Genomic DNA, 111,086 nt, shown 5'->3' with positions numbered 1-111,086 from the left:
ATCGGCGCCGCCGCCGCGGCGCTGTCCGCGACCGCGAGGCCGCGCAAGCGGCTGGCGTCCTGGCTGGCCGGCTACGCCTTCTTCTTCTTCTGGGCGGTCGCCGGCTCGGGGATCGTCGCCAACATCCTGAAGGTGATCTTCGGGCGGGCCCGGCCGAAGCTGCTGGACCAGCAGCATATCTACGGCTTCAGCCCCTTCGGCTTCGGCCCGGACCTGCATTCCTTCCCCTCGGGCCACACCACGACCGGCTTCGCGATCGCCGTCGCCGTCACCCTCTTCGCGCCGGGCGCGCGCTTCTGGTGCCTCGGCTTCGCGCTGGTCATCGCCGCCAGCCGGGTGATCGTGAACGCGCACTTCCTGTCGGACGTGGCCGGCGGCGCCGCGGTCGGGACGCTCTTCACCCTGCTGCTGGCACGCTTCTTCCGCGACCGCGGCTGGCTGTTCCGCCACGTCCGCTGGGGCACCCGGCTGAAGGCCGAGGGGCGCTGGTGGCGGCTGGCGCTGCGCCGCCGGCTGCGGCCCTTCCTGCTGCCGGTCAGCGACGCCCTGCGGGGGCCGGGGCAGGGCGCCCGGCCCTGAGAGCCGGCGCGGGCGCCGCCTCGGGGGCGGACGATCTTTCACACTCCGGCCGATTTCATCGGGTTGACTTTTTTCTCCTTGTGCTTCGCCGCCAGCTTGGCAGAGTCGCGCCTCGCCCCACAGGCAATGCGGGCGTTTACCAAAACGTGTTCTACGAAAAAGTGTGCGGCCATCGTTGCGGGTGGCCGGCATTCGGCAGAGCGGCTGGGGGCAGCGTCTTTGGAGCAGCGGAACAGAGGGCGGGACGTTAGCCTAGCGCGCGCGGTGACGCGCCGCTTCTACCTGACGACCGGGCTGCTGGTGCTGCTGTTCCTGGCCAGTGCCGGCCTGCTGCTCGGCTACCTCGGCTACAGCCTGGACCGCCAGTCGGCCGGGCAGAGCGCCCATCTGGCCGAGACCGCGCTGCGCCAGCTCGAGGCGACCGATCGATCGCATGCCTACGACTTCGCGTTCTGGGACGACACCGTCGCCTTCACGCGCGGGCAGCACGACCGGGCGTGGGCCGACCAGAACACCGGCCTCTGGTCGATGCGGACCTACGGCTTCACCGACGCCTTCATCGTGGCCGCCAACGACCGACCGCTCTACTCGGCGGTCCGGCGTCCGGGCGGCGGCGACGCGGTCGACAGCCCGCCGCCGCAGGAGCTGCTCGGTTCCGGCCTCGGAGCCCTGCTGGCCGCGGCGCGCGCGGCGCCGATGAACGACCCGACGCCGGTCTCGGCCTACCTGCGCCAGGGCGAGACGGTGTTCCTGGCGGTCGCCGCGGCGATCACGCCCGAGTACCCGACCCCGGCCGAGCTGGAGCGCCAGCCGCGGCCGGTCCTGGTCTATGCCCGGCAGCTCGATGCGACGCTGCTGGCCGATCTCGGCAGCCGCTACCTGCTGCCGGACCTTCGCCTCGTCCCGGCGGCCGAGGCCGCGCCGGGCGACCGCCGGGCCGGCCGGCTGGCGCTGGCCGGCCCGGACGGCGGGACGGTCGCGACCCTGGCCTGGACGCCGGCCCGGCCCAGCGTCGCGGCCCTGCGCCGGGCTGCGCTGCCGGCCGGCATCGTGCTGCTGCTGCTGCTGCTGCTCGGCGGCGTGATGGTCGTCGCCGCGCGGCGCGCGGGGCGCACCATCGCCGGCACGCTGGTCGCCCTGGAACGCTCGAATGCCGAGCTCGTCCGGGGCGAGCGGGCGGCGCGCGCGGCGCGCGACGAGGCCGAGCGCGCCAACCGGGTCAAGACCGTGTTCCTGGCCAACGTCAGCCACGAGCTGCGGACGCCGCTCAACGCCATCCTCGGCTTCGCGGAGATCCTGCGCCACCAGCTCAAGGGGCCGCTCGGCCATCCGGCCTACCGAGGCTACGCCGAGGACATCCACGCCAGCGGCGAGCACCTGCTGCGGCTGATCGACAACGTCATCGACCTGTCGCGCATCGAGGCCGGCGCCTGGGAGCTGGCGCCGGCGCCGGTCGACCTGCGCGGCGCGACCGAGGAGGTGCTGCGCTTCCTGCAGCCGCTGGCGCGGCAGCGCGGCGTCGAGCTGGCGGTCGACCTGTCGGCGACCCCCGGGTCGATCGTCGCCGACAGCCGTGCGGTCGCGCAGATCGTCACCAACCTGGTCGGCAACGCCATCAAGTTCACCGACAGCGGCGGCTCGGTGCGCGTCCGCTGGTCGCGCGGCGAGCACGGCGCGGCGATCCTGGAGGTCGCCGACACCGGTGTCGGCATCGCCGCCGACGACCTGCAGGCGATCGTGCTGCCGTTCGAGCGGGGCCGCGATCCGGCGACGCGCCGCCGCGAGGGCTCGGGCCTCGGCCTCGCCATCGTCAAGTCGCTGGTCGACCTGCACGGCGGCCGGCTGGAGATCGACAGCGCGCCGGGCCGGGGCACCCGGGTGACCGTCGCGCTGCCGGGCCAGGAGGACGCGGTCGCGGCCTGACCCTCGAGGATCAGCGCCAGGCCGCGGGCAGCAGCGCGAGCGCGGCCAGGGCGACCGCGGCGAAGGCGGCGCCGGCGAGGAAGGTCGCGCCCGGCCCAGCCAGGGTCCAGAGCCAGCCGGCGATCAGGCTGGCGGCGAGCAGGGCGACGCCCGAGGCGAGGTGGAACAGCCCGAAGCCGGCGCCGCGCAGCGCCGGCGGGGCGGCGTCGGCGACCAGCGCCGCCAGCAGCCCCTGGGTCATGCCGAGATGCAGCCCCCAGAGCAGGGCGCCGAGCACGACCGCCGCCACGCCGGAGGCGCCGGCCAGCACCAGGTCCGCCGCCGCCAGCAGGCCGAAGCCGGCGAGCAGCAGCCCGCGCCTGCCCAGGCGGTCGGAAAGGCGCCCGACCGGATAGGACGAGGCGGCGTAGACCAGGTTCATCGCCAGCAGGATCGCCGGCACCAGCGCGTCGGCCAGCCCGACCGACTGGGCGCGCAGCAGCAGGAAGCCCTCGCTGAAGCGCGCCAGCGTCATCGCCGCGGCGACGCCGACGACCGCCCAGTAGGCCGCCGGGAAACGCCGGACCTCGCGCCAGGACAGCCGGATCGCGCGCGGCTCGCCGCGATGCGACTCGGGCTCTCGGACCCAGACCAGGATGACCAGGACCGCGAGCAGGGCCGGCAGTCCGGCGGCCCAGAAGACCAGCCGGTAGTCGTCGCCACTGGCGTACATCAGCCCGAGCGCGAGCAGCGGCCCGGCGATGGCGCCGACGGTGTCCAGGCTCTGGCGCAGGCCGAAGCTGGCGCCGCGCAGCTCGGGCGGCGTCACGTCGCCGATCAGGGCGTCGCGCGGCGCGCCGCGGATGCCCTTGCCCAGGCGGTCGGTGAAGCGGGCGGCGATCACCCAGCCGAGGTCCGGCGCCAGGGCGAAGGCCGGCTTGGTCAGGGCGGCCAGGCCGTAGCCGAACAGCACCAGCGGCTTGCGCCGGCCGATCCGGTCGCTGAGCGCGCCGGAGAAGAACTTGGTGATCGCGGCGGTCGCCTCGGCGATGCCCTCGACCAGGCCGACCGAGAGCGCACTGGCGCCGAGCACCGAGACCAGGAAGACCGGCAGCAGGCTGTGGATCATCTCGGAGGAGCTGTCCATCAGCAGGCTGACCAGGCCGAGCGCCCAGACGCTGCGCGGTATCCGTCCCGCGCCCGGCGCACGCTGCGCCGACTGCCGCTCCTCCGCTCCGCCCGCCGGGTCCATGGACGCCTTCTCGCCGATCCCCGCTCCGGCGGCAAGCGGCCGCTCTTGCCTGCCGGCTTCGCCGCCGACTAGGCTGCCGACCTCATCCAGCGGCCCAACCACCCCCGTCAGCAGTTCGAGGAGACAGCGCGTGAAGATCGCGGTCGGCGGCTTCCATCACGAGACCAACACCTTCGCCCCCAGCAAGGCCGACTTCGACGCCTTCGCCAGGGGCGGCGCCTGGCCGGCGCTGTGCCGCGGCGACGCGCTCTTCGAGTCGGTCTCGGGCGTCAACCTGCCGGTTGCCGGCTTCATCGACGAGGCGCGCGCCGGCGGGCACCAGCTGGTGCCGCTGTCCTGGGCCGCCGCGACGCCTTCGGACCGCGTCACCGAGGATGCCTACGAGCGCATCGTCGGGCAGATGCTGGAGGACCTGGCCGCGGCGCGCGGCCTCGACGGCCTCTACCTCGACCTGCACGGCGCCATGGTCACCGAGCACCACCAGGACGGCGAGGGCGAGCTGCTGCGCCGGGTCCGCGCCATCGTCGGCAAGGACCTGCCGGTCGTCGTCAGCCTGGACCTGCACGCCAACGTGACGCCGGCGATGGTCGAGCTGGCCGACGCCCTGGTCGCCTACCGCACCTATCCGCACGTCGACATGGCGGTCACCGGCGGCCGCGGCTACCGGCTGCTCGCGACCCTGATGAGCGGCCGGCGCCTCGCCAAGGTGCGCAAGGCGCTGCCCTTCCTGATCCCGCTGACCAGCGGCTGCAGCTTCATCGAGCCGGCCAAGGGCCTCTACGAGTCGATCGACGAGCGCGAGCGGGTGCCGGGTGTCGCCTCGCTGTCCTTCGCCGCCGGCTTCTCGCCGGCCGACATCTGGCATTGCGGCCCGACCGTGCTGGCCTTCGGCGAGGACGCGGCGGCCACGGAGGCCGCGGCCGAGGAGCTCTACCAGGCGATCCTGGCGCAGGAGAAGGGCTTCGCCGGCACCATCATGTCGGCCGAGCAGGCTGTCGCCCACGCCATCAAGGTGAGCGCCACGGCGCAGCGCCCCGTCGTGCTGGCCGATACCCAGGACAATCCCGGCGCCGGCGGCAACGGCGACACCGTCGGGCTGCTCGCCGAACTGGTCCGCCAGCGTGCGCCGCGGGCGGTGATCGGCCTGCTGTTCGATCCGGCGGCGGCCGAGCGGGCCCATGCGGCCGGCGAGGGGGCGACGATCGAGATCGGCCTCGGCTCGCACAGCGGCCTGCCGGGCCACGAGCCGCTGCGCGGCAGCTACCAGGTCAAGAAGCTCGGCGACGGCCGCTTCGAGTGCACCGGGCCGTTCTACCGCGGCGCCCGCATGGAGCTGGGGCCGATGGCGCTGCTCGAGATCGGCGGCGTCGAGGTCGCCGTCGCCTCGAGGAAGGCCCAGCTGGCCGACCGGGAGATGCTGCGCCACGTCAGCGTCGACCCCGAGGAGCGCGGCATCGTCGCGGTCAAGTCCTCGGTGCACTTCCGCGCCGACTTCCAGCCGATCGCCGAGCAGGTTGTGGTCGCGGCGGCGCCCGGGCCGAACCCGGTCGACCACCTGCAGCTCGACTACCGCTTCCTGCGCCCCGGCGTGCGCCTGATGCCGACCGGCCCGCTGTCCCAGGGCCCGAAGCAGTAGCGGGAGGGCGGCCTCAGCCGCCCGGCGGCGGGCCGCCGAGCAGCCGCTGCACGACCAGTCCGGCGGCGACGCCCAGGGCCGTGCCCAGGACGATCAGCACGGCGCTGCGCAGGCGCTCGTGGCGGCGTTCCTGCAGGTCCGCGCCGACGAGGCCCGCGGCCAGCCGGCGCGCGGCGTGGCGTTCCCGCTCGGCGCCGCGCAGCAGGCGCGCGACCAGCCAGAAGCCGAGCGGCAGGACGACCAGGTCGTCGAGCCAGCCGAGCAGCGGGACCGGGCCCAGGATGCGATCCGGGATCAGGTCGACCGGGCTGGCGCCGTAGGCGAGCAGGGCCAGGGTCAGCAGCAGCGCCCCGATGCGCTTGGTGCGGCCGCGGCGCACCCGGTCACGGCGCGCGCGCAGCACGCGCTTCAGCGCCTTCTGGCCGCCCTTCAGCGGCAGGTCGCGCAGGCGGTGGCGTCGGCTGGGGCTGTTCGGGCTGGCCATGGCGTCTTTCGGCTCGGTCTCCTGGCCGGGGAACTTAACGCGCGTCCGGGGCTCCGGGTCCAGCCCGGCCGCCGGTGCGGCTCAGCCCCAGGGTCCGCTGCGGCCGCGGGGCGACCCGGTCTCGGGCCGCTCGCGCCGGCGCTTGGGCAGGACGACGCGCAGGCCGCGTGGCGGCTTCTCGCCGCCGAACAGCGGCACGGCGCGGCGCTTGAAGGGCAGCAGCAGCACCATGCCGGCCAGGAAGCCGCCGATGTGCGCCCACCAGGCGACGCCGGCCTGGCCCGCCGTGTCGCCGGCCGCAGAGAAGAGCTGCAGGGCGAACCAGAAGATCAGCAGCAGCCAGGCCGGGATGTAGAGCGGGATGAAGCCGATCGGCACCAGCACCTTGGCCTTCGGGCTGAGCAGCAGGTAGGCGCCGAGCACGCCGGAGATCGCGCCGCTGGCGCCGATCATCGGCGTGCCGGGGTCGGGCGAGGTCGCGTACTGGGACAGGCCGGCGGCGACGCCGCAAGTCAGGTAGAACGCGAGATAGTTCCTGTGACCCATTGAATCTTCGACATTATCGCCGAAGACGAACAGGAAGAGCATGTTGCCGAGCAGATGCATCCAGCCGCCGTGCAGGAACTGCGCCGTGACCAGGGTCAGCCAGGCCGGGGCATGGAGCACGCCGGCCGGCAGCTGGGCATCGCCGGACAGCAGGGCCGGCACCATGCCGAAGCCGTAGATGGTCTGCACGTAGTGCTGCTCGCTGCCGCCGATCTGGTAGAGGAAGACGACGAAGCAGGCGGCGATCAGCCCCCAGTTGACCCAGGGGTAGCGCAGGAAGGTCCGCTCGTTGGTGTCGTGCAGGGGCAGCAGCATGGCCCAGCAGATGTGGGTGCGGCCGCCTGCCGCGGCCAGGGGCAAAAGAGGGCGTTCGGCGAACGCGAAGGCCGCGCGCTTCGTTCCACTGCCGCGGACGCCGCCGGCAGGACGCGGCCGGGCCGGGCCTTCAGGTTCCGCCCTCCAGCACGCACCAAGCCGGCACGTGGTCGGAGGCCTTCTCCCGGCCACGCACCGCCTTGTCGATGCCGCTCGCGGTCAGGCGGTCGGCGGCCTGGGGCGACAGCAGCAGGTGGTCGATGCGGATGCCCTCGTCGGCCGGCCAGGCGCCGCCCTGGTAGTCCCAGAAGGAGTACTGGTGCGGCTCGCCGTGCAGCGCCCGGAAGGCGTCGGTGTAGCCGAGCCAGAGCAGGCGCCGGAAGGCGCGCCGCGTGTCCGGCAGGAACAGGGCGTCCCTGGCCCAGGCCCTGGGGTCGTGGCAGTCCTCGGGCTCGGGGATGACGTTGTAGTCGCCGGCCATGACGACCGGCCGCTCGTCGGCCAGCAGGGCCTCGGCGCGGGCCGCCAGGCGGGCCATCCAGGCCAGCTTGTAGTCGTACTTCCCGCCCGGCGCCGGGTTGCCGTTCGGCAGGTAGAGGCAGGCCAGGCGGATGCCGAAGCTCGTCGCCTCGAGGTAGCGGGCCTGCTCGTCGGCCGCGTCGCCCGGCAGGCCGCTGGAGACCTGCTCGAGCGGCTCCTTCGACAGGATCGCGACGCCGTTGTAGCTCTTCTGGCCGTGCACCGCGCAGCGGTAGCCCAGGGCCTCGATCTCGAGCCGCGGGAAGGCGTCGTCCTGGCACTTGATCTCCTGCAGCAGGACGACGTCGGGCTCGGCCTCTCTCAGCCAGTCCAGCACGTTGGGCAGGCGCGCCTTGATCGAGTTGACGTTCCAGGTGGCGATCTTGGGCATCGGGGCTCTTCCTGCTGGCGGGACAGAAGCGCGCGGACGGCGGGATATCGGGGGCCGGGCTTGCGGGGCGGCTCTTCTTAGCCGATGACGGGGCGGCGATCAGCCCCGCCGTTCCGAATCCCGTCCCAGGAGCCGTACCTTCCCGTCATGCTCGCCGCCTGGACGGCCTTCGCCGTCGCCACCCTGTTCTTCCTCTACGAGTTCGTCTGCCGCATCGAGCCGAGCCTCGCGGCCGGCTCGATCGCTGCGCACTTCGGCCTGAAGGACGCCGGTTTCGGCACGCTCAGCAGCCTGTTCTTCTGGGTCTACGCGCCGATGCAGATCGTCGTCGGCCTGCTGCTCGACCACTACGGCGCGCGCCGGCTGGTGCTGCTCGGCACGCTGGCCTGCGGGCTCGGCGTGCTGGCCTTCGCGGCGACCGGCAACCCGCTGGTCGGTGGCCTCGGCCGGGCGGTGACCGGCTTCGGCGCGGCCTTCGCCTTCGTCGGCGCGCTCTTCGTGGTCAACCACTGGTTCCCGCCGCAGCGCTTCGCCGTGCTGTCGGGGGCGGTCAACGGCGTCGGCATGCTGGGGGCGGCGGTCGGCTCGGTGGCGCTGACCGGCGCGGTCCAGGCGCTCGGCTGGCAGCCGGTGTTCCTGGCGACCGGCGCCGTCGGCCTCGGCCTGTTCCTGCTCGCCCTGCTGCTGTTCCGGGAAGCGCCGGCGACCGGCGACGCCGTACCCAATCCCGGCATCGGCGGCACCCTGCGGCGCATCCTCGGCGAGCGGCGGACCTGGCTGATCGCCGTCGTCGGGCTGCTCTACTACATGCCGGTCAACGTCTACGGCGGCCTCTGGGGCAACGAGGAGCTGAGCCGCGACCACGGCCTGAGCGGGGTCCAGGCCGAGACCGCGGTCTCGATGATCTTCTGGGGCATGGCGCTCGGCAGCATCGCCGGCGGCGCGCTGTCGGACCTCCTCGGCCACCGCAAGTGGATCGTCGCCGCCGGGGCGCTGCTGACCGCCCTGGCCTACGGTGCCGCGGTCTACCTGCCGCTCGGCTCGATCCTCGCGCTGTCGCTGCTGCTCTTCGCCGCCGGCTTCTTCGGCGGCGCGCAGATGCTGACCTTCGCCATGGCCAAGGAAGGCCACGCCGAGGCGATCACCGGCACGGTCATCGCCTTCGTCAACATGGTCGGCATCGCCGGCGCCCTGATCTTCCAGCCGCTGATCGGCCTGCTGGTCGACGAGGCCGGCGGGCGCTTCGGCCCGGCGCTGCTGACCGTGCCGGGCTGCCTCGTCGCCGCCGCGCTGCTGATGCTGGCGGTCGAGGAGTACCGCCATCCCGACCACCTGCCGGAGAAGAGCTAGCCGGGCTGGCCACCCAGCACGGGCTCGGCCCTGAGGCGCGGCACCGCGAAGTCCAGGAAGGCGCGCAGCCGCGCGCTCGCCCGGCGGCCCTCGGGATGGACCAGGTGGACCGGGATCTCCGGCGGCTGGAAGTCGGCGAGCACGACCTCGAGCCGGCCGGCGGCCAGCTCGGCGGCGGCCTGGTAGGACAGCACGGAGGTCAGGCCCAGGCCCTCGACCGCCGCGGCGACCGCGACCTCGGCGGTGTTGACCGCGAGGCCCGCCTGCGGCCGGACCGGCCGGCGCTCGGGCCCGAAGACCCATTCCCGGGTCAGTCCCTCGCGGGCGAAGACGATGGTGTCGTGGGCGGCGATCTGCTCGGGGCTGCGCGGCCGGCCGCGGCGCGCCAGGTAGGCGGGCGAGGCGACGACCAGGTGGCGCAGGCCGCCGACCCGGATCGCGCTCAGGCCCGAGTCGGGCAGGCGGGCGATGCGCAGGGCGACGTCCTGGCCCTCCTCGATCAGGTCGACGACGCGGTCGAGCAGCAGCAGGCGCACCGTCACCTGGGGATGGGCGCGGCGGAAGGCGAAGACGATCGGCGCGACGTGCAGCCGGCCGAACAGCACCGGCGCGGTGATCGCCAGCGGCCCGCGCGGATCGGTCTGGGCGCCGGCCGCCGAGGCCTCGGCCTCCTCCAGCTCGGCCAGGATGCGCCGGGCGTCGGCCAGGAAGCGCTGGCCGGCCTCGGTCGGCCGCACGATCCGCGTCGTGCGGTGCAGCAGCCGGGCGCCGAGCCGGGCCTCGAGCGCCGCGACCGCGCGGGTCACCGCCGGCGGCGACAGGCCGAGCCGGCGCGCCGCGGCGGCGAAGCCGGCCTGCTCGGCGACGGCGACGAAGATCCGGAGGCTGTCCAGCCGGTCCATCGACTGTTCCTGTTTCTGGAATAGTGCCTTGCCATGCTCGGCTATTCAGTCCCCACGGAGCAAGGCCCATTCTCCTGTCCGAGACCAACCTCCAGGAGGCACCCATGCCCGTTGCCCAGCCCGCCCGGCCGATCCGGCTCTACGACTTCGAGCTCTCCGGCCACTGCCACCGCGTCCGCCTGTTCCTCTCGCTGCTCGGCCTGCCGGTCGAGCGGATCGCGGTCGATCTCGCGGCCGGCGCGGCGAAGCGGCCCGAGTTCCTGGCCCGCAATCCCTTCGGCCAGGTGCCGGTGATCGAGGACCCGAACCCGGAAGAGCCGGTCGTGCTGGCCGACAGCAACGCGATCCTGGTCTACCTCGCCGGCCGCTACGATGCCGACGGCCGCTGGCTGCCGCACGAGCCCCTGGCCGCGGCGCAGGTCCAGCGCTGGCTGTCGGTCGCCGCCGGCCAGCTCAACTACGGCGCTGCCCGGGCGCGGGTGCTGTGCCTGTTCAAGCGGCCGGGCGACCTCGCCTGGGCCCAGGAGATCGCCCGCGGCCTGTTCCAGGTCCTGGACGGCGAGCTCGCGGGGCGGTCCTTCCTGGTCGGCGACGGCCCGACGATCGCCGACGTCGCGCTCTACAGCTACACGGCCCACGCCCCGGAAGGCGGCGTGTCGCTGGAGCCCTTCGCGAACGTCCGCGCCTGGCTGGCGCGCATCGAGGCGCTGCCCGGCTTCGTGGCGATGCAGCGCATGCCCGTGCCGGCGTGAGAGCGTGAGGGCCGGGCCCGCTTTCGCTCCGTCCTTCGACCGGCTCAGGACGAAGCGAATTGGGGTGCTCGGGTAGTCGATCTGCTCCCGTTCGCTTCACCCTGAGCCGGTCTGAACAGCCGGTCGAAGGGCGAAGCGAACCCGGCACGGACAGGAGAGACCCCATGACCCTCGTCGACTGCGATTCCCCCTTCCACGCCGGCGAGCGCGCGGCGCAGGAGCGGGCCGGGGTGCGCGAGCGCACCGAGCGCCAGGGCCGGCGCATGATCCGCGACTTCATGCCCGAGCAGCACCGCCTGTTCTTCGCGCAGCTGCCGTTCCTGCTGGTCGGCGCCCTGGACGGCGAGGGGCGGCCCTGGGCGACCCTGGCGGCCGGTGCGCCGGGCTTCGCCTCGTCGCCCGATCCGCGGACCCTGGTCGTCGAGGCGCGGCCGCTGGGCGAGGCGGCGCTCGGCCTCGGGCTCGGCGTCGGCGCGCCGCTCGGGCTGCTCGGCATCGAGCTCTCGACCCGGCGGCGCAACCGCATGAACGGGCGCGTCGTCGTTTCCGAGCCGGCCGGCTTCGCGGTCCGCGTCGACCAGTCCTTCGGCAACTGCCCGCAGTACATCCAGGTCCGCGAGCCGGCGGCCGGCGCGGCGTCGGCTCCGCGGATCGCGGGGCAGGAGGGCGCCAGCCTGTCGGCGGCAGCCCGGGCCGCGCTCTCGGCGGCCGACACGCTGTTCCTGGCGACGGCTTCGCCGGCGGCGCGGGAGCGGAGCGAGGATTCCCGCGAGGGCCTCGACCTGTCGCACCGCGGCGGCCGGCCGGGCTTCGTCAAGGTCGAGGCGGCGCCGGACGGCGCCAGCCTTCTCACCCTGCCGGACTTCCGCGGCAACTTCGCCTTCAACACCCTGGGCAACCTGGAGCTCGAGCCGCGCGCCGGCCTGCTGGTGCCGGACTTCGCCAGCGGCAGCCTGCTGCTGCTCTCGGGATCCGGCGAGGTGCTGTGGGACGACCCGGAGATCGCCCGCTTCGCCGGCGCCGAGCGGCTGCTGCGCTACCGGGTCGAGCGGGCTCTCTGGATCGAGCGGGCGCTGCCGGCGCGCTGGACGCCGCCGCTCGAGGCGCCGCAGCTCGCCGCGACCGGCCGTTGGGCGGAGGGGGCGTAGGCGGGGCGTCCTACTCCATCAGGTCGTAGTGGAAGACCTTGGAGATGATCTGCCAGCGGCCGTCGACCAGGATGAAGGTCAGCAGGTCGGTGAAGTACTTCGGGCCGATCGCGCAGTGCACCCGGGCCAGCGCCGTCACCGGCCCGGCGAACTCGATCGAGACGATCTGGTCGCGGCGCTGCTCGTTCCGGCTGGCCGGCGAGACGCGCTTCTCGACGATCGGGAAGTACTCGTCCATGCCCAGGTGCACGAGGTCGCCGCCGGCCGGCACGTCGGTCGCGCAGGCGTAGCGCGCCTGGGGGTGGAAGACCTTGGCCAGCAGCTTGGTGTCGCAGTGGTAGAGGCCGTCGAAATAGTCCTGCAGCACTGCCGCCATGGCGGCGTAGCGGTCGTCCATGATGCCTGCCTTCCCCTCGTGCGTGGAATCCCGGCGCCGTCCGGCGCCGCCGCGAGTCTTAGCGGGGAAGGGCAGGCCTGCCTAGGTCGTGCCTGGACGGCGCCTAGATGGCGCCTAGATGGCGAAGGACGAGCCGCAGCCGCAGGACGAGGAGGCGTTCGGGTTCTCGACCTTGAAGTAGGCGCCCATCAGGTCCTCGACGAAGTCGATCTCGCTGCCCTTGAGCAGCTCCAGCGAGGTCTCGTCGATCACCACCCTGGCGTCGGCGCGCTCGAAGACCCGGTCGTCGTCGTTGACCGTCCCGTCGAAGTCGAAGCCGTACTGGAAGCCCGAGCAGCCGCCGCCGGAGACGGAGATGCGCAGCATCGGTCGCCCGCCTTCCTGCGCCGCCAGGCTGGCGATGCGCTTTGCCGCGTTCTCGCTGATCCGGAAGTCGTCGAGGCTTTCGAGCGTGCTCATGAACGGTCAATCCCTACGTCTGCGCTCAAGAATGTAGGGTGTGGAGGCCGCTGTCAAAAGGGGCGATGTCCCGGCCGCGATTCGCCATGGGTGCGGCGCCGCCGGCTCTGCTACAACCGCGCGCACCATGACCAGCGATCCGAGAGAGGCGGGGCCGGCGCCCTACGCCTGCCGGCCGGCGGACAGCCGCGGCCGGCTCTACCAGGAGGCCGAGAGCGCGACGCGCAGCGCCTTCCAGCGCGACCGCGACCGCATCGTCCACGCCGGGGCCTTCCGCAAGCTGCAGTACAAGACCCAGGTCTTCGTCTACCACGAGGGCGACTACTACCGGACGCGCCTGACCCACTCGCTGGAGGTCGCCCAGATCGCCCGCTCGCTGTCGCGCGCGCTCGGCCTCAACGAGGACCTGGCCGAGGCCCTGGCGCTGGCGCACGACCTCGGCCACACGCCCTTCGGCCATGCCGGGGAACGGGCGCTGCGCGAGGCGATGCGCGCGCATGGCGGCTTCGACCACAACGAGCAGGCCTTCCGGGTCGTCACCCGGCTGGAGGCCCGCTACGCCGAGTTCGACGGCCTGAACCTGACCTGGGAGACGCTGGAGGGCCTGGCCAAGCACAACGGCCCGCTCGACGAGCCCCGGCCGAGCCTGGCGCGCTTCTGCGAGCGCTTCGACCTGGAGCTGGCCAGCCACGCCTCGGCCGAGGCCCAGGTCGCCGCCCTGGCCGACGACATCGCCTACAACAACCACGACATCGACGACGGCCTGCGCGCCGGCCTGCTGGAGCTCGACGAGTTGCGCGCGGTGCCGCTGGTCGCCGAGGTGCTGGACGAGGTCGAGCGGACCTATCCGGACCTTGAGCGCGGCCGGCTGATCCACGAGACCGTGCGCCGGCTGATCGGCCTGATGGTCGACGACCTGCTGACCGAGACGCGGCGGCGCCTCGCCGAGGCGCGGCCCGACAGCGCGGCGGCGCTGCGCGCGCTCGGCCGGCCGGTGGTTGCCTTCTCGGAGGACATGCGGCAGAAGGAGCGCACCCTGCGCCGGCTGCTGTTCCAGCGGGTCTATCGGCACTACAAGGTCAACCGCATGACCCAGAAGGCCGAGCGGGTCGTACGCGAGCTCTTCGTCCTCTACCTGGAGCGGCCCGACTGCCTGCCGGACGCGTGGCAGGCCGCCGTCGCCCGGGCCGAGGCCGGCGCCGCCGCGGATCCCGGAGGCGCGGCGGGGCAGGGCCGGGCCCGCGTCGTCGCCGACTACATCGCCGGGATGACCGACCGCTATGCCCTGGAAGCCCACGAGAAGCTGTTCGACCCCTACTCGCGACTGTGATTTTCGCGCTCTTGCCTCTATGGATGTCCCGCTCATTTTCGTCATTCCCGCGAAGGCGGGACTCCAGGGCCTCTCGCTCCCGGCCTTTGGCCCCCTGGATCCCCGCCTTTGCGGGGATGACGACACGGGGGTCCGGCGCGGCTTTCCGAACCGACTGAAAAAAGAAAATCATGAACCTGTTCAAAGACTTCCAAGTTCGTATTGATGCGATGCTGCAGGCGATGGCCGACGAGGGGCTGCTGCCGGCCGGGCTCGACCTGTCGCGCGTCACGGTCGAGCCGCCGCGCGATCCGAGCCACGGCGACATGTCGACCAACGCCGCGATGGTGCTGGCCAGGCCCGCCGGCCTGAAGCCGCGCGACCTGGCCGCGCTGCTGGTCGAGCGCCTGTCCCGCGAGCAGGGCGTCACGGACCTGGCGGTGGCCGGGCCCGGCTTCGTCAACTGGCGCCTGTCGGACGCGATCTGGCTCGGCCAGCTGGCGACGATCCTGGAGGCCGGCGAGCGCTACGGCGACAGCGCCCTCGGCCAGGGCCGCAAGGTCAACGTCGAGTACGTCTCGGCCAACCCGACCGGGCCGCTGACCGTCGGCCACGCGCGCGGCGCCGTGGTCGGCGACGCCCTGGCCGGGCTGCTCGCCAAGGCCGGCTACGACGTGACCCGCGAGTACTACATCAACGACGCCGGCAACCAGGTCGACACCCTGGCGCGCACCGCGCACCTGCGCTACCGCGAGGCGCTGGGCGAGGCGATCGGCGAGATCCCGGTGGGCATGTACCCCGGCGAGTACATGATCGACGTCGGCCGGGCCCTGGCGGAGCGCGACGGCGACAAGTGGCGCGGCAGGGACGAGGCCGAGTGGCTGGCGCCGGTGCGCGCCTTCGCCATCGAGTTCCTGATGGGCCGGGTGCGCAGCGACCTCGCCGCGATCGGCATCGAGCAGGCGGTCTTCTCCTCGGAGCGTGCGCTGGTCGAAGCCGGCGCCGTCGACGCGGTCTTCGAGACCCTGGAGCGGCGCGGCCTGCTCTACACCGGCGTGCTGGAGCCGCCGAAGGGCAAGACGCCCGAGGACTGGGAGCCGCGGCCGCAGACCCTGTTCCGCGCCACCGACTTCGGCGACGACGTCGACCGGCCGCTCAGGAAGTCGGACGGTTCCTGGACCTACTTCGCCAACGACATGGCCTACCACCTGGACAAGTTCCGGCGCGGCTTCACGACGCAGATCGACGTCTGGGGCGCCGACCACGGCGGCTACATCAGGCGCATGCAGGCGGCGGTCCAGGCGCTCAGCGAGGGCCAGGCGCGCCTGCACATCGTGCTCTGCCAGCTGGTCAAGCTGACCCGCGGTGGCGTCGAGGTGAAGATGTCCAAGCGCTCCGGCAACTTCGTCACCCTCTCGGAGGTGACCGAGGAGGTCGGCAAGGACGTGCTGCGCTTCATCATGCTGACCCGCAAGCACGACGCGCCGCTCGACTTCGACCTGGAGAAGGTGCTGGAGCAGTCGAAGGACAATCCGGTCTTCTACGTGCAGTATGCGCACGCCCGCGCGCACTCGGTGTTGCGCCACGCCGCCGAGGCCTTCCCGGGCGTCGACCAGGCCCCGGCGGCGCTGGCCGGGGGCCCGGTGCATCGCTTGACCGACTCGCACGAGCTTGGTCTCATCAAGTTGCTGGCCGGGTGGCCGCGCCTGGTTGAATCGGCGGCCGAGGCCTACGAACCGCACCGCATCGCCTTCTACCTCAACGACGTTGCGGCCGCCTTCCACGGCCTCTGGACCAAGGGCAAGGACGAGACGAGCCTGCGCTTCCTGGTCGCCGACGACGCCGAGCTGACCGCCGCGCGGCTGGCGCTGCTCCGGGCGGTCGCCCTGGTGATCGCCTCGGGCCTCCGGATCTTCGGGGTCGAGCCGCTCGAGGAAATGCGCTGATGCCCTCCGACCGAATCAGGCAGGACGAGATGACCGGCGACCTGGGCCCCGACTATCTGCGCGGCCGTCACGGCGCCGCCGGCAGCGACCTCGGCGGCGCCCAGAACTTCGGCCAGCCCGGTTTCGGCGGCGGCGAGGAGCCGCCGCGGCGCTCGCGCCTGCTGCCGCTGGTCATCGCCTTCTTCGCGCTCGCCGCCTTCGCCGGCATCGTCTGGTACGCCTACGAGTGGGGCGTCGGCGACGTCGAGCCGGAGCACCTGCCGGTGGTCCAGGCGCCGAGCGGCGCGATCAAGGAGAAGCCGGCCGAGCCGGGCGGTCTCGAGGTGCCCTACACGGACTCGGCGGTGCTCAACCGCGACGGCAGCGAGAAGCCCTCGAAGGTCGAGAGCCTGCTGCCGCCGCCAGAGGAGCCGGTCGCCGTGCCGAAGGCGCCCGAGCCGAAGCCGGCGCCGGCGCCCGAGCAGAAGCCGGCGATGACCGAGCCGGCCCAGCCCGAGGCGGGCAAGGCCATGACCGAGGCGGCGCCGGCCGGCCAGCATGCCGAGGTGCCGCCCGCCCCGGGCGTCGGCTTGACCAGGCCTTCCGAGCTGCCCGAACTGCCGAAGCCGGCCACCCAGGCCGCCAAGTCGGAGCCGGCCAAGCCGGCGGAGACGGTGGCCCCCGAGGCCAAGGCGCCGGAGGCGAAGGCTCCCGAAGCCAGGGCCCCCGAAGCCAGGGCCGCGGCCGAGCCGATGCCGGAGAAGCCGGTCGAGGCACCCAAGCCGGTCGCCGAGGCGCCGCCCGCCCCGCCGGTCGCGGCGAAGGAGGTTGCGCCCAGCCCGACCGAGGCGCCGAAGGCCGAGGCGGCGAAGCCGGCAGCGGCGGCGGCCGAGGTCAAGCCGGGCAGCTGGGTCGTGCAGCTCGCGGCGCTGCGCAAGGAGTCCGAGGCGAAGGCCGCCTGGTCCGAGATGCAGGCCAAGCACAAGGATCTGCTGGGCGCGATGACGCTGCAGCTGGACCGTGCCGACCTGGGCGACCGGGGCGTCTTCTATCGCGTCCAGACCGGCCCGCTGCCGAACCGGGCGACGGCCCTGGATCTCTGTGCCCAGCTCAAGGCGGCCGGCCAGGCCTGCATCGCCAAGCGGAGGTAGCCGTGGCCTCGGCTTCCGGGACAGGCGGGGCGCGGCCGGGCTGGCACGGTGCGCGCACGACGGCGGCGATCGTCGGCTGCGCGGGACTGCGCCTCGACGAGGCCGAGCGGCGGCTGTTCCGCGAGACCGATCCGCTCGGCTTCATCCTCTTCGCGCGCAACGTCGAGAGCCCGGCCCAGGTCGCGGCCCTGGTCGAGGCGCTGCGCGACTCGGTCGGCCGGCGCGCGCCGGTGCTGATCGACCAGGAGGGCGGCCGCGTCCAGCGCCTGCGGCCGCCGCACTGGCGCCAGGCGCCGGCCGCCGAGGCCTTCGCCAGGCTCTACGAAACCGACCCGGAGCGGGCCTGCGCGCTGCTGCGGCTCAACCTCCGCCTGATCGCCGCCGAGCTGGCCGAGCTCGGCATCGACGTCGACTGCGTGCCCTGCCTCGACCTGCGCCTGCCCGAGGGCCACGGCGTGATCGGCGACCGCGCCTACGGCAGCGATCCGGCGCAGGTCGCCGCCCTCGGCCGGGCGGCCTGCGAGGGCCTGCTGGCCGGCGGCGTGCTGCCGGTGATCAAGCACCTGCCGGGCCACGGCCGGGCCACGGCGGACAGCCACCACGAGCTGCCGCGCGTCGCGACGCCGCTGGAGACGCTGCGCGCGACCGACCTGGCGCCGTTCCGGGCGCTCGCCGACCAGCCGCTCGGCATGACCGCGCACATCGTCTTCGAGGCGGTCGACGGCGAGCGCCCGGTGACGACCTCGCCGGCGGCGCTGGAGCGGCTGATCCGCCGCGAGATCGGCTTCGATGGCCTGCTGATGTCCGACGACCTGTTCATGGAGGCGCTGCAGGGCGGCCTCGCCGAGCGCGCCGCCGCCTCGGTCGCTGCCGGCTGCGACTGCGTGCTGATCTGCCACGGCTCGGTCGAGGAGCGCCGCGCGGCGATCGAGGCGAGCGGCCCGCTGAGCGCCGAGGCCCGGATCCGCGCCGAGCGGGCCGCCGCCTGCCTCGCGGCGCCGCAGCCCTTCGACCGGGCGGCGGCGCTGGTCGCCCTGGAAGGGCTGGCGGGATGAGCGGCGCCGACTTCGCCGAGGACAGCGGCGCGCCGACGCCGCTGGTCGAGCGGCTGGTCGTCGACGTCGAGGGCTTCGAGGGCCCCCTCGACCTGCTGCTCGAGCTGGCCCGCGACCAGAAGGTCGACATCACCAAGATCTCGATCCTGGCGCTCGCCGAGCAGTACCTGGCCTTCGTCCAGGAGGCGCGGCGCGTGCGCCTGGAGCTGGCCGCCGACTACCTGGTGATGGCGGCCTGGCTGGCCTACCTGAAGTCGCGCCTGCTGCTGCCCGCGCCCGAGCCCGACGGCGAGGAGCCGACCGGCGAGGAGCTGGCCGCGGCCCTGCGCTTCCAGCTGCAGCGGCTGCAGGCGCTGCGCGACGCCGGCGGCAAGCTGGTCGCGCTGCCGCAGCTCGGCCGCGACACCTTCGCGCGCGGCGAGCCGGAAAAGGTGCGCGCGGTCGAGACGGTGGTCTACGAGGCGACGCTGTTCGACCTGCTGAAGGCCTACGGCCGGATGCAGCGCAAGGCCGGCGGCCACAACCTGCGCATCGCCAGGGTCGACCTCTATTCGGTCGAGGAGGCGGTCAAGCGCCTGTCCCAGATGCTCGGCGAGATGCCGAGCTGGCGGGCCCTGGTCGCCTTCCTGCCGCCGGCCCTGGCGACGGGCGATCCCCTGGCCGCGCGCTCGGCCGTTGCCTCGACCTTCGTCGCCAGCCTGGAGCTGTGCAAGCGCGGCCTGCTCGACCTGCGCCAGGACCGGACCTTCGCGCCGATCTACCTGCGCTCGCGGCCGGAGGGCGAGCGGGACCTGGGCGAGTTCGACGGGGCGGAACCGCCCGGGCAAGAGGGCGGGGCGGAGGAGGGCGCGTGAGACACCCTGTCGTCCGTCCGGTCCTCCCGGCGCCTGCCGTGCGGCGGGTCTCACGCGGGCCATCGGCAGGCAAGCGAGCCTGGCCGTCACGACAGGCGCTCGGGTTTGCGAACACTACGCCGCGACGCGGCTCCGCGCCCGCAAACCCCACGGTGCACCAATGAGCGAGGATCGCTTCCAGCGCCTGCGCCTGCTCGAGGCGCTGCTGTTCGCCGCCGCCGAGCCGCTGGCCCCGGCAGCGCTGGCGCGCCACTTTCCCGAGGGCACCGACCTGGTCAGCCTGCTCGAGGAGCTGCAGGGCCTCTACGCCAACCGCGGCGTCCAGCTGCTGCGGCTCGGCGAGCGCTGGGCCTTCCGCACCGCGCCGGACCTGGCGGGCGCCTTCGAGATCGAGCGCACGACGACGCGCAAGCTGACCCGTGCCGCCATCGAGACCCTGGCGATCGTCGCCTACCACCAGCCGGTCACCCGCGGCGAGATCGAGGAGATCCGCGGCGTCGCGCTGTCCAAGGGCACGCTCGACACGCTGCTCGAGGCTGGCTGGATCCGGCCGCGCGGACGCCGCCGGACGCCCGGCAAGCCGGTCACCTGGGGCACCTCCGACGCCTTCCTGGAGCACTTCGGCCTGGAGAGCCTGGACAGCCTGCCCGGCATCGAGGAGCTGAAGGCCGCCGGCCTGCTCGATCCACGCCCGGCCGTCACCATCCTGGGCGAGCGCGGCCTGCTGCCGCCGCCGACCCCCATCGACCGTGACGAGGGCGACCGTGACGAGGACAAGGAGGAGGACCTGCTGGGCGACGACTTCGGCGAGGACCTGCTGCCGGAAGAGCTGGAGCTGCCCGAAGAGGAGCGGGAATGACGGGAAAGCGGAGCATGACGGAAAAGCGGGGGCGCTGCCTCTGCGGTGCGGTGACCTTCCGCTACGAAGGTCCCGAGAACTGGCGGGCTTTCTGCCACTGCGAGTCCTGCCGGCGGCAGACCTCCTCGCCGGTCACCGCCTTCGTCGGCGTGCCGCGGACGGCGGCCGAGGTCGTCGGCGAGACCCTGGCGGCCTACGAGTCCTCGCCGGGCGTGCGGCGCAGCTTCTGCAGCCGCTGCGGCTCGCCGATCGCCTACGAGTCCGACCGCTGGCCCGACGAGATCCACTTCTACACGGCGGCCCTGGAAGACCCCGAGCAGGCGCCGCCCGAGTATCACGTGCACTTCGCCGAGCACCTGTCCTGGCTGAAGATCGACGACGGGCTGGAGCGGCATCCCCGCTCCGGGCAGTAGGGCGCTTGCGCGCCGCCGGCATGCGTTGCCTTTGCGCCGCCGCGGCACTAGCTTCGCGACTTCGTCTCATTCGCATGGTCGGAGCGGCGTGAAGCGCCCCATGGATGCCCTGGTCTTCGACAGCGTCAGCCACCACTACGGCCGCCTGCGCGCGCTCGACCGCCTGTCGCTGACGGTCGGGGAGGGCGAGGTCGTCTGCCTGCTCGGGCCCTCGGGCTGCGGCAAGACGACGGCCCTGCGCCTGGCCGCGGGCCTGGAGCGGCTGCAGAGCGGGCGGATCGAGATCGGCGGCCGGCTGGTCGCCGACGGCGGCCGCGACCTGCCGCCCGAGGCGCGCGACGTCGGCCTGATGTTCCAGGACTACGCCCTGTTCCCGCACCTGCGCGTCGGCGAGAACGTCGGCTTCGGCCTGAAGCACCTGCCGGCGGCCGAGCGCGAGCGCCGGGCCCTGGCGGCGCTCGAGCGGGTCGGCATGGCCGACTACGCCCGGGCCTGGCCGCACACCCTGTCGGGCGGCCAGCAGCAGCGCGTCGCCCTGGCCCGGGCCCTGGCGCCTGGGCCGCGGCTGCTGCTGCTCGACGAGCCCTTCTCCGGCCTCGACCAGCGGCTGCGCCAGGAGGTCCGCGACGCGACGCTGCACCTGGTCAAGGCGAGCGGGGCGGCGACCCTGATGGTCACCCACGAGCCGGAGGAGGCCATGTTCATGGCCGACCGCATCGTGCTGCTGCGCGCCGGCCGGCTGGTCCAGGTCGGCACGCCCGTCGAGTGCTACTTCAAGCCGGCCGATGCCTTCGCCGCCGGCTTCTTCGGCGAGGTCAACCGGCTGGCGGCGCGGGTCGAGGCCGGCGAGCTGCGCACGCCGCTCGCCTGGCTGCCGGCCGAGGGCTTCTCGGAGGGCGAGGCGGTCGAGATCCTGGTCCGGCCAGAGGGCATCCGCCTGCTGCCGCCGGGCGACGCCGCCGGTTCCGGCAAGGTCGAGGCCCGCGTCATAGCGGCGCGGCTGCTCGGCCGCTCGAGCCTGGTGCACCTCAGCGTCGAGCCCGCCGGCGCCGCGCCGCTGCATCTCCACGCGCGCGTGCCCGGCCGCTTCCTGCCCGACGACGGCGATATCTTCTCGCTGGACCTCGATCCGGCCCAGGTCTTCGTCTTTCCGGCCGCAGGCCCCATATTCCGGGAAGGTGCGGGGCGTGGAGCGTCCGGCGAGGCGGCGCTCGCGGCCGCCGCCGGCGCCGGCTCGGCGGCGACCGTCAGGGAGCCGTGAGGCGGGGCCGGCGCGGGGCCGCGGCGGGGTGCGGCGGCCGGCCGGAGAAAGCGTCAGGACCCGACATCGCGTGTCGTTGCCTGGGGGCCGGCTTTTTGCCATAGTCCGCCCCCAACGACCACGCTGGTACATCGGCAACACTAGGAGAACGCCCGGCATGGGTAGCTTTAGCATCTGGCACTGGCTCATCGTCCTCGCGGTGGTCGTGCTGCTGTTCGGCGGCGGCGGGAAGATCCCGCGGCTGATGAAGGACGTCGGCACCGGCATCAAGCAGTTCAAAAGCGGCTTGAAGGAAGACGACAAGCAGGCCGACGACGACGGCGACGACGCGAAGGCGATCGGCAAGGAGAGCGCTGCCGCCTCCTCGACCGTTTCCGAGAACAAGAAGGCCGCCAACGGCTGATGTAGTGCACGGCTGCGGGCCAAGACGGTCCGCGCCGGCTCAGGAACGGTTTCGCGATGCTCGACATCGGGTGGACGGAGATGGCGATCATCGCCCTCGTGGCGTTGGTCGTCATCGGTCCAAAGGATCTGCCGAAAGCGATGCGCAGCGTCGCGAAATGGGTGCGCAAGGCGCGCTCGCTCTCGCGTGAGTTCCAGTCGGGGCTCGACGAGATGATGCGAGAGGCCGAGCTCGACGAGGCCAAGAAGTCGATCGAATCGGTCGGCCGCTACCGGGTCGACGAGCTGGTCGAGCGCGAGGTCGACCCGACCGGCAGCGTCAAGCGCGATCTCAAGGAGGTCGAGGACACCGCCAAGGAGCGGTCCGACGCCGCGACGACGGCCGCGACGACGGCCGCGACCGCGGCCTCTGTTGCCTCGACGGCCGAGGCGTCGGCTACCGAGGCGGAAGCCCCGGCGCCGGCCAAGAAGGGGCGCCGCGTCAGCCATGCCTCGCCGAAGGCGCCCGGCAACTCGGTCAAGCCGCCGAGCGCCGGCGTCGAGAGTTCGATCCCGGCCGCCGGCTCGCCGGCGAAGGGCGGCACCGCGAAGACGGCGGCGGCGAAGAAGGCGCCGGCCGCGAAGGCGCCCGCCGGCAAGGCCCCCGCTGGCAAGGCCGCCGCGAAGGCGCCCGCTGCGAAGTCCGCCGCCAAGGGGGCGGCGACGCGCAAGGCTCCCGCGAGCAAGGCTGCGGCCGCGCCGGGCGGCACGACCGACAAGACGAACAACGGTCCGGCCTCGGACTCGGGGAAAGCTGAATGAGTTCCGAAGACGAGGTGGTCGAGGCCCACAAGATGCCGCTGCTCGATCACCTGATCGAGCTGCGTCAGCGTCTGCTCTACAGCGTCATCGGGCTGTTCGTCGCCTTCCTGGTCTGCTTCTTCTTCGCCCAGGACCTCTACAACTTCCTGGTCCAGCCGCTGGCCAACATCCTGCTCGCCCACGGCCAGGGCAGCGACGTCTTCATGCATCCGGAGAATCAGCCGCCGCCGCGGATGATCTTCACGGACCTGACCGAGGTCTTCTTCACCTACATCAAGGTCGCCTTCTTCTTCGCGGCCTTCATCATGTGCCCGCTGTTCCTGACGCAGATCTGGCTGTTCGTGGCGCCGGGCCTCTACAAGAACGAGAAGAAGGCGCTCGCGCCCTTCCTGATCGCCTCGCCGATCCTGTTCCTGCTCGGCGCGGCGCTGGTCTACTTCGTGCTGCTGCCCTTCGCCTGGCGGTTCTTCCTGCACTTCCAGCAGCCGGGCGGGCCCGAGACGCTGGCGATCCAGCTCGAGGCCAAGGTCGACCAGTACCTCGCCCTGACCATGAAGCTGATCTTCGCCTTCGGGCTCTGCTTCCAGCTGCCGGTGATCATGACCCTGCTGGCCCGGGTCGGCCTCGCGACCTCCCAGGGCATGAAGGAGAAGCGCAAGTACGCGATCGTCATCACCTTCATCCTGGCGGCGATCTTCACGCCGCCCGATCCGCTGAGCCAGATCAGCCTGGCCCTGCCGATCCTGGTCCTCTACGAGATCTCGATCCAGATGGCGCGCCTCGTCGAGAAGGAGCGGGCAAAGCGCGAGGCCGAGCTCGACCGCGAGGCCGGCATCGACTGACGGCGCTCGCGCCGGGCCGGAGCGCCCGGGCGGAAGGTCGCAGGCTGGAACTTCGAAGCGTGCCAGGGGCTTGTCGACAGGCAGGTCGCCTGTCGGGGGTGACCCCGGAGCATTCGAGGAGCCTGCCATGGACCAGGACCAAGCGGCGGCCCTGCGCGGAACCTTCCGGCTCGCCGGCCAGGTCGCGGTGGTGACCGGGGCCGCCAGCGGGCTGGGGCGGGCCGGGGCCATCGCCCTCGGGGCCGCCGGCGTCAAGGTCGTCGTCAACGACCGGCCCGGCGCCGAGGCGGCGGCCGAGGCGGTCTGCCGCGAGATCGAGGCGCTGGGCGGCGAGGCGGCCGCCATCGCCGCCGACGTCAGCAGCGAGCAGGAGGTCGAGAGCCTCTTCGCCGGGACGCTGCAGCGCTTCGGCGACCTGCACATCCTGATCAACAACGCCGGCCTGCAGCGCGGCGCCAGGTTCCAGGACATGACCCTGGCGCAGTGGCGGACGGTCATCGACGTCAACCTGACAGGCCAGTTCCTCTGTGCACGCGCTGCCGTGCGCCACTTCCTGGAGCGCGGGGCCCAGCCCGAGGTCTCGGCGGCGCTCGGCAAGATCGTCTGCATGAGCTCGGTGCACCAGACGATCCCCTGGGCCTTCGAGGCGAACTACGCCGCCTCCAAGGGCGGCGTCTCGCTGCTCATGCAGTCGCTGGCCCAGGAGTTCGCGCCGCACCGGATCCGGGTCAACGCCATCGCGCCCGGCGCCATCCGCACGCCGATCAACCGCGCCGACTGGGACAACGAGGCGGCCATGGACCAGCTGCTGACCCTGATCCCCTACGGCCGGATCGGCGAGCCGCCGGACATCGCCCACGCGATCGTCTGGCTGGCCTCGGACTTCTCGGACTACATGACCGGCGCCACGCTGTTCGTCGACGGCGGCATGACGCTCTATCCCGGCTTCCGGGGCGCCGGATGAGGCCGGTCCGATGAGCAAGGCCATCGAGGACTACGGCTTCATCGGCAACCTGCGCTCCTGCGCGCTGGTCGGCCGCGACGGCTCGATCGACTGGCTGTGCCTGCCGCGCTTCGATTCGGACGCCTGCTTCGCCGCGCTGCTCGGCACCGGCGAGCATGGCCGCTGGCTGCTGGCGCCGGCCGGCGAGGTCCGCGCGACGAGCCGCCGCTACCTGCCCGGCACGCCGATCCTGGAGACCACCTTCGAGACCGCGGAGGGCAAGGCCAGCGTCACCGACTTCATGCCGCTCGGCGGCGGCGTCGATCCCGACGGCCGCACCGGCGAGGTCGTGCGCCTGGTCAAGGGCCTCGAGGGCCGGGTCGAGATGACCCTCGAGCTGGTGCTGCGCTTCGGCTACGGCCGTACCGTGCCCTGGGTGCGGCGGCGCGACTACGGCCTGCGCGCCGTCGCCGGGCCCGACGCCGTCGAGTTCGTGACGCCGGTCCGGCTGCGCGGCGAGGACATGAAGACCCGCGCCGACTTCGCCGTCGAGACCGGCGAGAGCGTGCCCTTCACCCTCAGCTACCATCCCTCGATCGACGAGCCGCGCTTCGTCGACGACCGCGAGGTCCTGCTGCAGCGCACCGCCGGCTGGTGGCGCGAGTGGTCGGAACGCTGCACCCTGCCGGACCCGGCGCCCGAGCCCTGGCGTGAGGCGGTGCGGCGCTCCTTGATCACCCTGAAGGCGATGTCCTTCGAGCCGACTGGCGGGCTGGTCGCGGCGCCGACCGCCTCGCTGCCCGAGCAGCTCGGCGGCAGCCGCAACTGGGACTACCGCTACTGCTGGATCCGCGACGCCACCGTGACGCTCTATGCCCTGGTCAACTCCGGCTACTTCGAGGAGGCCGGCGCGTTCCGCAACTGGCTGCTGCGCGCCGCCGCCGGCGATCCCGGCCAGATGCAGATCATGTACGGCCTGGGCGGCGAGCGCCGCCTGACCGAGGTCGAGCTGCCCTGGCTGCCCGGCTATGCCGGCAGCCGGCCGGTCCGGATCGGCAACGGCGCCCACGGCCAGCGCCAGCTCGATGTGTTCGGCGAGCTGATGGATGCGCTGCACCTGGCACGGCGCTCGCACCTCGGGCCCTACAAGGCGGCCTGGCGGCTGCAGGGCGTGCTGCTCGACCAGCTCGGCGAGCTGTGGCGCGAGCCCGACGAGGGCATCTGGGAGGTGCGCGGCGGCCGGCGCCACTTCACCTACTCGAAGATGATGTGCTGGGTCGCCTTCGACCGCGGCATCAAGGCGGTCGAGTCCTTCGGGCTGGAGGGGCCGGTCGAGGACTGGAAGCGCAGCCGCGACGAGATCCGCGCCGACATCCTGGCCAGGGGCTACGACGCCGAGCGCAACACCCTGGTCCAGTCCTACGGCAGCAAGGCGCTCGACGCCTCGCTGCTGCTCGCTGCCGAGGTCGGCTTCCTGGCGGCCGACGACCGCCGCTACCGCGGCACGGTCGAGGCGATCGAGCGCGAGCTGCTGCACGAGGGCTTCGTGCGACGCTACCGCACCGACGAGGCCGAGGACGGGCTGAGCGGCGAGGAGGGCACCTTCCTGGTCTGCAGCTTCTGGCTGGCCGACGCCTACGTCCTGCTCGGCCGGCTCGACGACGCCATCGCGCTGTTCGACCGCCTGCTCGCGGTGCGCAACGACCTCGGCCTGCTGGCCGAGGAGTACGACCCCAAGGCCGGCCGCCAGCTCGGCAACTTCCCGCAGGCCTTCTCCCACGTCGGCCTGGTCAACACCGCCCACAACCTGCTGCGCGCCCGCGGTCCCGCCCGCCAGCGCGCCAACCACGGCGCGCTGCCGCAGAGCAGCGACGCCTCGGTGCAGACCGAGGCGACCGAGGTCGAGCAGGACTGAGACGGCACCTTGCCGGTGACGCGCCTGGGCGACTGTGGCCGCTGTCCGTGCGCCCGTCGACAGGCTCGGGGTGAAGCGAAGCAGGGGCAAAGGGTGGGGCAACCACGCGCGCCCGTCTCGCTCTCTCCGGCGCCCCGCCATCGCTTCATCCCGAGCGCGGCCGCGGAGCGGGCGCAGTCGAGGGACGCAGGGGCGCCGCGGCAGCGTTTCTAGGACGTCGCGTCGTGGAGGATGATGCCGAGCGTCATACGCCGGCCGCTGCGCAGTGGGGAGACTCCGTGGCGGAGCTGGGCGCGGGACCAGCCGCGCGCAGCCTCGATCGGCCGTTCGGCGACCGGGAAGATGACTGCCTCGCCGCGGGCCAGCGGCGCCACCCGGCCGATCGACTGGCGGCGCGGCCGCTGCTCGACCAGCAGGAACTCGCCGCCCTCGAAGCCGGCCGGGTCGCTGAGCAGGAAGGCGGCCTGCAGCGGGAAGACCAGCTCGCCGTAGAGGTCGCGGTGCAGGCAGTTGTAGTCGCCGGGTCCGTAGCTCAGCAGCAGCGGCGTCGGCCGGGTCTGCCCGGCCGCGTGGCAGCGCGCCAGGTAGTCGGCGTGGCTGGCCGGGAAGTCGGGCGTCTGGCGCAGCCGCTCGCGCCAGGCGTTGGCGATCGGCGCCAGGCGCTCGTAGAGAGCGCTGCGCAGCCCCTCGACCAGGGCGGGCAGGGGAGCGTCGAAGTAGCGGTACTCGCCGCGGCCGTAGCCGTGGCGCGCCATGACGACGGTCTTGCGGAAGCCCCCGCCGCCGTAGAGGCCGGCCAGATCGTCGCACTCGGCGGCGCTCAGCAATGGCCCGGTCAGGCCGAAGCCCTGCTCGTCGAGGCTGCCGGCGATCGCCCGCCAGCCGAGGGCGGCGATCCGGTCCGCCGGGGTCGTCGCGGTCATCTGCATCCTCCCTGCACGCCGCCGCAGATGTCCGTGCCGCGGCGGCGCGGGCACTCCGGTTCTTGCGGCCGCCTATCCTGCCCGAGACCCCCTGCGACCCCGTGACCATTTTTTTGCGGCAATATCTCGTTAACCATTCTTCCCGAATGCTAAACGAAAAGGGAACGCTACGGCTTGCGTCTCTCGGGGCCTCGATGGACGATCGGTCGAGGAATCTCTATAAGGCGGCATCCTGTCACCAAGGGGACGAGACCAGCGGCCATGCACGATCTGAAGTGGATTCGCGAGCAACCGGAGGCCTTCGATCGGGCCCTCGCACGGCGGGGCCTGGCGGGGGCGTCGTCGGCGCTGCTCGCGCTGGATCGGCAGAACCGCCAGGCGCAGACCGAGCTGCAGGAGCTGCAGGCGCGGCGCAACGAGGCGAGCCGCGAGATCGGCCAGCTCAAGAAGGACGGCGGCGACGCCGAGTCGCTGATGGCCGAGGTCCAGGCGATCAAGGAGCGCATGGCCGCCCTGGAGACGGAGACCGGCCGGCTCGACGAGACGCTGAAGCAGCAGCTCGCCGGTTTCCCCAACATCCTGGCCGACGACGTGCCGGACGGGCCCGACGAGACCGCCAACGTCGAGCTCAGGGCCTGGGGCGAGAAGCCGGCCTTCGGCTTCCAGCCGAAGGAGCACTGGGAGCTCGGCGAGGCGCTCGGCCTGTTCGACTTCGAGGCGGCGGCGCGGCTGTCCGGCTCGCGCTTCGTCGTCATGAAGGGCGGCATCGCGCGGCTGCACCGCGCGCTCGGTCAGTTCATGATCGACCTGCACACCCGCGAGAACGGCTATCTCGAGGTGGCGCCGCCGCTGCTGGTGCGCGACCACGTGCTGTTCGGCACCGGCCAGCTGCCGAAGTTCGCCGAGGACCAGTTCCGCACGACCGACGACTTCTGGCTGATCCCGACGGCGGAGGTGCCGCTGACCAACCTCGCGGCCGGCCAGATCTTCAAGGCCGAGGAGCTGCCGCTCCGGGTCACCGCGCTGACCCCCTGCTTCCGCTCGGAGGCCGGCTCCGCGGGCCGCGACACGCGCGGCATGCTGCGCCAGCACCAGTTCGAGAAGGTCGAGCTGGTCTCGATCGTCCACCCCGACGAGTCCGAGGCCGAGCAGCAGCGCATGACCGGCTGCGCCGAGGCGGTGCTGCAGAAGCTCGGGCTGCCCTACCGGGTCATGGTGCTGTCCTCGGGCGACACCGGCTTCGGGGCGCGCCGGACCTTCGACATCGAGGTCTGGCTGCCGGGGCAGGGCGCCTATCGCGAGATCTCCAGCTGCTCGACCTGCGGCGACTTCCAGGCGCGCCGCATGGGCGGCCGCTTCCGTCCCGAGGGCGAGAAGGGCACGCGCTTCCTGCACACGCTCAACGGCTCGGGCGTCGCGGTCGGGCGCGCGCTGATCGCGGTCATGGAGAACTATCAGCAGGCCGACGGAACGATCGTCGTTCCCGAGGCGCTGAGACCCTATCTTGCTGGGCAGGAGATCATCGGTGGGTGAGACCAAGCCGTCCCTGTCGAAGCCCCCCGCGTCGAAACCCCTGGCGGGCAAGCGCATCCTGATCGGCAACGACGACGGCATCCACGCGCCGGGCCTCAAGGCCCTGGAGGAGGTCGCCCATGCCCTGTCCGACGACGTCTGGACCGTGGCGCCGGAGGTCGAGCAGTCGGCGACCAGCCACTCGCTGACGACCCGGCGGCCCCTGCGCCTGCGCCGCTTCGGCGAGCGCCGCTTCGCCGTCGACGGCACGCCGACCGACTGCATCGTGGTCGGCCTGAACCACGTGCTGAAGGACCGCCGGCCCGACCTCGTGCTGTCGGGCTTCAACCACGGCGCCAACCTGGGCGAGGACGTCGGCTATTCGGGCACCGTCGCGGTCGCCATGGAGGCCTGCCTGTTCGGCATCCCGGCGATCGCCATGAGCCAGCAGCGCGAGCACGAGCAGCCGGTCGACTTCGCGCCGGCCAAGGCCTTCGCCGGCGACATCGTCGCCCGGCTGATGGCGGTCGACTGGCCGCCCGACCAGCTGGTCAACGTCAATTTCCCGCCACTCGCGCCCGAGGCGGTCAAGGGCGTGCGGGTCGGCCGCCAGGGCCGGCGCGACACCCAGATCGGCGTCGTCGAGGGCGTCGATCCGGGCGGCCGGCCCTATCTCTGGATCGGCGACTTCCTGCGCCACCACAGCGAGGATGCGAGCAGCGACCTGGGGCTGGTCGCCCAGGGCTACGTCTCGGTCACGCCGCTGCACCTGGATCTCACCCATCATGCCGGCCTGGAGCGCCTGAGAGGGCTGCTGGGATGACCCTGGAGGCGCGCAAGATCCGCCTGCTGATGCAGCTGCGCCGCGCCGGCATCACCGACACCGCCGTCCTGGCGGCGATCGAGAAGGTGCCGCGCGAGCTCTTCGTGCCGCCCTCGTTCCACGACCAGGCCTACGAGAACATCGCCCTGCCGATCGGCCTCGGCCAGACGATCAGCCAGCCCGAGGTCGTCGCCCTGATGACCCAGTCCCTGGAGGCGACGCGGCAGCACACGGTCCTGGAGGTCGGCACCGGCTCCGGCTACCAGGCCGCCGTGCTGAGCCGGGTCTGCCGCCGCGTCTACAGCATCGAGCGCCACGGCGACCTGCTGAAGCAGGCCGAGGCGCGCTTCGCCGAGCTGCGCCTGCACAACATCACCAGCCGGCGCGGCGACGGCAGCCGCGGCTGGCCGGAGCCGCAGAGCTTCGACCGGATCATCGTCACCTGCGCCGCCGAGCTGCCGCCGGAGCCGCTGCTCGCCCAGCTCCGCGACGGCGGCTGCCTGATCCTGCCGGTCGGCGGGCAGGGCCGCAGCCAGGAGCTGCTGCGCCTGCGCAAGACGGCCCGGGGCGTGGAACGCGAGGAGCTCGGCCTGGTGCGCTTCGTGCCGCTGGTCGCCGACCTGCCGGAGAAGCGGTCGACGGGATGACGGAGAGACGCGCCGGAGCAGCTGCAGCGAACGCCGGCCCGGCCGCCGGCCCGCACCGCCTGCCGGCGGCGCTGCTCCTGCTCGCCGGTCTGCTCGGGCTCGCCGCCTGCAGCGATGCCGAGCGGGTCTCGAAGGCGCTCTCGCGGCCGCCGGCCGCGGCGAGCGGGCCGGAGCTGCCGCCGCCGCCGGACCCCTCGCCGCAGAAGCCCTGGTATTTCGCCAACAACCCCGAGGTCGGCGGCGTCATCTGGGCGCAGCGCGGCGACACGCTCTACGACATCGCCCACAAGTTCCGCCTGAGCCCGCGCGAGCTGGCCGAGGCCAACGACATCGCGCCGCCCTACGACCTGAAGCCCGGCGAGATGCTGAAGATCCCGCCGCAGCGCCTGCACGTGGTCGCGGCCGGCGACACGGTCTACGGCCTGTCGCGGCGCTACGGCATGGACATGAGCGAGCTGACCAAGCGCAACGACATTCCGCCGCCCTACACCATCGTCGTCGGCCAGCGCCTCTACCTGCCGGCCGACAAGCCGCAGCCGGCCGGTCCCGAGCCGATCGCCCCGGCGCTGGCCGCCAGCCAGCCGGCCGTCCAGCCCTCGGCGACCCAGCAGGCCGCCGTGCCGAAGCCGCCGCCGGCCGAGCCGGTCGCCCTGCCGCGACAGGCGCCGTCCTCGGCGGTGCCGGTGCCGCCGCCGCTCGCCAACGGCCAGTTCGCCTGGCCGGTGCGCGGCCGGGTGGTGTCCTACTTCGGGCCGCAGGGCGACGGCCGGCACAACGACGGCATCAACATCGCGGTGCCCGCCGGCACGCCGGTCGAGGCCGCCGAGAACGGCGTCGTCGCCTACACCGGCAACGAGCTGCGCGGCTTCGGCAACCTGGTGCTGATCAAGCACGCCGAGGGCTGGATCACCGCCTATGCCCACAACCAGGAGATCCTGGTCCACAAGGGCGAGCGCGTCGCCCGCGGCCAGCTGATCGCCCGCGTCGGCTCGACCGGCAACGTCAGCGAGCCGCAGCTCCACTTCGAGGTCCGCAAGGGCACCCACGCCCTCGATCCCCTGACCGTGCTCGGCCCGCAGGCGGCGACCAACTGAGCGCGCCGCGCCGGGCTCACGCGCTTCGGCGAACCGCCACCACGGCGAACACGCCGGCGTAGAGCAGGCCCAGGACCAGCGGCAGGCCGCCCGGGCCGAGGCGGTCCATGGCTGCGCCGGCCAGCGGCGGGCCGGCCAGGCCGCCGAGGCCCCAGAGCAGGGCGAAGGCGGCGTTGCCGGCCAGCAGCAGGGTGCCGCCGAAGCGGTCGCCGAGCTGGATCAGCGCCAGGGTGTAGATGCCGTAGGCCGCCGAGCCCCAGACGAAGAGCAGCGGCCACAGCGCCCAGGGGTCTGTGCCGGCGGCCGGCAACAGGGCGGCGCCGGCGACGGTCAGGGCGCAGAGCAGCAGAGTCGCGCCGCGCCGCGACCAGGCGTCGGCCAGCCAGCCGATCGGCAGCTGGAACAGCACGTTGCCGATCGCCAGCACGCCGACCGTGCCGGCGGCCAGCGCCTCGCCGAGCCCGACCCGCAGGCCGTAGACCGGCAGCAGCGACAGCACCGCCTGGTCGAAGGCCGCGGCGGCGCCGACCAGCAGCAGCAGCAGCGGCGCCTGCGGCAGGAAGGCGAGCAGCGAGGCCGGCCGCTCGTCCTCCAGCCCGGGCAGCCGATGGCGCGCCGCGAAGACCAGGACGGCCGAGACCAGCGCGATGGCGATGCCGATCAGGAAGGCGGTCCAGCCCCGGCTGCCGGCCAGGGCGACGATCAAGGGCCCGCTGGCGAAGCCCGCGGCCAGCACCGAGGAGAAGAGGCCGAGGACGCGGCCGCGTCGGGCCGGCGGGGCCAGCTGGTTGATCCAGGTCTCGCAGATGATGTAGAGGCCGTCGATCGCGAAGCCGAGCAGGAAGCGCGCCGGAAACCAGATCCAGAGGTTGTGCGCCGAGCCGATCAGGGCGAGCAGCAGGGCGACCGCCAGCGCGCTGGACAGGGCGACCCGCACCGGCCCGATCCGGCGCGCCAGGAGCGGCAGCAGCGGCGCCGAGACCAGCAGGCCGAGCGGCGTCATGGCGGTATTGAGCCCGATCAGCGCCGAGGACACGCCCTGGCGCTCGAGCACCAGGGCGAGCAGTGGGTAGCTCAGTCCCTGGGTGATCGCGAAGACGCCGGCGAGCAGCACGACGACGGCGATCGCGGCGCCCTTGCCGCGCGCGTCGTCGCGCGCCTCGCCGCCGTCCCTGGCCCCGCCCATGCCGTCTCCCCCGATCCGCTCCCGCGCCCGCGCCGGCGATCCCCGACGGACCGGGAACCGATCCCGCCGGCGCCACGTTGCTCTGCCCGTTCGCAACGAAAGGGGCAAGTAGCCATGAAGCGTCTGTTCTCCCTGCTGTTCATCTGCACCTTCCTGGCCAGCGGCTTCGCGCTGACCGGCTGCGACGACCACGAGGGGCCTGCCGAGAAGGCCGGCAAGAAGGTCGACGAAGCGATCCAGGACACCAAGCGCGCGATCGACGACGCGACCGACTGAGCCGCGCGCCGGCCCCCCTTCCTGCGTCCCGACGTCCGGCGTCTTGCCTTCGTCACGCCGGTACCTCGGAAATGCCGGCTTGGCGGTGCAGAGCTGCGGCGTCACGACGGCTGACGGGACGCATGGCCTCACGGCGATTCACCTGGTCCCGCCCGGGCGCGGTCCCCGGTCCGATCCGGGGGCCGGTCCCGGCCGGGATGCCGCTTTCGACGCCGGCGGCCCTGCTGCTGGCGCTGTCGCTGCTCGCGGCCTGCAGCTCCCAGACGGTGACCCAGCCGGCCCGCTCGGCGACCGAGCAGCTGCTGATCTCGACCGCGATCGACCGGGCGGCCGAGCGACTGGCGGCGGCGCTGCCGGTCCGCGGCAAGCTGTTCCTCGAGCCGGTCAACCTGGACGGCAACGACGGCAAGTACGCGGTCGGTGCGGTGCGCGAGGCGCTGCTGCGCCACGGCGACCGGGTCGTCGCCAGCCGGCTCGACGCGGACACCATCGTCGAGCTGCGCAGCGGCGCCCTCTCGATCGATTCCGACAGCCTGCTGGTCGGCGTCCCCAGCATCAGCCTGCCGCTCGTGCAGGGCCTGGCGACGCCGAAGATCGCGCTGTTCAGCGAGGACCTGAACCAGGGCGTGGTCAAGCTGGTCGGCACCGCCTACGACCCCAAGTCGGGCGAGCTGGTCGCCGCCAGCGGCCCGGCCTTCGGCTTCGCCAACCAGGCCGAATGGACGGCGCTGCTGGTCATGAGCTGGACGACCAGCGACATCAAGGCCGACCAGCAGCGTCCCGAGCCGCTGCCCTGGGACTGACCGGCCCCCTGGAAAGACCCATTGAGGGAACGAAATCTTCGTCGCGGGCTTCGAGGTCTCCGGGGGCCAGCGGCATCCGCCCGCATCGGCGCCGCCCGCCGTCTCAGACAGGAAGTCCCATGCGCTTCCCCTTCCGCCCCCGGGCGATCGACCGCAGCGGCAGGGACACGCCGACCCGCGACGTCTTCGCCTAGGTCCGGCGGATGAGCGGCCCGCGCCAGATCGCGATCTGCCTGCTACACGCTGCCGGTCGTGCTGCTGCTGATCCAGCTGCGCATCGACCGGCTGGTCGAGCGCCGACCCGGCGCGCCGCGAGCCGTCGGCGGGCGGATCGCGGCGGCCGGGCAGGCCGAACGCGGCGACTTCGAACAGGCACTGCATCTGACGCTCGACCGGGTCGTCGGCCTGCGCATCCGGCCGCTCCTGCTGACGTTCGCCGGCAAGGGCCCGATCGATCTCAGCAGCGACCTGGCGCCGTCGCCGTCCGTCGGCCGCGGCGCGGCGCGGCGGGTCAGTGGGCGCGCTCCAGGCGCCGCTCGATGGTGCGCAGGTTGGCGCGGGCCCGCGAGACGCGCGACTTGACCGTGCCGACCGCGACGCCGAGCCGCCGCGCGACGGCATCGTAGCTCTCGCCGTCCGGGCCGACGCGCATCAGGATCCAGCGCTGCTGCCGGGGCAGCCTGCCGAAGGCCCGGGCGAAGTCCTGGTGCTGCAGGTGCTTTTCCTGGGTCGGCGGACTGGCCAGGCAGAGGTCCTCCACCTCGATCGGGAAGTGCGGGCCGCGCCGCCCGAGCTGGCGGCCCCGGTCGCGGGCGATGTTGCGCAGGATCGTGAAGGCCCAGGCGCGCAGGTTCGTGCCGGGCCGGAAGGTGCTGCGCTTCTCGAGCGCCCGCACCACGGTGTCCTGCACCAGGTCGTTGGCGACGTCGGGCGAGCCGGTCGAACGGCGGCTGTAGGCGCGCAGCTCGGGCACCAGCTCGATGAGTTCCATTTCGAAGTCCAAGGCAACCTCCGTTCTTGGCGGGTTCTGTGCCTTCGGCCCCCGGTACCGAAGTCGTAACGCCTATGTCGTGAGCGCGTTCCGGAGATGCAAAGGCCGAGATCAAATCCTTGGGTTAACGATCTGAAATCTTCGACAATCCACAGTAAGACGGGATGAATACTCCGGTAGCGCGGTACCGTACCGGCGGAAATCAATCTTCGCGGCCGGCGCGGTGCTGGCCGTGGGGTGCCGGCTCGTCCATCTGGCGACGCAGGCTGGCGCGTGCCCGGGCGACGCGCGACTTCACCGTGCCCACGGCGATGCCGTAGGCCGTCGCGAGGTCGAGGTAGGTCTCGTCGCCGACGGCGACGCGCAGCAGCAGGTCCTGCTGCTCGTCGGTCAGGCGCGCGAAGGCGCGGTTGAGGTCGCGCAGCGCGAGCTCGCTGTCCTGGCGCGGGGCGACGCCGAGCGCCAGGACAGCGAGCTCGAGCGACAGGTGCGGGCCGCGGCGCGTGCGCCGGCGTCCCTCGTCGGCGGCCAGGTTCCTCATGATCATGAACAGCCAGGCGCGCAGGTTGGTGCCCGGGCTGAAGCCGTCGCGCGCCTGCAACGCCCGCAGCAGGGTATCCTGCAGCAGGTCGCCGGCGGCGTCGGCGCTGCCGGTGCGGCGGCGGGCCCAGACGTGCAGCAGCGGCATCAGCTCCAGCAGGGCGAGCTCGAATCCGTTGGTCCGTTCGTGCCGTTCGGTCATGCGGATGCTCCCATCGAGCACCCGACGTCGGTGCGGCCGGCCGGCCGGCCAAAGGAACTTTCGGGATTGTGGGCAAATTTCCATAATGCCGACACGGCGCCTGCCGAATGCGGCGGAATTGCCTCACTGGGACAAGAATCCGGTCGAGACTGTTCACCTTTCGGTTCCCCGGCGCCGGCCGGCGCGGGTCAGTCGTGGCGGCCGCCGTCGAGCGCCTTCGGCATGGTCCGCGGGCGCCGCCCGGCGGCGTTTTCGAGCAGGGCCTCGACCGCGGCCGTCAGCTCTCCGTGGCGCCGCGCCACCGAGCGCCCCCAGCTCTCGAGCTCGTGCGGCGTCTGCAGCGCCATGGCGGCGACCGACAGCAGCAGAAGCTCCTCGATGTCGAGATTCTCGTCGCGCACCAGGCGGTCGGCGGTGCGGATCAGCCGGTCGCGCGCCGCGACGTCGCGGGCGTGGCCGGCGGCGGCGCGCAGCTCCGCCTCGTAGATGCTCTCGTCGCTCATCGGCTCGGCTGCGCCGTGCCGGTCACCCGGACGGTCCGGCGCCGGGGCGCCGGCCGGGCCGCGCGCGCCGGGACACCAGCGCGATCAGCCAGGCCAGCGACAGGCCGAGCAGCAGGATCATCAGCGGCGGCACGCTGTAGGCGAGATAGCTGTGCGGCAGCGCGCCGGCGAGCGCGAAGGGATCGGCCAGCGCGACGTAGCCCGCGACCGCGATGGTGAGGGCGATCCAGGCGCGGAACAGCCAGCGACGGCGCCGGCTTTCCGGTGGGGGGGCCATGTCGGTCATCGTCCGCTCCGATAGCGAGGGCTCTCCGATCGGTGGAGACCGTTCTCGCTCCAGAACGAAAGTGGCACGGCCTTGTTCCCTGGCGCCTGTCCGCCGCCTGGGCACGCCGCGCTCTGGCAAGGGAGGGAAGAGGGGTGGACCGGCCGCGGCGTCGGGGGGTGGGGGGCAGGGGAGCCGCGGCCGGTCCCGAGAAGTCTGAGACTTCTGACACGACCAGAACGCGGTCCAGGGGCAGGAGTTCCCACGCCCGCGCCGGCCGTGCTGCCGGAACCCGGCCGTCCGGGCCTCGTTACCGCGACGACAGACGCGCAGACCGCGTCGCCGTGCCGTTTGCGGCACGGCCGAACCCCGGCACAGGAGGATCAGCGATGACCCGCCGAACCGACCGACGCGAGGTCGATGCGCGCCGCGATCAGCGGAGCCAGGAGGGCCCGTCGAAGGGCCGGGTCGGACGATGAGCGGCGCCGAGACCGGGAAGCGCCCGGCGCCCGGGGGACGCGGCGCCGAGCAGGAGCGCCTGCGCGAGCGGCTGCAGGAGCTCGACATCTATCTCGGCAACATCGACGCGGACTACGGCCACTCCTTCCGCGCCGAGATCGAGCGGGTGCGCGGCAAGCTCGAGCAGGCCGAGCGCGACCTCGAGGCGCGGGCGGGCGACGGCAGCCTGCACGAGCTCTGGTCGTCGCTGTCCGCGGAGATCCACGAGATCGAAGCCCGCATGAAGCCCTGACCGAGCCCCCTTGCGGCCCGCGGCCCGCGCGCCCGCGGCCTGCGAGCGGCCTCAGCTCTCGCCGGCGATCATGTCGACCGGCTCGACGCGCGTCGAGGACTGCTGCTTGTCGCGGGCGGTCCGGAAGGTCATGCCGTAGCGGTAGCGATCCGCGCGGAAGTGCAGGTAGACGAGCTGCACCGGGCGGCCCCGGTCGTCGCGGAACAGGCGCTCGATCAGCAGCAGCGGCGCATGCTCCTCGACCTCGAGCGGTCCGGCCAGCTCCGGCGTCGCCGTCACCGCGGCGATCGACTGCTCGACCCGGTCGATGACCAGGCCGCTGCGCACCAGGACGAGCAGCAGCGGCTCGCTCTCCAGCGTCGCGCGCGACAGGCTCTCCATCACGCCGACCGGCAGGTAGGCGAGCGACCGGCACAGCGGCGCGCCGCCCATCCGGCGCAGCCTGACCACCCGATGGACCGGGGCCGCCGGCCGTACGTCCAGCCGGGCCGCGATCTCGGCCGAGGCGGGCACGATCGCCATGTCGATCACCCGGGTCTCGGTCCGGAAGCCGACGCTGAGGATGTTCACCAGCTCGGCGTCCAGCTCGGCCTCGGCGGGACCGTGCAGCCGGCGTGGCGTCAGGCGCGTCGGGCGTCCCTGGCGGCGCTGGATCAGGCCCTGCTGCTCGAGCTCCTGCAGCGCCCGGCGCACGGTGATCCGGGAGACGCCGTAGGCGCGCTCGATGCCGGCTTCGCTCGGCAGCTGGCTGGCGCGGTCGAACTCGCCGGCGAAGATGCGCCGCCTCAGGTCGGCGAGCAGCTGGCGGTAGAGCGGGATCGCCGCGCTGCCGTCCAGCGGGCTGGACGGGCCGCCGTCGGTGGGCGCGCTGCTGGCTCGGGCCTGGTTGGTCATGCTCCTGCTCGTCGGGCGTGCCGGCCGGCCATGGTGGCGGCCGGCCCTCTTAACCATGTTGGTCTTCCGATCGTGGAAGTCGAATGCGTCGAGCCGGCGGCGGGTTCCGGTGCCTTGCCGGATCGCCCCGGCGCAGCGCTCAGAAGCCGGCCAGGACGGTCTTGCCGATCGCCTTGCCGCTCTCGACCAGGGCGTGCACGCGGCGCAGGGTCGCGGCGTCGACCGGACCGGCGGTCTCGGTCAGCGTGCTGCGCAGGACGCCGGCCTCGACCAGGGCCGAGACCTCGCTCAGCAGCCGGTGCTGCTCGATCATGTCGGCGGTGCCGAACAGCGAGCGGGTGAACATGAACTCCCAGGCGATGCGCACGCTCTTGCGCTTGAACGGCAGGATGTCGAAGGCCTTCGGGTCGTCGATCACGGCCAGCCCGCCCTGGGGCGCGATCAGCTTCGCAATCGCCGGCAGATGCTGCTCCGTCGCGGTCAGGCCGGCGACGTGCTCGACCGGCCCGAGCCCGACGTCGGCCAGCGCCTCGTCGAGCGGCCGGCGGTGGTCGACGACGTGATGGGCGCCCATGCGCCGCACCCAGTCGGCGGTCTCGGGGCGCGAGGCGGTGGCGATGACGGTCAGGCCGGTCAGGCGGCTGGCCAGCTGGATCAGGATCGAGCCGACGCCGCCGGCGCCGCCGATCACCAGCAGGCTGCCGCCGCCGGTCTTCACGCCGTAGGGCACGGCCAGGCGTTCGAACAGCAGCTCCCAGGCGGTGATCGCGGTCAGCGGCAGGGCCGCCGCCTCGGCGAAGTCCAGGCAGGCGGGCTTGCGGCCGACGATGCGCTCGTCGACCAGGTGAAGCTCGCTGTCGCTGCCCGGCCGGTCGATGGCGCCGGCGTAGAAGACCGCGTCGCCCGGCCGGAACAGCGTGACCTCGGATCCGACCGCCTCGACCGTGCCGGCGGCGTCCCAGCCGAGCACCTGTACCTCGCCCTCGGCCGGCTGCGCACGCAGGCGCATCTTGGTGTCGACCGGGTTGACCGAGACCGCCTGGACCCGGACCAGCAGGTCGCGCGGGCCCGGCGTCGGCTCGGGCAGCGTGAGGTCGATCAGGGAATCGGGCTCGGCGATGGGCTTGGACTGGCGGTAGCCGACGGCTTTCATGGCGGATCTCCCTGGTGCGGCTGCGGGGCGCCTACTCTGGCCGGCACGCGCGCGGCCGCGAAGGGAAATCCCGGCACAGGTTCTTCGCGGCGGACTTGGAAAAAGCCTCGCTGCGACGGCTGGCCGGCCACCTGCGAGGACTCGAATTAACCGCCGGATTCCTCAGGGATTTTCAGAGTTCTTCCCAAGCCTGGACGCGCTTAGTTATTGCCACGTCTTGACTTTTGCCGATTTTTTGATTAAACAAACGTTCAGTCAATGGCGACCGCAGACGCGACCGCCTTCCCGAAAGAACCACGTTTGGAGAGTGCCGATGGCGCCGCTCGACACCGCGACGCGTGGCGGCGAGACCCCCATGCCCACGACCACAGACGATCCCGTGCGCGGACTGCCGGCCTGGACCTACCGCAACGCCGAGCTGCTCGACCTGGAATACCAGCGGGTCATCCTGGGCAGCTGGCAGATCGCCTGTCACGCCAACGACGTGCGCCAGCCCGGCGACTATTTCGTGCTCGAGCTGATGCGCGATTCGGTGCTGGTGCTGCGCGGCGACGACGGCGTCGTGCGCGCCTTCGCCAACGTCTGCCGGCACCGTGGCTCGAAGCTGCTCGACGGCACCGGCAACTGCCCGAAGGCCGTGGTCTGCCCCTATCACGGCTGGGCCTACGAGCTCGACGGGCGGCTCAAGGGCGTGCCGAGCGAGAGGAGCTTTCCCGGCCTCGACAAGGCCACGCTCGGCCTCCGGGAGATCGAGCTGGAGGTCTTCTTCGGCTTCGTCTTCGTGCGCGTCGCCCGGCCCGAGGACCATCAGGGCCCGGACAGCGTCGCCGAGACCTGGGGCGACTTCGCCGAGCACCTGAAGCCCTACCGCCTCGAGGAGATGGAGCGCATCGAGTTCGGCGACGACATGGTCTGGGACGCCAACTGGAAGGTCGGCGTCGACAACAACCTGGAGAACTATCACATCCCGCTCGGCCATCCCGGCTACCACCGGATGCTCGATAACCAGATGGAGGGCTTCGAGAACGCCCACGGCGTCGCCGGCTCGATCTCGACGCTCAAGCAGCGGCCCTCGTCGAACTGGGTCGAGCGGATGTACCAGAAGCTGGCGCCGACGGTGCTGGCCGCCTACCCGGAGCAGCTGCGCAAGCAGTGGCTGTTCTTCACCATGCCGCCGAACATCGGCCTCGACTTCTATCCGGACTGCGTCGACTACTTCCAGATCCTGCCGCTCGGGCCGACCCGCTGCCAGGTGCGCTACGGCATCTACGGCCACAAGGACGAGCGCCGCGAGATGCGCCTGCTGCGCTATCTCAACTACCGGATCAACGGCAAGGTCGGCGAGGAGGACCGCTGGCTGTCCGAGCGGGTCCAGCAGGGCCTCGCCTCGCACGGCTACGATCCGGGGCCGCTGTCGCGCATCGAGTCCTCGCTGCGCCTGTTCCACCAGCAGATCCGCGAGGCCTGCCCGGTCGCCTCGCTGGACGAGGAGCCGCTGCCCGGCACGGTCCGGCAGCGCGACGCGGAGCTGCTGGCGGCGGAATAGGGAGCTTTCGCTCCGCCCTTCGACAAGCTCAGCGAATTCGGGGAACGATAGTTAGGGGACCGACCGGGCGGGTTGGTCCCCTTTCGCTTCATGGTGAGCCCGTCGAACCATGGAGCGGAGTAGCGCTACCGCTAGCCCTTCGCCCCGTTCATCTCGCTCAGCACGTCGACCAGCTGCGGCACCAGCTCCTCGCCGTGGCCGCTGGCGGTCGCCAGGGTCATGGTCTGCAGGGCCGCCGGCGCCATCAGGCCGACCAGGCCGGCCTCCGAGGCCATGGCGTTGAAGTAGCGCAGGTCCTTGCGGGCGTTGCGGATCGCGAACTGCAGGCCCGAGGGATCCTGCTCCAGGGCCTGGGCCATCATGCGCTGGAAGATGCCGCTGTTGACCGGCCCGGCCGAGACCAGGGCGTTGAGCTGCGCCAGGTCGACGCCGACGCTGCGCGCCGTCGCCACCGCCTCGGCGACCAGGCTGGCCAGGCCCATGGCGATGAAGTTGTTGATCAGCTTCAGCTTGTGCCCGGCGCCGAGCGGCCCGACGTGGAACACGTTCTCGGCGTAGCAGGCCATCACCGGCTTGAGCTGGTCGAACAGCGCCTTGTCCGCGCCGACCATGGTGTTGAGCCGGCCCTCCTCGGCCTCCTTCGGCGTGCGCGTCAGCGGCGCGTCGACGTAGCGCACGCCCCTGGCCGCGGCGGCCTCGGCGAGGCGCAGGGTCGAGCCCGGCTCGGCCGTCGAGGTGTCGACGACGATCAGGCCCTCGCGGGCGCCCTGCAGCAGCCCGTCGGGGCCGGCGACGACGGCCTCGACCTGGTCCGACATCGGCAGGCAGAGGAAGACGATCTCGCTGGCCGCGGCCAGCTCGGCCGGCGTCTTCGCCTCCCTGGCGCCGCGGCCGACCAGGTCGTCGACCGGCTGGCGGTTGCGGTGGCCGAGGATGGTCAGGGGATGGCCCGCGGCCAGCAGGTGCTTGGCCATGCCGTGGCCCATCAGGCCGGCGCCGACGAAGCCGATGGCTTGCTTCTCGCTCATGAATATCTCCCGTTGGATGGTGCGGCTCCAGCCCTCTCCCCCGCCCGGCCACCCAACGACCGTATCCTGGAATGGGTGGCCGGGCGGGGGAGCGGGCCAGCGCCGGGATGGCTCTACACGTCTCCCGCCGGCGAGGCGTAGCGGCGGCGCAGGTGGATGAACAGCGGCGCGATCCAGATCAGCAGCGTGACCACGCCGAGCCCGGCGGCGATCGGCCGCTCGAAGAAGGCCAGCAGGTTGCCGTCCGACTTGATCATCGAGGTCATGAAGGAGTCCTCGAGCAGCGGCCCGAGCACCAGCCCCAGGATCGCCGGGGCGACCGGGAAGCCGTTCTCCTCCATCATGTAGGCGATCAGGCCGAGCACCAGCATGACGCCGACGTCGAAGACCGTGTTGTTGATGGCGAAGGTGCCGACGATGCAGAACATCAGGATCAGCGGCATCAGCACGCCGCGCGGCACGTGCAGCAGCTGCTTCGACGACTTGATCGCCAGCAGGCCGAGCGGGAACAGCAGCAGGTTGGCCAGGAAGAATGACAGGAAGACCGCGTAGATCAGCTCCGGGTGGTAGAGGAACACCGTCGGCCCGGGGTTCATGCCCTTCATGTAGAGCACGCCGATGACGATCGCGGTGATCGAGTCGCCGGGGATGCCGAAGACCAGGGCCGGGACCCAGGCGCCGCCGAGCCCGGCGTTGTTCGAGGAGCCGGCGTCGACGATGCCCTCGGGGTGGCCGGTGCCGAACTTCTCCTTCTCGCGCGAGAACTTCTTGGAGACGGCGTAGGAGATCCAGGCGGCGATGTCCGAGCCGGCGCCGGGCAGGGCGCCGACCAGCGTGCCGATCACGCTGCCGCGCAGCAGGTTCAGCTTGTAGCGCCCGAGCACCGGGCCGAGGCCCTTGAAGACGTTGCCGATCCTCTCCTGCGGCGCCTTCGGCTGCGGGTTCACGGTGGTGACGCTGCGGATCACCTCGGCCAGCGCGAACATGCCGATCATCGCCGGGATGAAGTTGATGCCGCCCATCAGGTCGACGTTGCCGAAGGTGAAGCGCGGGAAGCCGGACATCGGGTCGATGCCGATGGTCGCGATGAACAGGCCGAGCAGCAGCGAGACGAAGCCCTTCAGCGGCTCGTCGGAGGCGACGAAGGCGGCGCAGGTCAGGCCCATACAGGCCAGCCAGAAGTACTCGAAGGAGCTGAAGTTGAGCGCGATGTCGGCGAGCACCGGCGCCGAGCTGGCCAGCACGGCGCTGCCGAACAGGCCGCCGATGATCGCGCTCGACAGGCTGACGCCGAGCGCCAGCTCGGCCTTGCCCCGGCGGGTCATGGCATGGGCCTCGTCGACGTAGGCCGCCGAGGCCGGCGTGCCGGGGATGCGCAGCAGCGCGCCCGGGATGTCGCCGGCGAAGATCGCCATGGCCGTCGCGGTGACGATGGCGGCCAGGGCGGGCACCGGGTCCATGAAGAAGGTGACCGGGACCAGCAGCGCCGTCGCCATGGTCGCCGAGAGGCCGGGGATCGCGCCCATGAACAGGCCGAACAGCCCGGCCATGATCATGACCATCAGCACGTAGGGGTCGAGGATCAGCCCGAAGGCGAGGTCGATCGCATGCATGGTGCCGGCCCTACCAGGAGACCGGGGGCAGGATGCCCCAGGGCAGCGGCACCCGCAGGATGACGCCGAACATCTGCTGGATCGCCAGGGTGGCGACGGCGGCGATGGCCAGGCTGGAGCCGAGGTGCCTCAGGCCGCGCAGCCGGGTCATCAGGGCCGCGAGCACCAGGAAGGAGGTCGGGATGAAGCCGAGCGGCTTGGCGACCAGGATGTAGAAGATCAGCAGGGCGATCAGCAGCGCGAAGTTCGCGAGGTGGGCGGGCGACTGCATCCAGTCGGCGACCTCGAGCATCCGGCCGCCTGCCGTCGGGCCGCCCGCGGCGCCGCTGCCGCGCCGCGTCCGCAGGCCGCGGACGACCAGCGCGAGGCCGCTGATCACCATCAGGATGCCGATGATCTGGGGGAACAGGGCCGGGCCGTAGTCCTGGCCCGGCATCGGCGGAAAGCTCAGGGTCTGGTAGAGGACCCCGGCGGCGAACGCGATCAGGATCGCGCCCGGCACGGCATCGTTGACCTTCACGAGGGCAACCCTCCGCGGCAGGGAAGGGGGCGGCAGGCGAGGCGCCGGACGGCGGGGCGGGACGGCCCGCCGGGGACCGTCCCGCCCCGTCCGTCGCGGGCTACTTGACCAGGCCGGCCTTCTTCATGACCTCGCCCAGGTCCTTGTCGGCGGAGGCCATGAACTCGGTCGCCTCCTTCGGGCCGCGCCAGACCGTCCCGAAGCCGCGGCTCTTCATGAAGTCCTGGAACTCCTTGCTCTTGTAGGCCTTCTCGAGAGACGCCGAGGCCTTCTGCACGATCGCGTCCGGGATGCCCTTCGGCCCGGCAATGACGCGCCAGGCGCCGACCGTCCAGTCGGAGCCGGTCGCCTCCTTGAGGGTCGGCACGTCGGGGAAGATGCCCAGGCGCTCCGTGCCCATGTTGGCCAGCGGCCGGACCTTGCCGGCCTCGATCAGGGCGCGGCCCTCGGCCAGCGAGGAGGTCACGAGATCGACGCCGCCGGCGACCATGTCCTTGAGCGCGGGCGCCGAGCCCTGGCTCGGCACCCAGGTCACCTGGTCGCCGGGCAGGCCTTCCGAGAGCATCCAGCCGGCGAGGCCGAGATGCCAGATGCCGCCCTGGCCGGTGCCGGAGGCCTTGAAGGTGCCCTTCGGCTTGGCCTTGATCGCGGCCAGCAGGTCCTTCGCCGACTTGTAGGGCGAATCCTCGCCGACCATCAGCCCGCCGGGGTCCAGGTTGACCTGGCCGAGCACCGCGTAGTCCTTGTAGGAGAGGTCGGTCAGGCCCTGCCAGTGCATCATCGCGATCTCGACCGTGACGACGCCGAGCGTGTAGCCGTCGGGGTCGGCCGTCGCGATCGCCGAGTGGCCGACGACGCCGCTGCCGCCCGTTCGGTTGACCACGTTGACCGGCTGGCCGAGGTCCTTCTCCATCAGGCTGGCGATGATGCGGCCGACCGCATCGGTGCCGCCGCCCGCGCCCCAGGGCACGATGATCGTGATCGGCCGCTCCGGCCACTCGGCCCGGGCGGCAGGCGCGGCCAAGCCGGTCGCCGCCAGCACCGCGGCGGCACCGGCAAGGGAAAGCAGGGTCCGTCTCAGCATCTCGTTCCTCCCGTTGGTTCTTCGTTGTGGCCGGCCGGTCTCCGCTGCCGGCTTCAGTCGTCGTACAATGCAGGGCAGGGGCGGCCGAGTCATCATATAACCGCCATGCGCGAGAGGCGGGGCGGGCCTGCGGAGCGGCGTGGGCGGGGACGGGAGGGCGGCGGCTACCGCCGGGGCCGCACGAACGGCGTCCGGGCCAGGCCGAGCAGCAGGAAGAGGCTGCAGACGGCGGTCATGATCGCCGGCAGGCCGTTCGGGCCGACCCAGTCCATGGCGGCGCCGGCGAGCGGCGGTCCGCTGAGGTTGCCCAGGCAGTAGACCATCACGAAGAGCGCGTTGGCCTGGGCCAGGGCGCCGCCCTGGAAGCGCTCGCCGAGCATCGCCAGGGCGACGGTGTAGAGCCCGACGAAGACGCCGCCCCAGACGAACAGCAGCGGCCAGAGCAGCAGCGGCTGGCCGGCGACGAAGGGCAGGGCCAGCGCCCCGGCGCCGCCGACCGCGCCGCAGGCCAGCAGCATCGCGCGCCGGTCGAGGTGGTCCGACAGCCAGCCGAGCGGGACCTGCAGGAAGACCGTGCCGGCGACGGCCACCGAGAGCATCAGCACCGCCTGGTCCTGGGGCAGGCCGATCCTGAGGCCGTAGATCGCCAGCAGCGACAGCACGCTGGAATCCATGACCCCGGAGACCACGGTCGCGGCGAAGACCGTCGGCGCGACCAGGATCGCCGACCAGCGGCTGTGCTCGCCATGGGCCTCGACGGTCGGCGCGGCGTCGCCGACGCAGAGCAGCGGCAGCGCGGCCAGGGCCACGGTCAGGGAGATGAAGCCGAAGGGCGCGAAGCCCTCCAGGTCGACCAGGGTCAGCAGCGCCGGTCCGGCGGCGAAGCCGATCGACATCAGCGTCGCGTAGAGCCCGGCCAGCAGGCCGCGGCTCGACTTCGGCGCCAGGGCGTTGAGCCAGGTCTCGCTGACGATCCAGTGCACCGCCATGCCGAGGCCGACCAGGAAGCGCAGGACGAACCAGGCCTCGATCTGCCGGAACTGCGACATCAGCAGGAAGCAGACGACGATCAGCGCGAGGCCGCAGAGCAGCAGCGGCAGGGCGCGCACCCGGCGCAGCAGGACCGGCAGCAGGAAGCCCATCAGCAGGGTCGCCACGATCGGCGTCGCGGCGTTGAGGCCGATCAGCCAGGTCGCGGTGCCGCGTCGCTCCAGCAGCAGGGCGATCAGCGGGATCGCCGTGCCGAAGGTCAGGCCGGCGGCCAGGATCGAGGTCAGCACGGCGACTAGGCCGCGGCGACGGCGCGCGGCGTCGAGCGGGCGCTCGAAGCGGCCGGCCTGCTCGAGCGGCGGATGCGGGATCGGGTCGGGCGCGGTCACGTCCCGACGATCCGCAGCGCCGCGCCCGGCGGCCGCTCCGCCGCCTCGCGCCGCCGGCCGGCGATCAGCGCGTCGACCGCGAGGCAGCCGCTGCGCTGCACGATCACCGGGTTGAGGTCCAGGCTGCCGAGCGTGCCCGCCAGGGCGACCGCGGCGCGCGACAGGGCCGAGGCGGCCTCGGCCAGGGCCGCCAGGTCGCGGGCCGGCCGGCCGCGCCCGGCGCCGAGCCTGCGGCCGAGGCGCAGGCCCCCGATCGCGCGCGCCGCCGTCGCGGCGTCGAAGGGCGCCAGCAGGAAGGCCGCGTCCTTCTCCTCCTCGATCTCCAGGCCGCCGCTGCCGATCACCACGACCGGCCCGAAGTCGGGGTCGTCGAGGATGCCGAGCGCCGCCTCGATGCCCGGCTCGGCCATCGCCGAGACCAGCACCTTGGGCCCGAGCGTCGCGGTCATCTCGGCGTAGGCGCGGATCAGCGCCGGCGCGTCGCCGAGGTCGAGGCGCACGCCGCCGACGTCGCTCTTGTGGGCGAGGCCGGCCTTGGCAGTCTTGAGCGCGACCGGATAGCCGAGCGCCTCGGCGGCCTCCAGGGCGTCGTCGACCGTCTCGGCGCTGCGGCAGGCGACGGCCGGCACGCCGGCCTCGGCGACCAGCGCCAGCGCCTCGGCCTCGCCGAGCGGCCCCTGCGCCAGCCAGGGCTTCCAGCGCGCCGCGAAGGCCTCCGGCAGGGGCGCCAGCTCGGCCGGGCGGACGCGGTCGCGGCGGTCCAGCAGGTGCTTCGCCGCCTTGAGCGCCCACCACTCGCCGTCGATCACCGGCAGGCCGGCCCGGGTCAGCTCCAGGTCCAGGGGATCGCTGCCGCTGCCGTGGCGCGAGGTCACCAGCGCCACCGGCTTGCTCGTGCGCTGCGCCGCCTCCAGGGCGGCCCGGCAGTAGCTCGGCTCCAGCCGGCCGCCGCCCTCGCGGTCGAAGCAGAAGAAGGCGAGGGCGGTGTCCGGGTCCTCGGCCAGGGCGGTCAGGCAGTCGGCGAAGACCGCCTCGCTGTCGCGCCCGGTGCCCCAGGCGTCGAGCGGGTTGACCGGCGGCAGGCCGGCATCGAGCCGGCGGGCGAGGCGCGCCACGGTCTCGCGGCTCGGCAGGCCGTAGCGCACCCCCAGCCGCTCGGCGAGGTCGAGCCAGAGGCCGCGCTCGCCGCCGCTGTCGTGCATCGTCGCCAGGCCACCGGCCGCCGGCTTGCGCGGGTGCAGCAGCAGCTGCACCGTCGCCGCCAGCTCGTCCAGCGTCTCGACCCGGGTCACGCCGTAGCGCTCGAAGAGCGCGCCGTAGACCGCGTCGTCGCCGGCCAGCGCGCCGGAGTGGCTGACCGCCAGCTCCGCGCTGCGCCGGCTGCGCCCGACCTTGAGCGCGACCACGGGGATGTCGCGCGCCTCGGCGCGGGCGAGGGCCGCGGCGAAGCCGGCCGGGTCGCGCGCCGTCTCCATGAACAGCGCGATGACCTCGGTCTCCGGCCGGTCGAGCGCCCAGTCCATGTAGTCGGCGAGGCTCGTCACCAGCTCGTTGCCGGTCGAGACGGCGAGCGACCAGCCGATGCGGTCCTCGCAGTCCGACAGGGCCGAGAGCACCGAGCCCGAATGGCTGAGCAGCACGGCGCCGCCCTCGACCCCCGGCGGCGAGGCGCGGAAGCCGCAGACCCCGACCTTGTCGCGGAAGTTGTGGAAGCCCATGCCGTTGGGGCCGCAGATCGGCACCCCGGCCGCGCGCGCCTTGGCGTGCAGGCGCGCCGGCAGGCAGGGGTCGCCGGCCGGGCTGCCGCTGGCGAAGATCGTCGCGGCGCGCATGCCGGCGGCCAGGGCCTCGTCGAAGGCCGCTTCGAGCCGCTCGTTCGGCAGGCAGAAGACCACCAGGTCCGGCGGCTCCGGCAGGCCGGTGCAGTCCGGGAAGCAGGCCAGGCCCTCGAGCTCCCGGTAGTTCGGATTGACCGGGAAGACGCGGCCGGCGAAGCCGGCGGCGAGCAGCTGCGCCAGGGTCAGCTGGCCGACGCTGCCGGCGCGCGCAGAGGCGCCGACGATCGCGACCGAGCGCGGGGAGAGGAGAGGGTCGAGGCGGTGCGGCACGGGGGTGGCTCTTCTGCGAGTGCTACGGCGGCTTCAGCCCTCACCCTCCCACGCTCCGCGTGGGCCCCTCCCTCTCCCCCAAGGGGCGAGGGTCTTGACGGGGCGCTTCGGTGAACCCTCGCCCCTTGGGGGAGAGGGTGCCGAGCGTGAGCGAGGCGGGTGAGGGGTGACGCGGGCTCCGTCTTTCGAAATCAGCCCCGCCGATGGGCCGGCTGGTAGAAGCGCGGCTCGACGACGGTGGCGGCGGCCTCGACGCGGCCTTGCGTCACCTCCTTGACGTAGTAGACGTCGGCCTTGAGCTTCCGCCCGGGCTCCGCGTAGCCGGCCTCGACCGTCGCCAGGGCGATGTTGCGCTTCAGGACCGGCGACCAGCAGGCCGAGGTGACCTGGCCGACCTCGCGCCGCCCGGCGTAGAGATAGGCGGCGTGGGCCGGCTTGCGGCCCTCGATGTCGAGGCCGACCAGGCGCCGCCTCGGGCCGCCGGCGGCGCGCTCGGCCTCGATGGCGCGGCGGCCGTTAAAGTAGCCCGGCTTCTTCGGGTCGACCGCCCAGCCGAGGCCCAGGTCGTCCGGCGTGCGCATCTGGCTCTCGCGCAGGGCGTGGTTGGCGCCGACATACTCGACGTTGATCAGAATGTGCCCGGCCTCGATGCGCAGGGTGTTCAGTGCCTGCGAGCCCATGGGCCGCAGGTAGTGCCGGTCGGCGACGGCCATCAGCCGGTCCCAGAGGGTCTCGGCGCGCTCCGGCGCGATCCACAGCTCGAAGCCGAGGTCGCCGGTGAAGCCGGTACGGCTGATCTCGATCTCGCCGCCCTCGAAGCCGAAGCGGCCGAGCCCGAAGAACGGCAGCCTCGCCGCCTCGCCGAGGCCGATGTCCTCGAGCACCCGCTTGGCCAGGGGGCCCTGCAGGGCGAGGCCGGCGATCGCGTCGGTGACCTCCTCGACCGTCACGTCGAAGCCGTAGGCGCAGTCCTCGAGCCAGAAGAGCTGCGGCTCGGCGGCGTTGAGCCGGAAGCTCGCCGCCGATTCGCGGAACAGCGTGCCCTCCTCGATGACCCGGCCCCTGCCGTCGCACCAGGGGCCGTAGAGCGCGCGGCCCGGCTTCAGCTTGGTGACGTCGCGGGTCATCAGGCGGTCGAGCATCGCCTCGGCGTCGGGCCCGGCGATGCGGTACTTCAGCATCGGCGAGACGTCGTAGAGCGAGGCCGCGGTGCGCGTCGCGAAGTACTCGTCCTCGGGCGACAGGAAGGTCGTGACCGTGGTGTGGCCCTGCCAGCGCTCCCAGGCGTTGACCAGGTTGAGCGCCGCGGTGCGGCGATGGAAGGGCGTCGGCTGCAGCATCGCGCCGCCGCCGATGATCGGGCTGTCTGACATCTGCCGTCCTCCCTCGTCAGCGCCGGGCCCTGGTCGCGGCCAGGGCGGCGCGCGCGGCATTGGCGCCGGGCCGGCCGGTCAGGCCGCCGCCCGGATGGCTGCCGGCGCCGCACAGCCAGAGGCCCTGGATCGGCGTCGCGTACTGCGCGAGGCCCGGCGCCGGGCGCAGCAGGTAGGTCTGGTCGAGCCCGGTCTCCAGGTGGTGCCAGTGGCCGCCGGGCGCGCCGGTCGCGGCCTCGACCTGCTTCGGGGTCAGCGCCTCGACCGCCTCGATGGTCTCGGCGAGGCCCGGCGCCAGATCGGCGAGCGCCGCCGTGGTGCGCTGGATCAGCGCCTGCTTCAGCGCGCCGTCGTCGCGGTTGCGCAGGCGGTAGGGCACGTTGGCCAGGGTCGCGCTCAGGATCGGCTTCTGCCCGCTGCCCAGCTGGTGGGCGTCGGCGAGGCCGGGCAGGGTGATCTCCATGGCGAGGCGGTCCGGCAGCTCGCCGTACTTGGCGGCGTCGTGACCGCGCTCGACGAAGCCGAGGTCCGGCGCGAAGACCAGCCGCGAGCGGCCGAGGTCGCCGGCCGAGAGGCCGAAGTCGGGCACCGCGCCGAGGCGCAGCCAGACCTTGGCGGTGCCGCCTTCGCCGCGGGCGTGGCGCAGGCTGCGCACCAGGTCGGCGTCGAGCTGGCGCACCCCGACGAGGTCGAGCAGCGTCGTCCTGGGATGCGCGCTCGACAGCACGGTGCGGCAGTCGATCTCGCTGCCGTCGGCCAGGGCGAGGCCGTTGACCCGGCCGTTGTCGACCAGCACCTGCGCGACCCTGGCGCCGGTGCGGATCTCGACGCCGGCGGCGCGCGCCGCGCGCTCCAGCGCCGCGATCAGCGCGGCGGGGCCGCCCTTCGGCAGGGCGGCGGCGCCGCGCCGCCCGGCGATCGTGCCGGACTTGCGCTGCAGCAGGGTGTAGACGGTGTTCGGCGAGCGCGGCCCGAAGCGGTTGCCGAGCACCGCGTCGAAGCCGATCAGGCCCTTGAGCGCGTCGGTCTCGAAGACCTCCTCGGTCAGGTCCGCTGCGTTCATGCCGATGATGCGCAGCAGGTCGCGCATGTCCTTGCGGCCGAGCCGCCGCATCGCCCAGCCGAGCCTGAGGTACTCCAGCCGCTCCGCCCAGTCCTGGAACTTCAGGGTCGGCGGCACGCGGTCGAGGAAGGGCGCCAGCGCGTCGGCGAGGCGCGCGAGCCGCGCCTCGAAGGCCGGGAAGCGCTCGGCGTCGCGCGGCGAGAAGCGGCCGATCGAGCGGCGCGTCGTCTCGGCGTCGCGGCCCGAGACGACCAGCAGCTCGCCGCCCGGCAGCAGCGCCACGTCGTCCATCGTGGCGACGGCGAACTCCAGGCCGTGGCGGTGCAGCTCCAGGCCCTGGACCAGGGCCGGCGACAGGCCGTCGACCAGGTGGGCCGCGCCGGCGGAATCGAAGCCTCCGTCGCTGCCCGGGCTCCTGGGACCGAGGGTCGCCATGCCGCCCAGGCGCTCGCCGGCCTCGAGCAGCACCACCGAGCGGCCGGCGCGGGCCGCCAGGGCCGCCGCGACCAGGCCGTTGTGGCCGCCGCCGACGACCGCGACGTCGTAGCGCCCGCCCTGCCTTGCGGCTCCGGTCATGCCGCCCTCCTGACGCCGGCGTCGTGCAGCAGCTCGCGCGCCGCGTTGGCGCCGGGCGCGCCCATGACGCCGCCGCCGGGATGGGTCGAGGAGCCGCACATGTAGAGCCCGCCCAGCGGCCCGCGGTACTGGGCGTAGCCGGGGATCGGCCGGTTGAACAGCAGCTGGTCGAGGGTCAGCTCGCCGTGGAAGATGTTGCCCTCGGTCAGGCCGACCTCGTTCTCCAGGTCCCAGGGCGTGCGCACCCAGCAGTCGAGGATCAGGTCGCGGAAGCCCGGCGAGTAGAGCTCGATCGTGTCGAGCACGGTCTTGCCGAAGGCGTCGCGCTTCTCCGGCGTCCAGGGACCGTCGGCGAGCGTCGGCGGCACGTACTGCACGAAGACCGACATGTAGTGCTTGCCCGGCGGGGCCATGGTCGGGTCGTAGTGCGTCGGCACGGTGATGTCGAGGAAGGGCTCGCGCGACCACTGGCCGTTCTTCCAGTCGTCGTAGCCGCGCTCCAGGTACTCCATCGATTCGCTGATCAGGATGCCGCCGCGCTTCAGCAGCGGCTCGTCCCTGAGCGCCGGGAACTCGGGCAGCCGGTCGAGGGCGATGTTGAGCTTGCCGGAGGAGCCGCGGATCTTGAAGCTCTCGACCGCCTCCAGGAAGTCCGTCGGCAGCTCCTTGCGCGGCGCGAGCTTCAGGTAGGTGCGCTTGACGTCGAGGTTGGAGACGACGCGCGTGCCCAGCACCTCCTCGCCGCCGACCAGGGCGACGCCCTCGACCCGGCCGTTCCTCACGATCAGCTGCTCGACCTCGGCCGCGGTGCGGATCTCGGCGCCGTGCTCCTGCGCCGCGGCGGCCAGCGCCTGGGAGATCGCGCCCATGCCGCCGACCGCGAAGCCCCAGGCGCCGACGTGGCCGTCGAGGTCGCCCATGACGTGGTGCAGCAGCACGTAGGCGCTGCCGGGCGAGTAGGGGCCGAGCGCCGTGCCGATGATCGAGTTGCCGGCCAGCGAGCCCTTCAGCAGGTCGGACTCGAAGTAGCGGTCCAGGAAGTCGCCGCAGCTCATGGTCCAGAACTGCATGGCCTGGGCGAGGCCGTCCTCGCCGAGCTGGGCGAAGGCCTTCTGCAGCTTCCTCAGGCCCTTGAGGTCCTTGAGCCGGACCGAGGTCGGGTCGGGCGGCGTCTCCAGCAGCAGCGGCCGGATCATCCGGCACTGGCGGTAGATGTCGCGGTTGAACTCGGCGTAGGCGTCGGCGTCGCGGCGCGAATGGCGGGCGATCGAGCGGCGCGTCTTGGCGGGATCGTGGAAGAAGGCGATCGAGTCGCCGTTGCGCGCGATCGTCGCCGAGTTCTCGTAGGGGATGATCCGCAGGCCGTGCTTCGACAGCTCCAGGTCGCGCATGATCTCGGCGCGCAGCAGCGAGCAGACGTAGGAGCAGGAGGAGTAGAGGAAGCCGGCGTGGCGCTCCTCGCTGACCGCGGCGCCGCCGATGCGGTCGCGCCGCTCCAGCACCATCACGCTGAGGCCGGCACGGGCCAGGTAGGCGGCGGCCGTCAGCCCGTTGTGGCCGGCACCGACCACGATGGCATCGTAGCGCTTCATCGCTTCCGCTTCCTCCCCCTTGCCCGCTGATGGAACGGCGGCAGTCTAGGTCGGGTCCGGTTTCCTGTCCAGTCGCTGAATGATCCGTCAGTCAAAATCAGACCAGTAAGGCGAGCTTTTTCATTGATTTAGGAACCTGACTATCGCAGTCTGTCCGGGCAATAGCGGGAGGTCAGGGTGACCCAGGAAGCCAAGCGGGACCGGCGTCGCCAGCAGCTCATCGAGGCGACGATCGACACCATCGCCGAGCGCGGCCTGGTCGGCACGACCCTGGCCCAGGTCGCCAAGGCGGCCGGCGTCAGCTACGGCGTCGTCGGCTTCTACTTCCGCAGCAAGGACGCGCTGCTGCGCGCCACGCTCGACCAGCTCGCCGCCGACTACGAGGCGGTTGCGTCGCGCGCCGCCGAGAAGGCCGGGCCCTCGCCCGCGGCAAAGCTGGTCGCCATCGTCGAGGCCGACTTCTCGGCCGAGGTCGCGCAGCGCCGCAAGATCGCTGCCTGGACCGCCTTCTGGTCGGAATCACGCGCAACGCCGGCCTTCAAGCAGCGCTGCATCGAGCTGCAGGACGCCTATCTCGCCCTGACCGGCGCGCTCTGCCGCAGCATCGTCGAGGCCGGCGGCTACGCGGTCGATCCCCAGGTCGCCGCGGCGGGCCTCAACGCCATGGTCTACGGCCAGTGGATCGAGCTGCAGCTGCGTGGCAGCAAGCTCGGCCGCGAGCAGGCGAAGAAGCCCTGCCTGCTCTACCTCAAGGCGCTCTTCCCCGACGAACTGGCCGCGCTGGTGCGCGACGCCGCCTGATGCCGGCGCCGTCCTGTTCCGTGCCCACACATCCCTCGACAGGCTCGGGATGAAGCGAACTGCAAGTGATCCCGATCGGTCGCTTCGTCCCGAGCTTGTCGAGGGGCGTGGGAGTTCCGACGCCTTCGTTCACCCAGCCTTGCCGCCTTCACTCCAACCCCCGAAGAGACAGCGATGACCTATCCCCTCTCGTCCGACCACCGCGCGCTGCAGGCGCGTGTCCGCGCCTTCGCCGATCGCTTCCTGATCCCCCACGAGGTCCACGCCGAGCTGAACGACGGCGCGTTCCCGGACGGCGCCGAGGCGGCGGCGCGCGCCGAGGCGGCGCGGCTCGGCCTCTGCGCCATGAACATGCCGAAGGCGCTCGGCGGCAGCGGCCTCAGCACCCTCGAGCAGGTGCTGGTCTCGGAGCAGATCGGCCGGGTCACCAACGGCCTCGGCTGGCTGGTCACGACGCCGGCGCGCTGCCTCGCCGAGGTCGCGACCGAGCAGCAGCTCGAGACCTGGGTCAAGCCGACGATCCGCGGCGAGCGCCACGAGTGTTACGCGATCACCGAGGAGGAGGCGGGCAGCGACGTCGATGCGATCCGCACGACGGCGCGCCGGGACGGCGGGCACTACGTCATCGACGGCGAGAAGTGGCACGTCACCAGCGCCAACCAGGCCGACTACCTGGTCGTCCAGGCCAAGCTGGCCGACGGCCCGAACGCCGGCACCCACGCGCTCTTCTACGTCGAGTGCCGCGCGCCCGGCGTGCGCTTCGTGCGGACCCCGGCCTACAGTCACACCTATGCCCACCATCATCCGATCGTCGCCTTCGAGGGCGTGCGCGTGCCGGAAGCCAATCGGATCGGCGCGGAGGGGCAAGGCATGGCCTTCACCCACGACTGGTTCCGCTACGAGCGCCTGATGATCGCCGCGCGCTGCTGCGGCGCCGCCGAGCGGCTGATCGAGGAGGCGACGGCCTTCGCGAAGGGCCGCATCGCCTTCGGCCAGCCGATCTTCGACAACCAGTCGATCCAGTTCATGCTCGCCGACTCGCTGACCGAGCTCTGGGCGGCGCGCCTCATGGTCTACCGCCTCGCCGAGGCGCATGATGCCGGCGAGGACGTCAAGATCCTCCACGGGCAGTGCTCCATGGCGAAGCTCTACGGCTCCGAGATGGCCAACCGCGTCGCCGACCGCGCGGTGCAGATCTTCGGCGGCCGCGGCTACATGCGCGAGAACGTCGCCGAGCGCTTCTTCCGCGAGCTGCGCGTCGACCGGATCTGGGAAGGCACCAGCGAGATCCAGCGCTCGATCATCGCCGGGCAGCTGGCCAAGCGCGGCCAGGAGGCGCTGATTGGCTAGGTCGCGGCACCCTCGCTCCTCGCCGGGCCTGCTTCCGGCCCTGCTGTCGCTCGTCCTGCTGGCGCCCGTCCTGCTGGCGCCCGTCCTGCTGGCGCCGCCGGCGGTCGCCGAGGAGGCCGCGCCGACGCCCGCCCCGACCCAGAGCGCCCAACCCGCCGAGCCGGCTGAGCCGGCCGAGCCCTGTGGCGCCTGCACCGGATCGCTGGTCAAGGCCTGGCGTATCAGGCACGGCGATCCGAAGCATCCGGCACCAACCAAGTTCCTGAACCACAAGGGAAAAGACTCCAAGGACAGCAATCTCGCTGATTGATTGGACAATCAAAACAGGCTGTGCAAGACTTGGGTTTTGGGAGGGGCGCAGCGCTCGTCCGCCGGCAGAAAGCGGGCGCGTTCGCGCCAGCGATGAACCGAGTGCTTCCGCCGATGCCATCGGCGCGCCGCCGGCCGCACCGGCGGGTGCCACGCGGCTCTGCGACCGGCGGGCACGACCAAACGGGAGGCTGCCAATGAACCAGAACAGCAAGTTCCAGAAGACCCCGAGCACAGCCGCGACGGAGGCCGGTTCCCCGGCGCTGTCGCGCCGCGATTTCCACCGCCTGCTCGCTGGTGCCGGCCTCGCGGTCGGCGGCCTGGCCGCCGGCGGCACCCTGGCGCTGCCGGGCCGCGCCCGCGCCGCGGACATCAACCTGACGGTCTTCGAGTGGTCGGGCTACGACGACCCCTCGCTGTTCCCGGAGTTCGTCAAGAAGTACGGCGGCCAGCCGAACTTCGCGATCTTCGCCGAGGAGGAGGAGGCCTATCAGAAGCTGCGCGCCGGCTTCAAGGTCGACCTCGCCCACCCCTGCACCCTGTCGGTCGGCCGCTGGCGCGACGCCGGCCTGCTGAAGCCGATCGACACCAGCCGGATCGCGCGCTGGAAGGACATCCCGACCGACATGCTGGCCGCCAAGGGCATCATGGCCGACGGCAAGACCTGGTTCATGCCCTTCGACTGGGGCAACTCGACGATCATCTATCGCGAGGACGAGCTGCCGAAGGCCGAGCAGTCCTACAAGCTGCTGCTCGATCCGAAGCTCAAGGGCAAGGTCTCGATGTTCGATTCGGTCGACGAGGCCTTCGTCTTCGCGTCCGGGGTGCTCGGCTACAAGAGCCACATGGACCTGACCGACGACCAGATCCAGAAGTGCGCCGAGGTGCTGCGCCAGCTGCACAAGAACGTGCGCTTCTACTGGAGCGACCCGACGGCGCTGCAGCAGGCCATGGCGGCCGGCGAGGTGACCGCGGCCTGGGCCTGGACCGACTCCTACCTGGCGCTCAAGGGCGAGAAGGTGGACGTCAAGTTCATGTTCCCGAAGGAGGGGCTGTCGACCTGGATGTGCGGCATGGTCATGCTGAAGGACGCGCCGGGCAACCTCGACCAGGCCTACGACTACCTCAACGCCATGCTCGACCCGCAGGTCGGCAAGGTGCTGATCGACGACTGGGGCTACGGCCACTCCAACAGGAACAGCTACAAGCTGGCGACCAGCGAGCTGGCCAAGCAGCTCGGCCTGACCTCGGACCTCGACAAGTTCCTGAAAGGCACGCGCTACCAGGGCGAGATCCCGCCGGAGAAGCGCGAGAAGATGATCGACATCTTCGAGCAGGTGAAGCTCGGCGGCTGACGCGCAAGCGCGCGACGGGGGGACCGCAGGAGCCGGGCCGGCCGGGGGACACCTCGGCCGGCCTTTTCCGTCGCTTCCGTTCCCCAATTCGCTTCGGCCTGAGGCCGGCGAAGGGCGAGTCGAACCGGCGCCAAAAGAGCTGCCGCTCGTTAGCACGGTCTCAAGCGAGATCCTCGGGGCCGTCGGGGCAGCAGTCGCCATGCTCTTCTGGATGGCGTACGCCGCCATGGTCACGCTGGGTCCGCGGCACGGCGACGATGGTAGCAGCTCCGACGCGGCGGCTACTGGCCACGCATCGCTGACTGCTCATAGCGCTTCTTTTCCTTCCGGTTGCTTCAGAAGGTTGCTATCTTAAGTGGCGCTGTCATCAAGAAAGTTTCAAGTGGTGAATAAAGATCAAAAGATCTGGATTTACCTGTAAATACCGAGAAATATTGAAGGAAAATCAAAATATAGCTCTGACTTAAAGGTTATTTCGTGAAATGATGGTGATATAAATGGTGATGGAATGGCCAAAATATTGATATATGTGTTGACCTCTTTATCAATTATCGCGATTTTTCAAGGAAATTCGGCCTTTTCTGGAGGAATAGATCCAGGAAAAGAGAAAGTGGAACCTGTATTATATGGGTTCTGGAATGAATGTGATAATCCATGTGGCAGCAATCAATTCGCTTTTTGCGTAATGAGTGACAGATACATAAATAGTCAATGTTCTTATTCTAAAATAATTGCGCCATCAGGATTTGGTGGGCCCTGTAATTTGGGGTCGCAGAAGCCGTTTTGTTCACCGATAAATAAATACCCTAATGTGATCAACTATCAGGGGCTGAAAGGGAGCGGCGCTGTATGGCGTGGCTCGGCTCCAGCCTGTGATCCAGATTGCGGCGATGGGTACTTTGCTCTCTGCCGGTCCAAGGATGGCAAGAAGTGCGATTTTTCGAGCTCGGTAGATATTTCGCAACTTCCCGGTTCGTTCGGCCATGAGTGCGTGACAGGACGGAAAGTCTATTGTGTGCCGCTAGGAGTCATGTTCGGGTCCCCGTAGTCTTCTCAAGACCTTCTTCCGCTCGGGACCTCGTCCCCGCAGGGAGCAGAGCGCCAGCGCTCACGGCAGGTTCTCGCGCAGCACGATGTCGAGCGTGACCGGCGGCACGCCGAGCAGCAGCGGCCGGCGGTCGCGCAGGTTGCGGAAGATGGCGAGGCTGTTGCGCACCAGGCTCTCGGGGTTCTGGTTGATCAGGGCGTCGATGGCGTCCTCGACCAGCAGCGCGCGGGTGCTCGGGCTCAGCCCGTGGCCGATCAGCACGACCTCGCCGCTGCGCCCGGCGTCGCGCAGCGCCCGGGCGATGCCGTCGGTCGAGCCGCCGACGTTGTAGAGCCCGACCAGGTCCGGCAGGTCGGCGAGCAGGCGGCGGGTCAGGCGGTAGTTCTCGTCGGGGTCGTCGTGGCCCTCGCGCGTGCCGGTGACCCGGCAGTCGGGCAGGGTCTCCTCGATCAGGCTTAGGAAGCCCATCTGGCGCTCCTCGTGGGCCCGGTAGCTGCGGCTGCCGGCGATCAGCGCGACCGACCCGCCGGTCGAGCCGCCGGTCGAGTCGCCGGGCCGCCGCCGCGCGAAGCGGCCGAGCAGGTAGGCGGCGGTGCGCCCGGCGGCGCGGTTGTCGAGCCCGACGTAGGCGCTGCGTCCCGAGCTCGAGAGGTCGGAGATCAGCGTGACCACCGGCTTGCCGGCGTCGGCGAGCCGCGCCACCGCCTCGCGCACGACCGGATGGTCGAGGGCCATGAAGGCGAGGCCGTCGGCCTCGGCGCCGTAGCGGCCGAGCGCCTCGGCGAGCGCCCGCGGGTTGAAGCCCTCGATGAAGAAGCAGCGGATCCGGCAGTCGGCCGAGCCCGGCTCCTCGGCGATGTCGCGGATCGTGCGGCCGAGCTGCTGCAGGTACTGGTTGCTGCCCGCCGGCAGCAGGAAGACCAGCTTCAGGGTCGGCGGCCGGAGCAGGGCGCCGAGCTCGCCCTCGGGCCGGTAGCCGAGCCGCGCCGCGGCTTCCAGCACGCGCTGCGCGGTCGCCGGCTTGACCCCGGCACGGCCGTTGAGCACGCGGTCGACCGTCGCCGGCGAGACGCCGGCCGTCTCGGCCACGTCGGTCAGGATCGGCCGCCTGTTCCGGCTCATGGGCTCGCTTCGTTCAGGATGAAAAGACATCAAAATACATCACTCTTTCGCATTTGACGTCAACCTTCCCTCTTCATAGCCTTGTGCACATAGAGGAAAAGGCCGGCTTTCGGACCGGCAGCGGCCAATCAAAAGACGTCAAATCGGGAGGAAGCGATGACCAGGACACCGACCCACCTGCAGCCGCGGGCAGCGGCGACCGCGATCTCGCGCCGGACCGGCCTGCTGCTCGGCGCCGCTGCGCTGGCGACGCTCGCCGCCACCGCCGTCGGCGGCCGCCCGGCGCGCGCGTCCGACTTGGTGCTGCGCTACGGCCACATGAACTCGCCGACCTCGATCCACGGCCTGCAGGCACAGTGGCTGGCCGAGGCGATCGCCAAGAAGACCGGCGGCGCCATCGAGGTCGAGGTCTATCCCTCCTCCCAGCTCGGCAAGCTGCAGGAGCTGGCCGAGGCGGTCTCGACCGGCACGATCGCGCTCTCGCACAACACCGCCGGCGGCATCGGCGCGCTCTACGAGCCCTTCGCGGCGCTCGACACGCCCTACCTCTACCGGGACGTCGACCACCTGATGAAGGTGATGGACATCGACTCGCCGGTCATGAAGAAGCTCAACGAGGGGCTGATCGCCAAGGCCGGCGTGCGCGTGCTCTACGCCTACTACTTCGGCACCCGCAACCTGACGGCCAACGCCGCCTACCTGAAGCCGGCCGACCTCGCCGGCGTCAAGATCCGCGCGATTCCCTTCCCGATCTACACGACCGCGGTCGAGGGCCTGGGCGCCGTGCCGGTGCCGGTCGACTGGTCGGAGGTGCCGACGGCGCTGGCGACCGGCGTCGTCTCGGGCCAGGAGAACCCGGTCAACGTCGTGCTCGACAACAAGCTCTACGACGTCCAGTCGCACATGATGCTGACCGGCCACATCTCGAGCGGCGAGGTCGTCGTGATGAACGAGGAGGTCTGGGAGAGCCTGACCGACGCGCAGCGCCAGGCGCTGGCCGAGGCGGCCGCCGAGGTGCGCAAGCGCGCGACCGAGACGGTGCTGGCCAAGGAGGCCGACGACCTGGAGCAGCTGCGCCGGCACGGCATGACCATCGTCGGGCCGGAGCAGGGCCTCGACAAGGCGGCCTTCAAGGCCAGCGTCAAGGCGCTGGTCGCCAGGAACTTCGGCGAGAAGTACGGCGCGCTCTACAAGGAGATCGAGGCGATCCGGTAGGGAGCGGGGCGCCGCGGGCCGGGGATCCGTCGCATGACCGAGCAGGGCCTCTGCGGCCGTGTCGCGTCGCAGCTCGAGCGGATCTCCGTCCTCGGCCTCGGCCTCGCCGTCGCCTGCCTCGGCCTGATGACCGCGCTGGTCGTCCTGCAGGTCGTCGCGCGCAACTTCTTCGACCTGGGGCTGCCCTGGGCCGACGAGCTGGCGCGGCTCAGCGGCATCGCGCTGACCTTCCTGGCACTGCCCTACCTGCTGGCGCGCGGCAAGCACATCGCCGTCGAGTTCCTGGTCGGCCTGCTGGGCGGCCGCCGCCGCCGGCTGGTCCTGGCCGTCGCCGACCTGGCGGTCGCGCTGTTCTGCGCGCTGATGCTCTGGGGCTTCGTCAAGTTCCTGGGCCGGGCCGCGGCCTTCTCGACGCCGTCGCTCGGCCTGCCGAACCTGGTCTTCTACGCGCCGGCCTTCGCCGGCACGCTGCTGCTCGGCCTGGCCGCGCTGCTGCGCGGCCTCGGCCGGCTGGCCGGCGCGGCGCCGCGGGCGCTGGAGCCCCCGGAGCCGGAATCGCGGGCGCCGGAAGCGCGGGAGCCGGGCGCGCCATGACCCTGCTGCTGCTCGGCCTGTTCCTCGGCCTGCTGCTGGTCGGCGCGCCGATCGCCGTCGCCATGGGCCTGTCGGCGGCGGTCGTGATCCTGACCCATCACCTGCCGGTCGCGGTGCTGGCGCAGCGCAGCGTCAACGCCCTCGACTCCTCGCCGCTGCTCGCTGTGCCGCTGTTCATCTTCGCCGCCAACCTGCTGAACGCCGCCGGCGTCACCGGCCACCTGTTCCAGCTGATCCGCCTGCTGGTCGGCCGGATCCGCGGCGGCGTCGCCCAGGTCAGCGTGCTGGTCAACCTGGTCTTCTCGGGCATCTCGGGCGCCGCGCTCGCCGACATCGGCGCGCTCGGCTCGATCCAGATGCGCATGATGCGCGAGCAGGGCTACAGGGACGAGTTCGCCGCCGGCGTGACCATGGCGGCGGCGACCATCGGGCCGATCTTCCCGCCCTCGATCCCGATCATCATCTTCGCCGCCGCGGCCAACGTCTCGGCGGTCAAGCTGCTGCTCGCCGGCATCGTGCCGGCGCTGATCATCGCCGTCCTGCTGATGCTGCAGATCGCCGTCACGGCGCGCCTGAAGGGCCTGCCGCGCGACGCCGTCCGGCCCGACCTGAAGGAGATCGCGCGGACCTTCCTGGTCTCGCTGCCGGCGCTGCTGGCGCCGGTGCTGCTGATCGGCGGCCTGCTGAGCGGCTACTTCGGGCCGACCGAGGTCGCCGGCGTCACGGTCGCCTATGCCCTGGCCATCGGCAGCCTGGTCTATCGCCAGCTGACCTGGCGCAGCCTGCTGGCGGCGGCGCGCGAGACCGTGGAGGCGACGGCGAGCGTGCTGTTCATCGTCGCCGCCGCGGCGCTCTTCGCCTGGGTCCTGACCGTCGACCGGGTGCCGGCCAACGCCAGTGGCTTCCTGCTCGGCCTGTCGCGCGATCCGCTGGTGCTGCTGCTGATCCTCAACGGCCTGCTGCTGGTCGTCGGCATGGTGCTGGAGTCGCTCGCCGCGATCCTGATCATCGCGCCGATCGTGACGCCAGCCCTGGTCGCCGCCGGGGTCGATCCGATCCAGCTCGGCGTCGTCTTCGTGCTCAACCTGATGATCGGCCTGCTGACCCCGCCGGTCGGCATGAGCCTCTACATGGTCGCCATCGTCGCCAAGCTGCCGCTGCACCGCGTCGTGGTCGGCGTGCTGCCCTTCCTGATCCCGCTGCTGCTGTCGCTGCTGGTCGTCACGCTGGTCCCGGCCGTCGCCACCTGGCTGCCGAATCTCGTCATCAAGTGAGGAAGTATGAGCAGGTTTCTCGGTGAGATCCGCCAACTCGGCTTCGTCGTCCCGGACATCGAGGACGCGATGCGCCACTGGTCGGAGGTCATGGGCGTCGGCCCCTGGTTCTACAATCCGCGCGTGCCGATCGAGGACTACGCCTACGAAGGCCAGCGCTACGAGGTGCACAACTCGGTCGCCCTGGCCAACTCCGGCTTCGTCCAGGTCGAGCTGATCCAGACGCGCAACGACGCGCCCTCGATGTACCGCGACTTCCAGCGCGCCGGCCACGTCGGCCTGCAGCACGTCGCCTACTGGACCGAGGACTACGACCGCGACCTGGCCGCCATGGAGGCCGAGGGCTTCCGGGTCAAGATGAGCGGCAAGGTCGGCGAGCGTGGCCGCTTCGCCTATTTCGACAGGGAGATGCACCCGGGCACGGTGATCGAGCTCTCCGAGGTCGTCGGGCCGAAGGGCCGGCTGTTCCGGATGATCCGGGAGGCCTCCGAGGGCTGGGACGGCAGCAACGCGATCCGGCCCTTCCCGGACCTCGCGACGCTGTGACGGTGGCCGTCGCGATGATCCAGATCCGCAACTCCCTCTCCGCCCCCTTGGGGGGGGAGAGGGGCGGGGAGAGGGGGGGGGTAGGCGGTACGGCCGGGCTTCCGGCAGGGCGGATCAAGCGGCCTTCGGCCGCTCCCCACCTCTCCCTGCCCTCTCCCCCCCAAGGGGGCGGAGAGGGTTCTTCTCGAGGCGGCGAGGGCCGGCCATGACCCGCGAGGTGCTCCAGGCCGAGTACCTGATCGAGACGCCGCTCGATCCGGCCAGGGTCGCCGCGATCATCGCCGGCGAGCAGAGCAGCGGCACCTTCGTCAAGGTCGCCGGCGAGACCGACGAGCTGCGCGCCCGGGCGGCCGCCGAGGTCGTCGGCCTGGAAGAGCTGGAGCCGGCGCCGCGGCCCTCGCTCGCCAGCGCCTACCTGGAGCGGCGCGGCGAGACGGGCCCCTGGCGGCGGGCGCGGATCCGCGTCGCCTTTCCGCTCGACAACATCGGCGTCAACCTGCCGACCCTGGCGGCGACCGTCGCCGGCAACCTCTTCGACCTCGGCGAGCTGACCGGCCTCCGGCTGCTGCGGCTCGCGCTGCCGCCGGCCTATCGCCGGCACTATCCGTCACCGGCGCTCGGCGTCGCCGGGACCCGCGCGCGCCTCGGCGTCGAGGGGCGGCCGCTGTTCGGCACGATCATCAAGCCCAACGTCGGGCTGCGCAGCACCGAGCTGGCCGACCTGGTCGAGCAGCTCTGCGAGGCCGGCGTCGACTTCGTCAAGGACGACGAGGTCGCCGGCAACCCGGTGCACGCGCCGCTCGCCGAGCGGGTGCCGGCGGTGATGGCGCGGGTGCGCCGCTACCGCGACAGGACCGGCCGCGAGGTCATGGTCGCCTTCAACGTCTCCGACGAGCTCGACGCCATGCGCCGCCATGCCGAGCTGGTCGAGCGGGAAGGCGGCAGCTGCGTCATGGCCAGCCTCAACTGGTGCGGCCTCGCGGCCCTGCAGAGCCTGCGCGCCTCGACCGGCCTGGCGATCCACGGCCACCGCAACGGCATCGGCGCGCTGATGCGCCACCCGGCGCTCGGCATCGGCATCGAGGCCTACCAGACGCTCTACCGCCTGACCGGCCTCGACCACCTCCACGTCCACGGCATCGGCGGCAAGTTCGCCGACGACGGCGAGGAGGTCGCGGCAGCCGCGCGGCACTGCCTGTCCGGCCTGGCCCCCGGGCCCGCCGATGATCCCGGCGGCGGCGACCGCGTCCTGCCGGTCTTCTCCTCCGGCCAGTGGGCCGGCACGCTGGCGGCGACCCGCGACGCCCTCGCGCCGCTCGGCGGGGCGGGGGCCGCCGACTTCCTGCTGCTCGCCGGCGGCGGCATCCTGGCCCATCCCGGCGGCCCGGCGGCCGGCGTCGCCAGCCTGCGCCAGGCCTGGGCGGCGCTGTCGGCCGGCGAGACGCTGGAGGGCGCCGCGGCGCGGCGGCCGGAGCTGGCGGCGGCGCTGGCCTTCTTCGGACCGAAGGCCGGCTGAGATGCCGGGCCTCCGCCCCTACCTCTTCTGCGCGGACGACTTCACCGGCGCCAGCGACACCCTGGGAACGCTGGCGCGCGGCGGCCTCGCCGTGCGGCTCTATCTCGACGCCGCCGAAGCGCTGCGGGACAGCGCCCATCTGACGCTCGATGCGATCGGCATCGCGACGGCGACCCGGTCCCTGCCGCCGGAGGCGATCCAGGCCGAGCTCGCGCACCTGGCCGACGCCCTGGCGCGCATGCAGCCGCGCCTGCTGCACTACAAGGTCTGCTCGACCTTCGACAGCAGCCCGACGGTCGGCTCCATCGGCGCCGCGGCCCGGTCGCTCGGCGAGCGTCTCGGCCTGACGCGGCTGGCGGTCGTCGGCGGCCAGCCCAGCCTGGGGCGCTACTGCCACTACGGCAACCTTTTCGCCCGGGCCGCGGACGGCGCGGTCTACCGCATCGACCGCCACCCGGTGATGGGCCGCCATCCGGTCACGCCGATGGCCGAGGCCGACCTCAGGCTGCATCTGGCGGCCCAGGGGCTGCCGCAGCCGCAGCTGGTCGAGCGCGGCCTCTACCGGGCCGGCGCCGCAGCCCTGGCGGAGCGGCTCGAGGCCCTGTGGGGCGACGGCCGGCAGCCGGTGCTGTTCGACGTCGGCGAGCAGGACGACCTGGCGGCGGTCGGCGGGGCGCTGGCGGCGGTGGCCGAGCGGGCGCCTCTGCTCTGCGTCGGGCCGAGCAGCGTCGCCGAGGCGCTGCTGGCGGCGGGGGCCCTCCGGGCCTCGCGGCCGGCGTCGGGCGGCGGCGCCGCCGTGGTCGCGCGCGACGGCCGGCCCTGCTTCGTGCTGAGCGGCAGCCGCTCGGCGGTCACCGAGCGGCAGATCGAGGCCGCCGGCGGCTTCGCGCGGCTGCCGATCGAACCCGGCGAGCTGGTCCACGACACGCGGCGTCGCTGCGGCGAGATCGCCGCGCGCTGCGCCGAGCTGCTCGCCGAGGGGCGGTCGGTGCTGGCGCACCTGCTGCCGGGCGCCGAGCACGGCCTGTCGAACGTCAAGCTGGCGGCGGCCACGGCGACGATCGCCGCCGAGGTGGCGCGCTCCGGCCTGGCCGGCACGCTCGTGGTCGCCGGCGGCGACACCTCCAGCATGGCGGTGCGGGCGCTCGGCCTGACCAGCATCTCCTTCCAGGCCGATCTCGATCCCGGCGCGCCGCTCTGCCTCGCCCATGCCGCCGACCCCCAGCTCGACGGCCTGCCGCTGGTCCTGAAGGGCGGCCAGATGGGCCGCGAGGACCTGTTCCGGCGGCTCGGCCAGGGACGGATCTAGGGGCGGTGCCGCCAGGGGCTCCGAGGGCGGTTCCCGGATCCCCGAGGTCGACGGCCGGCCCTTCGAGGTGCCCTCCGCCGGAACCTCGCGGCGCCGCGTCGGCGACCGGAGTTCGCGCGAAGGGAGAGGCCCGGACCCGGTTCCTGCATGACGGAAATTTAATGTTGCCGATAGAAGCGGTATCGGAGTCTGCGACAATTTGTCTAGTAGATGTCTGATATTTGGGCACATTTTCGCCAGGGGTCGTAATTTCTCCAGCCGAAACGTAGCTTCGGCGGAGTGTTCGGGTCGCCCGAACATTAAAAATCCTTAATAACGACGGTCTCCATCTCTGCTTGTCGGCAATTTGAGCCCCTCCTAGGCTTTGCCGGCGCGGGCCGAGGACAGCCACGCGTCGAAAAAAAGACAATCCAATGCCGGGAGGAAGCGACCATGACGGACGGGCCCTTTTCCATGAAAATCAACCGGCGCAGCGTGCTCAAGGCCGCGGCGGCGGTGGGCGTCGCGCAGGTCGCCGCGCCCTTCGTGATCTCCGCGCGCGCCGCCGATAAGGTGAAGATCGGTCTCGACGATCCCTTCACCGGCACCTACGCCGAGCTCGGCAAGAACGAGAAGATCGGCTGCGAGCTGGCGGTCGAGGAGATCAACAAGAAGGGCGGCATCCTGGGCCGCGAGGTCGAGCTGCTGTCGGAGGATTCGACCAGCACGAACACCGGCACGGCGGTGCAGAAGGCGCACAAGCTGATCGACCGCGACAAGGTCGACTTCCTGCTCGGCAACGTGAACTCGGCGATGGCGCTGGCGACCGGCGAGGTCTCGGCTCAGGCCAAGGTGCTGCACATCGTGACCGGCGGCCACACCGACGCCGTGACCGGCACGGACTGCCACTGGAACGTCTTCCGCGTCTGCAACACGACGCGCATGGAGACCAACTCGGTCTCGCAGATCCTGTTCAACGAGTTCGGCAAGAAGTGGTACTTCATCACGCCGGACTACGCCTTCGGCCACACCCTGCAGCAGGGCTTCGAGGCCAGCCTGAAGAAGTTCGGCGGCACCGAGGCCGGCGCCTCGCTGACCCCGCTCGGCACCACCGACTTCTCGTCCTACCTGATCAAGGCGCAGGCCGCGAACCCGGACGTCATCATCTTCCTGACCGCCGGCCAGGACGCGGTGAACTCGCTGAAGCAGGCCGTGCAGTTCGGTCTCGACAAGAAGTTCCACATCGCCGGCGCGCAGCAGGAGCTCGAGGTGCTCGAGGGCCTGCCGGAGAACGCGCGCATCGGCACCTGGGTCTTCGAGTGGTACTGGAACCAGCCGAACGTGCCGCACGTGAAGGAGTTCGTCGCGGCGATCCGCAAGAAGAACAACGGCAAGGTGCCGACGGCGCGCCACTGGTTCGGCTACGTCTCGACCTGGACCTGCGCCCTGATCGCCAACCAGGAGAAGACCCTGGACGCGGTCAAGCTGGCCAAGGCGCTGGAAGGCTTCACGCTGCCGCCGGAGATCGCGCTGATGCCCGACAAGGTCGCCTACCGCGCCGGCGACCACCAGCTGATGCCCGACCTCTACGTCGGCCACGCGGTCTCGAAGGGTGCCGTGCCCGAGGACCTGTTCCACGTCGACAAGATCGTCAAGGGCACCGACGCCGCGCTGCCGGTCTCCGAGACCGGCTGCAAGGTCACCTGGCCCGCCTGAGCGGAGCAGGGCAGCGGGCGCCGTCCGACCGGGCGGCGCCCGGCCCGGCTCCCGGGACGGGCTGAGGCGAGTCTGACGATCGTGGGTCGGGCATGACACAACTGATTCTGTTCAACGTCTTCAACGGGCTGATCATCGGTGCCTTCTACGCGCTGATGGCCCTCGGCCTGTCGATGATCCTCAACCTGTCGGGCGTGATCAACTTCGCCCACGGCGGGTTCCTCGCGATCGGCGCCTATCTCGCCTACAGCCTGACGCCCTACATCGGCTTCTGGGGCGCGCTGGCGGTCGCGCCGATCCTGACCGCGATCATCGGCCTGCTGGTCGAGCGGGTGCTGATCCGGCGGCTCTACGGCCGCGACCCGCTCTACAGCCTGCTGCTGACCTTCGGCCTCGCCTTCATGATCGAGGACGGCACCCGCTACCTCTGGGGACCGGAGACCCTGCCGTTCACCATCCCCGACTGGCTGGCCAGCCCGCTGAGCAGCGACTTCTTCTTCCTGACCGGCTACCGGGTCTTCATGGTCGTGCTGGTCCTGGTCACGGTCGGCGCGCTGTTCCTGGTGCTCAACCGCACGCGCCTCGGCATCCGCATCCGCGCCGGCAGTGACGACCTCGAGACCGTCTCGGTGCTCGGCGTCAACGTGCGCATCCTGCGCAACCTCAACTTCGGTCTGGGCATCTACCTCGCCGGCCTCGCCGGCGTGCTGGCCGCGGGCATGCTCGGCCTGCAGCCGACGATCGGCAACGAGCTGATCATGCCGAGCTTCGTCGCGATCATCGTCGGCGGCCTGGGCAGCCTGCCGGGCACGCTGCTCGGCGGCCTGCTGATCGGCGTCGCCTCGGGCGTCACCGCGGTGTTCTTCCCCTCAGCCTCGGAGGCCGTGATCTACGTCATGATGGGACTGGTGCTGCTGATCCGGCCGCGCGGTCTGCTCGGTGAAGAGGGACGCGTGCTGTGAACTCCACGCTCAACAGGCAGATCGCCAACGCCCTCATCTGGGCGCTGCTGCTGACCATGCCCTACTGGATCGGCTTCGTCGGCGGCTACACCTCGCTGGCCAGCCGCGTCGTCGTGCTGGCCCTGGCCGCCATGTCGTTGAATTTCCTGCTCGGCTTCACCGGCGTGCTGTCGTTCGGCCATGCCGCCTACTTCGGCATCGGCGCCTACGGCGTCGGCATGACCATCAAGTACCTGGCGCCGAGCACGCCCCTCGGCATCCTGGTCGGCATGGGCGTGGCGGCCGCCGCCGCGGCGATCATCGGCACCCTCATCGTGCGGCTGCGCAGCGTCTACTTCGCCATGGTCACGATCGCCTTCGGCCAGGTCTTCTACTTCATCGCCTACCGCTGGAACGCGGTGACCGGCGGCGACGACGGCCTGTCCGGCTGGCGCACGCTGCCGCTCGACTTCGGCATCGGCAAGCTCGACATCGCCGGCCAGCCGCTGACCTTCTACTACTTCGTGCTGGCGCTCTTCGCCGTCGCCGTCGGCATCATGGCGCTGCTGCTGCGCTCGCCCTTCGGGCGCACGCTGCTGGCAATCCGCGAGAACGAGCGGCGGGCGCGCTTCCTGGGCATCCCGGTCGAGCAGCACATCTGGATGTCCTGGCTGATCTCCTGCGTCTTCGTCAGCCTGGCCGGCACGCTCTACGCGCTGCTCAACAACTTCGCCGACCCCCACGACCTGCGCTGGGACCAGTCGGGCGACTTCGTGATCATGGCGGTGCTCGGGGGCATGCGCTCCTTCTGGGGGCCGCTGATCGGTGCCGCGATCTTCGTCGTGCTGCAGGACTACATCTCCAGCCAGACCGAGAACTGGATGTCCTTCATCGGCCTGTTCTTCGTGCTGATCGTGCTGTTCTTCCCGCGCGGCGTGGTCGGCCTCCTCCGGCGCAAGGCCGCGTCATGAGCCTCCTCAAGGTCGAGCAGGTCTCGCGCCGCTTCGGCAGCCTGGTCGCGGTCGACCAGGTGTCGATGACCGTCGAGCCGGGCGAGTTCCGGGCCGTGATCGGCCCGAACGGCGCCGGCAAGACGACCTTCTTCAACCTGATCAGCGGCTTCCTGCTGCCGACCTCGGGACGCATCCTGTTCGACGATCAGGACGTCACGGCGGTCAAGCCGGCCAACCGGGTCAAGCTCGGCATGGCGCGCACCTTCCAGGTCACCGAGATCTTTCCCGAGCTCTCGGTGCGCGAGAACCTGCGCATCCCGGTCGAGGTCGCCGCGGGGCACCGGCTCAAGCCCTGGCAGTCGCGCGCCGACGCGCGCGCCATGGACGAGCGGGTCGACGAGCTGCTGCAGCGCAGTGGCCTGACCGGCAAGGCCGGGCGCCTGGCCGGCGAGCTGTCGCACGGCGACCAGCGCGCGACCGAGATCATGATGGCGATCGCGCTCAATCCGCGGCTGCTGCTGCTCGACGAGCCGACCGCCGGCATGGGCGACCAGGAGACCTACGACGTGACGCAGCTGATCCGCAAGCTGCACCGGGAGCAGAAGCTGACGGTCGTGCTGATCGAGCACGACATGCGCGTCGTCTTCCACCTGGCCGACCGCGTCATGGTGCTCGCCGAGGGCCAGCTGCTGGCCGAGGGCACGCCCGACGAGATCGCCGCCGACGACGCGGTGCAGGAGGCCTACCTGGGGGCGGAGGCGGAGACGGCATGAGCATGCTCGAGGCCGAGGGCCTCCATACCTTCTACGGCAAGAGCCACATCCTGCACGGCGTCGGGCTGGAGGTGCGCGAGGGCGAGGTCGTGACGCTGCTCGGCCGCAACGGCGCCGGCAAGACCACGACCCTGCGCTCGATCGCCGGGCTGACCCACGCGCGCGAGGGCGTGGTGCGCCTGTTCGGCAAGGTGACGACGGACTGGCCGCCGTTCCGCATCGCCGGCCTCGGGCTCGGCTACGTGCCCGAGGGCCGGCGCATCTTCTCGACCCTGACGGTCGACGAGAACCTGCGCGTGCCGGCCGAGCGGCCGGGGCCCTGGTCGATCCCGCGCATCTACCAGCTGTTCCCGCGGCTCGCGGAGCGCAAGACCAACAAGGGCCGCCAGCTCTCGGGCGGCGAGCAGGAGATGCTGGCGATCGCCCGCGCGCTGCTGCTCAACCCGAAGCTGCTGGTGCTCGACGAGCCGTCCCAGGGCCTGGCGCCGCTGATCGTCCAGGAGGTCTTCAAGGTCGTCACCACGGCGCGCGACGAGGGCATCTCGGTGCTGCTGGTCGAGCAGAACGTCCGGGCTGCCGTCGCGGTCGCCGACCGCGCCTACGTGCTCGACGACGGCCACATCGTCTACGAGGGCTCGGCTGCCGAGTTCGCCAAGGACGAGGAACGGGTGCGGGCGCTCGCCGGCGCCAGCGCCGAGGAGTGGGAGCCGGCCGGCGAGGGCTGAACGGCGCCGGTCAGGCGCCGCGGTAGGCTTTGCGCAGGGCCGGCAGGTCGAGCTTCTGCATGGTCATCATCGCCTTCATGGCCCGCTCGGCCGCCGGAACGTCGCCGCTGTGGTACATGTCGAGCAGCTCGAGCGGCGCGATCTGCCAGGAGAGGCCGAAGCGGTCCTTGAGCCAGCCGCAGTCGCCGGCCTTGCCGCCGCCGCCGGGGCCGAGGCGCTCCCAGTAGTAGTCGACCTCCTGCTCGCTCTCGCAGCCGACCATCAGCGAGACCGCCTCGGTGAAGTGGAACTGCGGGCCGCCGTTGAGCGCCGAGAAGCTCTGGCCGGCGAGGCGGAAGGAGACCAGCAGCACCTTGCCGTCCGGCTGACCGTGGTCGCCGACGCCGTCCTTGCCCCAGCGCATGATCCTCTCGATCGCGGAATCCTCGAAGACCGAGACGTAGAACCTGGCGGCCTCTTCGGCCTCGCCGTCGAACCAGAGGCAGGGCGAGATCTTCTGGAGCTGGGGCATCGGGCGGCTTCCTTTCAGCGGTGCGGTCAGGCGGCGGCGCGGTCGGCCGGGAAGGGCTCGCGCCAGGCCGGCAGCTCCTGGAGCTGGCCGTGCCAGCGCCGGATCTCGTCGAAGTCGTCGAGCGGCAGCCTGGCGGCGCGGTATGGCAGGGCGATGGCGGCCGCGAAGTCGGCGATGGTCATGGCGTCGCCGAGCAGCCAATGGCGGCCGCGCAGATGGTCGTCGAGCACCTTGCCGAAGCGGCGCAGGAAGCCGGTCGCCTCTTCGGTCGCGGCGGCGTTCTCCGCGCCGATGCCGAACATCGGCTTGATGATCCGCTCGAAGTAGAGCGTGCCGGCATGGCGCGTGAAGTGGACGTCGTTCCAGGCGAGCCAGCGCAGAACCTCGATCTGGCGCTCGCCGTCGGCGGGCCAGAGCTCGGAGCCGGCTTGGCGGGCGAGGTGGGCCATGATGGCGTTGCTCTCCCAGAGCGTCCGGCCGTCACCGAGCTCCAGCACCGGGACCTTGCCGTTGGGGTTCAGGGCGAGGAATGCCGGCGTGCGGTTCTCGCCCTTGCCGAGGTCGACCCGGACGTAGTCGAGCGGCACCTGCAGTTGCTTGGCGACGGCGCAGGCCTTCCGGGGGTTCAGCGTCTCGGCGTAGTAGAGCTTCATCTTGTCCGCCTCTCGTCTGTCGTCGCGGCAGAGAGTTGATATCAACTTATTAGCCTTGTCAAGAGCAGGCCCGCACCAGGAGATTCGACTCACCGCCTCTCGCCGGGAAGCGTATAAATCCGCTCTTCCAGGCCTGTCGCCTTTGGCGAGAAGGAGTGGAATGCCTCGGGCATCGCGTCACGACGCATGGCAGGCCGGCGACAGCTATGACGCCTACATGGGGCGGTGGAGCCGGCAGATCGCCCTGCGCTTCGTCGACTGGCTTCATGCCGCGGACCGGCTGGAGTGGCTGGAGGTCGGCTGCGGCACGGGTGCGCTCTCCGCAGCCATCCTGGCGCGCTGCGATCCGAAGAGCGTGGTCTCCATCGACCCGTCTGGGGGCTTTCTCGCAAAGGCCCGCGCGAACGTGCGTGACGCGCGCGTCGAGTTTCGGCCTGGCAGCGCCGAGGCGCTGGATATCGAAACGGCCAGCAAGGACCTCGTCGTGTCCGGGCTGGTCCTCAATTTCGTACCCGACAGGGACAGGGCGCTGGCCGAGATGAAGCGGGTGGCGCGCCCCGGCGGGACCGTCGCGTTCTACGTATGGGACTATCCCGGTCGCGGCGTCGAGTTCATGCGCGCATTCTGGACAGCCGCGACGGCGCTCGATCCGAACGCTGCCGATCTCACGGAAGACAGGCGGTTTCCCTTCTGCACGCCCGACGGGCTGACCGCTCTGGCCCGGGAGGCCGGGCTGGTCTCGGTGGCCTGCGAGCGGATCGAGGCGCCGACGGTGTTCAAGGACTTCGAGGACTATTGGCACCCCTTCACGCTGGGCACCGGCCCGGCGCCGGGCTACTGCATGAGTCTCGACCCGGCGGTCCGGCAGCGATTGAAGGAGCGGCTGGACGACAGCCTCCCGCGCAACGAGGACGGGTCGATCCACCTCAAGGCGAGGGCGTGGGCCGTCAAGGGGGGCGTCGCCTGACCGGGTGACGCGGATGCCACGGGCACCGGGACGAAGCCGGCACAGGGTCGTGGCCGGCCCGGCCTACTCCGCGGGCAGCAGGATCGGCCCCTTGGGCTGCCAGGACAGCCAGACCGGGGCGCCGGACTGCAGCCAGCCCTCGGTCTCGCGGTCGACGTTCTGGGCGGCGACGGCGAGCGGCCTCTGCACGCCGGGCAGGGTGACGTAGTAGTGGCTGCGGTCGCCGAGGTAGCTGGCGGCGGCGATCTTGCCCTCGATGGCGCCCACGTAGTTGTCGAGGGGCGCGCGCTCGGCGGAGTCGGTGATCGCCAGCTTCTCCGGCCGGATCGCCAGCAGGATCGGCGCGCCCTCGCCGAACTCGCCGGCGACGGCCTCGGCCCTGATCGTGCCCAGGCCTTCGGCCTCGACCACGGCGTGGCCGTTCTCGCGGCCGCGCACCTTGCCCTTGAGGAAGTTCATCGAGCCGATGAAGGCGGCGACCTGGGCGCAGCTCGGCCGCTCGTAGAGGGAGTGCGGGTCGTCGACCTGCAGGACGTTGCCGGCCGACATCACGGCGATGCGGTCCGACATGGTCAGCGCCTCCTCCTGGTCGTGGGTCACGAACACGAAGGTGATGCCGAGGCTCTCCTGCAGCTGGCGCAGCTCGAGCTGCATCTCCTCGCGCAGCTTCTTGTCGAGCGCGCCGAGCGGCTCGTCGAGCAGCAGCACCTTGGGGCGGCGGATCAGGGCGCGGGCCAGGGCGACCCTCTGGCGCTGGCCGCCGGAGAGCTGGTCGGCGCGGCGGCTCGCGTAGCCGGAGAGCTTGATCATCTCCAGGGCCTCGTCGACCCGCTTCTTCAGCTCGAGCTTCGGCAGGCGCTCCTTGCGCAGGCCGTAGGCGATGTTCTGGCCGACGTTGAGGTGCGGGAAGATCGCGTAGCTCTGGAACACCATGTTGGTCGGCCGGCGGTGCGCCGCGACCGCGGCCATCGGCTGGCCGTCGATCAGGATCTCACCCTCGGTCGGGCTCTCGAAGCCGGCCAGCATGCGCAGCAGCGTGGTCTTGCCGCAGCCCGAGGCGCCGAGCAGCGAGAAGAACTCGCCGCGGGCGATCTGCAGGTCGACCGCGTCGACCGCGGTCACGCTGCCGAAGCGCTTGGTGACCTTCTGGATGTCGATGAAGCGGGCGGGGTCGGACATCGTGTTGCTAGCTCCAGACACCGGGGCCGGCGCTGACCTGGCCGCGCCGGCGGAACCATTCGGAGAAGACGACGAGGCAGGCCGAGAAGACCAGGATGCAGGCGCCGAGCGCCAGCACGGTCGGCAGGCGCTGCGGGAAGCGCAGCTGGCTCCAGATGAACACCGGCAGGGTGGTGTCGGTCGCCGAGAGGAAGAAGGCGATGATGAACTCGTCGAAGGAGATCGTGAAGGTCAGCAGCAGGCTGGCGACGACCCCCGGCAGGATCAGCGGCAGGGTGACCCGGAAGAAGGTCGCGACCGGGCCCTCGCCGAGGTCGAGCGAGGCCTCCTCGAGATTGCGGTCGAAGCCCTCCATGCGGCTCATCAGCACCGCGACCGCGAAGGGCAGGCAGATCATCGTGTGGCCGATGATCACCGAGTGCAGCCCGAGGCCGATGCCGACCTGGTTCAGCAGGATCAGCAGCGAGACGCCGACGATGATGTCGGGCATGACCATCGGCAGCATCACGACCCCGAGCGACAGGCGCTGGCCGCGATAGCGGTAGCGGGTGAAGGCCTTGGCCGCGAAGATCGCCAGGGTCGTCGAGATCAGGGCCGCCGCGACCGCGACCTCGAGGGAGTTGCCGAGCGCCTCGTGCAGCCGGTCGTTGACCAGCAGCGTGCCGTACCACTTCAGGGTCCAGCCCTGGATCGGGAAGGCGACGTAGATGCCGGAGTTGAAGCTGAACAGCGGCAGGAACAGCACCGGGATGTAGAGGAAGGCCAGGTAGAGGAAGGCGTAGCCGGCCCGGAAGCCGCGGCCCTGACGTGCGATGGTGCTCATGGCCGCTGCTCCCTCACGCGATCCGTGCCGTCGCCTTCTTCGAGAACCAGACGAAGAGGCAGGCGATCAGGGTGACGGTGACCATCGAGGCGATCGACAGGGCGGCGCCGAGCGGCCAGTCGTTGGCCTTGCTGAACTGGGTCTGGATCAGGTTGGCGATCATCAGCCCGCTCGGCCCGCCGACCAGGGCCGGCGTCACGTAGTCGCCGACCGTCGGGATGAAGATCACGATGGCGGCGGCGATCACGCCCGGCATCGACAGCGGGAAGGTGACCCGCCAGAAGCGCTCGATCGGGCCGTCGCCGAGGTCGGTCGCCGCCTCCAGCAGCGAGCGGTCGATCTTCTCCAGGCTGACGTAGATCGGCAGGATCGCGAAGGCCGCCCAGGCATGGGCCAGGGTCAGGATCACCGCGAAGGGGTTGTAGAGCAGGAACGACAGCGGCTCCTCGATCAGCCCGAGCCACTGCAGGCCCGAGTTCACCACGCCGCCGTAGCCGAGGATGATCTTCCAGGCGAAGACGCGCAGCAGGTAGCTGGTCCAGAAGGGCAGGGTGATCAGGATCAGCCAGACCATCTTCTTGCGCGTCACGTCGAAGGCGACGTAGTAGGCCAGCGGATAGGCCAGGGTCACGGTCATCAGCGTGACCAGGCCCGAGATCGCGACCGAGCGCAGGAAGACCTCCAGGTAGACCGTGCGCCTGGCGATCAGCTGGTAGTTGTGCAGCGTCAGGCTGGTGTCGATGTGGACGTAGTCCTGGGTCCAGAAGCTGAACAGCACCAGCAGGCCGATCGGCACGGCGAGCGCCGCGATCACGACGAAGAGGGCGGGGGCGCTGAGGCACCAGCCGCGGATGCCCTCGCTGCGCAGGTAGCGCCGGCGCCAGCGGGTCAGCAGGTCATCGCCCGCCGCTGCCGGCGCGGTGCCCGGCCGGGCGAGGGCGCCTTCGCTCACGGGGCGCCTCCCGCCGGCATCTCGACCTGGCCCGGCATCTCGAAGTGCCTGGGGAAGAGCGCCGCGAGATAGGTCCGGCAGATGCGCTTCGAGCCCTCGCGCTCGAAGCTGGCCGGCGACAGCAGCAGCTCCAGCCAGAGGCCGTCGATCATGCAGCGCAGGCCCTTTGCCGCGGCCACGGCATCGACCGCATAGCCGCCCTCGGCGACGACCTCGGCGGTCAGGCGCTCCATGGCGCTGGCGAACTCGCGGTCGGCGCGCTCGCAGACCTCCATGTAGGTCGGGCGCGACTTCGACTCGCCCCAGAAGGCGTACCAGACGGCGATCTTCTTGCGGTTGCAGACCTGCGGATGGAAATCGGCGTCGACCAGGGCGTTCAGCTTGCCGGCGGCGCTGAGCCCCGGCCTGGTGATCGCCTTCATCCAGAAGGTCCGGTACTCGTCGGTCAGGTGGCGCAGCGTCTCGACGAGCAGCTGCTCCTTGCTGTCGAAGTGGAAGTTGACCAGCGAGCGCGAGACGTTGGCGCGTGCCGAGACCTTGTGCAGCGTCGTCTCGGCGAAGCCGCTGGCGGCGATCGAGTCGACCGTCGCCGCGATCAGCTGCTGCCGCGTGACTTCCTTCTTCTCGGCGCGCTTGAGCGGCTGTGCCGTAGCCGCGCGTTGGGGCATTCGCTTTTCCCAACCTCGTCCGTTCGTCGAGCGGAGCGCTTTCCTTCTGCGGCTCTCGCCGGCCTCCGGCCCTGGCCGGCCGGGCCGGCTCCGCCGCCTGCGGAGCCCGCTCCAATTCCCTGTTATCCCTTTCATACTGCGCAAGCCCGGCGCGATAGGAAAGGACTATTTTGATTGAACAGTCGTTCGACGTGTCGCTGGACAGTCGTTCAGCGAAATGCCATATTGGCGACCTCCGAAACGACTCGTGGAACAGAATCATGCAGCGCAAGCTGGAGCGGTCCCGTGCGCATTTCCGCAAGGCCGCGAAGCGCCTGCCGCTCGGTGTCGCCTCGAACTTCCGCTACTGGGGCGACGAGGACACCTTCTACATCGCGCGCGCCGAGGGCGGCCGCCTCACCGACATCGACGGCAACGGCTACATCGACTACCGCCTGGGCTACGGGCCGACGATCCTCGGCTACTGCGACCCGCGCGTCGACGCGGCGGCGCAGGAGGGCATGCGGATCGGCTCGGTCTTCGCGCTCTCGACCGAGCGCGAGCTGTCGGTCGCCGAGCGCATCGCGAAGATGGTCCCGGCGGCGGAGATGGTGCGCTTCTCCTGCTCCGGCACCGAGGCGGTGATGGCCGCGCTGCGCGTCGCCCGCGCCTACAGCGGCAAGGACGGCTACGTCGTCGCCGAGGGCGGCTACCACGGCGTCTTCGACGCTGCGCTCTGGACCACCGACATGGAGGGCTGGGCGGGCGAGGGCGACCCCGACCTCGTGCCCTACAGCGGCGGCGTGCCGCGCATGCTGCGCAGCCTGGTCTGGCAGGTGCCGCTCAACGACGCGGACCGCCTGGAGGACCTGTTCAAGCGCCAGGGCGACAAGATCGGCGCCATGCTGATCGAGCCGATCCAGGGCAACTGCTGCGCCATCTCGGCCGATCCGGACTACGTCCGGGCGGTGCGCGAGCTCTGCACGAAGCATGGCGTCGTGCTGATCGTCGACGAGGTCAAGACCGGCTTCCGGGTCGCGCGCGGCGGCGCCCAGGAGATCTACGGCATCCAGGCCGACCTCTGCACCTTCGCCAAGGCGATGGGCAACGGCTACCCGATCTCGGCCGTCGCCGGCCGGCGCGACATCATGTCGATCATCGGCCGGGGCGTCGTCCACGGCGGCACCTACACGGCCCACGCGGTCTCGCTGGCGGCCGCCGAGAAGACCCTGGAGATCCTCGACGAGACCGACGCGCTGGAGACCATCGCCGGCTACGGCGAGCGGCTGCGCGAGGGCCTGTCGGGGGTGCTGAAGCAGCGCTCGATCCCGCACTGCTTCGTCGGCCATCCGGCGCTCTCGGGCCTGTTCTTCTCGGAGACGCCGCCGGCCGGCTACCGCGACTGGAAGGCCAGCGACTACCTCTTCTACGATACCCTGGCACCGCTGCTGGTCGATCGCGGTGTGCTGATCGAGCCGGATTCGCGCGAGCCCTGGTTCATCTGCGAGGCCCACGCCCGCGACAAGGCCGCGGGCGACTGCCTGGACGAGACGGTGACCGCCTTCGCTGCGGCCGTCGACGCGACGCTGGAGCAGCTGGAGGACCGGGAGGACGGCCAGCACGCCGCCGAATAGGACGGGAATTTCCGTGATCGAGAGTGAGGTGACAGACATGGCCGAGACCTTTGCCGACACCGCGGACCGTCCGGGCCGTCCTCCGGAGGATGCCGCCGCTCCCCTGGGCGCCAATGCCGTCGCGGAGCTCGAGGCCCTGGCCACCCGCCACCTGGTGCAGCCCTGGGAATCGCTCGAGCACCTGGGCCAGGAGGCGCGCACTCTCCTGACCGGCGCCGAGGGCGTCTATGTGCGCGACGCCCGGGGCAACCGCCTGATCGACGGCCCGGCCGGCATGTGGTGCATGCAGGTCGGCTACGGCCGGCGCGCGATCGCCGAGGCCATGGCCGAGCAGGCGATGAGCATGGCCTACAACTCGCCCTGGTACTCGACCAGCCCGGTCGCCGCCGAGCTGGCGGCGCGCATCGCCGAGATGACGCCGGGCGACCTCGACCACGTCTTCTTCACGACCGGCGGCTCGACCGCCGTCGATTCGGCCCTGCGCTTCGTGCAGTTCTTCAACAACTACCTGGGCCGGCCCGAGAAGAAGATCATCCTGTCGCGCGGCGGCGCCTACCACGGCTCGACCTATCTCTCGGCCTCCTGCTCGGGCAAGGAGCGCGACAAGGTCTACCTCGACTTCGCCAAGGACCTGGTCGTCCACCTCTCGGCGCCGAATCCCTACCGCCGGCCCGAGGGCATGAGCGTCGAGGGCTTCTGCGACTTCCTGATCGAGGAGATGGAGGCGAAGATCCTGGAGCTCGGTCCGGAGCGGGTCGCCGCCTTCATCGCCGAGCCGATCCTGGCCTCGGGCGGCGTGCTGATGCCGCCGCCGGGCTATCACCGGCGCGCCCAGGCGCTGTGCCGCAAGTACGACATCCTGACGATCTCCGACGAGGTCGTGACGGCCTTCGGCCGGCTCGGCCACTGGTTCGCCAGCGAGGCGGTCTTCGGCATCACGCCGGACATCGTGACCTTCGCCAAGGGCGTCACCTCCGGCTACGTGCCGCTCGGCGGCTTCGCCATCTCGCGCGCCGTCGTCGAGCAGGTCGCCGGGCCCGAGAACAAGGGCTCGGTCTACTCCAACGGCTACACCTACTCGGGCCATCCGGTGTCCTGCGCCGCGGCCCTGGCCAACATCCGGATCATCGAGCAGGAGGGCCTGCTGGAGCACGTCCGCGAGATCGCGCCCTACTTCCAGGCGCGCCTCAGGGAGCTCGAGGCGCTGCCGCTGGTCGGCGAGGTGCGCGGCCTGGGCCTGATGGCCTGCGTCGACTGCGTCGCCGACAAGCAGAGCAAGAACCCGCTGGCGCTCGACAAGGAGGTCGGCGGCCGCATCGACGCGCACTGCCAGGAGCTCGGCCTGGTCGTCCGGCCGATCTACAACATGTGCGTGATGTCGCCGCCTCTCATCATCGAGAAGCCGGAGATCGACCGTCTGGTCGAGATCCTGCGCCAGGGCATCGAGCGAACCCAGGACGACCTGGAGCGCGAGGGGCTGTGGCGGCGGTAGGGTGGAGTGCGAGCGTCTGGGCCCCCCCCCCCCCCCCCCCCCCCCCCGGGGGGGGGGGGGGGGGCCCCGGGGGGGGGGGGGGGGGGGGGGGCCAGACGCTCCGACTTGACGACGACGTTCAGATGTCGCGAAGGGAAGGGACGGGCGCCGAGGCGCCCGTTAGCTGTTCCGGGACACGGCGAACAGGGAGAGCGAGAGGATGGATTTCGGCCTGAGCGACGAGCAGCGCATGGTGGTCGAGACGGTGCGCGGCTTCGTCGAGAACGAGCTCTATCCGCTCGAGGCGCAGGTCGAGCGCGACGGCGAGCTGCCGCTGGAGACCGGCAAGGCGATCCAGCGCCAGGTCCTGGACATGGGCTTCTACGCGCCGAACATCCCCGAGGAGTTCGGCGGCGGCGGCCTCGACCACCTGACCTTCGCGCTGCTCGAGCGCGAGCTCGGCCGCGCCTCGATGGCGCTCTCGGTCTGGTGGGGCCGGCCCTCGAACATCCTCTGCGCCTGCGACGCGGAGCAGCGCGAGCGCTACCTGCTGCCGGCCGTGCGCGGCGACAAGATGGACGCGCTCGCCATGACCGAGCCGGACGCCGGCTCCGACGTGCGGGGCATGAAGTGCTTCGCGCGGCGCGACGGCGACGACTTCGTGGTCAACGGCACCAAGCACTTCATCAGCCACGCCGACGTCGCCGACTTCGTGATCTGCTTCGTCGCGACCGGCGAGGACCAGACGCCGCGGGGGCCCAGGAAGCGCATCACCGCCTTCCTGGTCGACCGCGGCACGCCGGGCTTCGAGATCCGGCCGGGCTACCGCTCGGTCAGCCACCGCGGCTACCACAACTGCATCCTGACCTTCGACGACTGCCGCCTGCCGGCCGGCCAGGTTCTGGGCGAGGTCGACCGGGGCTTCGAGGTCGCCAACACCTGGCTCGGCGCCACCCGCATCACCGTCGCCGCGATGTGCGTCGGCCGGGCGCGCCGCGCCCTCGACCTGGCGCTCGACTGGGCGGCCAGCCGCAAGCAGTTCGGCCAGACCATCGGCAAGTTCCAGGGCGTCTCCTTCAAGCTGGCCGACATGGCGACGGAGATAGACGCCGCCGACTGGCTGACCCTGGCCGCCGCCTGGCAGCTCGACCAGGGCCTGGCGGCCGACCGGCCGATCGCCCAGGCCAAGCTCTTCGCCTCCGAGATGCTGGCGCGGGTCACCGACCAGACCCTGCAGATCTACGGCGGCATGGGGCTGATGGACGAGCTGCCGGTCGAGCGGCTCTGGCGCGACGCGCGGGTCGAGCGGATCTGGGACGGCACCAGCGAGATCCAGCGCCACATCATCTCCCGCGACCTGCTGCGCCCCCTGGAGTCGTGACCGCGATGCCCGACGACGGAACGGCACCCGGACAGCCCGCCACGATGCCCCAGGGCCTGCTCGGCAGGCTGCTGCGTCCCGCCTCGATCGCCGTGATCGGCGGCAAGGAGGCCGGCGTGGTGATCCGGCAGTGCGAGAAGATGGGCTACGGGGGCGCGATCTGGCCGGTCAACCCGACCAGATCCGAGGTCGCCGGGCGGCCCTGCTTCGCCTCGGTCGAGGACCTGCCGGCGGCACCCGACGCGGCCTTCGTCGCGGTCAACCGCCACCGCACGCTGGAGGTCGTCGAGGCCCTGGCGGCGCGCGGCGCCGGCGGCGCGATCGCCTACGCCTCCGGCTTCAAGGAGGCCGGCGAAGAGGGCGGCGCGCTGCAGCGCCGCCTGGTCGAGGCGAGCGGCCTGATGCCGGTGATCGGGCCGAACTGCTACGGCATGATCAACTACCTCGACGGCGCGCTGCTCTGGCCCGACCAGCACGGCGGCCGGCGCTGCGAGCGCGGCGTCGCGATCGTGACCCAGTCGGGCAACATCGCGATCAACTTCACGATGAACCAGCGCGGCCTGCCGATCGGCTACCTGCTGGCGCTCGGCAACCAGGCCAAGATCGGCGTCGCCGCCGCCGTCGAGGCGCTGATCGAGGACCCGCGGGTCACCGCCGTCGGCCTGCACCTCGAGGGTATCGACGAGCCGAGCCGCCTGGCCAGGGTCGCCGAGCGCGCCCGGGAGCGCGGCGTGCCGATCGTCGCGCTCAAGGCCGGCCGCTCCGAGGCCGGCAAGCGCCTGGCGCTCAGCCACACGGCCTCCCTGGCCGGCGAGGACGCCGTCGTCGACGCCTTCCTGCGCCGCCTCGGCATCGCCCGCGTGCACTCGATCCCGGCCTTCCTGGAGACGCTCAAGCTGCTGCACGTCCACGGCGCGCTGCCCGGCCGGGCGATCGCCTCGATGTCCTGCTCGGGCGGCGAGGCCTCGCTGATCGCCGACGCCGGCGAGCAGCGTCGCGTCGCGTTCCGGCCGCTGAGCGCGGCGCGCAGGGAGGCGGTGCGGGCGACGCTGAGCGACCTCGTGGCGATCGACAACCCGCTCGACTACCACACCTTCATCTGGGCCGACCGGGCGCGCACGGCGGCGACCTTCGGGGCGATGATGGACAGCGGCTTCGACCTGACCCTGCTGATCCTCGACCTGCCGCGCGCCGACCGCTGCGATCCGGCCGACTGGGACGTCACGCTCGACGCCCTGGAAGACGCGGTCCGGGCGACCGGCCGGCGCGCCGGCGTCGTCGCGACGCTCGGCGAGCTGATGCCGGAAGCCGTCGCCGAGCGCCTGATCGCCGCCGGCATCGTGCCCTTCGAGGGCATCGACGAGGCCCTGGCCGCGATCGAGGCCGCCGCCGACATCGGCGAGGCCTGGGCGCTCGTCGGCACCGGCGGCCTGCCGCCGCTGCTGCCATTCCGGCCGGCCAGCGAGGGCGCGGTGCGCACGCTCTCCGAATGGGACTCCAAGCAGGCCCTGAAGGCCGCCGGCCTGGCCCTGCCGCCGGGCCGCCGGGTCGGCAGCGTCGAGGACGCCGTCGCGACCGCCGAGGCGCTCGGCTATCCCGTGGTGCTCAAGGCGACCGGCGCCGGGCTCGCCCACAAGAGCGAGCTGGGCGCCGTGCGGCTGAAGCTGGAGCATGCCGAAGCGGTGCGCGCGACGGCGGCCGAGCTGCTGCCGCTCGGCGAGGCGCTGCTGGTCGAGGCCATGGTCCCCGACGCGCTTGCCGAGGTCATCGTCGGCGTCCAGCACGACCCGCAGCTCGGCCTCTTCCTGCTGGTCGGCTCCGGCGGCGTGCTGGTCGAGCTGATCGCCGACCGCGCGATCCTGATGCTGATGGCGAGCGCCGGGGAGATCGAGCGGGCGCTGCGCTCGCTCCGGGTCATGCGGCTGATCGAGGGCCACCGCGGCCGCCCGGCCGGCGACCTGCCGGCGCTGGTCGCCGCGATCCAGGCCGTCCAGCGCTACGCCGTCTCCGAGGCCCACCGCCTGGTCGAGCTCGACGTCAACCCGATCCTGGTGCGGCCCCTGGGGGCGGAGGGCGGGGGAGCCGTCGCCGTCGACGCCCTGATCCGGTTGCGGGAGGAGTAGCGGACGTGCTGCCCCGGTCTCCATCGCGCCGATTTCCCTCTCCGCCCCCGGGGGCGGAGAGGGCAGGGAGAGGTGGGGGGGACGGACTTGCGGCGTCGCTCTCCGCCGGCCGCTCTTCCCCTTTGCTGCCAACGATAGACATCGCGGCGGCTGAAGCGCCGTCCCCCACCTCTCCCTGACCCTCTCCGCCCCACAGGGGCAGAGAGGGAAGTGGCGCGGCGAGACAAGAAGCGAAAGGACCCTTTCCCATGACCGACTCCCCGATCGAGACCGTCCGCCGCGGCAAGGTGCTGGAGGTGACGCTGAACCGGCCGCCGGCCAACGCCATCGACGCGGCGACCAGCCGGCTCCTGGGCGAGGTCTTCGCCGGCTTCCGCGACGATCCCGAGCTGCGCGTCGCGATCGTCACCGGCGCCGGCGAGAAGTTCTTCTGCCCGGGCTGGGACCTCAAGGCCGCCGCGGCCGGTGAGGCCTCGGACAGCGACTACGGCGTCGGCGGCTTCGCCGGGCTGCAGGAGCTGCCGGGCCTCAACAAGCCGGTGATCGCCGCGGTCAACGGCCTGGCGGTCGGCGGCGGCTTCGAGCTGATGATCTCGGCCGACCTGATCCTCGCCGCCGAGCACGCCCGCTTCGCCCTGCCGGAGATCAAGGTCGGCGTCTTCGCCGACGCCGCGACCCTGAAGCTGCACCGCCTGATCCCCTACCACGTCGCCCTGGACATGCTGCTGACCGGCCGCTGGATGGAGGCCGAGGAGGCGCTGCGCTGGGGCCTGGTCAACGAGGTCCTGCCGGCGGACAGGCTGCTGGCGCGGGCGCGCGAGATCGCTGGCCTGCTGGCCGACGGCCCGCCGCTGGTCTTCGCGGCGATCAAGGAGACGATCCGCATGACCCGCCACCTGCCGGTGCAGGAGGGCTTCGACATGATGCGCCGCAAGGCGATCCCGGCCGTCGACGCGGTCACCGGCTCCGAGGACGAGCGGGAAGGCACCCGCGCCTTCGCCGAGAAGCGCAAGCCGGTCTGGAAGGGGCGCTGACCGTGCCAGGCTGACGCCCGCCTGACCGGATCCGTCAGGAAGGCGTCAGCATCCCCGGTCACCCTCCTCGTCGATCGGACGAAGCGACGAGGGAGACGAGGGCAATGGCCGGGGCGCCACGCGCGCAGGGTTCCGCAGGCGAGCCCGTCCGGGTGCCGGTGTGGGACGGCTTCGTCAGGCTGTTCCACTGGTCGCTCGTCGCGACGCTGGCGACCGCCGCGGCGAGCGGCTTCTTCGGCGACGCCACCTGGGTCGAGGTCCATCTCTGGTCCGGGATCGCGGCGGCGGCGCTGGTCGCCCTGCGCGTCCTCTGGGGCTTCCTCGGCCCGACCCACGCGCGCTTCGGCGACTTCCTGGCCGGGCCGAAGGCGATGCGCGCGCACCTGCGCGGGCTGCTGTCCGGCGGCGGTGTCCGCCACCGCGGCCACAATCCCCTCGGCGGCGCCATGGTGCTGGCGCTGCTGCTGGTCGTCGCCCTCCTGGCGGCGACCGGCACGATCGCGCTCGGCGGCGTCCTGAAGTCGGGGCCGCTCGCCTTCGCCACCAGCTTCGCGACCGGCTGGGAGCTGCGCGGACTGCACCGGCTGCTCGCCTTCCTGCTGCTCGGCCTGATCGCCCTGCATCTGGCCGGGGTCCTGGTCGAGAGCCGGCGCAGCCGCGAGAACCTGGTGCTCGCCCTGGTCGACGGCCGCAAGGAGGCGCGGGCCGGCGACCATCCGCCGGCGCCGCGCCGGGCCCGGCCCGTGGTGGCGGCCTTGCTCGGCGGCGGCCTGCTCGCCGTCTCGGCGGCAGCCGTCTGGTCCTTCGCCGCGCGGCCGGGGCTCGGCGTGCCGTCGGCGCCGCTCGATCCGACCTACGCGGAGGAGTGCTCGGCCTGCCACGTCGCCTACCACCCGAGCCTGCTGCCGCGCGCCTCCTGGGCCACGCTGATGGCCGGGCTCGACGACCACTTCGGCGAGAACGCCTCCCTCGACCCGGAGACCGCGGCAGCGATCGCCGCCTACCTGCAGGCCAACGCCGCCGAGGCCTACGACACCAAGGCGGCCAACCGGCTGCGCCGGGTCGCCGCCGAGCGGCCCTTCAGCATCACCGCGACACCCTTCTGGCGGCGCACCCACGCCGGCCTCCCCGAGGCGCTCTTCGCGTCGCGGCCGGTCGGCGGCCGCGGCAACTGCGAGGCCTGCCACGGCGACGCCCGGAGCGGCCGCTTCGACCCCACTGCCATCCATGTGCCCGAGGAGACGACCCCATGAGACTGCCGACCATCCTGCTCGCCGTGACCCTGGTCGCGACCGCCGGCCTGGCCCTCGCCGCTTCCCCGGTGCGCCAGGCGATCCTCGACGGCTACGCCAAGGAGGCCGGCGTGGCAGCCTTCTCGGCCGAGCGTGGCAAGGCCTTCTTCGAGGCCAGCCACGCCGGCGGCAAGCCCGAGACCCCCTCCTGCACGACCTGCCACGGCATGGACCCGCGCATGCCCGGCCGGACGCGCGCCGGCAAGGCGATCGAGCCGATGGCGGTCTCGGCCAACCCGAAGCGCTTCACCGACTCGGCCTTCGTCGAGAAGTGGTTCAAGCGCAACTGCGACTCCGTGCTCGGCCGGCCCTGCAGCGCCGCCGAGAAGGGCGACCTCATCGCCTACCTCTCCAGCCTCTGACCCCGCGAAAGGACCCGCGCCATGCCGAGCTCCCGCAACCGCGCCCGCCTGCTCGCCGCCGCCCTGGCGGTCTCCGTCTCCGCCCTGGCGATCGGGCTGCTCGCCGGGCCGCGCGCCGAGGCCGAGGAGGAGGGCATGAGCATCCCGCCGGTCGCCGACGCGACCGTGCAGGCCGAATGCTCGGCCTGCCACATGGCCTTCCCCGCCGCGCTGCTGCCGGCCCGCTCCTGGCGGGCGCTGATGGCCGGGCTCGACGACCATTTCGGCGAGAACGCCGGCCTCGACCCGGCGACGACGGCGAAGATCACTGACTACCTGGTCGCCAACGCCGCCGACGCCGGCGGCCACCGCTCGCCGGTGCTGCGCGGCCTGGGGCCGGACGACGTCCCGCTCCGGATCTCCGAGACGCCCTGGTGGGAGCGGCAGCACCGCGGCGAGGTCTCGCCGAGCGCCTTCAAGGACCCGCGCGTCGGCTCCAAGGCCAACTGCGTCGCCTGCCACCGCGACGCGGCGCGCGGCTTCTTCGGCGACGACTGAGCCGGGCGCCGGGCGATCGCGGCTCAGCCCTTGATCGGATAGCTGCGGCGCGGCGCGATGCGCTCGCCGGGCAGCAGCTCGTAGGGCGGCTGCCAGCCGGGCAGGGCGGCGAGGCGCTGGCTCCAGGCGTGGACCGCCGGGAAGGCCCCGGCGAGGTCGTAGCCGGTCTCCTCCGGCGGGTAGAAGAGGTAGCCCGAGAGCGAGAAGTCCGCGATCGTCGGCCGCCCGCCGACCAGGAAGTCCTGGCTCTCCAGGTGCTTCTCGACGACCGCGAAGGCCGCGTCGGCCCGGGCCTCGAGGAAGGCCAGCACCGCCGGCTCCGGCGCCGCCGGCGCGAGGCTGCGCAGCCAGCGGTGGGTCGCGAAGTAGCTGGTGAACTTGTGGTTGTCGAACAGGATCCAGCGCCAGATCTCGCGCTTCTCCTCGGGGCTCTCCGCCCCGAAGCGGCCCAGCGCCTCGGCGAGGTAGTCCAGGATCACGCCGGACTGGCTGAGCTTGAGCCCGCGGTGCTCCAGCACCGGCACCTCGCCCATCTCGTTGACCTGCTCGCGCCAGGCCGGGGTGCGGGTCTCGCCGCCCAGGAAGTCGACGAAGACCGCCTCCCAGTCCGCCCCGGCGCAGGCCAGCAGGCTGGCGGCCTTGAAGGCGTTGCCCGACTGGCAGAAGCAGTGCAGCGTGAACTCGGCCATGATGCGCAGTTCCCCCTGTTGCCGTGTGAGCCGGAGCTTAGGCGAAGGCTGGGCCTCGGAGCAGTGCGCTTTCGTCACCTCTCCCCTCGGGGGAGAGGTGTAACGTTCGGCGCTACTCCGCCGCCGCGCGTCCTCCGCCGGCCGCCGCCAGGCCCTGCTCCAGATCGGCGAGCAGGTCCTCGGCGGATTCCAGGCCCGGCGACAGGCGGACCAGGCCGGGGGTGATGCCGGTCGCCCGGCGCTGCTCCTCGGGCATCGAGCGGTGGGTCGTGGTCGCCGGGTGGGTGATCAGCGACTTGGCGTCGCCGAGGTTGTTGGAGATGTCGACGATCTCCAGGCTGTCGAGCAGGCGGAAGGCGGCCTCCTTGCCGCCTTGCACCTCGAAGGTCACGACCGTGCCGAAGCCCTCCAGCAGCCGGGCCGCCAGGGCGTGCTGCGGGTGGCTGGCGAGGCCCGGGTAGACGACGCGCGTGACCGCGGGGTGCGCCTCCAGCCACTCGGCGACGGCCTGGGCGGTGCGGGCCTGGCGCTCGACGCGCAGCTCCAGGGTCTCCAGGCCCTTCAGCAGGGTCCAGGCATTGAAGGGGCTGAGCGCCGGGCCGGTGTGGCGCACGAAGGGCAGCAGCCTGTCGTCGTGGAACTTCCGGCTGCACAGGATGGCGCCGCCCAGGCAGCGGCCCTGGCCGTCGATGTGCTTGGTGCCGGAATAGACCGAGACGTCGGCGCCGTGCTCGATCGGGCGCAGCAGCAGCGGCGTCGAGAAGACGTTGTCGGCGACCACGGTGGCGCCGGCGGCCTTGGCCAGCGCGACGATGGCCGGCAGGTCGAGCACCTCCAGGGTCGGGTTGGAGATGGTCTCGAAGAATACGACCTTGGCGCCCTTGGCGAGCTCGCGCTTCCAGGCCTCCAGGTCGGTGCCGTCGACCAGCACCGTCTCGACGCCGAAGCGCGGCAGGATCTGCGTGACGACCTGGAAGCAGGAGCCGAAGAGGGCGCGCGAGGCGACCAGGCGGTCGCCGGCCGAGAGCTGGCAGGCCAGGGCGGAGAAGACCGCGGCCATGCCGCTCGCCGTGGCGAAGCAGGCCTCCGCACCCTCCAGCCCGGCGATGCGCTCCTCGAACATCGTCACCGTCGGGTTGCCGTAGCGGGAGTAGACGTAGCCCTCCTCCTCGCCCTTGAAGCGCGCCTCGGCCGAGGCGGCAGTCTCGTAGACGAAACCGGAGGTGAGATAGAGCGCCTCGCTGGTCTCGCCGTGCGGCGAGCGCTCGAGGCCGCCGCGCACCAGGCGGGTGGCGCGGCCCGGGCCGGCCGGGCGGCCGGGGTGGCGGCTGGACGTCTCGGACATGCTCGGTTCCTCGGTTCTCAGCCCTGGATCCAGGGCAGGCCGGCGGCGCGCCAGCCGGACAGGGTGTTGCGGTGGCCGGCCTCGTCCTTCGGCCCCTCGAAGCCGTCGGCGATGTTCCAGCAGGGCCCGAAGCCGGCGCGGGTCAGGGCGACGGCGGCGTCGCGCGAGCGCTGGCCGGAGCGGCAGAGCAGCAGGAGCGGGCGTTCGGGCAGCACGCCCGCCGCCGCGACCTCCTGCAGGAAGCGCTCGTTCGACGCCATGCCCGGCCAGCGCTTCCAGGACACGAAGACGACGCGGCCGCCGAGCGCCTCGGGATCCGGACGGCCGACGAAGTCCCATTCCGGGGCGCTGCGCACGTCGACCAGCAGGGCCTCGGGCTCGCGCGCCAGCAGCTCGTGGGCGGCGCGGCTGTCGAGGTCGCCGGCATAGTCCGCGCTCGCGGCGGTCGCGCCGGCGGCAGCGGCGCTGGGGGAGGTGGTCATCTCTCTGCTCCTCGTTGCGGGGCCCTGCCCTCGGGGCCTGGCCGTGGCGGGCCTACGGGAGCGGTCCCCGCAGCGCTTTAGCAGTTGGTGACGCGGGTGCAAGCTGCCCGATCAAAGCCCGCGGGTCCGTCACGGAGGACCAGGCCGGAAAGACAAAGCCCGTCGCGGCGAAGCCGGACGGGTGATCCGCTTTAGCCGCATTTGTAGAGCGCCCGCAAGCTGAAGCTCAAATCGGCGCTGTCCGGTGACCTTAGGAGCGGCCCGCCGGACTGTAAACCTGGAGAATCATATATTGTGCGAGGGCGGTCTGCATTTGCCCTCGACTGGACGGTGCCAAGGAACGGCCGGCCCCGGCGCCCTGGGAGGCGCCGGGGCCGCTGCGGGACCTACCAGCGCCAGGTCACCGTGCCGATGACCTGCCGGCCTTCGCCCCAGTAGCAGACCAGACCCGCGCAGGTCGTCACGTACTCGCGGTCGAACAGGTTGGTCGCGTTGACCTGCAGCGACAGCTGGTCGTCGAGGTCGTAGCGAAGCATCGCGTCGGCGACGACGTAGCCGGGCGTCTCGCTGGTGTTGGCGGCGTCGTCGTAGCTGGGGCCGATGTAGCGCAGGCCGCCGCCGAGGCCGAAGCCTTCGAGGAAGCCGTTCTGCACCGTGTAGTCGAGCCAGCCCGAGGCGATGTGCTCCGGCACCTCGATCGGCCGCTTGCCGAGGTCGCTGCCGTTGCTCTCGGTGACCTCCGAATCGAGGTAGCTGTAGGCGGCTGTCAGGTTGAAGCCGTTCCAGCTGCCCTTGGCCTCCAGCTCGATGCCGCGACTGCGGATCTCGCCGGTCTGGACGCTGAGGTTCGGGTTGTTCGGGTCCGGCGTCAGCACGTTGGTCTTGGTGAGGTCGAAGGCGGCGGCGGTGAAGATCGCGTCGAGGCCGGGCGGCTGGTACTTGATGCCGACCTCGTACTGGTGCGACCGCTCCGGCTCGAAGGCATTGCCGGCGGCGTCGGCGCCGGTCTGCGGCAGGAAGCCCTCGGCGTAGCTGACGTAGGGCGCGAGGCCGACGTCGAACTGGTAGCTGACGCCGGCCCGCCCGGTGAAGGCGCTGCTGTCCTGGTCGGTGGTGGCGTCGGCCAGGCGGTCCTCGGTACGGTGGTCGACCCAGTCCTGGCGCCCGCCCAGGGTCACGACGACCCGGTCGTAGAGCTCGATCTGGTCCTGGGCATAGACGCCGAGCTGGTCGAGCGTCTCGATCGCCGAGCGGTAGGGCGCGGGGATGGTGATGTCGCCGGCGTAGACCGGGTCCGAGATGCTGAGGGTCGGCGCCGGGCCGTAGTGGTTGCTGTAGCGCTCGCTGGCGCGGCTCCAGTCGAGGCCGACCAGCAGGGTCTGGTCGACCGGACCCAGGGAGAAGCGCGCCTCGGCCTGGTTGTCGATGGCGAACTGGCTGAGCACGTCCGGCGCGGCCCAGATCGAGCGGTAGATCGTGTCGTCGTCGAGCTTGGCTTCCGGGTAGACGTAGTGCAGGTCGACGTCGACGTGGAAGTAGCGGACGTTCTGGCGGACCGCGAAGACCTCGTCGACCTGGTGGCTGAACAGGTAGCCGACCGAGTACTGCTCGTGGTGCGCCTCGTCGAAGCCGGGCTCCCCGGCGATCACGTCGGTGCGGACCCGGTCGATGCCGCCGAAGGGGCCGAAGTCGGTCGAGCGCTCGTCCTTCAGGTAGTCTGCGAGCAGGGTGAGCTCGGTCGAGTCGCTCGGCCGCCAGGTCACGGCCGGCGCGACGAACAGGCGGTCGTTGTGCATCGCGGTGCCGTCGTTGTAGTCGAACTCGGTCCCGCTCTCGCGGCCGAGGCCGGTCAGGCGCACCAGCACCGTCTCGTCCTCGTCGAGCGCGCCGCCCAGGTCGAAGGCGCCCTGGAAGCGGTGCCAGTTGCCGACCTGGCCCTGGATCTCGCGGATCGGCTCGGCGGTCGGCCGCTTGGTCGCGCGGTCGACGATGCCGGCCGGGTCGGCCTGGCCGTAGAGCGCGCCCGCCGGCCCCCGCAGCACCTCGAAGCGCTCCATGCCGTAGGGCTCGGTGGTGAACACGGCGAAACGGCTGCCGACCATGCGCAGCCCGTCGCGGAAGTTGCCGTTGGTGATGGCGTCGAAGCCGCGGATGTCGACGAAGTCGTAGCCGCGCGGATCGGCCCCGAACGCGTCGGTGCGCACGCCGGGCGTGTACTGTATCGCTTCCGACAGGGTCTGGGCGTTGCGCCGCTCCAGCTCCTCGCGGCCGACCACCGAGACCGACTGCGGCACCTCGACGATCGGCGTATCGGTCTTGCTGCCGGCCCTCGTGCGGCTCGCCGCAAAGCCCTCGACCGGCCCGCGCGCGGCCTCGCCGGTGCCGCTGCCCTGGACCGTGACCGTGCCGAGCCGGATCGCGCTCTCGTCGCCCGCGGCCGGCTTCTCCAGCGTCACGGTCGTCGGGTTGGTGAAGCGGTAGGTCAGGCCGGTGCCGTCGAGCAGCCGCGCGAGCGCCGCCTCGGGCGCCAGCTCTCCGTCGACACCCGGCGAGCGCAGGCCGCGGGCCAGGGCGTCGTCGAAGAACAGCTCGATCCCGGTCGCGCGCGAGAAGCTGAGCAGCGCCTGGGCGAGCGGTTGCGCCGGGATGTCGAAGCGCCGCTCCGTGTTCTGCACCAGCTGCGCGCGGTCCCAGACGCCGCCCGCCTCGCCGCCCGCCTCGCCGCCGACCTTGCCGCCGGCGCGGGCCGCCGCGCCCGGCGTCAGGCAGGCCGCTGCGGCCACGGCCAGGGCCGTGGCCGTCAGCAGCAGCGGGCGCGCGCCGGCCCTGGCGCGCCGCGTCCCGTCGTTCTTGATCCCCACCTCTCTCGCTCCCCTTCAGGTGACCTGTCCGGCACGGCCGCGGCTGTACCGTCAAGTGATGCAAATGAAAGGCATTCGCATTTTCGTCAGGGCAGACGAGGCGGGGGCGGCGGAGCATTAGGTCGCCGGCAAAAAAAGCTCAGCCGGCCGGGCGGACCAGGACCAGCAGGTCGGTCAGGTAGAGCAGGCGGACCGGCAGGCTGCGCGCGATCGTCTCCAGGGCGGCCTCGGGCCGCCGGGTGTCGAAGACGCCGGTCACCGGCAGGGCGGCGATCGCCGGGTCGGTGACCAGGATGCGGCCGCGGCGGTAGCGCTCCAGGTCGTGCAGCACCTCGGCCAGCGGGGCCGCCTCGAAGACCAGGCGGCCCTCGCGCCAGGCGCCGATGTCGGCGGCCGCGACCGGATAGGGCGCGCCGGCGCCCTCGGGTCCGTAGCGCAGGCCCTGGCCGGGCGAGAGGCGCACCGGCGGCCCGGCCTCCGGCGTCACGGCGACGCGGCCCGAGGCGACGCTGACGCTGGTCCCGCGGCCGCGCAGGGCGACGTCGAAGGCGGTCCCGACGACGGTGACCGAGCCGGCCCCGGCCTCGACGACGAAGGGACGGTCCGGGTGGGGTGCGACCGAGAAGAAGGCCTCGCCGCGAAGGAGCGTCACCCGGCGCCGGCCGTCCTCGAAGTCGGTCGAGAGCGCCGAGGCGGCGGCCAGCACGACGCTCGAGCCGTCGGGCAGCGCGATGCGCCGGCGCTCGCCGAGCCCGGTCTGCGCATCGGCGAGCAGGCCGGCCGCGAAGCCCGGCGGCTGCAGCGTCCAGAGCCCGGCCGTCGCGGCCAGCAGCAGGAGCAGGGCGATCGCGGCCGCGACCGCGAGTGGTCGCCGGGCAGGGCGGGCGGGACGGTCCGTCGGCAGGGCCGCGAAGTCGGCCTCGAGGCCGTCGAGGCCGTGCCACAGGGCATCGACCTCCGACCAGGCCGCGCGGTGTGCCGGATCGGCGGCCAGCCAGGCGGCGCAGGCCGCCCGCTCGGCGGCGCTCGCCTCGGGGTCGCGCAGCCGCGCGAACCAGGCGACGGCCGCCTCGTCGACCGGGGTGCCGGCCTCGTTCGTCATCGTTCCGCCGGACTCCCTGCTCGCGGCCCGGTCGCCCGGCCGGCGGACCGGTTGCCCGCGCGGCCTTCTTCGTTGAAGACGATGGGGATGGCGCGGAGCATTACGGCTCGCCTGCTTGGTCGCGCCGATGGGCCTCGAGCCGGGCCCGGCAGCGGGCGAGGGCGCGGACCATGTGGACGACGACGGTGTTGCGGGCGATGCCCAGGCGCCGGGCGATCTCGGCGTAGCTCAGGCCCTCGAACTTGTGCAGCAGGAAGACTTCGCGCTCGCGCGGGCTCAGCTCGGCGACCGCCCGGCGCAGCACGGCGAGTTCCTCGCGCGACAGCAGCGTGCGTTCGGGCGAGGGCGTGTCCGCCGGCAGGCCCAGCCAGGCGGCGTCGGTCAGGGGCTCGGCCGAGCGGGCAGGGGCGGCGCGGTAGTGGTCGACGACGAGGTTGCGGGCGGTCCGGAAGAGGTAGGCGCGGGGGTCCTGCAGGGCCGCCGTCGGGCCGGCGCGCAGCAGCCTGAGGAAAGCCTCCTGGGTCAGGTCGCCGGCCGCCTCCGGCGAGCCGACGCGGCGCCGGAAGAAGCGCTCCAGGTCCCGGCGGCAGCTGCGGAACAGGGCATCCAGACCGTCGCCCGACACGGAAGATCCCGATTAGCTCGTGGGTCAGGCGGCCTGCTTAATGCAAATGAGAATTATTCGCAATATCTGCGGCAGCACGCCGCGAGGCTGGTCGCCGTCTCCGAATGACCGGTTGAGGGGCCCGGCGTCTTCGGGTCTCATGGGGCCGCCATCAGGGGGGAGGGAGGTCTCGACAATGCGCCTGCTGCTGCTGCTCGGCCTGCTGGCCGGCCTCGCCGGCGCCGCCCGGGCCGGGACGATCGAGAGGCTGGAGGCCGGCGAGCCGCTGCGCCTCGGCGTGCGGGTCGACGCGGCGCCCTTCTCCTATCTCGTCGACGACAAGCCGGCCGGCTACAGCGTGCAGCTCTGCCGCGCCGTCGCCGGCGAGATCGCCCAGGACCTCGAGCTCGCCAAGGTCTCGATCCAGTACGTCTCGGTCGACACCGACGAGCGCTTCCGGGCCGTCGCCGACGGCCGCATCGACCTGCTGTGCGGCGCTGCGACGGCGACCCTGGCCCGGCGCCGGCTGGTCGACTTCTCGATCCCGACCTTCATCGACGGCGCCGGCGTGCTGGTGCGGGCCGACGGGGCCCGGCAGTTCGCCGAGCTGGCCGGCAAGCGGATCGGCGTGCGCCGCGCGACCTCGACGGCCGACCGGCTGCAGACGACCCTGAAGAGCTCGGGCATCGCGGCCGAGGTCGTGCCGCTCGACGCCCACGAGGAGGGCTTCAGCCGGCTGCAGAGCGGCGACATCGACGCCTACTTCGCCGACCGGGCGATCCTGCAGTCCCTGATGATCGGCCACGGCCTGCCGGCCGACCTCCGGCTCTCCCCGCAGTACCTGTCCTACGAGCCCTACGCCCTGGCCCTGCCGCGCGGCGACAGCGCGTTCCGACTGGCGGTCGACACGGCGCTCAGCCGGCTCTACCGTTCCGGCGCCATCAAGGAGATCTTCGCCAGCGCCTTCGGCAAGGCCGAGCAGAGCGATCTGCTGAAGGCGCTCTACATCGTCTCGGCCCTCCCGGAGTAGCCCCGCCATGACGACGATCGCACTGACCATCGAGGCCCGGACCCGCGACCTGGGCGACGGCTTCACCGTCGGCCGGGTCCTGCCCTCGCCGAAGCGCCGGCTGGTCGGTCCTTTCATCTTCTTCGACCACATGGGCCCGACGCTCTTCGAGCCGGGCCGGGGCATCGACGTCCGGCCGCATCCGCACATCGGCCTCGCCACGGTGACCTACCTGTTCGACGGCGCGATCATGCATCGCGACAGCCTGGGCAGCGCGCGCCGGATCGAGCCCGGCGACGTCAACTGGATGACCGCCGGGCGCGGCATCGTCCACTCCGAGCGCACCGCCGAGGCCGATCGGCGCAGCAGCTCCAGCCTGCACGGCATCCAGAGCTGGATCGCCCTGCCGCTCGCCGACGAGGAGGCCGCGCCGAGCTTCACCCACACGGCCAAGGAGCAGCTGCCGAGCTTCGACCACGAGGGCGTCCGCCTGCGCCTGATCGCCGGCTCGGCCTACAACCGCAGCTCGCCGGTCGCGGTCTTCTCGCGGATGTTCTACCTCGACGGCGAACTGGCCGAGGGCCACAGCCTGACCTTGCCGGAGGAGCACGAGGAGCGCGCGGTCTACGTCGTCGAGGGCGCCGTCGAGCTGGCCGGCGAGCGGGTCGAGGCGCGGCGCATGGCGGTGCTCGAGCCCGGCGGCGCGCCGACCCTCAAGGCTCTGACCGGCGCCCGGGTCATGCTGCTCGGCGGCGAGCCGCTGACCGGCGAGCGCTTCATCTGGTGGAACTTCGTCTCCAGCGACCAGGCCCGCATCGAGCAGGCCAAGCAGGACTGGCGGGACGGCCGCTTCGCCTCGGTGCCCGGCGAGACCGAGTTCATCCCGCTGCCCGAGGACTGAGGCGCTAGCCGCCCAGCTTCTTCAGCTCCAGTCGGCTGAGGCCGTCTTCGAAGAAATGGGTGAGGCCGAGGGCCCTGGCTTGTCGGAAGCGCCCTCGTAGTCGGCGGCGGCCTCCTCGTATTGCCGCAGCCCCTCGTGGGCGGCGGCGCGGGGCAGGAGGACCAGGGGCAGGTAGCGTTGTCGATCGGCCGACGGCATCACGCGATAGGCGAAGTTGAGGTCCGTCAGGGCTGCCTGGGACTTGCCCAGGCGCTGAAGCGTGCCGCCCCGGGTCTGCCGCAGGAACCAGTATCCGGTGTCCAGCCCGATGGCGCTGTCGAGTGCCCGGACGGCGCCGGCCAAATCGTCCCGGCCGATGCGGATGAGGGCCAGCCACGCCAGGACGACGACCTGGTCGGCGACCGTCCTGTCGCCCTGCATGCGTTCCAGCAGCGCCTCGAGCTCCTGCTCTGTCGCCGGCAGATCCCTCTGGGCCTTCGGGACGTCGAGGCGCCGTTCGATCAGTTCCTCGAGCGCGGGCGGCGGCGGCGGCATGCCGGGCAGCTCCGCGCGCGACTGGGCGCCCGCCATTGCCGGCGCCAGCAGCGCGGCGAGGAGGACCAGGAGGGCGGCGAGGGCGCTTCTCACAGCGACACCCCGATCTCCCGCCGGCCGATCTGCTTCAGGCGGGCGAGGATCTGCTGGGCCTCGTCGTAGTCGGCGACGGCCTCTGCGTCCCAGCCGGCGCGGTGGTAGGCGGCCGAGCGGTGCATCAGGGCGTTCATGAACAGGGGATGCTGGTCGCCGTGGCTGCGCCGGATCGTCTCCAGGCCCTCGGCGAGATGCGGCTCGGCGGCCTTGAAGTCGCCCAGGCCGGCGAGCGCCTGGCCGAGCAGCACCCGGGCCCAGCCGGTATCGGGGTGGTGCGGCCCGAGGCTGGCGCGCAGCAGCGGCAGCGCCCTCTCGAGGTTCTTCCGGGCGGCCCCGTCGTCGGCCAGCTGCAGCTCGATCGAGCCGCGCGCCAGCTCGAGCCGGGCGCGGTCGGTCTCCGCCAGGGCCCGCTCGTCCCGCGTGGCGCCGCGGGCCAGTTCGGCGGCCAGGTCCGTCGCCGCGGCCGCCAGCCGCTCGGCCGCGGCGCCGCGCCCGCTCATGGCGGCGTTCTGCGCCAGGTTCATGATGGCCCAGGCGACGTCGCGATGCTTCCCGCCCCAGGCGTTCTTCAGGATCGCCAGGGCCTCGCTCCACAGAGGCTGCGCCTCGGCGACGCGGTCCTGCTCCTCGAGCGCGCGGGCGAGCAGGGACAGCTCGTCGGCGACGAAGGGATGGCGCGGGCCGTAGGCCGCCTTGGCCAGCTCGAGCTGGTGCCGCGCCAGCGTCTCGCCCTCCGAGGCCTGGCCCAGCATCATCGCCAGCTCGGCCTCGGTCGCGGTCAGGGCGCTGCTGCGCGGGTCGGCGGGGCGGAAGTGGCGGTCGTTGAGCAGCCGCGCCCGGGCGAGGTGCCGCTGCGCCTTCTCGAAGTGCGCCCGGTTCATGTTCTCGCGGGCCAGGAACATCAGCAGCAGCGGGAACCCCGGGTCGTCCGGATCGGCGTGCCGGTCGGCCAGGGTCAGCGCCTCGGCGGCGGCCTGCTCGGCGGCGGCGTAGTCACCCTCGGCATCGAGGGCGGCCGCCTGGTCGAGGCTGATCACCGGTGGTGCCGCCGGCGGCGGCTCGGGCAGCGTGCGGCAGCCGAGCGGCGCGGCCAGCAGCAGGCCCGCGAACGCCAGCCGCAGCGGCCTGCGCAGAGCTGTCATCCGAACCCGTCCCCCATTCCCCGTTCGCTTCCGGCGAATGCCCCAAGGCAGGTCCTACGATCGCCGATTCAGGCGCGGCGGGCCAGCGCGAAACGGGCAGGAACCTGGAGCCACGACCCGCAGGGATCGTGCCGGCTCAGATCTCCCGGCCGAGCTCGCGCAGGGTCTCCTCGACCGCGGTCCAGCTGCCGCGCACCGTGCGGTCGTTCTCCGGGCTGCTGTCCTCCAGCATGTAGGCGCGCAGGCTCTTCTGGAAGGCGCGCAGGTGGCGCTGGATCGCCACGCGGTTGCGGCGCAGCTCGCTCTCCTGGAACAGCAGGCGCTCGATCAGGTCGACGGTCATCGTCGGGTCCTTGATCGAGCCGACGATGCCGAAGCAGGCGCTGACCAGGGCGAAGCGCTGGGTCGAGCGGCGCTGCAGCTCGTAGAGCTGCTCCAGCTCCAGGGCCTGCTGGCGGTTCTCCTTCTCGTTCAGCAGCTCGGCGAGGGCGTCCGGATCGGCGTGGCCGTTCATCTCCTTGACGCGCTCGTTGTACTCGAACTCCAGGCCCATGAGGTCGTGCTCGGCGCGCTTCACCTCTTCGTAGGCGACGTCGAGCTCCGCCTTGGCCTCTTCGATGAGATGGTGCCGTCGCATGCCGTTTCTTCAACCGTTGCGCTGGTCGTCCGCAGTCCAAGCAAAGCAGAGGCGTCGCGCGCCCCGATCCGAAACCGACAGCCTAGACGGCAATTATTAACAGAAGAGTACTTATGACTTGCGTTAACGGGCCGTTATCCCTGTTCCCGGCAGTCTGCGGCCGTTTCCGACCGTCGAACGAGCGCACGAGGGCGCCTGCCGCCATGACCGCGAAGATCCTGCTGCTGACCACGACCGGCGGCGCCTTCCTCAACGAGGCGCTGGCCCGTCCGGCCTTCCGCTCGCGCATCGAGGGGGTGGTCAGCGACCGCGCCTGCGGCGGGCTGCAGGCGGCGGCGCGCCACGGCCTGCCGACGCGGATCATCAGCGAGCCCGACAACGGGGCCTTCTCGGCGGCGCTGCTGCGCCATGCCGCCGAGGCGCGGATCGACTATCTCGTGACCGCCTCGTTCCGCCGCCTGCTGAAGCCGCCGATGACCGACGCCTATCGCGACCGCCTGTTCAACGTCCATCCTTCGATCCTGCCGGCCTTCGAGGGCCTCAACCCCATCGACCAGCAGCTCGCCGTCGAGACCCGCCTGGTCGGCAGCACGGTCCACGTCGTCGACGACAGCGTCGACGGCGGCCCGATCGTCCAGCAGTCGGCCCTGGTCCGCGCCTACGGCGAGGAGCCCGAGCGGCTGCGCCACCGGCTCTTCGAGCTCTCGGTCAAGGGGCTGCTGCAGCTCGTCGCCTGGCTCTGGGAGGGGCGTCTCGCGGTGACCCCCGACGGCGTCCGCGTCACCGGCGCGCGCTTCGACGATCCGTCCCATGCCCCGGCCTTCGACGACCCCGAGGCCGCGGCCCTGTCATTGCCCTGGCCCTGGTGGGATCGGCCGGAGTACCGCCACCTGGCGCCGGGCGCGCCCGGCCTGGTCGCCGGCTAGCCGGGCGCGGCGCGCGTCAGCGCCCGGATCAGCAGGCCGGCGCCGAGGCCGGCCAGAAGCGCGCCCGCGACCGCATCGCCGGCGCGCCGGGCACGCCCGTAGAGCCGGCGCACCCGGCCCGTCGAGAAGGCGAGCGCCAGGGCCCCGTGCCAGAGCACGCCCACGGCGGCGACCACGCCCAGGGCCGCGAGGCCGAGCCGGCCGGACGGCGCCTGGGGCAGGGCCACCACGAAGACGCTGGCGAAGAAGGCGGCGGCCTTGGGATTGCCGAGGCCGGTCAGGAAACCGCGTGCCAGCGCCCGCCGGCCCGGCAGCGGGGCGACCGGCGCGGGGGCCGACTCGGGCCGCCGCGGCGCGAGCAGCGCAGCGGCCGCGAGCCGCAGCCCGAGCCAGAACAGGTAGCCGCCGCCGAGCAGCGGCAGCGCGCGCGGCAGCCAGGGCGCCCCGGCCTGCAGCAGGCCGAGGCCGAAGAGGGCGAAGGCGGCCCAGCAGAGCGCGGCGGCGGTGACCCCCAGGCCGGCCAGGATGCCGGCGGGGCGCGAGCAGGCGGCGGCCGTCGTCGCGACGATCAGGAAGTCCGGACCCGGGCTGAGGCAGCCGAGGAGGTAGACGCCGGCGACGCCGGCCAGGGTGCCGAGGGGCTCCGGCATCGGGCCGCCTCAGGTGCGGGCCCGGGGGGCATGCGTCGCGGCCCGCTCCGCCGGGGCGCCGACCGCGCGCAGGCAGAACGCGACCAGGTCGTCGACCAGCTCGTCGCCGTTGCCGTCGGGGCCCAGGCCGTCCGGCGACAGCGGCCCGACCAGCCCCTCGATGCAGGTGCCGACGAGGCAGGCGGCGGAGGCCGCCGCGTTCTGGCGCGGAAACTCGCCGCTGCGCATGCCCTGCTCGACGACCGTCTCGAAGACCCGGGCCAGGGCGCGGCGGTACCTGAGGCGCGTCGCGTCGGTCTCCGCGTCGACCGGCTCGGCGACGAGGGCGTAGGCCAGCCGGCGCCTCCGTAGCGCGCGTCGCGCGAAGGTGCGCACCGCGTCGGCCAGGCGCAGGGAGGCCGGGCCATCGGACAGGGCGATGGCTTCGACCACCTCGAGCTCGCGCTGGGAGGTCTCGCCGATCATCTCGGCGAAGAGTGCCGCCTTCGACGCGAAATGCCGGTAGACCGTGCCGGTGGCGACGCCGGCGAGGCCGGCCACGGCGGTCACCGGGGCCTCCTGGAAGCCGCCGTCGGAAACCAGCCGCCGGGCCGCGGAGAGGATCCGCTGGCGCTTGTCGGCGAGCGCCTCCTGCACCTTCTCGGTCTTGCGGTAGGCCATGGCCCCTTCGCTCCGTCGACGGCTTGACAGATAGAAGTGAATACAGGTTCACTTCATTCCTGTCCACGGCCGAGCAAACGGGAGAAGGAACGTGATCGAGCAGCTGAGCGGGCCGCTGACCGCCTTTCTCGGCATAGCGGCGCTGGTCATCGTGACGCCCGGGCCGGACACGGCCGTCACGATCCGCAACACCCTGGCGGGCGGTCGCGCCGGTGGGCTGGCGACCGCGCTCGGCGTCTCGACCGGGCAGTCGGTCTGGGCGCTCGCCACGAGTGCCGGCATCGCCGCGCTGCTCGTCGCCTCGGAGCCGCTGTTCCTGGCGGTGAAGTACGCCGGTGCCGCCTACCTCGTGCTGCTCGGCCTGCAAGCGCTGAGGGAGGCCTGGCGGCCGTCGGCGGGGGTCGGCGGGCAGGCGGCCGAGGGCGGCCGGGCGGCGCGCCTGCCGGCGCGCGCGGCCTTCCGCCAGGGGGTGGTCAGCGACCTCGGGAACCCGAAGATGGCGGCCTTCTTCACCAGCCTGCTGCCGCAGTTCGCCCCGGCGGGGCCCGGCGGACCGGCACGCTTCGAGGACCTGGCGGCCCTCGGCCTGCTGTTCGCGCTCATGACCCTGCTGTGGCTGGCGGCCTACACCCTGGCGGTCGCCCGGGTCGGCGACCTGCTGCGCCGCCCGCCGGTCCGGCGGCTGCTGGAGGGCGCGACCGGCGCCGTCCTGATCGGCCTCGGCCTGCGCATCGCGACGGAGCGACCCTGAGGCGGCGAGACCGGCGCGCGGCGGCTCAGTCGCTCGCCAGGCGACCTTCGCCGGCCTTGAAGAAGTACTGGCTGCAGGTCAGCCAGCCCTTGAGCGGCCGCAGCGGCAGCACGCAGGTCACGAGCGCCAGCGGCAGGCTGGTCACCAGGTGGACCCAGAAGGGCGGATCGGCCTGCACCTGCAGAACCAGCGCGAAGATCACCACCGGCACGCAGCCGAAGCACTGCACGAAGAAGGCCGGCCCGTCGGCGGGATCGGCGAAGGCGTAGCTCAGGCCGCAGACCTCGCAGCCGTCGCGGAGCGTCAGGAAGCCGTGGAACAGATGGCCCTGGCCGCAGCGCGGACAGCGTCCGCGGATGCCGGTTCTGACGGGCTTCAGAACGGGCCAGTCGCCCTGGGTGTCGCTCGCCGGGATATCGTTCGCCGGGATATCGTTCGCCAGGATATCGTTCACCCGGGCGCCGCTGGCTCGGGAGCCGCCGATCACGTTGTCCATGTCGCAGGATTCCTTGAGACGTTTCGGCTTATGTAGGTTATTTGTACGGATTATTTAGCCAGACATATCGGGGGCCATATCCATGCAAAGCTGGCTTCCCTTCCTGGCCGAGGAGCCCGGCCCGAAGTACCTGGCGATCGCCGATGCCATCGAGCGGGCGGTCCGCTCCGGCGTCCTGCGTCCCGGCGAGCGCCTGCCGTCGCAGCGCGAGCTGGCCCGGCGGCTCGCGGTCGACCTGACGACGGTGACCCGAGCCATCGGCCTCCTCCGCGATGCCGGCTGGGTCGAGGGCGCGGGGCGGCTCGGCACCTACGTGCGCAACGACGCGGGCGCGCTGGCGCGGCTGGACGACGGCGCGGCCGAGAGCGGCATGAACATGCCGCCGCAGCCGGGCTTCGCGCTGCTGGAAGAGGCGATCCGGACCGGCACGGCGAAGCTGCTGCGGGTCGGCGGGCAGTCGCCGCTGCTGCAATATCAGCCGAACGGCGGCAATCTTCACGACAGGGCCGAGGCGGCGGCGCGGTTCTCCGGGCGCGGCGTCGCCACCTCGGAGGACGAGGTCGTGATCGCGGCCGGCGGGCAGAACGCCCTGCATGCGATCCTCGCCGGCATCGCGAGGCCGGGCGACGTGCTCTATGCGGGGCGCCACGTCTATCCCGGGCTCCTGGCGCTCGCTGCGCGCTTCTCGCTCGCCGTCGTCCCGGTCGAGGGCGACGGCGAGGGCCTCGATCCGGACGCGCTGGAGGCGGCGATCGTGCCTGCCGCCAGGGCCCTCTACATCGTGCCGACCAACGACAATCCGACGACCGCGACGACGACGCTGGAGCGCCGCCGCGCGATCGCGGCCGTGGCGCGCCGGCACGGCCTGGCGATCGTCGAGGACGACGCCTACGGGCAGCTTCCCTCGGCGCCGCTGCCGTGCCTGGCCCGGCTCGCCCCCGAGCTGACCTGGCACATCGCCAGCCTGTCGAAGATCGTCTCGCCGGTCCTGCGGGTCGCCCACGTCCGGGCGCCCTCGGCCCAGCAGGCCTGGCGCCTCGCCGCCGACGTCCAGGAGACGGCGGTCATGGCGCCGCCCCTGAACGCCGCGCTGGTGACCGGCTGGATGCGGGACGGCACGCTCGAGCAGCTGGTCGCGGCGATCCGGGCCGAGGCCGTCGCCCGGCAACGCATCGTCGCCCGCCATCTGCCGGGCGCCGACTACGCGGCCCATCCGGAAGGCTATCATCTCTGGCTGCCGCTGCGGGACGGCGCGGGCGCGGCCGAGCTCGTCGCCGCCGTCCGTCCCCTCGGCCTCTCGATCGTCTCGGGCAGCGCCTTCGCGGTGCGCAGCGGCGATCCGCTCGAGGCCGTGCGGATCTCGATCGGCGGCGCGCTCGACCACGACCGCCTGCGCCGCGCGATCGAGCGCGTGGCCGCGATCCTCGGGGGCGGGGCCTCGCGCCGGGGCGGCTTCGTCTAGAGGGCGGTCCGTCCGGGCCCTAGGCGGCGGCCCGGCCCGCCTCGCGCAGCAGCAGCTCGGCCAGGGCCTCGGCGCCGCGGCGGTTGCCGTAGAGCACCGGGCGCTTCGCAGCGATCTCCTCGGCCCGGGCCTGCCGCAGCGCCGGATCGCCGGCCAGCGCCACGGCCTGGCGCACGTAGTCCTCGACATCGTGGGCGACCGGGCCGGCAAAGCCCATGGCCCGATAGAAGCCGGCGGTGCTGCGGCTGCGCGTCAGCGGCCCCTCCAGCGTGACCGGCGGGCGCCCGACGGCGAGCGCGGCGAGGCTGGTCGTGCCGCCGCCGAAGGGGAAGGAATCGAGCAGCACGTCGCAGGCCTGCAGCAGGGCCGGGAAGGCCCGGCCGCCCTGGTAGGGCAGGAAGCGGACCCGGGCCGCGAGGCTGCCGAGGCTCTCGGCGAAGCGGGCGCGCAGGGCTTCGCCCAGCTTCGGGCTGTAGCGGTCCTCGACCAGCAGGACCAGGGCCTCGGGATCGGCCGCGAGGATGCCGGCGAAGGCCTCGTCCATGGCCGGGTGCAGCTTGAACAGCATCATCGGGCAGCAGTAGAGCCGCGCGGCCGCCGGCAGGCCCAGGGCTTCGCGATCCGCGGGCGGCGGCGGCGCGGCGGGCTCCTCGAACACGCCGGGCACCCAGGGCAGGGTCACCAGGCGCTCGGTGAAGCCCTCGTCGAAGCCGGGGCCGCACAGCGGCTCGGCGGTGACGAAGAGGTCGAGCGCCGGCACGCCGCTGGTCATCGGGTGGCCGTTCAGCACCAGCTGCAGCGGCGCCAGGCGGCTGAACGACAGGAAGTAGCTGAAGGGATCGAAGCCGAGGTCGGTGTAGATCAGGGCGTCGAGCCGGGCTTCGGCGATCCGGCGCCGGGCCGCTGCGAGATCGCGGGGCAGGGGCAGGGTGTCGCCGGCGGCGGCCCGGCCGCTGTCGAACCGCAGCACCTCCAGCCCGGCCTCGGCCAGGGCCGCCGCGGTGCCGCGATAGCAGCTGCCGACCGAATGGCCCTGCCAGTGGCTCGACAGCAGGCCGATGCGCGGCCGGGTGCCGGCGTTCGGTCGCGGCGCCGGCGCCTCGGCGGGCAGCAGCCCGCCGAACAGGCGGCCGAGCCTGGCTTGGGTCTCGCGCTCGTCGCGGCCCTGGAAGGCGAGGTAGAAGGGCAGCTCCGCGAGCTCGGCGAGCGGGTCGGCGACCGTCAGGCGCTCGCCGAGCAGGCTGTCGAGAGAGGCCAGGAAGCGCTGCCGGTGGCTCTCCAGGTCGGCCTCGGAGCGGTAGACCGGCGGCAGCATCAGGCCGTGCTTGATGCGCAGCGCGTCGCGCGGCTGCAGTTGGAAGGAGCGTCGGTAGGCCTCCTCGGCCTCGGCGAGGCTGCCCTCGGCCTGCAGGGCATCGCCCAGCCGCTCCCAGTTGCGCGCGCCGGCCGGGTTGGCGGCGACGGCGCGGCGCAGGCCGGCCAGGGCCTCGGCGAAACGGCCGCGGCGGCGCAGCAGGTCGGCGTGGTTGCCGAGCGCGTCGGCATGGTCGGGCTGGAGGGCCAGCACCCGCTCGTAGGCCGCCAGCGCCTCGTCGTCCCGGCCGCCTTCCTCGCGCAGCGTGCCCAGGTTGTTCCAGGCGTCGGCATGGTCGGGGCTGGTCCTCAGGGCCCGCTCCAGCGCGCGTTCGGCGGCCTCGCGCCGGTCGAGCGCCTTGAGCAGGACGGCGAGGTTGTTGAGCACCGCCGGATGGTCGGGATGCTGCTTGAGGACCCGCCGATAGAGCTTTTCGGCGCCGGGAAGATCACCGAGCTGCTGGCGCTCGACGGCCTTGAAGAAGGTCTGTTCGGCAGTGGCCATGCCGGCTTCTAGCCGGATCATGCTGAACGATCGGTAAAGGCGGGCGCATTTTAACCGGCGATTAAGCCTGTTATGTCAGGCTGTTGCCCCATGAGCGATGCCTGCATCGACCTGCCCGTCCTGAGACCGCGCCTGCCGCGCGCGGAGGCCCTGCTGCCCTGGCTGAAGCGCATCGACGAGGCCGGCTGGTACACCAACGCCGGACCGCTGCACAACAAGCTGCGCCAGCGCATGGCCGCGCACTTCGGCCTCGAGCCCGACTGCGTCACCCTGACGGCGAACGGCACGCTCGGCCTGACCCTGGCCCTGCAGGCCCAGCGGCCGCCCGCCGGCTCCTACTGCCTGATGCCGTCCTGGACCTTCGTCGCGACCGCCCACGCGGTGCGTCAGGCCGGCCTCAAGCCCTTCTTCGTCGACGTCGAGCCCGAGACCTGGGCGCTGTCGCCGACCAGCGCGCTGCTGCAGGCCGCCGGCGCGCCGGGTCCCGTCGGCGCCGTCGCGGTGGTCGCGCCCTTCGGCGCGCCCCTCGACCTCGGCGCCTGGGACCGCTTCCAGGAGGCCAGCGGGCTGGCGGTGGTGGTCGACGCCGCTGCCGGCTTCGACAGCCTGAAGCCTGGCCGCGTGCCGGCGATGGTCAGCCTGCACGCGACCAAGGCGCTGGGCATCGGCGAGGGCGGCCTGATCGTCACCGAGGATGCCGCGCTCTCGGCCGAGATCGGCGCGCGCAGCCGCTTCGGCTTCCGCGGCGAGCGCCTCGCCACGGTCGACGCGACCAACGCCAAGCTGTCGGAGTATGCCGCCGCCGTCGGCCTCGCCGCGCTCGACGCCTGGCCGGAGACGCGCGAGGCCTGGATCGCCCTGCGCCGGCTCTACGAGAAGGCCCTGGGCGGCCTGCGCGGGCTGCAGTTCGCGCCGGGCCTGTCCGGCGTCGCCGCCTCGACGATGATGGTGACCGGCCGCGGCGACGCCGCGGACATGGCCGAGGACCTGGCCGACCAGGGCATCGGCAGCCAGTTCTGGTGGGGCAGCGGCTGCCACCGACATCCGCCGTTCCGCGACTGCCCGCGCGCCGCCCTGCCGTTCACCGAGAGCCTCGCCGAGCGCAGCCTCGGGCTGCCGTTCCACCTCGACATGGGCGAGGCCGAGGTCGAGCGGGTCGCGGCGGCGCTGGGTCGTGCGCAGCGCCGGGTCGCTGCCTGAACTCGAAATTGTCCAATCTGTTGCGCTGAGGATCTGAGACGGCATGGCGGGAACGATCGGCGCCGACGGCTATCGGCGTTTCTGGGACGAGGAGCGCGAGACCCTGGCGCCCGAGGCGCGCCGCCGGGTGATCCTGGAGCGGATTCGCCACCAGCTCGACTACGCCTACCACCGCATCCCCTTCTACCGGGAGCTCTACGACCGCCGCGGCTTCCGGCCCGAGCAGGTGCGCCGGCTCGAGGACTTCACCGAGAAGGTGCCGGTCGTCACCAAGGCGATGCTGCGCGAGAGCCAGGAGGCGCACCCGCCCTTCGGCAACTACCTCGGCGTCGACTTCGCCGAGGTCATGCGCATCCAGGGCACCAGCGGCACGACCGGCCAGCCGACGCTCTTCGCGATCACCAGGGACGACTGGGAGCACGTCTCCCAGGCCCAGGCGATGCAGGTCTGGGCAGCCGGCATGCGGCCCCATGACATCGTCCAGATGTCCTTCCCGCTCAGCCTCTTCGTCGGCGGCTGGGGCCTGCTCGGCGCGGCCGAGACGATCGGCGCCAAGGTCCTGCCGGTCGGCGGCGGCGAGAGCGACCGCCAGCTGCTGCTGATGAAGCGGGTCGGCGCCAGCGTGATCTGCGCGACGCCCTCCTTCACCCTGCACCTGCTGGAGCGCGCCAGGGCCCTGGGCGAGGACCCGGCGGCCTCGAGCCTGCGCCTCGGCTTCTTCGGCGGCGAGCCGGGCGGCGGCGTGCCCGCGGTCAAGCGCCGGCTCGAGCAGGGCTGGGGCCTCAAGGCGATCGACTTCGGCAACGTCGCCGAGGTCCATCCCTGCACCAACATGGAGTGCGAGCACCGCACCGGCATGCACACCTACCTCGACATCGACTACACCGAGGTGGTGCGCGCCGACGCGCCCAACGAGGCGGTGCCGATGGGCAGCAAGGGCGCGGTCGTCTACACCCAGCTCTGGCGCCGGGCGCAGCCGATGATCCGCTACTTCCCCGGCGACGAGACCCTGATGACCGACGAGCCCTGCGCCTGCGGCCGGACCTATCCGCGCCTGCCGCACGGCATTATCGGCCGGCTCGACGATCTGCTGGTCGTGCGCGGCGTCAAGATCTTCCCCTCGGCCGTCGAGGACGTGCTGCGCGGCGTGCCGGGCACCGGCACGGAGTTCCGCATCCACCTGGAGCGGCCGGCCGAGCTCGACGAGATCTCGGTCGAGGTCGAGGCCGGGGAGCCCGGCAACCCGGCGCTCCAGGCCGAGGTCGAGGCGGCCCTGCGCGCCGCCTTCGGGATCCGCGTGCCGGCCCGGCTGGTGCCCGAGCAGACCTTCGACCGCACCGCCTTCAAGGCGCGCCGCGTGATCGACCGGCGGCCGGCGCTCTCGGGAGCCGCGGCGTGAGCGGCGCGGCGGACGGCCGGCCGATCGTCATCATCGGCACCGGCGAGGGGCGCTGCGTGCTGGAGACCTGCCGCGACCTCGGCCTCGCCGTCGCCGGCTTCCTCGACACGCGCCGGCCGGCCGGCGAGATCGTCAACGACTGCCCGGTGCTGGGCGGCGAGGCGCTGCTCGACGACCCGGCCTTCGTGGCGGCGCACCGCTTCGCGCCGAGCGTCGGCGAGGGCGGCCGGCGCCTGGCCTACGCCGCCCGGGTCGAGCGGCTCGGCGGCGGCCTCGCGACCCTGGTCCATCCCAGCAACAGGGTCTCGCTCTACGCCGAGATCGGCGCCGGCTCGATCCTGCTCGGCAAGTCGGTGGTCAACCCGAACGCCAGCCTTGGGCGCTGCGTCCTGGTCGACTGGGACTGCACCATCGGCCACGACGACCGGCTCGGGGACGGCGTCTTCCTGGCGCCCGGCTGCCATCTCGGCGGCCGTGTCGTCTGCGAGGCGGAGTGCTTCCTGGGGCTCGGCGCCATCGTCGTGCCCGACGTGCGCATCGGCGCCCGCTCGGTGGTCGGCGCCGGCTCGACGGTGACCCGGGACCTGCCGGCCGACGTCGTCGCGCTCGGCAACCCGGCGAAGGTCGTCAAGCGCCGCGAGCGCGCCGCCTGAGCGCGGTTCGCCGATAGCGTTCACACTTCGTCAAGAAGCGGGACCTCGACGCGGCTTGACCCTGTCGGGCCTTCGGCTCACCTTCCGGCCCACGGGTAAAACTGCCGGAGCTTTCGTCGATGCCGCGCCGCCTTCCGTCCGTCTTCGCCGCCCTCCTGCTGCTCGTCGCGGCGCCGGCCCTGCTGCCCGGCAGCGCGCGGGCCCAGAGCCTGACCGTGGAGGGCAACATCGTCGCCGGCCCATGCACCCTGACCCGGGAGGAGCTCGACAAGCTGCCGCGCGGCGAGTTCACCACCACCACCCAGTGGACCCAGGGCAAGGCGACCTTCCGCGGCGTCATGGGCCAGGCGCTGATGCGCTCGCTCGGCGCCGCCGGCACGATGGTCGAGGCCCACGCCCTGGACGGCTACACCATCGAGATCCCCCTCGACGACTTCGAGACGACGCCGATGCTGATCGCCGACCAGATGGACGGCAAGCCGCTGCCGAAGGACAAGGGGCCCTTCTGGATCGTCTATCCCTACGACGCCGGCTACGACGCCCAGCAGTACGTCGACCGCTCGGTCTGGGCCCTCGACAAGCTGGTCGTGAAGTAGCCGGCCGGCGTCGGCGCGAAAAACAGGCCGCGCCCGGCAAGCGGGCGCGGCCAGTCTCGATCGGCTTTCGGCCGAACGCGGCCTCAGGCGACCAGGTCGACGGCGGTGCCGCGGCCCGCCGCCGGTGCCGGCAGCGACCTCTGAACGGCGCTCGCCGCCGTGTCGTCGCTGTCGCCGTCGTGGTCGGGACCCCGCTCCGCAGCTTCGGGGGCGGCGGTGTGCGCGGTCTGCACGCTGCCGACGTGCGAACCCATCGATCCTACCTGCATCGTGGTCTCCTTTTCAGGTTGGTGGGCGTTTCCCACCACCTGAAGGATAGCGTCCGAACCTGACCGAAAACTTGCGAAGGTCGCCGGAAGGCCCTGGATTTCCTGCGTTTTAGCCCTTCAGGGCCGCGGCATGGTGGCGCAGGTGGTCCTCGATGAAGCTCGCGATGAAGAAGTAGGAATGGTCGTAGCCGGGCTGCAGGCGCAGCTCGAAGGGCTGGCCGGCCCGGCGCGCGGCCTCGGCGAAGAGCTCGGGCCTGAGCTGCTCCGACAGGAAGTTGTCGGCCTCGCCCTGGTCGATCAGGATCGTCGCCTTCGAGGGCCGCTCGCGGACCAGCTCGGTCGCGTCGTACTGCCGCCAGGCCGCCCGGTCCTCGCCGAGGTAGCCGCCGAAGGCCTTGTGGCCCCAGGGCACCTGGCTCGGCGCCACGATCGGCGAGAAGGCCGAGCAGGAGCGGTAGGTCCCCGGGTTCTTCAGGTGGATCGTCAGCGCCCCGTGGCCGCCCATCGAATGGCCCATGATGCCCTGGCGGGCCGTGTCGACCGGGAAGCGCTCGGCGACCAGGGCCTGCAACTCCCGCGTGACGTAGGAGTACATGTTGTAGGCCTTCGACCAGGGCTCCCGGGTCGCATCCAGGTAGAAGCCGGCGCCGCTGCCGAAGTCGTAGCTCTCGTCCTCGCCGGGGATGTTCTGGCCGCGCGGGCTGGTGTCCGGCGCGACGACGATCAGGCCGAGCTCGGCGGCGACGCGCTGGGCACCGGCCTTGACCGTGAAGTTCTCCTCGGTGCAGGTCAGGCCCGACAGCCAGGTGAGGACCGGCAGCCGCCGTCCATCCCTCTCGGCCTGCTCGGCCTGGGGCGGCAGGTAGACGGCCAGCTTCATCGGGCCGTTGCAGGCCTTGCTGTCGTGCCGGTAGACGCCCTGGGTCCCGCCGAAGCAGCGGTTCTTCGAGACCGTCTCCAGCTCCATCAGTAGATCACCACGCTGCGGATCGACTTGCCCTCGTGCATCAGGTCGAAGCCTTCGTTGATCTTGTCGAGCGGCATGGTGTGGGTGATCAGGTCGTCGATGTTGATCTTGCCGTCCATGTACCAGTCGACGATCTTCGGCACGTCGGTGCGGCCGCGCGCGCCGCCGAAGGCGGTGCCGCGCCAGTTGCGCCCGGTGACCAGCTGGAAGGGGCGGGTCGAGATCTCCTGGCCGGCGCCGGCGACGCCGATGATGATCGAGGTGCCCCAGCCCTTGTGGCAGCACTCCAGGGCCTGCCGCATGGTCTTGACGTTGCCGATGCACTCGAAGGAGTAGTCGGCGCCGCCCTTGGTCAGCTCGACCAGGTGCGCGACGATGTCGCCGCCGACCTCCTTCGGGTTGACGAAGTGGGTCATGCCGAACTTCTCGGCCAGCGGCTTGCGCGCGTTGTTGAGGTCGACGCCGATGATCATGTTGGCGCCGACCAGGCGGGCGCCCTGGATGACGTTGAGGCCGATGCCGCCGAGGCCGAAGACCACGACGTTCGAGCCCGGCTCGACCTTGGCGGTGTTGACCACGGCGCCGACGCCGGTGGTGACGCCGCAGCCGATGTAGCAGATCTTGTCGAAGGGCGCGTCCTCGCGGACCTTGGCGACCGCGATCTCCGGCAGCACCGTGAAGTTCGCGAAGGTCGAGCAGCCCATGTAGTGCAGCACCGGCTTGCCGTTCATCGAGAAGCGGCTGGTGCCGTCCGGCATCAGGCCCTTGCCCTGGGTCGTGCGGATCGCCTGGCAGAGGTTGGTCTTGGGGTTGAGGCAGTACTCGCACTCCCGGCACTCCGGGGTGTAGAGCGGGATCACGTGGTCGCCCTTCCTGACCGACTTGACGCCCGGCCCGACGTCGACGACGACGCCCGCGCCCTCGTGGCCGAGGATCGCGGGGAACAGGCCCTCGGGGTCGTCGCCCGACAGGGTGAAGGCGTCGGTGTGGCAGATGCCGGTCGCCTTGACCTCGATCAGCACTTCCCCGGCCTTGGGACCCTCCAGCTGGACCGTCTCGATCGACAGCGGCTTGCCCGCTTCCAGCGCCACGGCGGCACGCACGTCCATAACCGGATCCTCCCTCGGGTTGCTTGGCGTTTCTGGCTGACGAAGCCGCATCCTGACAGCGCGCGCGGCGCCGGGCAACTGCCTGGCTGCAGTCGAAGCAACCCAAGGTTATGACCCTGCCGGGCCGCAAAACCGCCCCCGGGGCCCGCCGTGCAGCCGCCCGACGCAGGGACCGCCGCCCGACCGGCCGCCGGGCCCGTCGCCGCGCGGCACTGTGACGCCCACCTCGGGAGGACTACCGTGAGGGGTCCGGCTTTTCCTGTGATTCGGCCTTCGGGAGAGATGCGGCGGGACGCGGCTGAGCCGCCGTTTCAGTGGCCCATCTGCCCCGGCAGGAACAGCACCAGGGCCGGGATCAGCAGTAGCAGGACGAGGCGCACCAGGTCGGCGACCAGGAAGGGCAGGATGCCGCGTACGATGGTCTCCTGCCGCAGGCCCGGCACGACGCCCTGGATGACGAAGAGGTTCATGCCGACCGGCGGCGTGATCAGCCCGATCTCGGCGACCGTGACCACCAGGATGCCGAACCAGACCGCGTCGAAGCCGAGCGCCTGGATCAGCGGGAAGATGAAGGGGATGGTCAGCAGGATCATGGAGAGCGCGTCCATGAAGCAGCCGAGCACCAGGTAGAAGAGCATGACCAGCAGCAGCACGGCGAAGGCCGGCAGGCCGGCGGCCTGGGCCCAGCCGACCAGCAGCTGCGGCAGGTTCGAGGTCTCGACGAAGTAGTTGAACAGGCCCGCGCCGACCAGGATCAGGAAGATCATGCCGGTGGTGCGCGCCGTCTCG

109 protein-coding genes (2 of these 109 running past the window's edge) are annotated in these 111,086 nt (G+C 72.0%); 61 read left to right on the top strand and 48 right to left on the bottom strand.

Translation table 11 applies throughout. The features are described from left to right. Together B9O00_RS09670 and B9O00_RS09665 are read left to right on the top strand one after the other, a co-directional pair. Positions 1-579: the 3' portion of a phosphatase PAP2 family protein gene (locus tag B9O00_RS09670; protein ID WP_085122341.1), read on the top strand. The gene continues 225 nt to the left of window position 1, outside the view; 579 of the gene's 804 nt are visible here — the last part of the coding sequence; its start codon lies beyond the left edge, outside the window; its stop codon occupies positions 577-579. 264 nt (positions 580-843) lie between these two features. Continuing rightward, positions 844-2,502, top strand: coding sequence for a sensor histidine kinase (locus B9O00_RS09665; protein WP_159460167.1), 1,659 nt, complete (start codon positions 844-846; stop codon positions 2,500-2,502). 10 nt (positions 2,503-2,512) lie between these two features. On the opposite strand, the gene B9O00_RS09660 is transcribed toward B9O00_RS09665, so the two are convergent. After that, positions 2,513-3,733, bottom strand: coding sequence for an MFS transporter (locus tag B9O00_RS09660; RefSeq protein WP_085122336.1), 1,221 nt, complete (start codon positions 3,731-3,733; stop codon positions 2,513-2,515). Between the two features lie 130 nt (positions 3,734-3,863). Here B9O00_RS09660 and B9O00_RS09655 point away from each other — a divergent pair, with 130 nt between their 5' ends. Then, the gene (locus B9O00_RS09655; RefSeq protein WP_235017081.1) at positions 3,864-5,369 is read left to right on the top strand and encodes a M81 family metallopeptidase; all 1,506 of its coding nucleotides are present in this window, start codon (positions 3,864-3,866) and stop codon (positions 5,367-5,369) included. A gap of 13 nt (positions 5,370-5,382) precedes the next feature. On the opposite strand, the gene B9O00_RS34010 is transcribed toward B9O00_RS09655, so the two are convergent. The 3 genes from B9O00_RS34010 to xth form a co-directional block, all read right to left on the bottom strand. After that, a complete protein-coding gene (locus B9O00_RS34010) occupies positions 5,383-5,853 on the bottom strand; it encodes a YkvA family protein (RefSeq protein ID WP_085122332.1) in 471 nt (156 codons plus the stop codon). A gap of 81 nt (positions 5,854-5,934) precedes the next feature. Continuing rightward, entirely contained in the window at positions 5,935-6,759 is an 825-nt protein-coding gene (locus B9O00_RS09645) for a rhomboid family intramembrane serine protease (RefSeq protein WP_218822827.1), read from the bottom strand. An 85-nt stretch (positions 6,760-6,844) separates the two neighbouring features. After that, positions 6,845-7,624 carry an exodeoxyribonuclease III gene (xth, locus tag B9O00_RS09640; protein ID WP_085122330.1) on the bottom strand — a complete coding sequence of 260 codons (780 nt, stop codon included), beginning with the start codon at positions 7,622-7,624 and terminating at the stop codon, positions 6,845-6,847. Positions 7,625-7,771: 147 nt separating this feature from the next. Between xth and B9O00_RS09635 the strand changes: the two genes are divergently transcribed. Then, a complete protein-coding gene (locus B9O00_RS09635; protein WP_159460166.1) occupies positions 7,772-8,974 on the top strand; it encodes an MFS transporter in 1,203 nt (400 codons plus the stop codon). Here the strand turns inward: B9O00_RS09635 and B9O00_RS09630 are convergent. After that, positions 8,971-9,876 (bottom strand): LysR family transcriptional regulator, encoded by a 906-nt coding sequence (locus tag B9O00_RS09630; RefSeq protein ID WP_085122326.1) that lies wholly within the window; start codon positions 9,874-9,876, stop codon positions 8,971-8,973. The genes B9O00_RS09635 and B9O00_RS09630 overlap by 4 nt on opposite strands. Positions 9,877-9,980: 104 nt before the next feature. On the opposite strand from B9O00_RS09630, the gene B9O00_RS09625 reads away from it, so the two are divergent. Then, on the top strand, positions 9,981-10,628 hold the full coding sequence (locus B9O00_RS09625) for a glutathione S-transferase family protein (RefSeq protein WP_085122324.1): 648 nt from the start codon (positions 9,981-9,983) through the stop codon (positions 10,626-10,628). A gap of 164 nt (positions 10,629-10,792) precedes the next feature. Beyond that, a complete protein-coding gene (locus B9O00_RS09620; RefSeq protein ID WP_085122322.1) occupies positions 10,793-11,776 on the top strand; it encodes a pyridoxamine 5'-phosphate oxidase family protein in 984 nt (327 codons plus the stop codon). 10 nt (positions 11,777-11,786) lie between these two features. Here the strand turns inward: B9O00_RS09620 and B9O00_RS09615 are convergent, their stop codons facing one another. Next, complete coding sequence (locus B9O00_RS09615) at positions 11,787-12,173, bottom strand: nuclear transport factor 2 family protein (protein ID WP_085122320.1); 387 nt, start codon at positions 12,171-12,173, stop codon at positions 11,787-11,789. Between the two features lie 114 nt (positions 12,174-12,287). Then, on the bottom strand, positions 12,288-12,632 hold the full coding sequence (gene erpA / locus B9O00_RS09610) for an iron-sulfur cluster insertion protein ErpA (RefSeq protein ID WP_085122318.1): 345 nt from the start codon (positions 12,630-12,632) through the stop codon (positions 12,288-12,290). A 127-nt stretch (positions 12,633-12,759) separates the two neighbouring features. Between erpA and B9O00_RS09605 the strand changes: the two genes are divergently transcribed. The 13 genes from B9O00_RS09605 (at position 12,760) to B9O00_RS09545 (ending at position 26,362) form a co-directional block, all read left to right on the top strand. Beyond that, positions 12,760-13,962, top strand: a complete 1,203-nt coding sequence (locus tag B9O00_RS09605) for a deoxyguanosinetriphosphate triphosphohydrolase (protein ID WP_085122316.1) — start codon at positions 12,760-12,762, stop codon at positions 13,960-13,962. Between the two features lie 170 nt (positions 13,963-14,132). After that, a complete protein-coding gene (gene argS / locus B9O00_RS09600; protein ID WP_085122314.1) occupies positions 14,133-15,887 on the top strand; it encodes an arginine--tRNA ligase in 1,755 nt (584 codons plus the stop codon). Next, on the top strand, positions 15,887-17,017 hold the full coding sequence (locus B9O00_RS09595) for an SPOR domain-containing protein (protein WP_085122312.1): 1,131 nt from the start codon (positions 15,887-15,889) through the stop codon (positions 17,015-17,017). The genes argS and B9O00_RS09595 overlap by 1 nt, the downstream gene beginning before the upstream one ends. 2 nt (positions 17,018-17,019) lie before the next feature. After that, entirely contained in the window at positions 17,020-18,072 is a 1,053-nt protein-coding gene (nagZ, locus tag B9O00_RS09590) for a beta-N-acetylhexosaminidase (RefSeq protein ID WP_179243925.1), read from the top strand. Next, complete coding sequence (locus B9O00_RS09585; RefSeq protein ID WP_085122310.1) at positions 18,069-18,926, top strand: segregation and condensation protein A; 858 nt, start codon at positions 18,069-18,071, stop codon at positions 18,924-18,926. Before nagZ ends, B9O00_RS09585 begins: the two co-directional genes overlap by 4 nt. A gap of 160 nt (positions 18,927-19,086) precedes the next feature. After that, complete coding sequence (gene scpB, locus B9O00_RS09580; protein WP_085122308.1) at positions 19,087-19,785, top strand: SMC-Scp complex subunit ScpB; 699 nt, start codon at positions 19,087-19,089, stop codon at positions 19,783-19,785. A gap of 14 nt (positions 19,786-19,799) precedes the next feature. Further along, positions 19,800-20,198, top strand: a complete 399-nt coding sequence (locus B9O00_RS09575; protein WP_159460165.1) for a GFA family protein — start codon at positions 19,800-19,802, stop codon at positions 20,196-20,198. Between the two features lie 88 nt (positions 20,199-20,286). After that, positions 20,287-21,459 (top strand): ABC transporter ATP-binding protein, encoded by a 1,173-nt coding sequence (locus B9O00_RS09570; RefSeq protein ID WP_235017080.1) that lies wholly within the window; start codon positions 20,287-20,289, stop codon positions 21,457-21,459. A gap of 157 nt (positions 21,460-21,616) precedes the next feature. Then, positions 21,617-21,862, top strand: a complete 246-nt coding sequence (locus B9O00_RS09565; protein WP_085122302.1) for a twin-arginine translocase TatA/TatE family subunit — start codon at positions 21,617-21,619, stop codon at positions 21,860-21,862. A gap of 56 nt (positions 21,863-21,918) precedes the next feature. After that, positions 21,919-22,662 (top strand): Sec-independent protein translocase protein TatB, encoded by a 744-nt coding sequence (tatB, locus tag B9O00_RS09560; protein WP_085122299.1) that lies wholly within the window; start codon positions 21,919-21,921, stop codon positions 22,660-22,662. Further along, on the top strand, positions 22,659-23,504 hold the full coding sequence (tatC, locus tag B9O00_RS09555) for a twin-arginine translocase subunit TatC (RefSeq protein WP_085122297.1): 846 nt from the start codon (positions 22,659-22,661) through the stop codon (positions 23,502-23,504). Before tatB ends, tatC begins: the two co-directional genes overlap by 4 nt. A 127-nt stretch (positions 23,505-23,631) precedes the next feature. Continuing rightward, positions 23,632-24,468 (top strand): glucose 1-dehydrogenase, encoded by an 837-nt coding sequence (locus tag B9O00_RS09550; protein WP_085122295.1) that lies wholly within the window; start codon positions 23,632-23,634, stop codon positions 24,466-24,468. Between the two features lie 10 nt (positions 24,469-24,478). Further along, complete coding sequence (locus B9O00_RS09545; protein ID WP_085122293.1) at positions 24,479-26,362, top strand: glycoside hydrolase family 15 protein; 1,884 nt, start codon at positions 24,479-24,481, stop codon at positions 26,360-26,362. Positions 26,363-26,571: 209 nt separating this feature from the next. Here the strand turns inward: B9O00_RS09545 and B9O00_RS09540 are convergent, their stop codons facing one another. Further along, the gene (locus B9O00_RS09540; RefSeq protein ID WP_085122291.1) at positions 26,572-27,285 is read right to left on the bottom strand and encodes a 2OG-Fe(II) oxygenase; all 714 of its coding nucleotides are present in this window, start codon (positions 27,283-27,285) and stop codon (positions 26,572-26,574) included. 261 nt (positions 27,286-27,546) lie between these two features. Here B9O00_RS09540 and serS point away from each other — a divergent pair, with 261 nt between their 5' ends. From serS to B9O00_RS09520, 4 genes are read left to right on the top strand one after another with little or no spacing between them, the layout of a single operon-like run. Then, entirely contained in the window at positions 27,547-28,818 is a 1,272-nt protein-coding gene (serS, locus tag B9O00_RS09535) for a serine--tRNA ligase (RefSeq protein ID WP_085122289.1), read from the top strand. After that, a complete protein-coding gene (gene surE, locus B9O00_RS09530) occupies positions 28,811-29,620 on the top strand; it encodes a 5'/3'-nucleotidase SurE (protein ID WP_235017079.1) in 810 nt (269 codons plus the stop codon). Before serS ends, surE begins: the two co-directional genes overlap by 8 nt. Continuing rightward, positions 29,617-30,267 (top strand): protein-L-isoaspartate(D-aspartate) O-methyltransferase, encoded by a 651-nt coding sequence (locus B9O00_RS09525; protein ID WP_085122287.1) that lies wholly within the window; start codon positions 29,617-29,619, stop codon positions 30,265-30,267. Before surE ends, B9O00_RS09525 begins: the two co-directional genes overlap by 4 nt. Further along, positions 30,264-31,361 (top strand): LysM peptidoglycan-binding domain-containing M23 family metallopeptidase, encoded by a 1,098-nt coding sequence (locus B9O00_RS09520; RefSeq protein WP_085122285.1) that lies wholly within the window; start codon positions 30,264-30,266, stop codon positions 31,359-31,361. The genes B9O00_RS09525 and B9O00_RS09520 overlap by 4 nt, the downstream gene beginning before the upstream one ends. Positions 31,362-31,377: 16 nt before the next feature. Here the strand turns inward: B9O00_RS09520 and B9O00_RS09515 are convergent, their stop codons facing one another. Next, complete coding sequence (locus B9O00_RS09515) at positions 31,378-32,547, bottom strand: MFS transporter (RefSeq protein WP_085122283.1); 1,170 nt, start codon at positions 32,545-32,547, stop codon at positions 31,378-31,380. Positions 32,548-32,661: 114 nt separating this feature from the next. Between B9O00_RS09515 and B9O00_RS33460 the strand changes: the two genes are divergently transcribed. From B9O00_RS33460 to B9O00_RS09505, 3 genes are all read left to right on the top strand, one after another. Further along, entirely contained in the window at positions 32,662-32,823 is a 162-nt protein-coding gene (locus tag B9O00_RS33460) for a hypothetical protein (protein WP_179243926.1), read from the top strand. Between the two features lie 197 nt (positions 32,824-33,020). Beyond that, a complete protein-coding gene (locus B9O00_RS09510; protein ID WP_085122281.1) occupies positions 33,021-33,626 on the top strand; it encodes a DUF6655 family protein in 606 nt (201 codons plus the stop codon). A 252-nt stretch (positions 33,627-33,878) separates the two neighbouring features. After that, positions 33,879-34,208: a hypothetical protein gene (locus B9O00_RS09505; RefSeq protein WP_085122279.1), complete on the top strand. Its 330-nt coding sequence runs from the start codon at positions 33,879-33,881 to the stop codon at positions 34,206-34,208. Here the strand turns inward: B9O00_RS09505 and B9O00_RS09500 are convergent. The 4 genes from B9O00_RS09500 to B9O00_RS09485 all read right to left on the bottom strand — a co-directional run bounded on the left by B9O00_RS09500 (position 34,138) and on the right by B9O00_RS09485 (position 36,148). After that, positions 34,138-34,629 carry a sigma-70 family RNA polymerase sigma factor gene (locus B9O00_RS09500; protein WP_085122277.1) on the bottom strand — a complete coding sequence of 164 codons (492 nt, stop codon included), beginning with the start codon at positions 34,627-34,629 and terminating at the stop codon, positions 34,138-34,140. The genes B9O00_RS09505 and B9O00_RS09500 overlap by 71 nt on opposite strands. A 190-nt stretch (positions 34,630-34,819) precedes the next feature. Next, the gene (locus B9O00_RS09495; protein WP_159460163.1) at positions 34,820-35,359 is read right to left on the bottom strand and encodes an RNA polymerase sigma factor; all 540 of its coding nucleotides are present in this window, start codon (positions 35,357-35,359) and stop codon (positions 34,820-34,822) included. A 188-nt stretch (positions 35,360-35,547) separates the two neighbouring features. Next, positions 35,548-35,862, bottom strand: coding sequence for a hypothetical protein (locus B9O00_RS09490; RefSeq protein ID WP_085122273.1), 315 nt, complete (start codon positions 35,860-35,862; stop codon positions 35,548-35,550). Between the two features lie 22 nt (positions 35,863-35,884). After that, positions 35,885-36,148 (bottom strand): hypothetical protein, encoded by a 264-nt coding sequence (locus B9O00_RS09485; RefSeq protein ID WP_085122270.1) that lies wholly within the window; start codon positions 36,146-36,148, stop codon positions 35,885-35,887. Positions 36,149-36,602: 454 nt separating this feature from the next. Here B9O00_RS09485 and B9O00_RS09480 point away from each other — a divergent pair, with 454 nt between their 5' ends. Further along, positions 36,603-36,878, top strand: coding sequence for a hypothetical protein (locus B9O00_RS09480; RefSeq protein ID WP_085122268.1), 276 nt, complete (start codon positions 36,603-36,605; stop codon positions 36,876-36,878). Positions 36,879-36,929: 51 nt separating this feature from the next. Here B9O00_RS09480 and B9O00_RS09475 read toward each other — a convergent pair whose 3' ends face one another. Continuing rightward, the gene (locus tag B9O00_RS09475) at positions 36,930-37,772 is read right to left on the bottom strand and encodes a GntR family transcriptional regulator (RefSeq protein ID WP_159460162.1); all 843 of its coding nucleotides are present in this window, start codon (positions 37,770-37,772) and stop codon (positions 36,930-36,932) included. Between the two features lie 139 nt (positions 37,773-37,911). Beyond that, positions 37,912-38,925, bottom strand: coding sequence for a zinc-binding alcohol dehydrogenase family protein (locus tag B9O00_RS09470; RefSeq protein ID WP_085122264.1), 1,014 nt, complete (start codon positions 38,923-38,925; stop codon positions 37,912-37,914). Positions 38,926-39,280: 355 nt separating this feature from the next. On the opposite strand from B9O00_RS09470, the gene B9O00_RS09465 reads away from it, so the two are divergent. Further along, complete coding sequence (locus B9O00_RS09465; protein ID WP_159460161.1) at positions 39,281-40,471, top strand: aromatic ring-hydroxylating oxygenase subunit alpha; 1,191 nt, start codon at positions 39,281-39,283, stop codon at positions 40,469-40,471. 131 nt (positions 40,472-40,602) lie between these two features. On the opposite strand, the gene B9O00_RS09460 is transcribed toward B9O00_RS09465, so the two are convergent. The 9 genes from B9O00_RS09460 to B9O00_RS09420 form a co-directional block, all read right to left on the bottom strand. Further along, the gene (locus B9O00_RS09460; RefSeq protein ID WP_085122259.1) at positions 40,603-41,499 is read right to left on the bottom strand and encodes an NAD(P)-dependent oxidoreductase; all 897 of its coding nucleotides are present in this window, start codon (positions 41,497-41,499) and stop codon (positions 40,603-40,605) included. Between the two features lie 113 nt (positions 41,500-41,612). Continuing rightward, entirely contained in the window at positions 41,613-43,112 is a 1,500-nt protein-coding gene (locus B9O00_RS09455) for a tripartite tricarboxylate transporter permease (protein WP_085122257.1), read from the bottom strand. A 10-nt stretch (positions 43,113-43,122) separates the two neighbouring features. Beyond that, on the bottom strand, positions 43,123-43,632 hold the full coding sequence (locus B9O00_RS09450; RefSeq protein WP_159460160.1) for a tripartite tricarboxylate transporter TctB family protein: 510 nt from the start codon (positions 43,630-43,632) through the stop codon (positions 43,123-43,125). 100 nt (positions 43,633-43,732) lie between these two features. Next, the gene (locus B9O00_RS09445; RefSeq protein WP_085122253.1) at positions 43,733-44,716 is read right to left on the bottom strand and encodes a tripartite tricarboxylate transporter substrate binding protein; all 984 of its coding nucleotides are present in this window, start codon (positions 44,714-44,716) and stop codon (positions 43,733-43,735) included. Positions 44,717-44,880: 164 nt separating this feature from the next. Beyond that, a complete protein-coding gene (locus tag B9O00_RS09440; RefSeq protein ID WP_159460159.1) occupies positions 44,881-46,095 on the bottom strand; it encodes an MFS transporter in 1,215 nt (404 codons plus the stop codon). After that, on the bottom strand, positions 46,092-48,203 hold the full coding sequence (locus B9O00_RS09435) for an acetate--CoA ligase family protein (RefSeq protein ID WP_085122251.1): 2,112 nt from the start codon (positions 48,201-48,203) through the stop codon (positions 46,092-46,094). The genes B9O00_RS09440 and B9O00_RS09435 overlap by 4 nt, the downstream gene beginning before the upstream one ends. Positions 48,204-48,394: 191 nt before the next feature. After that, a complete protein-coding gene (locus B9O00_RS09430) occupies positions 48,395-49,576 on the bottom strand; it encodes an aminomethyl transferase family protein (protein ID WP_159460158.1) in 1,182 nt (393 codons plus the stop codon). A gap of 16 nt (positions 49,577-49,592) precedes the next feature. Continuing rightward, positions 49,593-51,215, bottom strand: coding sequence for a phytoene desaturase family protein (locus tag B9O00_RS33025; RefSeq protein ID WP_085122247.1), 1,623 nt, complete (start codon positions 51,213-51,215; stop codon positions 49,593-49,595). After that, on the bottom strand, positions 51,212-52,807 hold the full coding sequence (locus B9O00_RS09420; protein WP_085122245.1) for a phytoene desaturase family protein: 1,596 nt from the start codon (positions 52,805-52,807) through the stop codon (positions 51,212-51,214). The genes B9O00_RS33025 and B9O00_RS09420 overlap by 4 nt, the downstream gene beginning before the upstream one ends. 177 nt (positions 52,808-52,984) lie before the next feature. On the opposite strand from B9O00_RS09420, the gene betI (B9O00_RS09415) reads away from it, so the two are divergent. The 4 genes from betI (B9O00_RS09415) (at position 52,985) to B9O00_RS09400 (ending at position 56,622) form a co-directional block, all read left to right on the top strand. Then, positions 52,985-53,608 carry a transcriptional regulator BetI gene (gene betI, locus B9O00_RS09415; protein ID WP_085122243.1) on the top strand — a complete coding sequence of 208 codons (624 nt, stop codon included), beginning with the start codon at positions 52,985-52,987 and terminating at the stop codon, positions 53,606-53,608. Between the two features lie 174 nt (positions 53,609-53,782). Next, positions 53,783-54,958, top strand: coding sequence for an acyl-CoA dehydrogenase family protein (locus B9O00_RS09410; protein ID WP_085122241.1), 1,176 nt, complete (start codon positions 53,783-53,785; stop codon positions 54,956-54,958). Further along, positions 54,951-55,268: a hypothetical protein gene (locus tag B9O00_RS09405; RefSeq protein ID WP_085122239.1), complete on the top strand. Its 318-nt coding sequence runs from the start codon at positions 54,951-54,953 to the stop codon at positions 55,266-55,268. Before B9O00_RS09410 ends, B9O00_RS09405 begins: the two co-directional genes overlap by 8 nt. A gap of 196 nt (positions 55,269-55,464) precedes the next feature. Beyond that, positions 55,465-56,622 carry an ABC transporter substrate-binding protein gene (locus B9O00_RS09400; RefSeq protein WP_085122237.1) on the top strand — a complete coding sequence of 386 codons (1,158 nt, stop codon included), beginning with the start codon at positions 55,465-55,467 and terminating at the stop codon, positions 56,620-56,622. 1,108 nt (positions 56,623-57,730) lie between these two features. Here B9O00_RS09400 and B9O00_RS09395 read toward each other — a convergent pair. Then, positions 57,731-58,792 (bottom strand): LacI family DNA-binding transcriptional regulator, encoded by a 1,062-nt coding sequence (locus tag B9O00_RS09395; RefSeq protein ID WP_089229632.1) that lies wholly within the window; start codon positions 58,790-58,792, stop codon positions 57,731-57,733. Between the two features lie 156 nt (positions 58,793-58,948). Between B9O00_RS09395 and B9O00_RS09390 the strand changes: the two genes are divergently transcribed. The 11 genes from B9O00_RS09390 (at position 58,949) to B9O00_RS09340 (ending at position 70,333) form a co-directional block, all read left to right on the top strand. Next, complete coding sequence (locus tag B9O00_RS09390; RefSeq protein WP_085122233.1) at positions 58,949-60,007, top strand: TRAP transporter substrate-binding protein; 1,059 nt, start codon at positions 58,949-58,951, stop codon at positions 60,005-60,007. 33 nt (positions 60,008-60,040) lie between these two features. After that, positions 60,041-60,601 (top strand): TRAP transporter small permease, encoded by a 561-nt coding sequence (locus B9O00_RS09385; RefSeq protein WP_085122231.1) that lies wholly within the window; start codon positions 60,041-60,043, stop codon positions 60,599-60,601. Then, positions 60,598-61,875 carry a TRAP transporter large permease gene (locus tag B9O00_RS09380; RefSeq protein ID WP_085122229.1) on the top strand — a complete coding sequence of 426 codons (1,278 nt, stop codon included), beginning with the start codon at positions 60,598-60,600 and terminating at the stop codon, positions 61,873-61,875. Before B9O00_RS09385 ends, B9O00_RS09380 begins: the two co-directional genes overlap by 4 nt. Before the next feature lie 6 nt (positions 61,876-61,881). Next, the gene (locus B9O00_RS09375) at positions 61,882-62,421 is read left to right on the top strand and encodes a VOC family protein (RefSeq protein ID WP_085122227.1); all 540 of its coding nucleotides are present in this window, start codon (positions 61,882-61,884) and stop codon (positions 62,419-62,421) included. Between the two features lie 205 nt (positions 62,422-62,626). Beyond that, positions 62,627-63,937, top strand: a complete 1,311-nt coding sequence (locus tag B9O00_RS09370) for a RuBisCO large subunit C-terminal-like domain-containing protein (protein WP_085122225.1) — start codon at positions 62,627-62,629, stop codon at positions 63,935-63,937. Position 63,938: 1 nt separating this feature from the next. Next, positions 63,939-65,246, top strand: coding sequence for a four-carbon acid sugar kinase family protein (locus tag B9O00_RS09365; RefSeq protein WP_085122223.1), 1,308 nt, complete (start codon positions 63,939-63,941; stop codon positions 65,244-65,246). A 432-nt stretch (positions 65,247-65,678) separates the two neighbouring features. After that, a complete protein-coding gene (locus B9O00_RS09360) occupies positions 65,679-66,941 on the top strand; it encodes an ABC transporter substrate-binding protein (protein WP_085122221.1) in 1,263 nt (420 codons plus the stop codon). A 92-nt stretch (positions 66,942-67,033) separates the two neighbouring features. Beyond that, the gene (locus B9O00_RS09355) at positions 67,034-67,903 is read left to right on the top strand and encodes a branched-chain amino acid ABC transporter permease (protein WP_085122219.1); all 870 of its coding nucleotides are present in this window, start codon (positions 67,034-67,036) and stop codon (positions 67,901-67,903) included. Beyond that, on the top strand, positions 67,900-68,853 hold the full coding sequence (locus tag B9O00_RS09350) for a branched-chain amino acid ABC transporter permease (RefSeq protein ID WP_218822829.1): 954 nt from the start codon (positions 67,900-67,902) through the stop codon (positions 68,851-68,853). The genes B9O00_RS09355 and B9O00_RS09350 overlap by 4 nt, the downstream gene beginning before the upstream one ends. After that, a complete protein-coding gene (locus B9O00_RS09345) occupies positions 68,850-69,608 on the top strand; it encodes an ABC transporter ATP-binding protein (protein WP_085122217.1) in 759 nt (252 codons plus the stop codon). The genes B9O00_RS09350 and B9O00_RS09345 overlap by 4 nt, the downstream gene beginning before the upstream one ends. Then, positions 69,605-70,333, top strand: a complete 729-nt coding sequence (locus B9O00_RS09340; RefSeq protein WP_085122215.1) for an ABC transporter ATP-binding protein — start codon at positions 69,605-69,607, stop codon at positions 70,331-70,333. Before B9O00_RS09345 ends, B9O00_RS09340 begins: the two co-directional genes overlap by 4 nt. A gap of 10 nt (positions 70,334-70,343) precedes the next feature. Here the strand turns inward: B9O00_RS09340 and B9O00_RS09335 are convergent, their stop codons facing one another. Together B9O00_RS09335 and B9O00_RS09330 are read right to left on the bottom strand one after the other, a co-directional pair. Next, a complete protein-coding gene (locus B9O00_RS09335; RefSeq protein WP_085122213.1) occupies positions 70,344-70,844 on the bottom strand; it encodes a VOC family protein in 501 nt (166 codons plus the stop codon). A gap of 26 nt (positions 70,845-70,870) precedes the next feature. After that, entirely contained in the window at positions 70,871-71,497 is a 627-nt protein-coding gene (locus B9O00_RS09330) for a glutathione S-transferase family protein (RefSeq protein ID WP_085122211.1), read from the bottom strand. 160 nt (positions 71,498-71,657) lie between these two features. On the opposite strand from B9O00_RS09330, the gene B9O00_RS09325 reads away from it, so the two are divergent. Further along, entirely contained in the window at positions 71,658-72,464 is an 807-nt protein-coding gene (locus B9O00_RS09325; RefSeq protein WP_085122210.1) for a class I SAM-dependent methyltransferase, read from the top strand. 63 nt (positions 72,465-72,527) lie between these two features. Here B9O00_RS09325 and B9O00_RS09320 read toward each other — a convergent pair whose 3' ends face one another. Genes B9O00_RS09320 through betI (B9O00_RS09305) form a run of 4 tightly spaced genes read right to left on the bottom strand, consistent with a single transcriptional unit; the run spans position 72,528 to position 76,086 of the window. Further along, complete coding sequence (locus B9O00_RS09320) at positions 72,528-73,643, bottom strand: ABC transporter ATP-binding protein (RefSeq protein ID WP_085122208.1); 1,116 nt, start codon at positions 73,641-73,643, stop codon at positions 72,528-72,530. A gap of 7 nt (positions 73,644-73,650) precedes the next feature. Then, positions 73,651-74,466 (bottom strand): ABC transporter permease, encoded by an 816-nt coding sequence (locus tag B9O00_RS09315; RefSeq protein ID WP_085122207.1) that lies wholly within the window; start codon positions 74,464-74,466, stop codon positions 73,651-73,653. Positions 74,467-74,479: 13 nt separating this feature from the next. Then, a complete protein-coding gene (locus B9O00_RS09310) occupies positions 74,480-75,418 on the bottom strand; it encodes an ABC transporter permease (protein WP_085122206.1) in 939 nt (312 codons plus the stop codon). Further along, entirely contained in the window at positions 75,415-76,086 is a 672-nt protein-coding gene (gene betI / locus B9O00_RS09305) for a transcriptional regulator BetI (RefSeq protein ID WP_159460157.1), read from the bottom strand. The genes B9O00_RS09310 and betI (B9O00_RS09305) overlap by 4 nt, the downstream gene beginning before the upstream one ends. Before the next feature lie 260 nt (positions 76,087-76,346). Here betI (B9O00_RS09305) and B9O00_RS09300 point away from each other — a divergent pair, with 260 nt between their 5' ends. The 8 genes from B9O00_RS09300 (at position 76,347) to B9O00_RS09265 (ending at position 85,899) form a co-directional block, all read left to right on the top strand. Beyond that, positions 76,347-77,699 carry an aspartate aminotransferase family protein gene (locus B9O00_RS09300; protein ID WP_085122202.1) on the top strand — a complete coding sequence of 451 codons (1,353 nt, stop codon included), beginning with the start codon at positions 76,347-76,349 and terminating at the stop codon, positions 77,697-77,699. 37 nt (positions 77,700-77,736) lie between these two features. Beyond that, positions 77,737-79,191, top strand: a complete 1,455-nt coding sequence (locus tag B9O00_RS09295) for an aminotransferase (RefSeq protein ID WP_085122201.1) — start codon at positions 77,737-77,739, stop codon at positions 79,189-79,191. 199 nt (positions 79,192-79,390) lie between these two features. Beyond that, on the top strand, positions 79,391-80,551 hold the full coding sequence (locus B9O00_RS09290; RefSeq protein ID WP_085122199.1) for an acyl-CoA dehydrogenase family protein: 1,161 nt from the start codon (positions 79,391-79,393) through the stop codon (positions 80,549-80,551). A 5-nt stretch (positions 80,552-80,556) separates the two neighbouring features. Further along, the gene (locus tag B9O00_RS09285) at positions 80,557-82,674 is read left to right on the top strand and encodes an acetate--CoA ligase family protein (protein ID WP_200808450.1); all 2,118 of its coding nucleotides are present in this window, start codon (positions 80,557-80,559) and stop codon (positions 82,672-82,674) included. A 248-nt stretch (positions 82,675-82,922) separates the two neighbouring features. After that, positions 82,923-83,708, top strand: a complete 786-nt coding sequence (locus tag B9O00_RS09280) for a carnitinyl-CoA dehydratase (RefSeq protein WP_085122196.1) — start codon at positions 82,923-82,925, stop codon at positions 83,706-83,708. Between the two features lie 152 nt (positions 83,709-83,860). Next, entirely contained in the window at positions 83,861-84,961 is a 1,101-nt protein-coding gene (locus B9O00_RS09275) for a cytochrome b/b6 domain-containing protein (RefSeq protein ID WP_200808449.1), read from the top strand. After that, positions 84,958-85,362: a DUF1924 domain-containing protein gene (locus B9O00_RS09270; protein WP_085122192.1), complete on the top strand. Its 405-nt coding sequence runs from the start codon at positions 84,958-84,960 to the stop codon at positions 85,360-85,362. Before B9O00_RS09275 ends, B9O00_RS09270 begins: the two co-directional genes overlap by 4 nt. Before the next feature lie 21 nt (positions 85,363-85,383). Then, a complete protein-coding gene (locus B9O00_RS09265; RefSeq protein WP_089229633.1) occupies positions 85,384-85,899 on the top strand; it encodes a diheme cytochrome c in 516 nt (171 codons plus the stop codon). 23 nt (positions 85,900-85,922) lie between these two features. On the opposite strand, the gene B9O00_RS09260 is transcribed toward B9O00_RS09265, so the two are convergent. The 6 genes from B9O00_RS09260 to B9O00_RS09240 all read right to left on the bottom strand — a co-directional run bounded on the left by B9O00_RS09260 (position 85,923) and on the right by B9O00_RS09240 (position 93,003). Continuing rightward, positions 85,923-86,588, bottom strand: a complete 666-nt coding sequence (locus B9O00_RS09260) for a glutathione S-transferase family protein (protein WP_085122191.1) — start codon at positions 86,586-86,588, stop codon at positions 85,923-85,925. 112 nt (positions 86,589-86,700) lie between these two features. Then, a complete protein-coding gene (gene metZ / locus B9O00_RS09255; RefSeq protein ID WP_089229634.1) occupies positions 86,701-87,933 on the bottom strand; it encodes an O-succinylhomoserine sulfhydrylase in 1,233 nt (410 codons plus the stop codon). Between the two features lie 17 nt (positions 87,934-87,950). Then, positions 87,951-88,415: a rhodanese-like domain-containing protein gene (locus tag B9O00_RS32420; RefSeq protein WP_089229635.1), complete on the bottom strand. Its 465-nt coding sequence runs from the start codon at positions 88,413-88,415 to the stop codon at positions 87,951-87,953. A gap of 386 nt (positions 88,416-88,801) precedes the next feature. Then, the gene (locus tag B9O00_RS09250) at positions 88,802-91,276 is read right to left on the bottom strand and encodes a TonB-dependent siderophore receptor (RefSeq protein ID WP_085122189.1); all 2,475 of its coding nucleotides are present in this window, start codon (positions 91,274-91,276) and stop codon (positions 88,802-88,804) included. 139 nt (positions 91,277-91,415) lie between these two features. Further along, positions 91,416-92,378, bottom strand: a complete 963-nt coding sequence (locus B9O00_RS09245; RefSeq protein WP_085122188.1) for a FecR family protein — start codon at positions 92,376-92,378, stop codon at positions 91,416-91,418. A 100-nt stretch (positions 92,379-92,478) separates the two neighbouring features. After that, entirely contained in the window at positions 92,479-93,003 is a 525-nt protein-coding gene (locus B9O00_RS09240; RefSeq protein WP_089229636.1) for an RNA polymerase sigma factor, read from the bottom strand. Between the two features lie 175 nt (positions 93,004-93,178). Here B9O00_RS09240 and B9O00_RS09235 point away from each other — a divergent pair, with 175 nt between their 5' ends. Together B9O00_RS09235 and B9O00_RS09230 are read left to right on the top strand one after the other, a co-directional pair. Next, complete coding sequence (locus B9O00_RS09235) at positions 93,179-94,012, top strand: amino acid ABC transporter substrate-binding protein (RefSeq protein ID WP_159460156.1); 834 nt, start codon at positions 93,179-93,181, stop codon at positions 94,010-94,012. A gap of 7 nt (positions 94,013-94,019) precedes the next feature. Further along, positions 94,020-94,892 carry a pirin family protein gene (locus B9O00_RS09230; RefSeq protein WP_085122184.1) on the top strand — a complete coding sequence of 291 codons (873 nt, stop codon included), beginning with the start codon at positions 94,020-94,022 and terminating at the stop codon, positions 94,890-94,892. 21 nt (positions 94,893-94,913) lie between these two features. Here B9O00_RS09230 and B9O00_RS09225 read toward each other — a convergent pair whose 3' ends face one another. The 3 genes from B9O00_RS09225 to B9O00_RS09215 all read right to left on the bottom strand — a co-directional run bounded on the left by B9O00_RS09225 (position 94,914) and on the right by B9O00_RS09215 (position 97,301). Beyond that, positions 94,914-95,519, bottom strand: coding sequence for a tetratricopeptide repeat protein (locus B9O00_RS09225; RefSeq protein WP_085122182.1), 606 nt, complete (start codon positions 95,517-95,519; stop codon positions 94,914-94,916). Then, entirely contained in the window at positions 95,516-96,664 is a 1,149-nt protein-coding gene (locus tag B9O00_RS09220) for a tetratricopeptide repeat protein (protein WP_085122181.1), read from the bottom strand. The genes B9O00_RS09225 and B9O00_RS09220 overlap by 4 nt, the downstream gene beginning before the upstream one ends. 136 nt (positions 96,665-96,800) lie before the next feature. Continuing rightward, the gene (locus B9O00_RS09215) at positions 96,801-97,301 is read right to left on the bottom strand and encodes a hypothetical protein (protein ID WP_085122180.1); all 501 of its coding nucleotides are present in this window, start codon (positions 97,299-97,301) and stop codon (positions 96,801-96,803) included. A gap of 203 nt (positions 97,302-97,504) precedes the next feature. Between B9O00_RS09215 and purN the strand changes: the two genes are divergently transcribed. Next, entirely contained in the window at positions 97,505-98,227 is a 723-nt protein-coding gene (purN, locus tag B9O00_RS09210) for a phosphoribosylglycinamide formyltransferase (RefSeq protein ID WP_159460155.1), read from the top strand. Here purN and B9O00_RS09205 read toward each other — a convergent pair. Beyond that, the gene (locus B9O00_RS09205; RefSeq protein ID WP_085122178.1) at positions 98,224-98,877 is read right to left on the bottom strand and encodes a LysE family transporter; all 654 of its coding nucleotides are present in this window, start codon (positions 98,875-98,877) and stop codon (positions 98,224-98,226) included. The two genes, purN and B9O00_RS09205, sit on opposite strands and share 4 nt — an antisense overlap. A 9-nt stretch (positions 98,878-98,886) precedes the next feature. After that, positions 98,887-99,537 (bottom strand): TetR/AcrR family transcriptional regulator, encoded by a 651-nt coding sequence (locus B9O00_RS09200; protein WP_085122177.1) that lies wholly within the window; start codon positions 99,535-99,537, stop codon positions 98,887-98,889. 91 nt (positions 99,538-99,628) lie between these two features. Between B9O00_RS09200 and B9O00_RS09195 the strand changes: the two genes are divergently transcribed. Continuing rightward, positions 99,629-100,288 carry a LysE family translocator gene (locus B9O00_RS09195; protein ID WP_200808448.1) on the top strand — a complete coding sequence of 220 codons (660 nt, stop codon included), beginning with the start codon at positions 99,629-99,631 and terminating at the stop codon, positions 100,286-100,288. Between the two features lie 25 nt (positions 100,289-100,313). Here B9O00_RS09195 and B9O00_RS09190 read toward each other — a convergent pair whose 3' ends face one another. Beyond that, positions 100,314-100,784 (bottom strand): DUF983 domain-containing protein, encoded by a 471-nt coding sequence (locus B9O00_RS09190; protein ID WP_085122176.1) that lies wholly within the window; start codon positions 100,782-100,784, stop codon positions 100,314-100,316. An 82-nt stretch (positions 100,785-100,866) separates the two neighbouring features. On the opposite strand from B9O00_RS09190, the gene B9O00_RS09185 reads away from it, so the two are divergent. Further along, positions 100,867-102,246, top strand: a complete 1,380-nt coding sequence (locus B9O00_RS09185; protein WP_085122175.1) for an aminotransferase-like domain-containing protein — start codon at positions 100,867-100,869, stop codon at positions 102,244-102,246. 19 nt (positions 102,247-102,265) lie between these two features. Here the strand turns inward: B9O00_RS09185 and B9O00_RS09180 are convergent, their stop codons facing one another. Continuing rightward, positions 102,266-104,104 (bottom strand): tetratricopeptide repeat protein, encoded by a 1,839-nt coding sequence (locus tag B9O00_RS09180; RefSeq protein ID WP_159460154.1) that lies wholly within the window; start codon positions 104,102-104,104, stop codon positions 102,266-102,268. 90 nt (positions 104,105-104,194) lie between these two features. On the opposite strand from B9O00_RS09180, the gene B9O00_RS09175 reads away from it, so the two are divergent. From B9O00_RS09175 to B9O00_RS09160, 4 genes are all read left to right on the top strand, one after another. Further along, positions 104,195-105,304: a DegT/DnrJ/EryC1/StrS family aminotransferase gene (locus B9O00_RS09175; RefSeq protein WP_085122173.1), complete on the top strand. Its 1,110-nt coding sequence runs from the start codon at positions 104,195-104,197 to the stop codon at positions 105,302-105,304. A gap of 43 nt (positions 105,305-105,347) precedes the next feature. Further along, a complete protein-coding gene (locus B9O00_RS09170) occupies positions 105,348-106,703 on the top strand; it encodes a phenylacetate--CoA ligase family protein (protein ID WP_085122172.1) in 1,356 nt (451 codons plus the stop codon). Continuing rightward, positions 106,700-107,356, top strand: coding sequence for a NeuD/PglB/VioB family sugar acetyltransferase (locus tag B9O00_RS09165; RefSeq protein WP_085122171.1), 657 nt, complete (start codon positions 106,700-106,702; stop codon positions 107,354-107,356). The genes B9O00_RS09170 and B9O00_RS09165 overlap by 4 nt, the downstream gene beginning before the upstream one ends. Before the next feature lie 119 nt (positions 107,357-107,475). Next, positions 107,476-107,952: a putative pterin-binding protein gene (locus B9O00_RS09160; protein ID WP_085122170.1), complete on the top strand. Its 477-nt coding sequence runs from the start codon at positions 107,476-107,478 to the stop codon at positions 107,950-107,952. An 83-nt stretch (positions 107,953-108,035) separates the two neighbouring features. On the opposite strand, the gene B9O00_RS32415 is transcribed toward B9O00_RS09160, so the two are convergent. The 4 genes from B9O00_RS32415 to B9O00_RS09145 all read right to left on the bottom strand — a co-directional run. Continuing rightward, positions 108,036-108,221: a hypothetical protein gene (locus tag B9O00_RS32415; protein WP_143596186.1), complete on the bottom strand. Its 186-nt coding sequence runs from the start codon at positions 108,219-108,221 to the stop codon at positions 108,036-108,038. Between the two features lie 109 nt (positions 108,222-108,330). Next, positions 108,331-109,188, bottom strand: a complete 858-nt coding sequence (fghA, locus tag B9O00_RS09155; RefSeq protein WP_085122169.1) for an S-formylglutathione hydrolase — start codon at positions 109,186-109,188, stop codon at positions 108,331-108,333. Further along, entirely contained in the window at positions 109,188-110,297 is a 1,110-nt protein-coding gene (locus B9O00_RS09150; protein ID WP_085122168.1) for an S-(hydroxymethyl)glutathione dehydrogenase/class III alcohol dehydrogenase, read from the bottom strand. Before B9O00_RS09150 ends, fghA begins: the two co-directional genes overlap by 1 nt. A gap of 311 nt (positions 110,298-110,608) precedes the next feature. Beyond that, a protein-coding gene (locus B9O00_RS09145; RefSeq protein ID WP_085122167.1) for a TRAP transporter large permease crosses the window boundary here: on the bottom strand, positions 110,609-111,086 show its 3' portion. The gene runs 839 nt beyond the window's last position; the window shows 478 of its 1,317 coding nt (coding positions 840-1,317); its start codon lies off the right edge, out of view; it ends in the stop codon at positions 110,609-110,611.

This window comes from Tistlia consotensis USBA 355, assembly GCF_900177295.1.
Taxonomy (GTDB): Bacteria; Pseudomonadota; Alphaproteobacteria; order Kiloniellales; family DSM-21159; genus Tistlia; species Tistlia consotensis.
Note: the sequence above shows the minus strand (reverse complement) of the source record. Positions and strands in the feature narration are given on the sequence as shown.

Coding starts and splice junctions, on each gene's coding strand:
- B9O00_RS09345 (WP_085122217.1), top strand. CDS start 68,850: ATGAGCCTCCTCAAGGTCGAGCAGGTCTCGCGCCGCTTCGGCAGCCTG.
- B9O00_RS09475 (WP_159460162.1), bottom strand. CDS start 37,772: ATGACCAACCAGGCCCGAGCCAGCAGCGCGCCCACCGACGGCGGCCCG.
- B9O00_RS09395 (WP_089229632.1), bottom strand. CDS start 58,792: ATGAGCCGGAACAGGCGGCCGATCCTGACCGACGTGGCCGAGACGGCC.
- B9O00_RS09335 (WP_085122213.1), bottom strand. CDS start 70,844: ATGCCCCAGCTCCAGAAGATCTCGCCCTGCCTCTGGTTCGACGGCGAG.
- B9O00_RS09485 (WP_085122270.1), bottom strand. CDS start 36,148: ATGACCGACATGGCCCCCCCACCGGAAAGCCGGCGCCGTCGCTGGCTG.
- B9O00_RS09575 (WP_159460165.1), top strand. CDS start 19,800: ATGACGGAAAAGCGGGGGCGCTGCCTCTGCGGTGCGGTGACCTTCCGC.
- B9O00_RS09355 (WP_085122219.1), top strand. CDS start 67,034: ATGACACAACTGATTCTGTTCAACGTCTTCAACGGGCTGATCATCGGT.
- B9O00_RS09295 (WP_085122201.1), top strand. CDS start 77,737: ATGGCCGAGACCTTTGCCGACACCGCGGACCGTCCGGGCCGTCCTCCG.
- B9O00_RS09360 (WP_085122221.1), top strand. CDS start 65,679: ATGACGGACGGGCCCTTTTCCATGAAAATCAACCGGCGCAGCGTGCTC.
- B9O00_RS09605 (WP_085122316.1), top strand. CDS start 12,760: ATGACCAGCGATCCGAGAGAGGCGGGGCCGGCGCCCTACGCCTGCCGG.
- B9O00_RS09545 (WP_085122293.1), top strand. CDS start 24,479: ATGAGCAAGGCCATCGAGGACTACGGCTTCATCGGCAACCTGCGCTCC.
- B9O00_RS09515 (WP_085122283.1), bottom strand. CDS start 32,547: ATGGGCGGGGCCAGGGACGGCGGCGAGGCGCGCGACGACGCGCGCGGC.
- B9O00_RS09160 (WP_085122170.1), top strand. CDS start 107,476: ATGCCGCGCCGCCTTCCGTCCGTCTTCGCCGCCCTCCTGCTGCTCGTC.
- B9O00_RS09385 (WP_085122231.1), top strand. CDS start 60,041: ATGACCGAGCAGGGCCTCTGCGGCCGTGTCGCGTCGCAGCTCGAGCGG.
- B9O00_RS09400 (WP_085122237.1), top strand. CDS start 55,465: ATGAACCAGAACAGCAAGTTCCAGAAGACCCCGAGCACAGCCGCGACG.
- B9O00_RS32415 (WP_143596186.1), bottom strand. CDS start 108,221: ATGCAGGTAGGATCGATGGGTTCGCACGTCGGCAGCGTGCAGACCGCG.
- xth (WP_085122330.1), bottom strand. CDS start 7,624: ATGCCCAAGATCGCCACCTGGAACGTCAACTCGATCAAGGCGCGCCTG.
- B9O00_RS09375 (WP_085122227.1), top strand. CDS start 61,882: ATGAGCAGGTTTCTCGGTGAGATCCGCCAACTCGGCTTCGTCGTCCCG.
- B9O00_RS09215 (WP_085122180.1), bottom strand. CDS start 97,301: ATGCGACGGCACCATCTCATCGAAGAGGCCAAGGCGGAGCTCGACGTC.
- B9O00_RS09495 (WP_159460163.1), bottom strand. CDS start 35,359: ATGACCGAACGGCACGAACGGACCAACGGATTCGAGCTCGCCCTGCTG.
- B9O00_RS09620 (WP_085122322.1), top strand. CDS start 10,793: ATGACCCTCGTCGACTGCGATTCCCCCTTCCACGCCGGCGAGCGCGCG.
- B9O00_RS09525 (WP_085122287.1), top strand. CDS start 29,617: ATGACCCTGGAGGCGCGCAAGATCCGCCTGCTGATGCAGCTGCGCCGC.
- tatC (WP_085122297.1), top strand. CDS start 22,659: ATGAGTTCCGAAGACGAGGTGGTCGAGGCCCACAAGATGCCGCTGCTC.
- scpB (WP_085122308.1), top strand. CDS start 19,087: ATGAGCGAGGATCGCTTCCAGCGCCTGCGCCTGCTCGAGGCGCTGCTG.
- B9O00_RS09175 (WP_085122173.1), top strand. CDS start 104,195: ATGAGCGATGCCTGCATCGACCTGCCCGTCCTGAGACCGCGCCTGCCG.
- B9O00_RS09585 (WP_085122310.1), top strand. CDS start 18,069: ATGAGCGGCGCCGACTTCGCCGAGGACAGCGGCGCGCCGACGCCGCTG.
- B9O00_RS09595 (WP_085122312.1), top strand. CDS start 15,887: ATGCCCTCCGACCGAATCAGGCAGGACGAGATGACCGGCGACCTGGGC.
- B9O00_RS09150 (WP_085122168.1), bottom strand. CDS start 110,297: ATGGACGTGCGTGCCGCCGTGGCGCTGGAAGCGGGCAAGCCGCTGTCG.
- B9O00_RS09235 (WP_159460156.1), top strand. CDS start 93,179: ATGCGCCTGCTGCTGCTGCTCGGCCTGCTGGCCGGCCTCGCCGGCGCC.
- B9O00_RS09565 (WP_085122302.1), top strand. CDS start 21,617: ATGGGTAGCTTTAGCATCTGGCACTGGCTCATCGTCCTCGCGGTGGTC.
- betI (WP_159460157.1), bottom strand. CDS start 76,086: ATGCCCCAACGCGCGGCTACGGCACAGCCGCTCAAGCGCGCCGAGAAG.
- serS (WP_085122289.1), top strand. CDS start 27,547: ATGCACGATCTGAAGTGGATTCGCGAGCAACCGGAGGCCTTCGATCGG.
- B9O00_RS09180 (WP_159460154.1), bottom strand. CDS start 104,104: ATGGCCACTGCCGAACAGACCTTCTTCAAGGCCGTCGAGCGCCAGCAG.
- B9O00_RS09290 (WP_085122199.1), top strand. CDS start 79,391: ATGGATTTCGGCCTGAGCGACGAGCAGCGCATGGTGGTCGAGACGGTG.
- B9O00_RS09170 (WP_085122172.1), top strand. CDS start 105,348: ATGGCGGGAACGATCGGCGCCGACGGCTATCGGCGTTTCTGGGACGAG.
- B9O00_RS09460 (WP_085122259.1), bottom strand. CDS start 41,499: ATGAGCGAGAAGCAAGCCATCGGCTTCGTCGGCGCCGGCCTGATGGGC.
- fghA (WP_085122169.1), bottom strand. CDS start 109,188: ATGGAGCTGGAGACGGTCTCGAAGAACCGCTGCTTCGGCGGGACCCAG.
- B9O00_RS09465 (WP_159460161.1), top strand. CDS start 39,281: ATGCCCACGACCACAGACGATCCCGTGCGCGGACTGCCGGCCTGGACC.
- B9O00_RS09480 (WP_085122268.1), top strand. CDS start 36,603: ATGAGCGGCGCCGAGACCGGGAAGCGCCCGGCGCCCGGGGGACGCGGC.
- B9O00_RS09420 (WP_085122245.1), bottom strand. CDS start 52,807: ATGAAGCGCTACGATGCCATCGTGGTCGGTGCCGGCCACAACGGGCTG.
- B9O00_RS09270 (WP_085122192.1), top strand. CDS start 84,958: ATGAGACTGCCGACCATCCTGCTCGCCGTGACCCTGGTCGCGACCGCC.
- B9O00_RS09630 (WP_085122326.1), bottom strand. CDS start 9,876: ATGGACCGGCTGGACAGCCTCCGGATCTTCGTCGCCGTCGCCGAGCAG.
- B9O00_RS09340 (WP_085122215.1), top strand. CDS start 69,605: ATGAGCATGCTCGAGGCCGAGGGCCTCCATACCTTCTACGGCAAGAGC.
- purN (WP_159460155.1), top strand. CDS start 97,505: ATGACCGCGAAGATCCTGCTGCTGACCACGACCGGCGGCGCCTTCCTC.
- argS (WP_085122314.1), top strand. CDS start 14,133: ATGAACCTGTTCAAAGACTTCCAAGTTCGTATTGATGCGATGCTGCAG.
- B9O00_RS09660 (WP_085122336.1), bottom strand. CDS start 3,733: ATGGACCCGGCGGGCGGAGCGGAGGAGCGGCAGTCGGCGCAGCGTGCG.
- B9O00_RS09285 (WP_200808450.1), top strand. CDS start 80,557: ATGCCCGACGACGGAACGGCACCCGGACAGCCCGCCACGATGCCCCAG.
- B9O00_RS09540 (WP_085122291.1), bottom strand. CDS start 27,285: ATGACCGCGACGACCCCGGCGGACCGGATCGCCGCCCTCGGCTGGCGG.
- B9O00_RS09370 (WP_085122225.1), top strand. CDS start 62,627: ATGACCCGCGAGGTGCTCCAGGCCGAGTACCTGATCGAGACGCCGCTC.
- B9O00_RS09430 (WP_159460158.1), bottom strand. CDS start 49,576: ATGTCAGACAGCCCGATCATCGGCGGCGGCGCGATGCTGCAGCCGACG.
- B9O00_RS33460 (WP_179243926.1), top strand. CDS start 32,662: ATGAAGCGTCTGTTCTCCCTGCTGTTCATCTGCACCTTCCTGGCCAGC.
- B9O00_RS09185 (WP_085122175.1), top strand. CDS start 100,867: ATGCAAAGCTGGCTTCCCTTCCTGGCCGAGGAGCCCGGCCCGAAGTAC.
- B9O00_RS09320 (WP_085122208.1), bottom strand. CDS start 73,643: ATGTCCGACCCCGCCCGCTTCATCGACATCCAGAAGGTCACCAAGCGC.
- B9O00_RS09265 (WP_089229633.1), top strand. CDS start 85,384: ATGCCGAGCTCCCGCAACCGCGCCCGCCTGCTCGCCGCCGCCCTGGCG.
- B9O00_RS09315 (WP_085122207.1), bottom strand. CDS start 74,466: ATGAGCACCATCGCACGTCAGGGCCGCGGCTTCCGGGCCGGCTACGCC.
- B9O00_RS09455 (WP_085122257.1), bottom strand. CDS start 43,112: ATGCATGCGATCGACCTCGCCTTCGGGCTGATCCTCGACCCCTACGTG.
- B9O00_RS09260 (WP_085122191.1), bottom strand. CDS start 86,588: ATGGCCGAGTTCACGCTGCACTGCTTCTGCCAGTCGGGCAACGCCTTC.
- B9O00_RS09520 (WP_085122285.1), top strand. CDS start 30,264: ATGACGGAGAGACGCGCCGGAGCAGCTGCAGCGAACGCCGGCCCGGCC.
- B9O00_RS09550 (WP_085122295.1), top strand. CDS start 23,632: ATGGACCAGGACCAAGCGGCGGCCCTGCGCGGAACCTTCCGGCTCGCC.
- B9O00_RS09300 (WP_085122202.1), top strand. CDS start 76,347: ATGCAGCGCAAGCTGGAGCGGTCCCGTGCGCATTTCCGCAAGGCCGCG.
- B9O00_RS09470 (WP_085122264.1), bottom strand. CDS start 38,925: ATGAAAGCCGTCGGCTACCGCCAGTCCAAGCCCATCGCCGAGCCCGAT.
- B9O00_RS09220 (WP_085122181.1), bottom strand. CDS start 96,664: ATGACAGCTCTGCGCAGGCCGCTGCGGCTGGCGTTCGCGGGCCTGCTG.
- B9O00_RS09635 (WP_159460166.1), top strand. CDS start 7,772: ATGCTCGCCGCCTGGACGGCCTTCGCCGTCGCCACCCTGTTCTTCCTC.
- tatB (WP_085122299.1), top strand. CDS start 21,919: ATGCTCGACATCGGGTGGACGGAGATGGCGATCATCGCCCTCGTGGCG.
- erpA (WP_085122318.1), bottom strand. CDS start 12,632: ATGAGCACGCTCGAAAGCCTCGACGACTTCCGGATCAGCGAGAACGCG.
- B9O00_RS33025 (WP_085122247.1), bottom strand. CDS start 51,215: ATGACCGGAGCCGCAAGGCAGGGCGGGCGCTACGACGTCGCGGTCGTC.
- B9O00_RS09325 (WP_085122210.1), top strand. CDS start 71,658: ATGCCTCGGGCATCGCGTCACGACGCATGGCAGGCCGGCGACAGCTAT.
- B9O00_RS09510 (WP_085122281.1), top strand. CDS start 33,021: ATGCCGCTTTCGACGCCGGCGGCCCTGCTGCTGGCGCTGTCGCTGCTC.
- B9O00_RS09365 (WP_085122223.1), top strand. CDS start 63,939: ATGCCGGGCCTCCGCCCCTACCTCTTCTGCGCGGACGACTTCACCGGC.
- B9O00_RS09205 (WP_085122178.1), bottom strand. CDS start 98,877: ATGCCGGAGCCCCTCGGCACCCTGGCCGGCGTCGCCGGCGTCTACCTC.
- B9O00_RS09445 (WP_085122253.1), bottom strand. CDS start 44,716: ATGCTGAGACGGACCCTGCTTTCCCTTGCCGGTGCCGCCGCGGTGCTG.
- B9O00_RS09490 (WP_085122273.1), bottom strand. CDS start 35,862: ATGAGCGACGAGAGCATCTACGAGGCGGAGCTGCGCGCCGCCGCCGGC.
- B9O00_RS09410 (WP_085122241.1), top strand. CDS start 53,783: ATGACCTATCCCCTCTCGTCCGACCACCGCGCGCTGCAGGCGCGTGTC.
- B9O00_RS09615 (WP_085122320.1), bottom strand. CDS start 12,173: ATGGACGACCGCTACGCCGCCATGGCGGCAGTGCTGCAGGACTATTTC.
- B9O00_RS09190 (WP_085122176.1), bottom strand. CDS start 100,784: ATGGACAACGTGATCGGCGGCTCCCGAGCCAGCGGCGCCCGGGTGAAC.
- B9O00_RS09230 (WP_085122184.1), top strand. CDS start 94,020: ATGACGACGATCGCACTGACCATCGAGGCCCGGACCCGCGACCTGGGC.
- B9O00_RS34010 (WP_085122332.1), bottom strand. CDS start 5,853: ATGGCCAGCCCGAACAGCCCCAGCCGACGCCACCGCCTGCGCGACCTG.
- metZ (WP_089229634.1), bottom strand. CDS start 87,933: ATGTCCGAGACGTCCAGCCGCCACCCCGGCCGCCCGGCCGGCCCGGGC.
- B9O00_RS09625 (WP_085122324.1), top strand. CDS start 9,981: ATGCCCGTTGCCCAGCCCGCCCGGCCGATCCGGCTCTACGACTTCGAG.
- B9O00_RS32420 (WP_089229635.1), bottom strand. CDS start 88,415: ATGACCACCTCCCCCAGCGCCGCTGCCGCCGGCGCGACCGCCGCGAGC.
- B9O00_RS09245 (WP_085122188.1), bottom strand. CDS start 92,378: ATGACGAACGAGGCCGGCACCCCGGTCGACGAGGCGGCCGTCGCCTGG.
- B9O00_RS09390 (WP_085122233.1), top strand. CDS start 58,949: ATGACCAGGACACCGACCCACCTGCAGCCGCGGGCAGCGGCGACCGCG.
- B9O00_RS09330 (WP_085122211.1), bottom strand. CDS start 71,497: ATGAAGCTCTACTACGCCGAGACGCTGAACCCCCGGAAGGCCTGCGCC.
- B9O00_RS09280 (WP_085122196.1), top strand. CDS start 82,923: ATGACCGACTCCCCGATCGAGACCGTCCGCCGCGGCAAGGTGCTGGAG.
- B9O00_RS09380 (WP_085122229.1), top strand. CDS start 60,598: ATGACCCTGCTGCTGCTCGGCCTGTTCCTCGGCCTGCTGCTGGTCGGC.
- B9O00_RS09200 (WP_085122177.1), bottom strand. CDS start 99,537: ATGGCCTACCGCAAGACCGAGAAGGTGCAGGAGGCGCTCGCCGACAAG.